Annotated in this window: 107 protein-coding genes and 1 tRNA gene (2 of these 108 cut by a window edge); 63 read left to right on the top strand and 45 right to left on the bottom strand. The window is 65.2% G+C overall.

What is annotated here, in order from left to right:
* The 12 genes from BSY18_RS14185 to BSY18_RS14130 all read left to right on the top strand — a co-directional run.
* A protein-coding gene (locus BSY18_RS14185) for a helicase-related protein (protein ID WP_069050947.1) crosses the window boundary here: on the top strand, positions 1-1468 show its 3' portion. It extends 1094 nt beyond the left edge of the window; only the last 1468 of its 2562 coding nucleotides appear in the window; its start codon lies off the left edge, out of view; its stop codon occupies positions 1466-1468.
* Positions 1461-1769 (top strand): RNA-binding S4 domain-containing protein, encoded by a 309-nt coding sequence (locus BSY18_RS14180; RefSeq protein ID WP_083231466.1) that lies wholly within the window; start codon positions 1461-1463, stop codon positions 1767-1769. The genes BSY18_RS14185 and BSY18_RS14180 overlap by 8 nt, the downstream gene beginning before the upstream one ends.
* A 133-nt stretch (positions 1770-1902) precedes the next feature.
* On the top strand, positions 1903-2241 hold the full coding sequence (gene fdxA / locus BSY18_RS14175) for a ferredoxin FdxA (protein ID WP_054135726.1): 339 nt from the start codon (positions 1903-1905) through the stop codon (positions 2239-2241).
* Between the two features lie 318 nt (positions 2242-2559).
* Positions 2560-3087, top strand: coding sequence for a CarD family transcriptional regulator (locus BSY18_RS14170; RefSeq protein WP_054135725.1), 528 nt, complete (start codon positions 2560-2562; stop codon positions 3085-3087).
* Between the two features lie 141 nt (positions 3088-3228).
* The gene (locus BSY18_RS14165; RefSeq protein ID WP_069050945.1) at positions 3229-4164 is read left to right on the top strand and encodes an ABC transporter ATP-binding protein; all 936 of its coding nucleotides are present in this window, start codon (positions 3229-3231) and stop codon (positions 4162-4164) included.
* Positions 4161-4718 carry a hypothetical protein gene (locus BSY18_RS14160; protein WP_150126294.1) on the top strand — a complete coding sequence of 186 codons (558 nt, stop codon included), beginning with the start codon at positions 4161-4163 and terminating at the stop codon, positions 4716-4718. Before BSY18_RS14165 ends, BSY18_RS14160 begins: the two co-directional genes overlap by 4 nt.
* On the top strand, positions 4718-6310 hold the full coding sequence (nadB, locus tag BSY18_RS14155; protein WP_069050943.1) for an L-aspartate oxidase: 1593 nt from the start codon (positions 4718-4720) through the stop codon (positions 6308-6310). The genes BSY18_RS14160 and nadB overlap by 1 nt, the downstream gene beginning before the upstream one ends.
* A gap of 177 nt (positions 6311-6487) precedes the next feature.
* A complete protein-coding gene (locus BSY18_RS14150) occupies positions 6488-7567 on the top strand; it encodes a serine hydrolase (RefSeq protein ID WP_069050942.1) in 1080 nt (359 codons plus the stop codon).
* A gap of 238 nt (positions 7568-7805) precedes the next feature.
* Complete coding sequence (locus BSY18_RS14145) at positions 7806-13262, top strand: AMP-binding protein (RefSeq protein WP_269466021.1); 5457 nt, start codon at positions 7806-7808, stop codon at positions 13260-13262.
* A 43-nt stretch (positions 13263-13305) separates the two neighbouring features.
* Positions 13306-16980, top strand: coding sequence for an SDR family oxidoreductase (locus BSY18_RS14140; RefSeq protein WP_069050940.1), 3675 nt, complete (start codon positions 13306-13308; stop codon positions 16978-16980).
* Positions 16981-17040: 60 nt separating this feature from the next.
* Positions 17041-17289 carry a type II toxin-antitoxin system ParD family antitoxin gene (locus tag BSY18_RS14135; protein ID WP_054135718.1) on the top strand — a complete coding sequence of 83 codons (249 nt, stop codon included), beginning with the start codon at positions 17041-17043 and terminating at the stop codon, positions 17287-17289.
* Entirely contained in the window at positions 17286-17573 is a 288-nt protein-coding gene (locus BSY18_RS14130; protein WP_054135717.1) for a type II toxin-antitoxin system RelE/ParE family toxin, read from the top strand. Before BSY18_RS14135 ends, BSY18_RS14130 begins: the two co-directional genes overlap by 4 nt.
* Before the next feature lie 33 nt (positions 17574-17606).
* On the opposite strand, the gene BSY18_RS14125 is transcribed toward BSY18_RS14130, so the two are convergent.
* The 3 genes from BSY18_RS14125 to BSY18_RS14115 are packed head-to-tail and all read right to left on the bottom strand — an operon-like array spanning position 17607 to position 19461.
* On the bottom strand, positions 17607-18383 hold the full coding sequence (locus BSY18_RS14125; RefSeq protein WP_236823372.1) for a M48 family metallopeptidase: 777 nt from the start codon (positions 18381-18383) through the stop codon (positions 17607-17609).
* Positions 18380-18850 carry a YcgN family cysteine cluster protein gene (locus BSY18_RS14120; RefSeq protein WP_236823371.1) on the bottom strand — a complete coding sequence of 157 codons (471 nt, stop codon included), beginning with the start codon at positions 18848-18850 and terminating at the stop codon, positions 18380-18382. Before BSY18_RS14120 ends, BSY18_RS14125 begins: the two co-directional genes overlap by 4 nt.
* On the bottom strand, positions 18838-19461 hold the full coding sequence (locus BSY18_RS14115; protein WP_069050939.1) for an SCO family protein: 624 nt from the start codon (positions 19459-19461) through the stop codon (positions 18838-18840). The genes BSY18_RS14120 and BSY18_RS14115 overlap by 13 nt, the downstream gene beginning before the upstream one ends.
* A gap of 98 nt (positions 19462-19559) precedes the next feature.
* Here BSY18_RS14115 and BSY18_RS14110 point away from each other — a divergent pair, with 98 nt between their 5' ends.
* On the top strand, positions 19560-20201 hold the full coding sequence (locus BSY18_RS14110) for an ankyrin repeat domain-containing protein (protein WP_054135715.1): 642 nt from the start codon (positions 19560-19562) through the stop codon (positions 20199-20201).
* 31 nt (positions 20202-20232) lie between these two features.
* Here BSY18_RS14110 and BSY18_RS14105 read toward each other — a convergent pair whose 3' ends face one another.
* The 6 genes from BSY18_RS14105 to BSY18_RS14080 all read right to left on the bottom strand — a co-directional run bounded on the left by BSY18_RS14105 (position 20233) and on the right by BSY18_RS14080 (position 27497).
* Entirely contained in the window at positions 20233-22266 is a 2034-nt protein-coding gene (locus tag BSY18_RS14105; RefSeq protein WP_236823370.1) for a DUF3857 domain-containing protein, read from the bottom strand.
* 196 nt (positions 22267-22462) lie between these two features.
* Positions 22463-22882 carry a GFA family protein gene (locus BSY18_RS14100; RefSeq protein ID WP_069050938.1) on the bottom strand — a complete coding sequence of 140 codons (420 nt, stop codon included), beginning with the start codon at positions 22880-22882 and terminating at the stop codon, positions 22463-22465.
* The gene (locus tag BSY18_RS14095) at positions 22879-23523 is read right to left on the bottom strand and encodes a glutathione S-transferase family protein (RefSeq protein ID WP_069050937.1); all 645 of its coding nucleotides are present in this window, start codon (positions 23521-23523) and stop codon (positions 22879-22881) included. Before BSY18_RS14095 ends, BSY18_RS14100 begins: the two co-directional genes overlap by 4 nt.
* 68 nt (positions 23524-23591) lie before the next feature.
* Positions 23592-24827, bottom strand: coding sequence for a hypothetical protein (locus BSY18_RS14090; protein WP_069050936.1), 1236 nt, complete (start codon positions 24825-24827; stop codon positions 23592-23594).
* A gap of 93 nt (positions 24828-24920) precedes the next feature.
* Positions 24921-26213: a hypothetical protein gene (locus tag BSY18_RS14085; RefSeq protein WP_069050935.1), complete on the bottom strand. Its 1293-nt coding sequence runs from the start codon at positions 26211-26213 to the stop codon at positions 24921-24923.
* Between the two features lie 111 nt (positions 26214-26324).
* The gene (locus BSY18_RS14080; RefSeq protein ID WP_069050934.1) at positions 26325-27497 is read right to left on the bottom strand and encodes an acyl-CoA dehydrogenase family protein; all 1173 of its coding nucleotides are present in this window, start codon (positions 27495-27497) and stop codon (positions 26325-26327) included.
* A gap of 110 nt (positions 27498-27607) precedes the next feature.
* Here BSY18_RS14080 and BSY18_RS14075 point away from each other — a divergent pair, with 110 nt between their 5' ends.
* A complete protein-coding gene (locus BSY18_RS14075) occupies positions 27608-28915 on the top strand; it encodes an adenylate/guanylate cyclase domain-containing protein (protein WP_069050933.1) in 1308 nt (435 codons plus the stop codon).
* 104 nt (positions 28916-29019) lie between these two features.
* The gene (locus tag BSY18_RS14070) at positions 29020-29289 is read left to right on the top strand and encodes a hypothetical protein (RefSeq protein ID WP_054135708.1); all 270 of its coding nucleotides are present in this window, start codon (positions 29020-29022) and stop codon (positions 29287-29289) included.
* A 10-nt stretch (positions 29290-29299) separates the two neighbouring features.
* On the opposite strand, the gene BSY18_RS14065 is transcribed toward BSY18_RS14070, so the two are convergent.
* Together BSY18_RS14065 and BSY18_RS14060 are read right to left on the bottom strand one after the other, a co-directional pair.
* Positions 29300-32047: a [protein-PII] uridylyltransferase gene (locus tag BSY18_RS14065; RefSeq protein WP_054135707.1), complete on the bottom strand. Its 2748-nt coding sequence runs from the start codon at positions 32045-32047 to the stop codon at positions 29300-29302.
* Positions 32048-32084: 37 nt separating this feature from the next.
* Positions 32085-33797 (bottom strand): class I adenylate-forming enzyme family protein, encoded by a 1713-nt coding sequence (locus BSY18_RS14060; protein ID WP_054135706.1) that lies wholly within the window; start codon positions 33795-33797, stop codon positions 32085-32087.
* Positions 33798-33890: 93 nt separating this feature from the next.
* Between BSY18_RS14060 and lgt the strand changes: the two genes are divergently transcribed.
* A complete protein-coding gene (lgt, locus tag BSY18_RS14055; RefSeq protein WP_083231464.1) occupies positions 33891-34769 on the top strand; it encodes a prolipoprotein diacylglyceryl transferase in 879 nt (292 codons plus the stop codon).
* A gap of 4 nt (positions 34770-34773) precedes the next feature.
* Complete coding sequence (locus BSY18_RS14050; protein WP_069050932.1) at positions 34774-35850, top strand: class I SAM-dependent methyltransferase; 1077 nt, start codon at positions 34774-34776, stop codon at positions 35848-35850.
* A gap of 15 nt (positions 35851-35865) precedes the next feature.
* Here BSY18_RS14050 and BSY18_RS14045 read toward each other — a convergent pair whose 3' ends face one another.
* The 4 genes from BSY18_RS14045 to BSY18_RS21280 form a co-directional block, all read right to left on the bottom strand.
* Positions 35866-36633, bottom strand: a complete 768-nt coding sequence (locus BSY18_RS14045) for an alpha/beta hydrolase (protein ID WP_069050931.1) — start codon at positions 36631-36633, stop codon at positions 35866-35868.
* A 129-nt stretch (positions 36634-36762) separates the two neighbouring features.
* Complete coding sequence (locus BSY18_RS14040; protein WP_054135703.1) at positions 36763-36954, bottom strand: helix-turn-helix transcriptional regulator; 192 nt, start codon at positions 36952-36954, stop codon at positions 36763-36765.
* Positions 36954-37373 (bottom strand): hypothetical protein, encoded by a 420-nt coding sequence (locus BSY18_RS14035; protein ID WP_054135702.1) that lies wholly within the window; start codon positions 37371-37373, stop codon positions 36954-36956. Before BSY18_RS14035 ends, BSY18_RS14040 begins: the two co-directional genes overlap by 1 nt.
* Positions 37374-37376: 3 nt before the next feature.
* Positions 37377-37553 (bottom strand): hypothetical protein, encoded by a 177-nt coding sequence (locus BSY18_RS21280; RefSeq protein WP_171900240.1) that lies wholly within the window; start codon positions 37551-37553, stop codon positions 37377-37379.
* A 507-nt stretch (positions 37554-38060) separates the two neighbouring features.
* Between BSY18_RS21280 and thrS the strand changes: the two genes are divergently transcribed.
* A complete protein-coding gene (gene thrS / locus BSY18_RS14030) occupies positions 38061-40058 on the top strand; it encodes a threonine--tRNA ligase (RefSeq protein WP_069051920.1) in 1998 nt (665 codons plus the stop codon).
* 154 nt (positions 40059-40212) lie between these two features.
* Here thrS and BSY18_RS14025 read toward each other — a convergent pair whose 3' ends face one another.
* From BSY18_RS14025 to BSY18_RS14005, 5 genes are all read right to left on the bottom strand, one after another.
* Positions 40213-43515: a TonB-dependent receptor gene (locus tag BSY18_RS14025; RefSeq protein ID WP_069050930.1), complete on the bottom strand. Its 3303-nt coding sequence runs from the start codon at positions 43513-43515 to the stop codon at positions 40213-40215.
* A gap of 460 nt (positions 43516-43975) precedes the next feature.
* Positions 43976-45250, bottom strand: coding sequence for an ATP-dependent Clp protease ATP-binding subunit ClpX (gene clpX, locus BSY18_RS14020; protein ID WP_017671687.1), 1275 nt, complete (start codon positions 45248-45250; stop codon positions 43976-43978).
* Between the two features lie 165 nt (positions 45251-45415).
* Positions 45416-46042, bottom strand: a complete 627-nt coding sequence (gene clpP, locus BSY18_RS14015) for an ATP-dependent Clp endopeptidase proteolytic subunit ClpP (protein ID WP_054135699.1) — start codon at positions 46040-46042, stop codon at positions 45416-45418.
* A gap of 292 nt (positions 46043-46334) precedes the next feature.
* Complete coding sequence (gene tig / locus BSY18_RS14010) at positions 46335-47945, bottom strand: trigger factor (protein ID WP_069050929.1); 1611 nt, start codon at positions 47943-47945, stop codon at positions 46335-46337.
* Positions 47946-48012: 67 nt separating this feature from the next.
* Positions 48013-48097: transfer RNA gene (locus tag BSY18_RS14005), tRNA-Leu, on the bottom strand.
* A gap of 146 nt (positions 48098-48243) precedes the next feature.
* On the opposite strand from BSY18_RS14005, the gene BSY18_RS14000 reads away from it, so the two are divergent.
* Positions 48244-48435, top strand: coding sequence for a hypothetical protein (locus BSY18_RS14000; protein ID WP_054135697.1), 192 nt, complete (start codon positions 48244-48246; stop codon positions 48433-48435).
* A gap of 101 nt (positions 48436-48536) precedes the next feature.
* Here the strand turns inward: BSY18_RS14000 and BSY18_RS13995 are convergent, their stop codons facing one another.
* Positions 48537-51467 carry a M16 family metallopeptidase gene (locus BSY18_RS13995; protein ID WP_054135696.1) on the bottom strand — a complete coding sequence of 977 codons (2931 nt, stop codon included), beginning with the start codon at positions 51465-51467 and terminating at the stop codon, positions 48537-48539.
* 149 nt (positions 51468-51616) lie between these two features.
* Here BSY18_RS13995 and BSY18_RS13990 point away from each other — a divergent pair, with 149 nt between their 5' ends.
* From BSY18_RS13990 to BSY18_RS13935, 12 genes are all read left to right on the top strand, one after another.
* Positions 51617-52192, top strand: a complete 576-nt coding sequence (locus tag BSY18_RS13990) for a NifU family protein (RefSeq protein ID WP_069050928.1) — start codon at positions 51617-51619, stop codon at positions 52190-52192.
* 54 nt (positions 52193-52246) lie between these two features.
* Entirely contained in the window at positions 52247-52846 is a 600-nt protein-coding gene (locus BSY18_RS13985; protein WP_069050927.1) for a malonic semialdehyde reductase, read from the top strand.
* Between the two features lie 12 nt (positions 52847-52858).
* On the top strand, positions 52859-53521 hold the full coding sequence (gene tsaB, locus BSY18_RS13980) for a tRNA (adenosine(37)-N6)-threonylcarbamoyltransferase complex dimerization subunit type 1 TsaB (protein WP_069050926.1): 663 nt from the start codon (positions 52859-52861) through the stop codon (positions 53519-53521).
* Positions 53522-53526: 5 nt separating this feature from the next.
* Positions 53527-54048 (top strand): GNAT family N-acetyltransferase, encoded by a 522-nt coding sequence (locus BSY18_RS13975; protein ID WP_236823519.1) that lies wholly within the window; start codon positions 53527-53529, stop codon positions 54046-54048.
* A 170-nt stretch (positions 54049-54218) separates the two neighbouring features.
* Positions 54219-54647: a MucR family transcriptional regulator gene (locus BSY18_RS13970; RefSeq protein ID WP_054135692.1), complete on the top strand. Its 429-nt coding sequence runs from the start codon at positions 54219-54221 to the stop codon at positions 54645-54647.
* A gap of 157 nt (positions 54648-54804) precedes the next feature.
* Entirely contained in the window at positions 54805-55227 is a 423-nt protein-coding gene (locus tag BSY18_RS13965) for a Fur family transcriptional regulator (protein WP_054135691.1), read from the top strand.
* Positions 55228-55233: 6 nt separating this feature from the next.
* Positions 55234-56073 carry a lysophospholipid acyltransferase family protein gene (locus BSY18_RS13960; protein ID WP_054135690.1) on the top strand — a complete coding sequence of 280 codons (840 nt, stop codon included), beginning with the start codon at positions 55234-55236 and terminating at the stop codon, positions 56071-56073.
* An 11-nt stretch (positions 56074-56084) separates the two neighbouring features.
* Entirely contained in the window at positions 56085-57470 is a 1386-nt protein-coding gene (gene miaB, locus BSY18_RS13955) for a tRNA (N6-isopentenyl adenosine(37)-C2)-methylthiotransferase MiaB (protein WP_069050925.1), read from the top strand.
* Positions 57470-58579 carry a PhoH family protein gene (locus BSY18_RS13950; RefSeq protein WP_231684023.1) on the top strand — a complete coding sequence of 370 codons (1110 nt, stop codon included), beginning with the start codon at positions 57470-57472 and terminating at the stop codon, positions 58577-58579. Before miaB ends, BSY18_RS13950 begins: the two co-directional genes overlap by 1 nt.
* 76 nt (positions 58580-58655) lie before the next feature.
* Entirely contained in the window at positions 58656-59150 is a 495-nt protein-coding gene (ybeY, locus tag BSY18_RS13945) for an rRNA maturation RNase YbeY (RefSeq protein ID WP_069050924.1), read from the top strand.
* A gap of 63 nt (positions 59151-59213) precedes the next feature.
* Entirely contained in the window at positions 59214-60143 is a 930-nt protein-coding gene (locus tag BSY18_RS13940; protein WP_069050923.1) for a hemolysin family protein, read from the top strand.
* Positions 60144-60199: 56 nt separating this feature from the next.
* Positions 60200-61381 carry a glycosyltransferase family 4 protein gene (locus BSY18_RS13935; protein ID WP_069050922.1) on the top strand — a complete coding sequence of 394 codons (1182 nt, stop codon included), beginning with the start codon at positions 60200-60202 and terminating at the stop codon, positions 61379-61381.
* A 56-nt stretch (positions 61382-61437) separates the two neighbouring features.
* Here the strand turns inward: BSY18_RS13935 and BSY18_RS13930 are convergent, their stop codons facing one another.
* The 5 genes from BSY18_RS13930 to BSY18_RS13910 form a co-directional block, all read right to left on the bottom strand.
* The gene (locus BSY18_RS13930) at positions 61438-62763 is read right to left on the bottom strand and encodes a cystathionine gamma-synthase family protein (RefSeq protein ID WP_054135685.1); all 1326 of its coding nucleotides are present in this window, start codon (positions 62761-62763) and stop codon (positions 61438-61440) included.
* 70 nt (positions 62764-62833) lie between these two features.
* Positions 62834-64237 carry an SLC13 family permease gene (locus BSY18_RS13925; protein ID WP_069050921.1) on the bottom strand — a complete coding sequence of 468 codons (1404 nt, stop codon included), beginning with the start codon at positions 64235-64237 and terminating at the stop codon, positions 62834-62836.
* A 151-nt stretch (positions 64238-64388) separates the two neighbouring features.
* Entirely contained in the window at positions 64389-65162 is a 774-nt protein-coding gene (gene pgeF, locus BSY18_RS13920) for a peptidoglycan editing factor PgeF (protein ID WP_069050920.1), read from the bottom strand.
* 200 nt (positions 65163-65362) lie between these two features.
* On the bottom strand, positions 65363-67996 hold the full coding sequence (gene pepN / locus BSY18_RS13915; RefSeq protein ID WP_069050919.1) for an aminopeptidase N: 2634 nt from the start codon (positions 67994-67996) through the stop codon (positions 65363-65365).
* Positions 67997-68076: 80 nt separating this feature from the next.
* Positions 68077-69042 carry an L-threonylcarbamoyladenylate synthase gene (locus tag BSY18_RS13910; protein ID WP_069050918.1) on the bottom strand — a complete coding sequence of 322 codons (966 nt, stop codon included), beginning with the start codon at positions 69040-69042 and terminating at the stop codon, positions 68077-68079.
* 48 nt (positions 69043-69090) lie between these two features.
* On the opposite strand from BSY18_RS13910, the gene BSY18_RS13905 reads away from it, so the two are divergent.
* From BSY18_RS13905 to BSY18_RS13890, 4 genes are all read left to right on the top strand, one after another.
* Complete coding sequence (locus tag BSY18_RS13905; RefSeq protein WP_069050917.1) at positions 69091-70827, top strand: acyl-CoA dehydrogenase; 1737 nt, start codon at positions 69091-69093, stop codon at positions 70825-70827.
* Positions 70828-70955: 128 nt separating this feature from the next.
* Entirely contained in the window at positions 70956-71789 is an 834-nt protein-coding gene (locus tag BSY18_RS13900) for a DUF815 domain-containing protein (RefSeq protein ID WP_069050916.1), read from the top strand.
* 55 nt (positions 71790-71844) lie between these two features.
* The gene (locus BSY18_RS13895; RefSeq protein ID WP_069050915.1) at positions 71845-72108 is read left to right on the top strand and encodes a BrnT family toxin; all 264 of its coding nucleotides are present in this window, start codon (positions 71845-71847) and stop codon (positions 72106-72108) included.
* A complete protein-coding gene (locus BSY18_RS13890) occupies positions 72095-72370 on the top strand; it encodes a BrnA antitoxin family protein (RefSeq protein ID WP_069050914.1) in 276 nt (91 codons plus the stop codon). The genes BSY18_RS13895 and BSY18_RS13890 overlap by 14 nt, the downstream gene beginning before the upstream one ends.
* A gap of 5 nt (positions 72371-72375) precedes the next feature.
* On the opposite strand, the gene BSY18_RS13885 is transcribed toward BSY18_RS13890, so the two are convergent.
* From BSY18_RS13885 to flgB, 13 genes are all read right to left on the bottom strand, one after another.
* Entirely contained in the window at positions 72376-73353 is a 978-nt protein-coding gene (locus BSY18_RS13885; RefSeq protein ID WP_069050913.1) for a flagellar motor protein MotB, read from the bottom strand.
* 3 nt (positions 73354-73356) lie between these two features.
* Positions 73357-74220 carry a flagellar motor stator protein MotA gene (gene motA / locus BSY18_RS13880; RefSeq protein WP_054135677.1) on the bottom strand — a complete coding sequence of 288 codons (864 nt, stop codon included), beginning with the start codon at positions 74218-74220 and terminating at the stop codon, positions 73357-73359.
* Positions 74221-74356: 136 nt separating this feature from the next.
* On the bottom strand, positions 74357-75208 hold the full coding sequence (locus tag BSY18_RS13875; protein ID WP_054135676.1) for a flagellin: 852 nt from the start codon (positions 75206-75208) through the stop codon (positions 74357-74359).
* A 17-nt stretch (positions 75209-75225) separates the two neighbouring features.
* Positions 75226-76557 carry a flagellar hook-associated protein FlgK gene (gene flgK / locus BSY18_RS13870; protein ID WP_069050912.1) on the bottom strand — a complete coding sequence of 444 codons (1332 nt, stop codon included), beginning with the start codon at positions 76555-76557 and terminating at the stop codon, positions 75226-75228.
* Positions 76554-76910: a rod-binding protein gene (locus BSY18_RS13865; RefSeq protein ID WP_150126391.1), complete on the bottom strand. Its 357-nt coding sequence runs from the start codon at positions 76908-76910 to the stop codon at positions 76554-76556. The genes flgK and BSY18_RS13865 overlap by 4 nt, the downstream gene beginning before the upstream one ends.
* 5 nt (positions 76911-76915) lie before the next feature.
* A complete protein-coding gene (locus tag BSY18_RS13860; protein ID WP_054135674.1) occupies positions 76916-78034 on the bottom strand; it encodes a flagellar basal body P-ring protein FlgI in 1119 nt (372 codons plus the stop codon).
* Between the two features lie 11 nt (positions 78035-78045).
* On the bottom strand, positions 78046-78738 hold the full coding sequence (locus BSY18_RS13855; protein WP_054135673.1) for a flagellar basal body L-ring protein FlgH: 693 nt from the start codon (positions 78736-78738) through the stop codon (positions 78046-78048).
* A gap of 153 nt (positions 78739-78891) precedes the next feature.
* The gene (gene flgG, locus BSY18_RS13850; RefSeq protein ID WP_054135672.1) at positions 78892-79683 is read right to left on the bottom strand and encodes a flagellar basal-body rod protein FlgG; all 792 of its coding nucleotides are present in this window, start codon (positions 79681-79683) and stop codon (positions 78892-78894) included.
* Positions 79684-79704: 21 nt separating this feature from the next.
* Positions 79705-80448 (bottom strand): flagellar basal body rod protein FlgF, encoded by a 744-nt coding sequence (locus tag BSY18_RS13845; protein WP_054135671.1) that lies wholly within the window; start codon positions 80446-80448, stop codon positions 79705-79707.
* A gap of 48 nt (positions 80449-80496) precedes the next feature.
* Complete coding sequence (locus tag BSY18_RS13840; RefSeq protein WP_069050911.1) at positions 80497-81327, bottom strand: flagellar hook-basal body complex protein; 831 nt, start codon at positions 81325-81327, stop codon at positions 80497-80499.
* 54 nt (positions 81328-81381) lie between these two features.
* Positions 81382-82035, bottom strand: coding sequence for a flagellar hook assembly protein FlgD (locus BSY18_RS13835; RefSeq protein ID WP_054135669.1), 654 nt, complete (start codon positions 82033-82035; stop codon positions 81382-81384).
* The gene (flgC, locus tag BSY18_RS13830; RefSeq protein ID WP_054135668.1) at positions 82032-82436 is read right to left on the bottom strand and encodes a flagellar basal body rod protein FlgC; all 405 of its coding nucleotides are present in this window, start codon (positions 82434-82436) and stop codon (positions 82032-82034) included. The genes BSY18_RS13835 and flgC overlap by 4 nt, the downstream gene beginning before the upstream one ends.
* Before the next feature lie 3 nt (positions 82437-82439).
* The gene (gene flgB, locus BSY18_RS13825) at positions 82440-82790 is read right to left on the bottom strand and encodes a flagellar basal body rod protein FlgB (protein ID WP_069050910.1); all 351 of its coding nucleotides are present in this window, start codon (positions 82788-82790) and stop codon (positions 82440-82442) included.
* 244 nt (positions 82791-83034) lie between these two features.
* Here flgB and BSY18_RS13820 point away from each other — a divergent pair, with 244 nt between their 5' ends.
* From BSY18_RS13820 to BSY18_RS13785, 8 genes are all read left to right on the top strand, one after another.
* On the top strand, positions 83035-83736 hold the full coding sequence (locus BSY18_RS13820) for a MotA/TolQ/ExbB proton channel family protein (RefSeq protein ID WP_069050909.1): 702 nt from the start codon (positions 83035-83037) through the stop codon (positions 83734-83736).
* Positions 83733-84230 carry a hypothetical protein gene (locus BSY18_RS13815; RefSeq protein ID WP_069050908.1) on the top strand — a complete coding sequence of 166 codons (498 nt, stop codon included), beginning with the start codon at positions 83733-83735 and terminating at the stop codon, positions 84228-84230. The genes BSY18_RS13820 and BSY18_RS13815 overlap by 4 nt, the downstream gene beginning before the upstream one ends.
* Positions 84231-84287: 57 nt before the next feature.
* Positions 84288-84845 (top strand): hypothetical protein, encoded by a 558-nt coding sequence (locus BSY18_RS13810; protein ID WP_069050907.1) that lies wholly within the window; start codon positions 84288-84290, stop codon positions 84843-84845.
* Positions 84846-84960: 115 nt separating this feature from the next.
* The gene (flgM, locus tag BSY18_RS13805) at positions 84961-85248 is read left to right on the top strand and encodes a flagellar biosynthesis anti-sigma factor FlgM (RefSeq protein WP_054135663.1); all 288 of its coding nucleotides are present in this window, start codon (positions 84961-84963) and stop codon (positions 85246-85248) included.
* Positions 85248-85556, top strand: coding sequence for a hypothetical protein (locus tag BSY18_RS13800; protein ID WP_054135662.1), 309 nt, complete (start codon positions 85248-85250; stop codon positions 85554-85556). The genes flgM and BSY18_RS13800 overlap by 1 nt, the downstream gene beginning before the upstream one ends.
* A gap of 308 nt (positions 85557-85864) precedes the next feature.
* Positions 85865-86662 carry a flagellar biosynthesis protein FlgJ gene (locus tag BSY18_RS13795; protein WP_069050906.1) on the top strand — a complete coding sequence of 266 codons (798 nt, stop codon included), beginning with the start codon at positions 85865-85867 and terminating at the stop codon, positions 86660-86662.
* Positions 86663-86667: 5 nt separating this feature from the next.
* A complete protein-coding gene (flhA, locus tag BSY18_RS13790) occupies positions 86668-88791 on the top strand; it encodes a flagellar biosynthesis protein FlhA (protein WP_069050905.1) in 2124 nt (707 codons plus the stop codon).
* Positions 88792-88837: 46 nt separating this feature from the next.
* Positions 88838-89563, top strand: a complete 726-nt coding sequence (locus BSY18_RS13785; RefSeq protein WP_054135659.1) for a sigma-70 family RNA polymerase sigma factor — start codon at positions 88838-88840, stop codon at positions 89561-89563.
* 301 nt (positions 89564-89864) lie between these two features.
* Here BSY18_RS13785 and BSY18_RS13780 read toward each other — a convergent pair whose 3' ends face one another.
* Positions 89865-90680, bottom strand: coding sequence for a flagellin N-terminal helical domain-containing protein (locus BSY18_RS13780; protein WP_054135658.1), 816 nt, complete (start codon positions 90678-90680; stop codon positions 89865-89867).
* A 370-nt stretch (positions 90681-91050) separates the two neighbouring features.
* Between BSY18_RS13780 and BSY18_RS13775 the strand changes: the two genes are divergently transcribed.
* The 18 genes from BSY18_RS13775 (at position 91051) to BSY18_RS13690 (ending at position 107166) form a co-directional block, all read left to right on the top strand.
* A complete protein-coding gene (locus BSY18_RS13775) occupies positions 91051-92349 on the top strand; it encodes a sigma-54 interaction domain-containing protein (RefSeq protein ID WP_069050904.1) in 1299 nt (432 codons plus the stop codon).
* A gap of 22 nt (positions 92350-92371) precedes the next feature.
* Positions 92372-92713, top strand: a complete 342-nt coding sequence (gene fliE / locus BSY18_RS13770; protein WP_054135656.1) for a flagellar hook-basal body complex protein FliE — start codon at positions 92372-92374, stop codon at positions 92711-92713.
* Positions 92714-92716: 3 nt separating this feature from the next.
* Positions 92717-94495: a flagellar basal-body MS-ring/collar protein FliF gene (gene fliF / locus BSY18_RS13765; RefSeq protein ID WP_069050903.1), complete on the top strand. Its 1779-nt coding sequence runs from the start codon at positions 92717-92719 to the stop codon at positions 94493-94495.
* Positions 94488-95534 (top strand): flagellar motor switch protein FliG, encoded by a 1047-nt coding sequence (gene fliG / locus BSY18_RS13760; RefSeq protein WP_083231461.1) that lies wholly within the window; start codon positions 94488-94490, stop codon positions 95532-95534. Before fliF ends, fliG begins: the two co-directional genes overlap by 8 nt.
* Complete coding sequence (locus BSY18_RS13755) at positions 95527-96207, top strand: hypothetical protein (protein WP_150126293.1); 681 nt, start codon at positions 95527-95529, stop codon at positions 96205-96207. The genes fliG and BSY18_RS13755 overlap by 8 nt, the downstream gene beginning before the upstream one ends.
* On the top strand, positions 96204-97535 hold the full coding sequence (locus BSY18_RS13750; RefSeq protein WP_054135653.1) for a FliI/YscN family ATPase: 1332 nt from the start codon (positions 96204-96206) through the stop codon (positions 97533-97535). Before BSY18_RS13755 ends, BSY18_RS13750 begins: the two co-directional genes overlap by 4 nt.
* Positions 97532-97957: a hypothetical protein gene (locus BSY18_RS13745; protein ID WP_054135652.1), complete on the top strand. Its 426-nt coding sequence runs from the start codon at positions 97532-97534 to the stop codon at positions 97955-97957. The genes BSY18_RS13750 and BSY18_RS13745 overlap by 4 nt, the downstream gene beginning before the upstream one ends.
* Positions 97954-99831, top strand: coding sequence for a flagellar hook-length control protein FliK (locus BSY18_RS13740; RefSeq protein WP_069050901.1), 1878 nt, complete (start codon positions 97954-97956; stop codon positions 99829-99831). Before BSY18_RS13745 ends, BSY18_RS13740 begins: the two co-directional genes overlap by 4 nt.
* 37 nt (positions 99832-99868) lie before the next feature.
* Positions 99869-100435: a flagellar basal body-associated FliL family protein gene (locus BSY18_RS13735; RefSeq protein ID WP_054135650.1), complete on the top strand. Its 567-nt coding sequence runs from the start codon at positions 99869-99871 to the stop codon at positions 100433-100435.
* Positions 100436-100469: 34 nt separating this feature from the next.
* Positions 100470-101414: a FliM/FliN family flagellar motor switch protein gene (locus BSY18_RS13730; RefSeq protein WP_054135649.1), complete on the top strand. Its 945-nt coding sequence runs from the start codon at positions 100470-100472 to the stop codon at positions 101412-101414.
* Positions 101415-101421: 7 nt separating this feature from the next.
* A complete protein-coding gene (gene fliN / locus BSY18_RS13725; protein ID WP_054135648.1) occupies positions 101422-101772 on the top strand; it encodes a flagellar motor switch protein FliN in 351 nt (116 codons plus the stop codon).
* A gap of 72 nt (positions 101773-101844) precedes the next feature.
* Positions 101845-102198 (top strand): FliO/MopB family protein, encoded by a 354-nt coding sequence (locus BSY18_RS13720; RefSeq protein ID WP_069050900.1) that lies wholly within the window; start codon positions 101845-101847, stop codon positions 102196-102198.
* The gene (gene fliP, locus BSY18_RS13715; protein WP_054135647.1) at positions 102195-103019 is read left to right on the top strand and encodes a flagellar type III secretion system pore protein FliP; all 825 of its coding nucleotides are present in this window, start codon (positions 102195-102197) and stop codon (positions 103017-103019) included. The genes BSY18_RS13720 and fliP overlap by 4 nt, the downstream gene beginning before the upstream one ends.
* A 66-nt stretch (positions 103020-103085) precedes the next feature.
* Entirely contained in the window at positions 103086-103358 is a 273-nt protein-coding gene (locus BSY18_RS13710) for a flagellar biosynthetic protein FliQ (RefSeq protein WP_054135646.1), read from the top strand.
* Positions 103355-104137, top strand: coding sequence for a flagellar biosynthetic protein FliR (gene fliR / locus BSY18_RS13705; protein WP_054135645.1), 783 nt, complete (start codon positions 103355-103357; stop codon positions 104135-104137). The genes BSY18_RS13710 and fliR overlap by 4 nt, the downstream gene beginning before the upstream one ends.
* 4 nt (positions 104138-104141) lie before the next feature.
* Positions 104142-105284: an EscU/YscU/HrcU family type III secretion system export apparatus switch protein gene (locus BSY18_RS13700; protein ID WP_054135644.1), complete on the top strand. Its 1143-nt coding sequence runs from the start codon at positions 104142-104144 to the stop codon at positions 105282-105284.
* A gap of 60 nt (positions 105285-105344) precedes the next feature.
* Positions 105345-106745, top strand: coding sequence for a flagellar filament capping protein FliD (gene fliD, locus BSY18_RS13695; RefSeq protein ID WP_069050899.1), 1401 nt, complete (start codon positions 105345-105347; stop codon positions 106743-106745).
* Positions 106746-106770: 25 nt separating this feature from the next.
* Complete coding sequence (locus BSY18_RS13690; RefSeq protein ID WP_054135642.1) at positions 106771-107166, top strand: flagellar export chaperone FliS; 396 nt, start codon at positions 106771-106773, stop codon at positions 107164-107166.
* A gap of 11 nt (positions 107167-107177) precedes the next feature.
* On the opposite strand, the gene BSY18_RS13685 is transcribed toward BSY18_RS13690, so the two are convergent.
* From BSY18_RS13685 to BSY18_RS13675, 3 genes are all read right to left on the bottom strand, one after another.
* Positions 107178-107645, bottom strand: coding sequence for a DUF2269 family protein (locus tag BSY18_RS13685; protein ID WP_054135641.1), 468 nt, complete (start codon positions 107643-107645; stop codon positions 107178-107180).
* A 93-nt stretch (positions 107646-107738) separates the two neighbouring features.
* Positions 107739-108416, bottom strand: coding sequence for a COQ9 family protein (locus BSY18_RS13680; RefSeq protein WP_069050898.1), 678 nt, complete (start codon positions 108414-108416; stop codon positions 107739-107741).
* A 33-nt stretch (positions 108417-108449) separates the two neighbouring features.
* The gene (locus BSY18_RS13675; RefSeq protein ID WP_054135639.1) at positions 108450-109358 is read right to left on the bottom strand and encodes a DMT family transporter; all 909 of its coding nucleotides are present in this window, start codon (positions 109356-109358) and stop codon (positions 108450-108452) included.
* A gap of 73 nt (positions 109359-109431) precedes the next feature.
* On the opposite strand from BSY18_RS13675, the gene BSY18_RS13670 reads away from it, so the two are divergent.
* Positions 109432-110544 carry an alkene reductase gene (locus BSY18_RS13670; protein WP_069050897.1) on the top strand — a complete coding sequence of 371 codons (1113 nt, stop codon included), beginning with the start codon at positions 109432-109434 and terminating at the stop codon, positions 110542-110544.
* Positions 110541-111341 carry a sterol desaturase family protein gene (locus BSY18_RS13665; protein WP_069050896.1) on the top strand — a complete coding sequence of 267 codons (801 nt, stop codon included), beginning with the start codon at positions 110541-110543 and terminating at the stop codon, positions 111339-111341. Before BSY18_RS13670 ends, BSY18_RS13665 begins: the two co-directional genes overlap by 4 nt.
* 25 nt (positions 111342-111366) lie before the next feature.
* Here BSY18_RS13665 and BSY18_RS13660 read toward each other — a convergent pair whose 3' ends face one another.
* Positions 111367-112707, bottom strand: a complete 1341-nt coding sequence (locus BSY18_RS13660; RefSeq protein WP_083231460.1) for an AmpG family muropeptide MFS transporter — start codon at positions 112705-112707, stop codon at positions 111367-111369.
* An 82-nt stretch (positions 112708-112789) separates the two neighbouring features.
* Positions 112790-112934, bottom strand: partial view of a DUF1223 domain-containing protein gene (locus tag BSY18_RS13655; protein ID WP_069050895.1) — the end only. Its footprint extends 632 nt past the window's final position; only the last 145 of its 777 coding nucleotides appear in the window; its start codon lies beyond the right edge, outside the window — the gene reads right to left on this strand; its stop codon occupies positions 112790-112792.

The following is a 112934-nucleotide window of genomic DNA, read 5'->3' as shown; positions in this document are numbered from 1 at the left end:
AGCCGCGGTGCGGCGCTTCTGGTCGGTGTGCAGCCTGCCCGATTTCCAGCATCGCGGGGCGGAGCATCACGCCAGTTTCGTCGCCCAGCTCTGGCAGCATCTGGGGCAGGGAAAAGGGCATATCCCGGCGGACTTCATCGCCCGGCGTATCGCCGATCTCGATCAGGTGCAGGGCGATGTCGAGAAATTGGGCGCGCGCATCGCGGCGATCCGCACCTGGGCCTATGTCGCGCAGCGCCGCGACTGGCTTGCCGATCCGGCGGAAATGGCAGGCCGCACCCGTGCGGTAGAGGAGCGCCTGTCCGATGCGCTGCACAAGGCGCTGGCGCAAAGGTTCGTCGACCGGCGCACCGCCGTGCTGCTGCGCGGCCTTGGCGGCGATGCCTCGCTGCTGCCGGTGACGCTGGAAGAGGGCGATGCGATCTGTGTCGATGGCGAGCCGATCGGCAAGTTGAACGGCTTTGCCTTTGTCGTCGACGCACAGGCGCGGCTGGCGGACCGCAAGCTGCTGCTCGCCGCGGCCGACCGGCATCTGCCCGGGCTGCTGGGCAGGCGCGCGCGCGAGTTGATCGGCGATGCGCCCGGCAGCCTGGTCATCGCAGCCGATGACAAGGCGCGCCCCGCATTGCTGTGGCGCGGGCAGCGGATCGGGCAGATCGTGCGCGGTGCCTCGCTCGCCCAGCCGAAGTTCCAGCCCGACCGTGCGCTCGAGGCGCTGCCGCGTGCCGATCACGAGGCGCTGCTGGCACACGTCGCGGCCTGGCTCGAGGCGCAACTGGGAACGCCGCTGGCGCCGGTGCGCGCGCTGGCCCGCGCAGCAGAGGACAAGCGCTGCTCCGGGCCGCTGCGCGCGCTGCTGGTGCAGCTGATCGATGCAGGCGGCGCGATGCCGCGAGTGCAGGCCGATGGGCTGATCAGCGCGCTGGATCCTGCCGCGCGGCAGGTGCTGCAGCGGCTGGGGGTGCGGCTGGGCAGCCTCGACGTGTTCTGCGCCGCGATGATCCGGCCCGATTGCCAGCGGCAGCTTGGCCTGGTGCGCGCGGTGCAGGCGGGCGACCCGCTGCCGCCGCCGGCAGACGCGCAGGTCGCCGCGCTGCGCACGGTGGTCCCGGCAGGCTCGCTGCCGGCAGGTGGTCACCCGGCCTATCGGCTGGTGGGCGATCAGGCGCTGCGCGTCGACATGGCCGAAAAGCTGATCCGCGCCGCGCACGACCGGCGCGGCCAGGCGGCGAGCTTTGTCATCGATCCTGCGCTGGCGATCTCGATGGGGCTGACCGCCGCCAACACCGAGCGGCTGATGCGCGCGGCAGGCTTTCGCCGCGATGGCGCGGCGGCGAACGGGGATGATGCTGCGGCGCTGTGGCGCTGGCGCGGGCTTGGGCGGAAAAAGGCGGTCCAGGCGGCGCCCCCGCCCAGGCCTGACGGACATTTTGCGGCACTGGCACAATGGAAGGTGGCGATTGGCTGAAACGGGTGGATCGGGCTCGGGTGCGGGCGGGCATATGCGGATGGATGTGCTGTTGTGGTATCTGCGGCTGGTGCGCAGCCGGTCCCAGGGCAAGTCGCTCGCCGAACAGGGCGTGATCCGGTCCAATGGCACCCGGGTGGTCAAGGCGCATCACGCGGTGCGCTGCGGCGACATCCTTACCGTCCCCCAGGGTTCGCGCGTGCTCGTGCTGCAGATCGACCATCTGCCCTGGCGTCGTGGCCCTGCCGAAGAGGCGATCGCCTGCTATCGCGAGCCCGAGGACCGGCGCGCCACGGGATAAAGCTAGGCTTTGTCCTCCCGAGGCAGCGCGATATTGACGCCACCTGCCTATCGCAATAGCAAGGCCAGCAGAATCACCATGCCAGACGGGCGAGAGATGCCCGGCAAGCCACTCAGGGGAGCGATCACAGCCGATGACCTATGTAGTCACCGACGCCTGCATCAAGTGCAAATACATGGACTGCGTGGAAGTATGCCCCGTGGACTGCTTCTATGAAGGCGAGAACATGCTGGTGATCAACCCCAGCGAGTGCATCGACTGCGGCGTGTGCGAACCCGAATGTCCGGCCGAAGCGATCCTTCCCGATACCGAGGACGGCCTGGAAAAGTGGCTCGAGCTCAACACCAAGTTCAGCGCCGAATGGCCCAACATCACCGTAAAGCGGGAATCGCCCGCTGACGCCGATGAGTACAAGGGCAAGGACGGCAAGTACGAGGCTTTCTTCTCGCCCGAACCCGGCGAGGGCGACTGAGCACGTAGACACTCGGTCGGCGGGGAGCCTTCGGGCGGCCTGATCGCCTGCAATCGTTCTCACATTCCGTAGCGTCGGGCGCGTCCTCGCGTCCAGCGCCGCTTGTTTTTGGGCCTGCGAGACCCCATTTGGGTCCGGAATGGCCATTACAGGGTGGCTATTTTGTGACGAATCTGTTAAGCAGCGCCCATCAGTGCTGCAGTGCGGCACTGTGTTGGTGTCCCGCTTTCGGCACATATTCGAGGAGATTCCGTTCGGACGGCAGGATCGCAGGTTCGAAAAGGCTCCCGCTTCCCCTGAATTGAGAAAGGTTTTTGAATGGCCGCCAAAGCGCTGTCTTTTGATGTAGGCGATTATGTGGTGTATCCCAAGCACGGTGTCGGCCGTGTTGTGGAGCTTCAGAAGGAAGAAATTGCCGGCATGCAGCTCGAGCTGTACGTGCTGCGCTTCGAAAAGGAACGCATGACCCTTCGCGTTCCGGTCAACAAGGTTGAAAGCATCGGCATGCGCAAGCTGTCGTCTGACAAGACGCTGCGCGAGGCGATGGAAACGCTGAAAAGCAAGCCCAAGGTCAAGCGCACCATGTGGTCGCGCCGTGCCCAGGAATATGAAGCGAAGATCAATTCGGGCGACCTCGTGTCGATTGCCGAAGTGACCCGCGACCTGTTCCGCCCGGACGACCAGCCCGAGCAGAGCTATTCCGAGCGCCAGATCTTCGAAGCGGCCTCCAGCCGCCTCGCACGCGAACTGGCCGCGATGGAAAAGACCGACGAGCCTGCCGCTCTGAAGAAGATCCTCGAGATCCTCAACGAGGCAGCGCCGCAATATTACGAAGTCGCCGAATAAGGCGGTTTCGCACCGGCTTGATCGGCTGGTGACCGGTTTTCGAAATATGCAGGCTGCGTGCGGCCTGCATATTTCGTTTCGGCTGCCGCGCTTCCACCTTTCCCTTTGCGCAACGTAACCCGAGCGGCTAATCCGCTTGCCGTGACCCAGGCTGCCATCTCGATCGACAATCTGCGCAAGGTGTACAAAGGCGCAGGCAAGGCCCCCGACAAGCTGGCGCTGGACGGTGTGAGCTTCGATGTCCCGCGCGGCCAGATCTTCGGCCTGCTGGGCCCCAACGGCGCGGGCAAGTCCACCCTTATCAACATCCTGTCGGGCATGGTCCGCAAGACCTCGGGCTCTGCCAGCATCTGGGGCTTCGACATCGACGCCAATCCGCGCAACGCCAAGGCGTCGATCGGCATTGTGCCGCAGGAAATCGTGTTCGATCCGTTTTTCACCCCTGCTGAAGCGCTCGAGCTTCAGGCCGGGCTGTTCGGCGTGCCCAAGGCGCACCGGCGTACGGCAGAGCTGCTGCGCGCGGTGCGGCTCGAGGACAAGGCCGATGCCTATGCGCGCACGCTCTCGGGCGGGATGAAGCGGCGGCTGCTGGTGGCCAAGGCGATGGTGCATTCGCCGCCGATCCTGGTGCTCGACGAGCCAACCGCAGGCGTCGACATCGATCTGCGCCAGCAACTGTGGGACTATGTGCGCGAATTGAACCGCGCAGGCGTCACCATCGTGCTCACCACGCATTACCTCGAAGAGGCCGAGGAGCTGTGCGACCGGATCGCGATCATCAACCACGGCAGGCTGATCGCCAACAAGCCCACCGCCGAAATGGTCGGCATGGCGCGCGACAAGCTCATCGTGCTGACGCTTGACCAGGATATCGCCGCGCTTCCCGCAGACCCGGCGTTCGACAAGGTCAGCAAGCTCACCGACCGGATGGTCGAGATCGGCTACAGCAAGGACAGGCTTAACGCGGGGCAGGTGATGAGCCGGGTGCGCGAGGCAGGCTATGGCATCGTCGACGTCTCGACCCGCGAGCCCGATCTCGAGGACGTGTTCCTCAACCTCACCAAGGCGGTGGCGTGAAACGGATTGCGGCGATCGCAATGGGTGCTGCGCTTCTCTCCGGCTGCGCCGAGCGACAGATGGCGGGTCCGGCGGTTCTGGATGGCCTACTTGCTTTTGAAGACCCTGCCATGTGCCGGCCCCGGCCGGAAACGGCGCGATTTCTTCAAGCCATGGTGGTGGTCGATCCTCAAGCCGTTATCGACCCCGACAAGCATTTGCGGCCGGGCCAAATAGATGCGCCATCCTCGCTGGCTGGTCATTTTGGACGGATCGAAATGACACGGCACGATGGCTGGACGGCGTTCAGCGTTCGCGTATCCGGCACGATGCTCGGGCTGCCGCTCCACGCCATTCATCAGACATTTCCAGAAGGCGGCGATCCGGGCGACCTCAGTTTCGAATTTGCCGTTCCGCCGCCCGCCGCATTGTCCGCGCTGCGAAGGGGCGGCTTCCCGGTCGAAATCAACCAGGATGTATCGCTTGGTCCTCCGGACGGGTATGAATTGTTCGTCAATCTGCAGGCCAGCCCTGACGCCCCGGATCGCTCCCTCCTCACATGTGGTTATCGCTGATGCAACATGACGTCCTGATCATCGGCTCGGGCGCGGCGGGACTGACCGCTGCCTTGAGCCTCGCGCGGCATTGCCGGGTGCTGGTGCTGGCCAAGGGCGACATTTCGGGTGGATCGACCGCCTGGGCGCAGGGCGGCATCGCCGCGGTGCTCGAAGAGGGCGATTCGTTCGACAACCATATCGACGACACGATGGTCGCAGGCGCAGGGCTCAACAGCCGCGAGACGGTCGAATTCGTGGTCGAGAATGCACCTGCCGCTATCCAGCACCTCGTCGACCTGGGCGTGCCGTTCAACCGCAACGGCGGCGGCGGCGACCATGCCGATGACCTGCATCTCACCCGCGAGGGCGGGCACAGCCACCGGCGGATCGTGCATGTCGATGACGCCACCGGCTGGGCGGTGCAGCAGGCGCTCGAACGCGCGGCGCTGGCCAACCCCAACATCACGCTGATGCCCGACATGGTCGCGATCGACCTGATCGCCGACCGGCACTGCGCCAGCCCTACCGGCGACAAGCGCATCTGGGGCTGTTATGCGCTCAACCGCGCGACCGGCCATGTCGAGGCGCTGACCGCGCGCGCCACCTTGCTGGCGAGCGGCGGGGCAGGGCGGACGTACCTGTTTTCGACCGCCCCCAGGGGCGCCACCGGCGATGGCATCGCCATGGCCTGGCGCGCAGGCGCGCGCGTCTCCAACATGGAATTCATGCAGTTCCACCCGACCTGCCTGTACAATCTCGAGGTCAAGAACTTCCTGATCACCGAGGCGGTGCGCGGAGAGGGTGGGCATCTGCTGATCCCAGAGACTGGCTATCGCTTCATGGGCGATTTCGACCCCAGGCTGGAGCTTGCCCCGCGCGATGTCGTCGCGCGCGCGATCGACCACGAGATCAAGCGGCTGGGGCTCGACTACGTCCATCTCGATATCAGCCACCAGCCTGCCGACTTCGTGAAGGGGCATTTCCCGACGATCTACGAAAAGCTGTTGGGGCTTGGTATCGACATCACCCGCGATCCGATCCCGGTGGTGCCCGCGCAGCATTACACCTGTGGCGGAGTGCTGATCGACCTTCAGGGCCGCACCGATCTGCCCGGGCTCTATGCGGCGGGCGAGGTCAGCCAGTCGGGGCTGCACGGCGCCAACCGGCTTGCATCCAACAGCCTGCTCGAATGCTTCGTCTTCGGTGATGCTGCCGCCACCGACATCATCGAGCACTGGGACGAGCTGGGCCCGCCGCCTGCGATCTTGCCCTGGGATGAAAGCCGGGTGACTGATTCGGACGAGGAGGTCGTCGTCCAGCACAACTGGCGCGAGATCCGCCGCTTCATGTGGGACTATGTCGGCATCGTGCGCACCACCAAAAGGCTGGAACGCGCGCGCCACCGCATCGAGCTGCTGCGCAGCGAGGTCGAGGAATATTACGGCAACTTCCGGGTCACCCCCGACCTGGTCGAGTTGCGCAACCTGATCGAGGTCGCCGACCTGATCGTCCGCTGCGCGCTCGAGCGCAAGGAGAGCCGGGGACTCCACTTCAACAGCGATTTTCCGGACACCCTGCCGGTGGCGGTCGACACCGTGCTGGTGCCCTGACACCCTCCCCTCCCACAAGCGGGAGGGGCGATAACCAGGCCATTCACCGCGCCCAGCGACTCATTCACCGCAAAACGTGCCTGTGCGCGGGAACCTGCGGCTAGATCGCTTCACGGGCGGTACATCGGGGGTGTGCAAGCCTGACGCCAACACGAATTCCGATCAGAAAGCCGCCGCATGTTTGCCCGCACGCTGTCCCTGTTCCTCGCTACAGTCGCGCTTGCTGCTTGCGTCTCCACGCCACGGCAGGTCGCGCAGCCGCGTCCGGCGCCTGCGCCCGCGCGCGTCCAGCCGGTGCCGCCGCCGCTCGCGCCGCGCGCCACCAACGTCGTGCCGCAGGGCTTGCGCGACGAGCTGGCGCAGTTGTGGCGCAGCTTCCCGGGCAAGACAGGGATTGCGGTGCGGCGGATCGATGGCGACTGGGTGGTCGGCCACCGCGGCGGCGAGCTGTTTCCGCAGCAGAGCGTCTCGAAGCTGTGGGTGACCATGGCGGTGCTCGAAAAGGTCGATCGCGGCGAGCTTTCGCTCGATACTGAGGTGACGATCACCCCGGAAGACCTCACCCTGTTCCACCAGCCGCTGGCAGCTCGCGTGGCGCGCGAAGGCACCGTGCGCGAGAGCGTGCGCACGCTGATCAACGAAGCGCTGACCGCAAGCGATAACAGCGCGAACGATGCGCTGCTGCGCACCGCGGGCGGGCCCGGCGTGGTCAACGATTTCCTGCGCCGCAAGGGCCTGTCGAGCATCCGCTTCGGCCCCGGCGAGCGACTGCTGCAGAGCGGGATCGCGGGCGTCGAATGGCGGCAGAGCCTTTCGGCCGGACGCGCCTTCCAGGCCGCGCGCGAACGCGTGCCGCTCAACCGGCGCCGCAACCTGTTGTCCGCCTATGTCGCCGATCCGATCGATGGCGCGAGCCCGGAAGGCATCGTCGATGCGCTGGCCCGGCTGGCGCGTGGCGAATTGCTCTCGCAGAACTCGACCCGTCTGATGCTCGACACGCTTGGCCGCACCCGCAGCGGGCCCAATCGGCTGAAAGCGGGCGTTCCTGCGGGCTGGCAGTTCCTGCACAAGACCGGGACGGGGCAGGATCTGCCGCCGGTTTCCACCGGATACAACGACGTCGGCATCATGACCGCGCCCGACGGAACCCGCTATGCCGTAGCGGTCATGCTGGGGGAAACCACTGCAGGCATCCCTGCGCGGATGCAGCTCATGCAGGCGGTGAGCCGCGCAGTGGGGCGCTGGCACCAACGCTGATCGTGATGGGGCAGACGGCCTCTACCGCTTCTTGAAACAATATGTTATCTGAACGGCGGGAGACATTTGTTTCGTTCGCCGAAGCCGACCTCATGCGATTTGGGAATCGCTAGGGACCGGACCGGCAGGAGAGCTGCGAACTCATGCCTTCTATTCCCGTTTTCCGCCTGTTCAGGCCCGTCCGCTGACGGCTCTGGTTCCCGTGGCCGCCCCCGCCATTCCTCCGCGCAGCAACCCGTTGACCGACTCGGCCAGCTGGAATGCCATGCGCAATGCCTGTGTCGCAGATCCGGGCGCCTTCCATGGCGATCAGGCGCGATCGGCGATCTGCTGGTACCTGCCCGAGCTTGGCGCCTGGGGGTATTTCGACCGCGAGGCCAACGCGTGGACAGGCTGGGATGCCGCGACCGGCGCGGCGCGCAGCCTCGACCTCGGCCAGGATTACATGCCCTGGGCGCGCGGCCTCAACGCCGATGATGCGCCCAACTGGCGCTGGTTCGAAGGCGCGTTCACCAACAGCGGGTTCAACGAGGTCGACCGGCATGTGCTCGCAGGCCATGGTGCCGAGACTGCCCTGATCTTCGAGGGCGATCGCTGGAACATGTCGAGCGACAACGGTCGCGGCGGCCCGGTCGATTGCTACCCGGTCAGCCGCAAGCTGCTGATGCTGGAAAGCGCCAAGTGTTCGCTGGCGCTGGCCGCGCTGGGCCTCAAGGCGGGTGACCGCATCGCGCTCAACATGCCGAGCATCCCCGCGCAGATCTACTGGACCGAGGGCGCCAAGCGCGCCGGGATCATCTACACGCCGGTGTTCGGCGGGTTCAGCGACAAGACATTGTCCGACCGCATCGCCGACGCCGGTGCCCGCATAGTGATCACCGCCGATGGCAGCTATCGCAACGCGCAGATGGTGCCGTTCAAGACGAGCTATACCGACCCGGCACTCGACAATTTCATCGGTGTCGGCACCGCGATGCAGCTGCTCGCAGCCGCGCTGGATGATCCCGCTTCAGGAGCCGATACGGCTGCGCGCGAGCGGATCACCGATGCGGTGACCGAGCTGCTCGATGGCGAGGTGACCGTCGAGCGTTCCGATGTCATGCGCGGCGTGGGCCGTGCGCTCGATGATCTGGCGCAGGGCTCGGGCATGTCGGCTGCGCAGGCCGCGAACCTGCGGATGGCGATTGCTTCGGCGCTGGTGGATTCGCCGCCGCGTGTCGATGCGGTGGTGGTGGTGCGCCACACTGCGCAGCCCGATCTGGTGTGGAACGCAGGCCGCGATCACTGGAGCCATGATCTCACCACCCAGGCGAGCGGGGAGATCCTCGATGCCGCGCGCGCGCTTGGGATCGAAGTTGCCGACGAGGCCGCGCTGCTGGCGCTGGATGACGCGGATTTCGTTCGCGCGATCTGGGCTGCATCGCGGCCTCTGCCGGTCGATTCGGAATACCCCAATTTCATCATTTATACCTCGGGATCGACCGGAAAGCCCAAGGGCGTGGTGCATGTGCACGGCGGCTATTGCGCGGGTGTTGCCGCGACGATGCCGGTGGCGTTCGATGCGTCGCCTGGCGATGTCATGTTCGTCGTGGCCGATCCGGGCTGGATCACCGGCCAAAGCTATCTCATCGCAGGATCGCTGCTGTGCCGCGTGACCACGATCATCACCGAAGGGTCGCCGGTGTTCCCGCATGCGGGGCGCTTCGCCTCGATCATCGAGCGGTACAAGGTGCAGATCTTCAAGGCCGGCGTCACCTTCCTCAAGAGCGTGATGCAGGATCCCGAAAACCTCAAGGACATCCAGAATTACGACATGTCCTCGCTCAAGGTCGCGACCTTCTGCGCGGAACCCACCTCGCCCTCGGTGCAGGCGTTCGCGATGGAGCATGTCACCCCATGGTACATCAACAGCTATTGGGCGACCGAGCATGGCGGCATCGCCTGGACGCATTTCTACGGCAACACTGACTTCCCGCTGCGCGCCGACGCGCACACCTATCCGCTGCCGTGGATCGTCGGCGATGTGTGGGTCGAGGACGCGGACGCGCCCGAGGCCGATTTCGGGCTGGTTCGCGAAGGCAGCGGCGGCGTGCCATGGCGTCGCGCCAAGAACGGCGAGAAGGGCGAGATCGTCATCGCGCTACCGTACCCGTATCTCACTCGCACCATCTGGGGCGATACCGACAGGTTCACGCTGGAATCGACGTCGGGCGGTGTCCGGGTCAATCCCGATTGGCGGGGTGATTCGGGTCGCTATTCGAGCACCTATTGGGAGCGCTGGCGCGGCACCTGGGCCTATACCCAGGGCGATTTTGCGATCCGCCACGAGGACGGATCGTTTTCGCTGCATGGCAGATCGGACGATGTCATCAACGTCTCGGGCCACCGCATCGGCACCGAGGAAATCGAAGGCGCGATCCTGCGCGACAAGACGCTCGATCCCAATTCGCCAGTGGGCAATGTGCTCGTCGTCGGCGCGCCGCACCGCGAGAAGGGCGCGACGCCGATCGCGTTCGTCACCGCTGTTGCGGGCCGCAGGCTGACCCAGGACGACCGCCGCCGCCTGACCGATCTGGTCCGCACCGAAAAGGGCGCGGTTGCGGTGCCGTCGGATTTCCTCGAGGTCTCGGAATTTCCCGAAACCCGCTCGGGCAAGTACATGCGCCGGATGGTGCGCGCGATCGTCGAGGGAGGCGAGATCGGCGACACCTCGACGCTGCGCAACCCGGATAGCATCGACGTGCTGCAAACCGCGGTCGCCACCTGGCGGCGTAAACAGCAATTGTCGGAGGAACAGGCGCTGTTCGAGCGCTACCGCTATTTCCTGATCCAGTACAACCAGCTGGGAGACGGCAAGCGGGTCGCGACGGTCACCGTCACCAATGCCCCGGTCAACGCGCTCAACGAACGCGCGATCGACGAACTGGTGATCGTGGTCGAGCATCTCGCGCGCAAGGATGATGTGATCGCGGTGGTGTTTACCGGCCAGGGCACCGCCTCGTTCGTCGCGGGCGCGGATATCCGCCAGATGCTCGAGGAGGTGAACACCGTCGAGGAAGCCGGCGTACTGCCCAATAATGCGCAGCTCGCGTTTTCCAGGATCGAGATGATGGGCAAGCCGTGCATCGCGGCGATCCAGGGCGTGGCTTTGGGCGGCGGGATGGAGTTCGCGCTCGCCTGTCATTACCGCATTGCCGAGCCCGTCGCGCGCTTCGGTCAGCCCGAGATCAACCTCAGGTTGCTCCCCGGCTATGGCGGCACGCAGCGTCTGCCGCGGCTGCTCGCCGAACGCCGCGCGGGCGAGGGCCTGCGCGATGCGCTCGATCTGATCCTCGGCGGGCGGGCGATCAGTGCCGAAGAGGCGCTCGAGATGGGCGCGATCGAACAGGTGGCGGATGCCTCGAACGATGTGTTGTCGCTCGCGCATGGCATGGTGCGCGAATTTGCGCGGCACGGGCCCGAAAGCCCGCTGGGCAAGGCGTTTGCCGACCGCAAGGCGATGACCAAGCGCTGGGCCAACCCCGCGCATATCGATCTCGATGCCGTGCTCGAGGACCCGTTCCTACAGCGCATCCTCAAGCAGCTCGAATGGGCCGGACGCGGCGAAGCGGGGCGCCGTGCGCTCGACGCGGTGCGTACCGGCTGGACGCAGGGCATGGCCGCAGGCCTCAAGCGCGAGGGCGAGCATTTCGCCGAGGCGATCATCGATCCCGATGGCGGCAAGACCGGCATCCGCCAGTTCATGGACAAGCAGAGCCCGCCTTTGCCCGTGCGCCGCAACGGGGTGTGGATCGACAGCGAGCATGAGGCGAACAAGGCCGAGATGATCGCATCGGGGCAATTGCTGCCCGTCGGTGCGCCGTTCTATCCGGGCGTTACCGCGATCCCGCACAAGCAGCTCGCCTTCGGCATCAGTCGCGACCCCGATACCGGGAGCCCACGCTTCGGGCCTCCGGCGTCCCATGAGCGCGAGCATATCGTGGCGGTCGTGGCGCCCGAGCCCAACGAGGCGCTGGTCTACATGCTGACCAGCGAGGTCAACTTCAACGACATCTGGGCGCTCACCGGTATCCCGGTCTCGCCCTTCGACAGTCATGACGAAGACGTCCAGATCACCGGATCGGGCGGGCTGGCGCTGGTCGCCGCATTGGGCAGCGAGGTCAAAAGCGAGGGCCGCTTGCGCGTCGGCGACATGGTCGTCGTCTATTCGGGCACCTCGGACCTCTTGTCACCGCAGGCGGGCGACGATCCGATGTTCGCAGGCTTCGCGATCCAGGGCTACGAGACCAAGACCGGCAGCCACGCGCAGTTCCTCAACGTCCAGGGGCCGCAGCTTCACCGCGTACCGCCCGATCTGACGCTGGAACAGGCGGGGTCCTATGTGCTCAACCTGGGCACGATCACCCGCTGCCTGTTCACCACACTACAGATCGTGCCCGGCAAGACGATCTTCGTCGAAGGGTCGGCCACCGGCACCGGGCTCGATGCGCTCAAGAGCAGCATCAAGTCGGGGCTCAAGGCAACCGGGCTTGTCTCGAGCGAGGACCGCGCGGACTTCGTCAAGGAACAGGGTGCGGTCGGCGCGCTCAACCGCAAGGACCCGCGTTTTGCCGCATTGTTCACCGCGGTCCCCGACGATCCCGATGCCGCGCGCGCATGGGAGGCGGACGGATCGGTGCTGCTCGACGAATACCGGGCTATCAACGATGGATCGCTCGCCGATTTCGTGGTCAGCCACGCAGGCGAGACCGCCTTCCCGCGCAGCTTCCAGCTGCTCGAGGAGAACGGCACATTGGCGTTCTACGGCGCATCGTCGGGCTATCACTTCGCCTTCATGGGCAAGACCGGCAGCGCCTCGCCCTCGGACATGCTGGCCCGTGCACAATTGCGCGGCGGCGAATCGGTGCTGCTGTATTACGGCCCCGGCAGCCGCGATCTGGCCGATCCCCTGGGGCTCGAGATGATCGAGGCGGCGCGATTGTACAAGGCGCGCACCGTGATCGTCACCACCACCGATGGCCAGCGGGAGTTCCTGCAGTCTTTGGGGCTCGAGGAATCGGTCGAGGGCATCATCAGCCTCGAAGGGCTGAAGCGCCGCGACAGCGAATTCCTCTGGCCCGACAGCCTGCCACGCCTGCCCGATGCCCGCACGGATATCGAACGGTTCAAGGAAGGTGTGCGCAGCTATCAGCAGCATACGATGAAGCCGTTCGGCACCGCGGTCGGGCGCATCCTGAGTTCGCCCGGGAACCCGCGCGGGGTGCCCGATCTGGTGATCGAGCGTGCCGGGCAGGATTCGTTGGGGGTCTCGACCTCGCTGGTCAAGCCGTTCGGCGGGCGCGTGGTCTATGCCGAGGAGATGGCGGGCCGCCGCTACACCTTCTACGCGCCGCAGGTGTGGACGCGGCAGCGCCGGATCATCATGCCCACCGCCAGCATCTTCGGCACCCATCTGTGCAACGCGCACGAGGTGACGATGATGAACAACATGATCGCAGGCGGGCTGCTCAGTGTCACCGAACCACAGGTGGTCGACTGGGACGGGCTGCCGGAGGCGCATCAGGCGATGTGGGACAACCGCCACACCGGCGCGACCTATGTGGTCAACCACGCGCTGCCCGCGATGGGCCTGCGCAGCCGCGATGAGCTGCTCGAATACTGGGCCGCGTCTCAGGACATTTTGGGCGACATCTGAAAGACATAAGCCGCCGGACACGGCGCGGCAGAGGAATACCGACATGACAAGCAGCAAGAGCAAAGCGACCAAAGCCGGCGCAACTGACGGCAGGCTGGCAGGCAAGGTGGCCCTGGTCACCGGGGCTGCGGGCAATCTTGGCGGCGCGATCATCCGCCGCTTCATCGGCGAGGGCGCGACCCTGGTGATGACCGGGCGCACGGCCGAACGGCTCGAGGCGGCCAAGGCGGCACTGCTCGCCGAGACCGGGGTCGACGAGGCGCGCGTGTTCACCGTCATCCTCGATGGCGGCGATCCCGATTCGGTCCGCGCGGCGATGGGCGAGGTCAAGGCGGCGCTGGGCCGGATCGACGTGCTGGTCAACAACGCGGGCTCTGCAGGGCCTCGCCAAACGCTCGAGAACGTGCCGCTGACCAAGGCCGAGATGGAGGCCAATGGCGACACCGAAACCGTCGCCGACGCGATGCGCAATCTGCTCGGCGTCAGCTGGAACCTGACCCGGGCCGCGGCGCCGATCATGCCGGCGGGCGGATCGGTGATCAACATTTCGACCATCTTCGCGCACACCCGCTATCATGGCCGCACGGCCTATGTGGTGCCCAAGGCGGCACTGAACGCGCTCAGCCAGGAGCTCGCCAAGGAGCTCGGAGCCGAGGGCATCCGCGTCAACACCGTGTTCCCCGGCCCGATCGAAAGCGAGCGCATCCGCACCGTCTTCGCCTCGATGGACAAATTGCAGGGCGAGGGCGATGGCGCCACCGCGGACTATTTTATGGGCCGCATGTCGCTGAAGCGCGCGATGGGCGGCGCCAAGCCCGCCAAGACGCTGCCGGTGCCCGGCGATATCGCCGATGCCTGCCTGTTCCTTGCCAGCGACGAATCCTCCGCGCTCAACGGCAACGAGATCGACGTCACCCATGGCATGGAAGTGCGCAAGGATTCGCGCTCGACATATATGACCCGCCCGTCGATGCGATCGCTCGACGGCACCGGGCTCAGCGTGCTGATCGCGGCGGGCGAACAATGGGAAGACGCGCTCGAGATCGCGCGGATTCAGCTGCTGCAGGGCGCGCGCGTGCTGCTGGGGCTGACGCGGCAGGTCGATGTCGCGCAGGCCGAGGCACGGGTGCGCGCGCAGAATCTGGGCGATGGCATCGACATCATGCGCTTCAACCGCGCCGAACCCGATGGGATGGAGGCGGTACTGCGCGCCTTTTCCGATGCGCACGGCCCGATCAACAGCGCGATCATCCTGCCGGTCAAGGCATCCAACCTGTTCTCCGCAACGCTGGCGGGCGCGACCGATGCCGATGTCGATCTGCTGCTCGATATCGAGCTGTCGGGCGCGATCGCGCTTGCCCGAACGCTGGCGCGCTACTGGAAGCAGCGCACCGATCTGCTGCAGGATCCGCGCTATGTGTTCATGTCGTCGCCCACCGATGGCAATGGCGACCGCTTCGGGCGGATCATGACCGCTGCGATCGCGCAGTTGATCACCATCTGGCGCGACGAATCACGGGTCGAGGCGCTGCACGGCCGCCAGCAACGCGCGGTCTGGGGCAACCAGATCATCCGCTATACCAACGCGGAGGAAGACAATATCCGCTTTGCTGCCGGGCACGCCACGCGGATCGTGTTCAAGGAACAGAAGATCACCGAAACCTCGCTGTACCTGCCCGCCAACATCGGTGAGGAAACCGGCGCGCGCAAGGCGATGCTGGGCTTTGCCGAGAACATCACCGGGCTGCATCTGGGCAAGGTCGCGCTTATCACCGGCGGGTCAGCCGGGATCGGCGGCCAGGTCGCGCGGCTGCTCGCGCTGGCTGGCGCCAAGGTGATGATGGTCGCCCGGCGCGAAAGTGAGCTCGAGGCCGCGCGCGAGCGTATCGTCGGCGAATTGCAGGATGTCGGTTTCTCGGGCGTCGAACGGCGGATCAAGTTCATCGCCAATGTCGATGTCAGCGATTTCGATTCGCTGCGCCGCGCCGCCGATGCCACGATGGAAGAGTTCGGCCGGATCGATTATCTGATCAACAACGCCGGTGTCGCGGGCGCCGAGGACATGGTCATCGACATGCCCCTCGACACCTGGCGCTGGACGCTCGATGCGAACCTCATCAGCAACTATCTGCTGATGCACTATGTCGTGCCGATCATGAAACGCCAGGGATCGGGTTATATCCTCAATGTCTCGAGCTATTTCGGCGGCGAAAAGTTCCTCGCGGTCGCCTATCCCAACCGCGCCGATTATGCGGTGTCCAAGGCGGGTCAGCGCGCGATGGTCGAGAGCTTCTCGCGCTTTCTCGGTCCCGAAATCCAGGTCAACGCGATCGCGCCCGGCCCGGTCGATGGCGACCGTCTCTCGGGCACCGGCGGCAAGCCAGGCCTCTTCCTGCGCCGCGCGCGCCTGATCCTCGAGAACAAGCGGCTGAACGCGATCTATGCCGCCGTCATCGAATCGATCCGCGAGGGCGCGGAGGTGACGCATGTGCTCGGGCGTCTGGCGCGCAACGATACCGGCTATCTCAGCCACGACCGTTCGACCCCCGACCCGCTGCGGCTGCTGTGTCTCGAACTCGCGCGCGAGGGCGACGGCATCTGCACCTGGGACCGCTATCTGCTCACCCCCGATATCGCGGGACGGCTGCTCGCGCGGCTGCGCTCGGCGGGATATCTGTTGCAGAATGCCGACTGGCAGGCGCGCAGCGGCACCGCCGATGGCCTCACCGGCTGGCTGATGGTCACGCCGCCCGATGACATGCCGTACCTTCCCCAGGATCGCATCGGCAAGGAAGCCGACAAGGTCGGGCGCGGCGTGCTCTCGCAGCTGCATCTGGGCGCGATGCCCAAGGAAAGCGAAGTGGCCCAGGCCACCGTGTTCTATCTCGCGGACCGCGCGGTCAGCGGCGAGACGTTCATGCCCTCGGGCGGGCTCAGCGTCGAACGCTCCTATACCGAGCGCGAGATGTTCGGCAGCCCCAAGCAGGAGCGGCTCGACCGGATGAAGGGCACCACGGTGTGGGTCATCGGCGAGCATCTGGCCGATTACATCGCCGAGACGGCCAACCATCTGATCGGCGGCCTGGGCGTGGCGCGGATGGTGCTGCTGACCCGGACCAAGGCAGGCGGCGCAGGCGTGCTTGCCATGCTGGACGCGGAGGTCGCCGACAAGGTGACGGTGCGCGTATGCGGCGCGGACATCGAAGGCGCGATGGATACGGCGCTGACCGATTTCGGGCGGCCCACCACGGTCGTCTCGACGCCGATGGCGGGCCTGCCCGACCGGTTGTTCGAAGATGGCGCGATGCTCGACCCTGCAGAATTCAGGGACCTGTGCGAGGAGAACCTGACCCACCATTTCCGCATCGCCCGCAAGGCCTCGCTCTATGATGGGTGCCAGCTGGTGCTGGTCTCGCCCGATGTGCCCTTCGGCCAGAGCGGGCCGGCATTCGCGCTCGCCAACTTCGTCAAGACGACGCTGCACGCGTTCACCGCAACGCTGGCGGTGGAAAACGAGCGGCTGGTGCACGATGTGCCCACCAACCAGATCAACCTCACCCGCCGCATCCGCTCCGAAGAACCGCGCAACGCGGTGGAGCATCAGGAAGAGCTCAAGCGCTTTGCCCGCGCCGTGCTGCTGGTCGGCGCCCCGCTGCCTGACGCGCAGGATTCACGGTATCGCGCGCGGATCTACCGGGGGACTTCGATGACGGTGTGATTGTGCTGTAATACTTTTTGGTATAACAAGGTATGAATCGAAACCTGACAGGCACAGGCCATGGCACGCAATACATCGGTTACAATCGGAGACCACTTCTCCGGATTCATCGCTGAACAGGTTCAAGCGGGGCGTTACGGTTCAGCCAGCGATGTCGTGCGTGCCGGCTTGCGGCTGCTTGAAGAGCACGAGGCGAAGGTCCGCGCATTGCAGGAAGCGTTGATCGCCGGGGAACAATCCGGCGAACCGCGTGCCATAGATTTTGAAGCATTGAAGGCGCGCAAGCGGGCTGAGCGGGCGGCCAGGTGAAAACGTTCGTCTTCCTGCCTGCCGCGGAAGCCGATATCGAAGCCATCTGGGACTACAGCGCCGACAAATGGGGTGAGAGCCAGGCAGACCTCTACACCGATGAAATCGTTCACGCTTGCGAGGCACTTGCCAGCGGCAGCAAGTCAAGCAGGCCAGTGGATGTGCGACCCGGTCTGTTCAAATGTCGAGTCTCCTCCCACGTCATCTATTTTCGCAATACCGCAGACAGAATCCTCGTCATCCGGGTGCTGCATGGCGCGCAGGACGTTGAACGAAACCTCTAATGCCACGCTGCGGCGCGTCCGCAGCCGTTCGCGCTACCCGCCCCCACCCACCAGATACAGCCCGCGCCCGTGCGCTTTCAGCCAGTGGTCGGCGCTCTTGCGGTCGCCTTCGAACAGCGCATCCAGCCAGGCGTAGAAATCCGCGCTGTGGTTCATGTGCCGCAAGTGCGCGACTTCGTGCGCGACGACCGAGCGGCGGACCTCGTCGGGCGCCATCACCAGCCGCCAGTTGATACGGATCGTGCCGTTAGCCGAGCAGCTGCCCCAGCGGCGCGCCGCGTTGCTGATCGCAAGCGACGGGGCAGGGACGCCCGCGCGGGCGCAGTAATCGGCGAGGTCCGCAGCGCACAGGCGCTTGGCCTCGGCCTTGAGCCAGCGGGTGAGGCGGGTGTCGATCAGGTCCGCTGCGCCGCCCAGACGGATCGTGCCATCGGCGATGCTTACCCTGCGGCCATGGCGTGCATCCAAGTCGATTCGGTGCTCTGTGCCGCGATAGGGGATCAGCGCGCCCGGTTCGATCGCGACATGCGCGCCGGCCTTGGCGAAGCTCGCCTCGATCCAGTCGGCCTGCGCGCGGGCAAAGGCGATCGCCTCGCCCAGCCTGGCATGGCCGGGCAGCGTGATCAGCAGCGCGCCCCTGGCAGGATCGGTGCGCAGCCGGATGTTGTGCGCACGCGCATGACGGCGGATGACCAGCGCATACTCGCGTTCGCCGATCGTCAGCCGCCCGGGCGCCTCGGGCGATGCGGGCGCAGGCTTGCGGGCAAACAACCGCGCGATCGGGGCCGCTATCCTGCGGGTCGCGCTCACAGCTCCGTCTCGATGATGTGGTTCTCGATCGGCCCGGCGTGCACTTCCGAGATGACCTTGCCGACCACCGAATGCCCGCCAGCATGCATTGCGGCCTGGCTGCCGGTCAGCAGATGGTGCCAGTCGGGCAGCGGCAGGCCCTGCGCGCGCAGATTGTAGGCGCAGGTCGAGGGCAGCCAGCTGATCGATCCGACATTGCCGCGCGTCAGCCTCAGGCAATCGGGCACCAGCGCGCGGCGGTGGCGGTAATCGGAGCAGCGCGCGGTGCGGGTGTCGAGCAGGCGACAGGCGACGTTAGTGGGGTGGATGCGGCCCGTGTCCTCATCCTCCACCTTGTGCAGGCAGCACTTGCCGCAGCCATCGCACAAGGCTTCCCATTGTGCGCGGTCGAGGCTCGCCAGCGGTTGTTCCCAAAAGGGCGCGTCGTTTTGGGAGGTCTGGCGGCCAGCCGCCATCAGGCCGTCCATTTGTCGATTTCGGCAGCGATCTGCTCGGGGCTGCCGTCATAGGGAAGCAGCGCGATCGGCTCGCCCTTGGGCCCCATCAGATACGCCTGGCGGCTGTGATCGACCAGATAGCCCTTGGCATCGGCACCGACTGGCTTTTGCGCCTTGTACATCACCAGATACGCATCGGCGACGCTCTTGATCTGCGCGGGCGTGCCCGTGAGCCCGATCAGCCGCGGATGGAACGCGCCGACATATTGCTTGAGCACCGCGGGCGTGTCGCGCTCGGGGTCGATGGTGATGAAGATCGGCTGGATCTTTGCCGCGCGCTCGGGCTGCTGCTTTTCGAACAGCGCAAAGCCCGCCGCGATCTTCTGCAGGTCGACCGGGCAGACATCGGGGCAATAGCTGTAGCCGAAATAGACGATGCGGTGCTGGCCGGCAAAATCGGTATCCTTGACCGTCTTGCCATCCTGGTTGGTCAGCGTGAAGGCGCCGCCGATGCGTGCGCCTTCCAGCGGCGCCTCGGGCTTGGGCGCTGCGCCCGAACAGCCGCCGAGCGCGGCGGACAGGGCAAGCGCGATGGCGATTGCGGGGATGAGGGCGGGAGCGAGGTTGGGGGTTTTGTTCATGACAGGTTTGTCTGTGCTCTGCTATGCAGCCGCTTTCAAGGGGGCTTGGCGGTCCGTGGGTCCATTGGCCGCATCCCCGGCGCAAGTTTTCAAGGACGATGCAACCTGTGACAGCCCGATTCAATAGCCTTTCCCGCCTGTGGATCGCCGCCCTCGCGGCGCTGGCCCTGCTGGTACCGGCCGCGGCCAGCGCCCAGTTTTCCGACAGCTACAATTTCCTCAAGGCAGTGCGCGACCGTGATGGCGACAAGGCCACCAAGGCGCTCAACGATCCGGGCAGCACCGTCGTCAACACCAAGGACCTGAGCACCGGCGAGACCGCGCTGCATATCGTCACCGCGCGGCGCGACCTCACCTGGATGGGCTTTCTACTGCAGCGCGGCGCCAACCCCAATGCGCGCGACAAGAACGGCGTGACCCCGCTGATGGTGGCGACCACGCTGCGCTTTGTCGACGGCGCCGAAACGCTGCTCAGCCGCAAGGCCAAGGTGGATGACCCCAACAATTCGGGCGAGACCGCGCTGATCCGCGCGGTGCAATTGCGCGATCTGGCGATGGTGCGGCTGCTGCTCAAGAACGGCGCCAACCCTGACAAGCAGGACACGATCGCAGGCCAATCGGCGCGCGATTATGCCAAGGGCGACTTCCGCAACCCGCAAATTCTGGAGGCGATCACCTCCAGCGACAAGGAGCGCAAGCAAGGCGCCGAAACCCCCAAGGTGTTCGGCCCGACGGGGTGATGCCGGGGTTGCATTGCCACTGCTTCGGCAGTCACGGCGCCGTGTCTGCAGGCAGGCAGGGAACATTGTCTGCCGTCCAGTCGATGTCGTAGGTCGCAGGCACCGGCTTTGCGCGCGACGGCGGCATGTCGACGCCCGCCGGATCGTAGAAGACATAGCCCATCGAGTTGTCGAACTTGGCGATGCGGTCATTGTCGGTGCGCGCCGTCTCGGCATCGATCTCGATCCGTTCGGTGCGTGAACTGCGGATCATCCGGATGGCGCCATCGCCGATACCGAACACGCGATAGTAGTTCCTGCCGAAGATCCGGGTGTCGAAGCCTGATTTGAACGACCAGTGCTTTTCCGATGCGGTTTTGGGCAAACGGACCGTCGTGACATGGCAGGTGTACCCCGGAGAATTGGCGTAGGGCAGGCTCTGGTCCTGTCCGGCGGGTCGGATGCGGCGATCGGGCGGGTTGAAACCGCCGCCGGGCAGGGGTGTCGAACGCGCCCCGTCACCGTCGTTTCTCCAGTCGACCATGCCCTTGCCGCTGATCGTCAGGATGCTGGCCTGCGCCTTGCGATCATAGCGCCACGCGACCTTGTCGATGGACTGCCACGTCTCTCCGACCAGCTGCTGGCTGAGCGCCGCCTGAAGCTGGGCCGGGGCAATCGCGGAATACTGGAAATGCTGCTTGAGGCCATCCAGCCCGCGGGTGATGATCGTGTTGTGTATCTGCGCGGGCGCATCAAACCCCTCGGTTGCGTCGATTTCGTACAGCGAGATTTCCTGCGGACGGTTTGCCGGTTTCCAAGCCAGCGGCTCGATCGAGGCGCCCGCAGTCGTCAGCGGCAGCACCCAGCGATAGGGCAGGAACGGCTGCGGGCCGGCAGCGATCACGTCGGGCAGGGTCCCATCGAGATAAAGCTGCTCGTCGCCGATCGTTGCGCGCACCAGCACATGGTCGAACAGGCCCGGGCTGGGCAGCCGCTGGTCGATGCCGTCATCCAGGCCCGTATTGTTGGCGAGAACCGGTTCGGCCTGAATGCCCAGCTCGTTCAGCAGCGCCAGCAGCAGCGCGGTCTTGCCCTTGCAATCGCCATAGCGGCGCTTCCAGGTATCCTCTGCGGTCGCCGGGGTCAGGTTGCCGCCGTCGAGCCCGACATAGATGTACCGCACGTCCTTCTGCACCAGCCGCAGCGCCGCCTGGGCCCTGTCGCCCGGGCTGGCATGAGCAGCGGCAATGCGCGCCGCCTCCTGGCGGATCGGTGAGTCCGCGGGCAGCTTGGCGGCGGCGGCGTATAGCGGCGCGAAATGTTGCGAGATGGCGTTCCAGTCGGGATAATCGCTGAATTCGAGCATCCGCTGCCACTGGTAGCGCCATGGCGCGTCCTTGATCTCGGTCATGACCGGCGGATCGTCGAAATCGAGTTTGACCCCGCTTTCGGAAATCCGCGCGACCGCCTTGAAGTCTTCGGTCATGCTGATCCGGGGCTCCTGCCCGTCGATCCAGCTCAGACCCATGCGATAGCGACCCGATGGCAGGCTGTGCGCCAGCGTCAACAGGCCTGAGGTCGCCGAACCCAGCGTGGGATCGGCGACCGGGATCGTCGTTGCGAACTCGAGCTCGTCGCCCACCCGCAAATCTGCAACCCGCAGGACCGCGGTCAGCACGCCATCGAGGCTGGCGGCTTCGAGCTGATCTTCGCGGCGCAGGATCTCGAAGGTTCCTGACTTCAGCGCGTCGATGACTTCGCCGTCGCGGTGCACCTTGATGGTGTGCACGACGGGCGCGCCGGCCTGCGGATTCCACGAGATGGCCAGATTGCCAAGCTGCAGCGCGTTGGAATGCAGCAGCCTGATCCGGTAGCCCAGATATTGCTGCTGCCCCTTGGTGTCGAGGTGCACCCACACATCCTGCCGGCGAACGAAAACGGCACCGGCAGCGTCTTCGGGAACCGCGGCGAGCTCGGACTGACGGACCCAGTCGGGTTCGGGACCACGCTTGACCTGATCCTTTTGCGCCAGCGCCGGTTGCGCCGTAGCCAGCAGAACACAACCGACAAAAACCGAAATACGCACAGCTGCTCCATCGTTGCTTGGCCGTATAAGAAGCCACAGTGCGATCGATTACAAGTCGATAGAGCGTTCTGTCAGACGGCGTCGCCCGAAGGCAACATCCGGTTGGCTCAGGCGTGCGCGGTTGCGCATGCCGATAGTGCACAGTCTGCGCGTTTTAGTTCGATCATTGCCCCGGATTGAAGGTAAATAGCCGTCGCTAAAATTCCGGGAACCGATCGAACTTCGGAAGGTCGTGCGCAGTCTTCATCCAGCCGATCGCGTCCGCCATCTGGATGTGCGCCATCGCCGGAAAAGCTTCCGGGTCATCGAATGTCGCGGTCTGGATGTCGACCAGCCCGGGCAGCACGGTTTCGTTGATATAGAACAGGCCGGTGCCGCACTGTGGGCAGAAGCTACGCTCGGCAAGCTCGGACGACCGGTAGGCCGCAGGCGTGCCCTGCAACACCGTAAAGGTCGAGCTGGCCACCGCAGTCCATCCGACCGCAGGCGCGCCCGCGCAGCGGCGGCAATCCGCGCAATGGCACAGGGCGGTGCGGGGCGATGGCTCGGTGTCGCCCGCGCTATCGACCGCAAAGCGCACAGCGCCGCAATGGCATCCGCCTTCCGCGCGGCTCATGCCGAAGCGCCTTCGCTCACGGCCGCCTTGGCCGCCTCGATCAGCGCATTGTCGACCGCCTTGGCGCGCTGATAGGCCGGGCGGGCCCGCAGCCGGTCGGCATAAGCGGCAAACGCAGGCAGAGCAGGCAGCGTGCCAAAGGCCTGGCCCCAGTCGACCTGCGCCCCGACATAGACATCCGCCGCGGTGAAGCGCTCGCCGCAGATGTAATCGCGGTCTTCCAGCCAGTCTGCCAGCGTGTCCGCCGCCAGCTGATAGGTGCCGTAACCCAGCATCGCCTGCTTGTCCTCGGGACTTTCCCAGCCCATCGAATGGTTGATGATCGCCTGTTCGAGCGGACCGGCGCCAAAGAACATCCAGCGATAATAATCGGCGCGTTCGTCCGGCAGCGGGGCGAGCCCTGCTTCGGAAAAGGCCTCTGCCAGATACGCACAGATCGCGGCACACTCGGTGACGACCTTGCCATTATGGACGATCGCGGGAACCTTGCCCATCGGGTTGATGGCGCGATACGCCGCACCCTTCATCTGAGGCCCGTATTCGACGATGTGCTGCTCGTACGCCGCCCCTGCTTCCTCAAGCATCCACCGCGCGATCTGTCCGCGCGACCATGGGTTGGTATAGAAAATCAGGCTGCTCATCGTTCATCCCCTTGTTCCGAATCGGCTGCAGGTGGAACATAGCACGAACAAAGAGCCGCGCCAATCGGTCAGCAGCCATCCCCGGTGACCGCGCCGAGCAGGCCGCCCAGCCCGCCCTTGCATTTCTTCTTCTTGCGCGGCTGCTCGGCTTCCTCGCCGCCGCGCATCATCGCATCCATGTCCGGGCCGTTGAGCAGCCAGGTCGAGTTGGAGCGATAGCGCACCCGCGCGGTCCATTCGGGCTTCCACGGCGTTTTGGCATTGGCTGGACGCGGCGGATAGGCAAAGTTCGCTTCCGGGCCATAGGCATAGAGATTGCCCAGCGCGAAATCTCCGCCTGCTGCGGTGACCTCGGCCGGTACGGTGCAATTGGTCTGCGATGGCGGCATCACCACCTGCTGCTGGATGAGCTTTGCCACCTGCGCCGGGGCGATCCAGTCCCACAAGGCCCCGCCGAACTGCCGCGAGGCCGAGGACGACCACCACACCATGTCCTGGAACTCGCCCTTGTTGTTGGCCTTGGCGCTCATCACCCAGGCGTAATAGCCGGTCGCGCTGGTGACCGAGTTCCAGCTGATCTGGGTCGCCCCGCCCGCGATCGGGCTGGCCTTGCCGGTGATCGCGGGCATGAAGTCCTGCGCCAGCGCGAACTTGATCTCGGGCGCATAATTGCCCGCGATGCGGTGTTCGCCCAGCAGCGAGCTGTCCGCGCTCACCAGCTTGCGCGTGTCGGCATTGGGCCATTCGCCAAAGGTCTTCGAATTGCCCGGGCTGACCGACCGATCAATCGGCATCGCGCCTGCGAACAGGTCGGGCGGCACCTGGCCTGCGGACAGCCTGGCGAAATCGATCACCACCGGCTGGCCCGGTCCTGCCTTAGCGCCGCAGCCCCAGTAGATCAGCAGCCGCCCCTTGGGACGCTGGAAATCCTTGGGGAGATCTTGCGGAACATCGTCGGTGCGGGTGCCGGGCTTGGGGCTGAGCAGCGGCACCGATGCGCCAAGCCTGGCGACGGGCGGCATGAAGTGATCCGCCTTGGGTGCGCCCGCAGCAGGGGCGCGGGAAGACCCGAGCCGCAGGATCAGCTCGTGCATCTGCTTGTTGCCGCCGCCGCCGAACATCATCGACAGGCCAGCCCCCATGCCGCTGCCCATCGCGGCGAGCCCGGTGACGGTGCCGACATCCATATCATAGCGGGCAATGGGACTGGCCGCCTGCTGGCTGCTGACCGGGCTCGCGACCAGCGCGGCGATGGTGGCTGCAGAAAGACACAGCGCGGCTTTGCGAAACGTGAAACTGGGCATGGACAGGCTCCCGAAACATGGAGGGACATGCAGGCGACTCGCCTGATAGCATTGTCCTGTAATTTCAGGGAGTCCTCCTTGCTGTGAGTCAGATCATCCTGTGGCGGCGGTGTTGTCGCTTTTTGCGTTTCCGGGAGATGCTGCGAGGCTCGCCGGGCCTGTCTCGGCGGCCGGGTTCTGCTTGGCTAGCTTGTTGATGATGTCAGGGACGAAACGCTCGGCAAATCCTGAAACAAAGGCAAGCGCCACCATCTTGTAGAACTGCGCCGTGTCGTGCATCCCGAGCGATCGGGTCACCCGCTCGACCCAGGTGCGACAGGCGTCCTTCGCATCCTTGCAAACGTCGGCTGCAGTCGGCGTGTTTCCTGCCTTCTCGATTTGCGGAGCGAGGCTGGCTTCGCCAGCGGGCGCAGGGTCTCCGGGCGCTGCGGGTTGGGAGTCGGGGGCACCCTCCGCCGACGAGGCATCGGAGCCGCTATCCACTACGCCATTGGCTGTCTGATCGCTCGCGCTGCCGATGGAGTCGCTTGCTGGATTTCTTTCCGCCGCCAACGCGTTGCCGCCACCGGGGCCGGTGGGCGTATCGGGCGCGCTGAAATCGGGCAAAAGCGCCTCCAGCAGATTGGCGGCGGCCAGGATATACAGGAACAGTGCGAACACTCCGCCGATGCCGATGGAGCTCAGCACGCTGACCCAACCGATCCTGAGACCGATAAGCTCGAAAATGCCATCCTCGACCATCGCATCGCGCGATGTCGCCTTTTGCAACCGCTGGAGAATAGAGATCATCGCGCCGAGCATGCCGGCCGCGATGATCGCAACCAGCCCGTGCTGCGCCATCTCGGCTTCCAACGAAATGAAAATGGTGCCCAGCAGCATGACCAGAACCGCCGATGCCCCCACAATGACCATCAAGCGGCGGATCGAGTTTTCGCGCGCCAAGTTGATCAGGTAATTGGCGTGGATCACATCGAGCAGATTGCGCGCGCGCTGGCGCAGCACTTCGTCCGGCAGCGCATCGATCCATCCGGGAGCAAAGCTTGCCTCGTAGGAGGCGATGACGCTGGTCGGCACGACCCGCCGGAACCGGTCTTCGATCGTCCAGAACCGCGCTTGCAGCGCGGTCTTGGGCACCAGCCAGACTAGCGCCAGCTCGATCTTGAACAGCTGCCCGAGCGTCGGGTTGTTCCCCTGCAGTGGATCGAGCGCGGCAAACTCGGTTTTCAGGTCCGCCAGCATCGCCCGTTTCATAGCGTTGCTTTCGCTCAAGTCTGCTCCGTCTGCAATTTCGGCGTCTTCTGCTTTCCAGGCATAGCCTTCGAAATTGTCGCGCATCGATTCATAATAGATGCGCGAGATATACTGTTCTTCTTGCAACAGACGCATGGCGGCTCTCCCCGGGTTTCAGGAAGTATTAGGCCTTGGTTCTCATGCCCTGCGCCAGTTCAAGCGGGACCAAATCGGAGCGACTGAAGGCGAAGCACCATCCATTCCGGATCATTTGCCGCCGAACAGCTGCCTTCCCGCCAGATCGAGCATGATCTCTTCCGATCCGCCGCCGATCGCGTTGACGCGGACCTCGCGGTAGATGCGCTCGACTTTCGATCCGGTGATGTAGCTCGCCCCGCCCAGCACCTGTGCCGCCTCGCGCGCGACGATCTCGAGCATCTGCGTCGCCTGCACTTTGAGCATCGCGAAATCCGCCGGTTGGTCGCGGCCATTTTCCACCGCCCACGCGCACTGATCGACCCACGCCTGGGTGGCGGCGATGCGGCGCGCCATGTCGGCAAGCTTGATGCGGATCGACTGGTGCTTGACCAGCGCCTTGCCGAAGGTTTCGCGGGTCTGCGCCCATTCCACCGCTTCCTTGAGGCACACCCGCGCATAGGCGCAGCAGCCCATCGCCATGCCCAGTCGCTCGCTGTTGAAATTGCGCATGATGCCGATGAAGCCGCCGTTCTCTGGGCCGATCAGGTTCTCGGCAGGCACGTGCACGTCCTGCAGATAGATCGCCGCAGTGTCCGAACAGCGCCAGCCCATCTTGTCGAGCCGGGTACGGGTGACGCCGGGCGCGGTCATGTCGATCAGCAGCAGCGATATGCCGCCCGCGCCCGCGGCCCCGGTGCGCACCGCGCAGGTCAGCCAGTCGGCGCGCATGCCGGAGGTGATGAACATCTTCGAGCCGTTGACGACGTAATGGTCGCCCACCCGTTCGGCGCGGGTCTTGAGGTTGGCGACGTCGGATCCTCCCGAAGGCTCGGTGATGCCGAGCGCAATGATCTTCTCGCCCGCCAGCACCGGCGGCGCGATCCGCTGCTTGAGCTCCTCGCTGCCCAGCGCCAGCACCGGGGGCAGGCCGATGCCATGGGTCATCAGAGATGCGGTCAATCCGCCCGCACCCACCGCGGCCAGCTCCTCGGTCTGGGTCATCGAGTGGAAGATGTCGAAGCCCTCGCTGTGGCCGCCATAGGCTTCCGGGTAGCGCAGACCCAGGATACCGGCTTCGGCGGCCTTGCGATGCAGGTCGCGCGGCAGCTCGCCGTCGGCCTCCCACTGGTCGATATGCGGCGCGATCTCGCGCTCGACAAAGCGGCGCACCGATTGCGCCAGCGCCTCGTGGCTTTCGTCGTAAAAGGGCGAGCGCGCGCGCCAGTCGTCGAAGTCGGTCATCGGGCATCCTCTTGTGGTCTTTGCCCCAAGGGCTGGGACGCCGTTACCGGTTTGTCAATTCTCCCGTGTTATTGCGCTATGCGGATGGCCGAACCGTCCTATGAGGGGGCATGATGCAGCAGGACCAGACCGCGCCCGATATGGCACACACGTTGAGCGGACGTTTCCTCGATGCGGCGCTCGAACATCGCTTCGTCACCGGCGAGCGTACTGCGCGCGTGGTGCACATGCGGCTGTTTGCGGGCTTTCTCGCTGCGATGCTGGTCGGCTATGCGCTGGTCAATCCGCTATATTTCAGCCGCCAGGACGAGCTGCGCTTCACATTGATGCTGGTGCCCGCGCTGGTGATCCTGGCAGGCTATGCCGCCGCGACCGCATGGCGCGGCTATGCCAGCCGCCCGATGATCGATTTTGCCAGCCTGCTTGGCGTTGCCTTCCTGATCATGGCGGAAAACGCGCTGCTGTTCGAGGAGATGCAGCGCGCGCAGGTGCAGTTGCACGCCTCGATCGCGATCAACGGGCTGATCGTGATGGCCTTTGCCGCCATTGCCTTTGCCGGGCAGGTGCGCTGGTTCGCCGCCTGGCTCGGCTGCCATGCCGTGGTCTATTTCGGCATCATGCTGGTGACCGAGGCAGACATGATCCCGTTCATCTATGCAACGCTCGCCTATGGCACCAGCGCGGCGGTGATGGTGCTGCTCAACTGGTCGGTGGGGCAGGCACACCGGCAGACCTTCCTGCTCTCCGACGCATTGGAGGCCGAGCGCGCCAAGACCGAGGAACTGCTGTTCAACGTGCTGCCGCCTGCGGTCGCGGCGCGGCTGAAGGCGGGGCAGGTGGTCGCCGACAGCTATCCCGATGTCTCGGTGGTGTTCATCGACATCTGCGGCTTTTCCGATCTGTCGCGGCGCATCTCGCCGGGGCATCTGGTCGATCTGCTCAACGGCTTCTTCCTGCTCGCGGACAAATGCGCCGCCGATACCGGGGTGGAGAAGGTCAAGACCATCGGCGATGCGTATCTCGCGATCAGCGGCGGCAACAACCCGTCGCACAACAGCGCCGATGCCGCGATCCGCTTCGGCGAGGCGGTGATCGCGGGGCTGCCAGAGTTGCGCGCGGCCACCGGTATCGATCTGCACATCCGGGTCGGCATCCACACAGGCCCCGTGGTCGGCGGGGTGATCGGCGAGACGCGCATGGCCTATGATTACTGGGGTGAGACGATGAACATCGCCAGCCGGATCGAAGGCGCCGCCAACCCGGACGGCATCGCGGTTTCCGAAACCACCTGGATGCGCGGCCGCGGCGACCGGCATTTCGAGCTGCCGCAGATGCTGACCCTCAAGGGCGTCGGCGAGATGCCGGTCTATCGGCTGGCGGAAAAGCCCAGCGCGGAGATCATCCGGCTGGTGGGATGATGTCCTCGCTGTGCGTGCTTACCGCAAAGACGGCAGCGGCGACAGGATGTGGCGCGGCCATTACGACAATTGGCAGCCTCCCAAAAGCTGGCTAACAAGGCGTTATGCCAACCTTCATCATCTTCCTGTGTGGCATCGCCAATTTCGCGCTGCACAAGGCGACGATGGAATCGGACCATCCGATGGCACTGCAGATGCGCGCGGCGTTCGGCCGGTTCATGGGCGGCTATGGCAGCTATCTGCTCGAATTCTTAATCCTGCTCTCGGCGCTGAGCTTTGCCGCGCTGGGCTACACGATCGCGCTGCCCTCGTATCTGGTCTATACCGGAATGAACGCGCTGGCCGGCTGGGCCATTCTCACCGGCAAGATCTAGGCCCGAAAAGTCATGCGGCGACCGCCTGTGGCACCTGTTCGGATGCCGCGGCCAGCAGCCGCTTTTCCAGCGTCTTCAGCCGTGACTTGCTGTCGATCTTGTCGCCCAGCAGATCGGTGACGTAGAAGGTATCGACCGCGCGCTCGCCATAGGTCGCGACATGCGCCGAGTGGACGATGCACTTGAGGTCGAACAGCGCGAACGCCAGCCGGTTGAGCAGAGCGGGCCGATCGAGCGCGTTGACCTCGATCACCGTGAACCGGTTGGAGGCCTTGTTGTCGACCAGCACCACGGGTGCGATATTGAACGCCTCGGTGCGCGGGCGCGCGGTGGGCCGGGCGATCAGCCGCGGCGTCAGCGCGACCCGGTTGGCCAGCGCATCGGCGATCGCGTTCTTGAGCCGGGTGATCTGGCTTTCTTCCATGAACGGCCGGCCCAGCGGGTCCTGCACCAGGAAATTGTCCAGCGCCATGCCGTCGCGCCGGGTGTGGATGCGCGCGTCGATGATGTTGCCGCCCGCCAGATGGATGCCGCCGGCGATGCGATAGAACAATCCGGGATGGTCGGCGGCGCTCACCGTCACCAAGGTTGCGCCACGCGCGGGGTAGAATTCGGCCGTGACCGTCAGCGGCTCGGTGTCGTGCTCGTCGATCAGCCGCATGTTCTGGACGATGATGTCCTCGGGCTCGGCGATCCAATAGGCGTCGTCCAGCTTGCGCGCGATCTGGGTGAATCGGCCCTCGTCGATCCCCGCCATGCTGCGCACCGCGTCCTGCTTGGCCAGCACCCGCTCGCGCCGCCCATGCTGCTTGTGGCCCAGCCGCAGCAGCTCTTCGGTCGATTCGAACAGATTGCCCAGCAGCTGGCGCTTCCAGCTGTTCCAGATGCCCGGGCCCACCGCGCGGATATCGACCACGGTCAGTACCAGCAGCAGCTTCAACCGTTCGGGGCTCTGCACCATCGCGGCGAAATCGGCGATGGTCTTGTAATCGGTGAGGTCGCGCTTGAAGGCGGTGGCCGACATCAAGAGGTGATAGCGCACCAGCCAGGCGACTTGCTCGGTCTCCGCCTCGGTAAGGCCAAGCCGCGGGCACAGCTTCATCGCCACGTCGGCACCCAGCACGCTGTGGTCGCCGCGGCGGCCCTTGGCGATATCGTGCAGCAGCGTGGCGACGAACAGCACCCGCCGACTGATCAGTTTCTGCATCACGTCATAGGCGAGCGGATGATCGTCCTTGAGCTCGCCCGATTCGATCCGCGCGAGCAGGCCGATCGCACGGATCGAATGCTCGTCCACCGTATAATGGTGGTACATGTCGAACTGCATCTGCGCGACGACGCGGCCGAAATCGGGAACGAAGCGGCCGAACACCATCGCCTCGTTCATCCAGCGCAGCACCAGTTCGGGATCGCGCGGGCTGCACAGCACATCCATGAACAGCGCATTGGCGCGCGGATCGGCACGCACGTGCTTGTCGATCAGGCCTGCGTCCATGCTCGCCTGGCGCATCGCGCTGGGGTGGATCTCGACCTTGTGCTTGTCGGCCAGCTGGAAGATCTCGATCAGCCGCACCGGGTCCTCGCGGTAGAAATCGGGGCGGGGCAGCGCCAGCCGCCCGCGATCGAGGATGAAGCCCGAAAGCTTGCGCGGTCGGCGGCGCAGGATCGCAGGAATGAAGCGCCGGTCACGCGCGGCGAACTGGTCGTCGAGCTGCGCAAGGAACACGCCGGTGAGGTCGCCGACGCGTTTGGCGTTGAGGAAGAAATACTGCATGAACCGCTCGACCGCCGACTTGCCCGGCCGGTCGGCAAAGCGCATGCGGGCAGCCACCTCGCGCTGCAGGTCGAAGGTCAGCCGGTCCTCGGCGCGCCCGGTGATGTCGTGCAGATGGCAGCGCACCGCCCACAGGAAGTTGGCCGAGCGGCGGAAGCCGCGGAACTCGGTCATGGTGAGCAACCCTGCATCGACCAGCTCGGCGGCAGAGCGCACCTGGTGGATGTACTTGCCGATCCAGTAGAGCGTGTGCAGATCGCGCAGGCCGCCCTTGCCGTCCTTGACATTGGGCTCGACGACATAGCGGCTGTCGCCCATCTTCTTGTGCCGGGCGTCGCGCTCTTCCAGCTTCTGCGAGACGAAATCGCGCGCGGTGCCGGTGACGACTTCCTTCCAGAAGCGCACCGATGCCTCGCGATAGATATCCTGGTCACCCCAGACATAGCGGCCTTCGAGCAAGGCGGTGCGGATGGTGAGGTCGCCCTTGGCCTGGCGGACCATCTCGTCGATCGAGCGGCTCGAATGGCCGACCTTGAGCCCCAGGTCCCAAAGGATGTAGAGCACCGCCTCGATCGCCTGCTCGGTCCAGCTGTTCTTCTTCATCGGGGTGAGGAAGGCGATGTCGACATCGCTGTGCGGCGCCATCTCGCCGCGACCATAGCCGCCCACCGCCGCGATGCAGAAATGCTCACCCATGCTCTGGTTGGCGACCGGATATTGATAGCGAACGACATAATCGTGGATCAGCCGGACGATCTGGTCGATCAGGAAGGACTGCGCCGCCGCGCATTCGTGCCCGCCTGCGGGGTTGGCCACCAGCCGGCTGGCGATCTCCGCCCGCCCGTCCGCCAGCGCATCGCGCAGCAGCCCCACCACATCCATCCGCGCCTTGTCGCCACGCTCTTCGGCAAGCGCGCAGATGCTTGCATCGAGCGCGCGTCGATCGATGATCGCGCGCTGGTTGGCGACGGTGGTCACAGGCATGGGCGTTGGCGTAAACGGGGGAAGGGCGGAAATAGGGTCAGCTGCTGGCTCCTGCCTTGGCCATGGCCTGGTACGTCTTGCGCAGGCCGACCTTGTCGATCTTCGCCGTTCCCAATCTGGGGAGTGCATCGGCGGTTTGCCAGAGCTTGGCGGGAACCTTGAACGCGGCCAGCTGGCTCGAGAGGAACTCGGTCAGCTGCGCATCGGTCAGGCTCGCTCCATCGCGCACGACATAGACCGCGCCGACGATCTCGCCGAACCGCTCGTCGGGGATGCCGAACACGCTCGCCTCGGCGATGTCGGGATGGGCATAGATTGCTGCCTCAACCTCGACACAGCTGATGTTCTCGCCGCCGCGGATGATGATGTCCTTCTTGCGGTCGACGATGAACAGATAGCCGTCGGCATCCAGATAGCCCAGGTCCCCGGTGCGGAAATAGCCGTCGGGCATGATCGCGGCATTGGTCGCGGCCTGGTTGTCCCAATAGCCCAGGAAATTGGCGATCGAGCGGATCGAGACCTCACCGACCTCACCCGTGGGCAGCGGATGGCCGGTGTCGTCGAGGATCGCAAGATCGACCAGCGGGCGCGAGGCCTGGCCGGTGCTGTCGGGCTTGGCCATGTAGTTCTCGTTGAAGTTGCCGCAGCCGATGCCGTTGGTTTCGGTCAGGCCATAGCCCAGGATCGGGAAGGCCCAGTCCATCGTCTCCTTGATCCGCTTGACGTGCTCGACCGGACGCGGCGCGCCGCCTGCGGCAAAGGTGACGCAGCTCTTGAGGTTGTATTTGTCGCGGTTGGGGTGCTGCGCGATCTCGTAGCTCATCAGCGGCACGCCGACGAAATAGCTGATCTTCTCGCGCTCGATCAGCCGCATCGCTTCTTCGGCATCCCATTTGGGCATCAGGACCAGTTTGCGCCCGATGACGAAGCTCTGCAGCAGCACCGGCACCTCGGCGGTGACGTGGAACAGCGGCACGTTGAGCAGCGTGGCGGGCTGGCCTTCGGGAGGCTTGCCCTGGCGGGTGACGATGTTGAGCGCCATCAGCGTCTGCGCGACATAGCTGAAGGTTCCCTGGACCACGCCGCGATGGTCGGAAAAGGCGCCCTTGGACTGGCCGGTCGAGCCCGAGGTGAACAGGATGGTGGCAAGGTCATCGCCGGTCAGTTCGGGCAGTTCGGTCGATGCATCCCCGCCGGCCGCCAGCACCGATGCAAGGCCGGCTTCGGGCGGGCCGTCATGGCCGAAGACGACGACGCGGGCATCGCCGATATTGCCGCATTCGGTGATCCGCTTGGCGCAGCGGTCATCGGCGAGCACGAGCTTGCAGCCGACATCGGTGATCCCGGCACACAGCTCGGGCCCCTGCCACCAGCCGTTGAGCAGCGTCGCGACGCCGCCGGCCATCAAGATGCCCATATAGGCGATGATCCAGTTGGCCGAATTGCGCGCGGCAATGCCGACGCGGTCGCCCTTGGCGATGCCATGGCCCGCGATCAGCGCGGCGGCGACATGGCGCGCGGCGGCATAGCTCTGGCCGAAGGTCAGGCGGGTGTCGCCGTCGACCAGAAATTCGGTGTCGGCATGCTGCATGCAGAAATAGGCGAAGAAATGCGACAGCGCGGGCGGGGCCGACGCGATCATGGGCAGCTGCTGGCCGTACTTCTCGAAATGCGTCAAAGGCAGCATGCCGCCTTCGCCGGTCAGCGCCTGGATCGCCTCGTCCATCATCTGGTCCAGCTCGGTTGCCATCAAAATCTCTCCTCTTTCGCTTCAGGCCCACAGCCCTTATGGCGTTTTCTAACCTACTGGCCTTATGGACAGTAAAACCCGTGGGGAAAAGCCTTGATCCTGCCAATTTCAGCGCTTGCCGCCAACATTGCCGCTGCCGTAACGTCCGCTCCGATCCGCTTTGAGGAGCTGGGTCTCTCGCCGGTCGCGCTGAGCATCGGATCGTTCCAGCTCAAATGGTACAGCCTTGCCTATCTGTTCGGCATCCTGCTGGGCTATTGGTACATGGGCCGCATGCTCCGGCAGCCCGGCGCGCCGATGGCGCAGCGTCATGCCGATGACCTGATGCTCTATTCGACGCTGGGTATCATCCTGGGCGGGCGCCTGGGCTATGTCCTGTTCTACCGGCCCGATCTGTTCGAAACCCCGCTTGCGGTGTTCAAGGTGTGGGAGGGCGGCATGTCGTTCCACGGCGGACTGATCGGGGTGCTGGTCGCGATCGGTTATCTCGTCTGGCGCAACGGCCTGAGCTATCTGCGCGTCGGCGATTATGTCGCTTGCGTGGTGCCGTTCGGGCTGCTGTTCGGCAGGCTCGCCAATTTCGTCAACGCAGAGCTCTGGGGCCGCCCTACCGATGTGCCCTGGGCGGTGATCTTCCCCACCGATCCGTCAGGCCTGCCGCGCCACCCCAGCCAGCTCTACGAGGCCGGGCTCGAAGGCGCGCTGCTGGCGATCATCCTGGCGGTGCTGTTCTGGAAGACCGATGTGCGCCATCGCCCCGGCTTCCTGGGCGGCGTGTTCCTGGCAGGCTATGGCGCCAGCCGCTTCATCGTCGAGTATTTCCGCAATCCCGATGCGCATCTGATCGAATTTGCCGAGCGCACGGGCATGAGCATGGGCCAGTGGCTCACCGTGCCGATGATCCTTATCGGCCTGTATCTGATGATCAGCTCGCGCAACCGCGTCGCCAAGCCGCTGCCCGTTACGGCGTGACGACGTGGACGCGCGAGAGGACATCGGCCCTGAAGACACCGGTCTTGAGGCGACCTTCCGGCGGCTGATCGGCGCGACCGGGCCGATCAGCGTCGCGCACTACATGGCCGAGGCCAACGCGCATTACTACAACCGCGCCGATCCGCTGGGCAGCGCGGGCGATTTCATCACCGCGCCCGAGATCAGCCAGATGTTCGGCGAGATGATCGGACTGTGGCTCGCCGACCAGTGGCAGCGCGCGGGCAAGCCTGCGCTGTGCCATTATGTCGAATTCGGCCCCGGTCGCGGCACGCTGGCAAGCGATGCGCTGCGCGTGGCCGAACGCTTCGGTTTCCGCCCGGCGGTGCATCTGATCGAGGGCAGCAGCCGGTTGCGCCAGGCGCAGCAGACTTTGATCCCGCAGGCGACCTGGCACGACGGGTTGGACAGCGTGCCGCGCGAAGGGCCGCTGCTGATCGTCGCCAACGAATTTCTCGATGCGCTTCCGGTCCGCCAGATCGTCCGCGCCGAGCAGGGCTGGCGCGAGCGTGTGGTGCTGCACAATGGCGAGCGGTTCCTGCCCGTGGCGGGTGCGCGGCCGATGGACACCGCGGTCCCTGCCGCGCTTGCCGACAGCCCGTTGGGGACGATCCTGGAAACTTGCCCGGCGGCCAGCGGCATGGCCTATGAGATCGCGGTGCGGCTGAAGGCGCAGAGCGGCACCGCGCTGTTCATCGATTACGGATACAGCACGCCGCAGACCGGCAGCACGCTGCAGGCGGTGCGCGCGCACCAGAAGGTCGATCCGTTTGCCGATCCGGGCCTCGCCGATCTCACCGCTCTGGTCGATTTCGCGCAACTTAAGCAGATCGCGCTGGCGGGCGATGTCGATTGCCTGGGGCCGGTTGGGCAGGGCGACTGGCTGATGGCGCTGGGCATCGGCGAGCGCGCAGCGACGCTGGCCCGCACCCAGCCATCGCAGGCGCAGGCTTTGATGGATGCGCTCGACCGGCTGGTCTCGCCCGACCAGATGGGCGCGCTGTTCAAGGTGCTGGCCTATCGCGGCCCCGGCTGGCCGCAGGGCGAAGGGTTTGCCGGATAAGGCCCTGCCAGTGGCTCAGCCCGCAAGGCTGCCCAGCAGATTGCCCACGGTCTGGATCAGCAGCGCAATGTCGCCATCGCGCGACAGCCGGTGGTCGCCGTCCTTGATCAGCAACAGCTGCACGTCCTGGCTGCGCAATTGCTTCTGCGTTTCCAGCGCATATTGCCACGGCACATCGGGGTCGTTCTGCCCCTGGATCAGCCGCACCGGGCAATCGATGGCGATTTCGCCGATCAGCACCCGGTTGCCTTCGCCCGACTGCCAGAAGGTGCGCGTGGTCAGCATCGGCTCGGGGCCATATTCGCTGGGTTTTTCAAGCCGTCCCTCGGTGAGGATGGTCATCTTGTCTTCCTGGCTGAACCCCCACATGGTGAAATCGGGCGCCGCAGCGATGCCGACGATCCCTGCCACCCGCGCCGGCCGTGCCAGCGCGACCAGCAGCGCCAGCCAGCCGCCCATCGAGGAGCCGATCAGCACCACCGGGCCGCTGACCACGGTGTCGATCAGCGCCAGCACATCATCGCGCCAGTCGGCCAGCGACTGGCTCTCGAAGTCCCCGCCGCTCGATCCGCATCCGGCATAATCGAAACGCAGCATCGCCAGCCCCTCGGCCTGCGCCCAGCCATCGAGCGCGAGCGCCTTGGTGCCGGTCATGTCGCTGGCATAGCCGGGCAGGAACACCAAAGTCGGCAGCGCGGCTTTGTCAGGCGCGGCGCGGCGGTGGTGATAAACGAGCCGCGGGCGTTCGCCGCGGTCGAGGAAGCTGGTGCTGGGATGGTTCATGCCGCCGCCTTAACCGACCCGACCGGGAGAGGCCAGAGGGGTGTCTGGCACCTGCCTCTCCCCTCCCGCAGGCAGGAGGGGAGAGGCGTGGGCCCACAGATCTCGCGCGAGGGCTATAACTGGCGCCCCTCAATCGCGCAGGAAGATCGCCTCGATCGGCAGCTCGAACAGGTCGGCGATGCGGAAGGCCAGCGGCAGCGAGGGGTCGTATTTGCCGGTCTCGATCGCGTTGATGCTCTGACGCGAGATCGCAAGTGCGTCGGCAAGGTCGCCCTGGGTCCAGTCACGCTCGGCGCGCAGCACTTTCAGCCGGTTCTTCATCAGCAGGGCCCCGGATCGCCAAAGCCGAAGCGATTGACCAGCTGGCCCAGTGCCAGCCCGATGCACCAGATCGGGAAGACGAAGAACACCCCCAGCTTGGGCACCTCGGGCGAATAGAGTTCGAGCACACCCCACACGCTGGTGATGGCGAGCGTGGCGCCGGTGGCGACGAGGAACTTGCGCACCTCGAGCATCCGCAGATATTCGTCGTCGAGCTCGATCAGCAGCCGCCCCATCGCCCACAGCCAGCCCAGCGCAGCCATCCCGGGAAGCAGCGCCAGCCCGATGGTCAGCGCGCTCGCCGGGGCGTTGTCGGGCACCAGCGCGGTGGCGAGCGCAATGGCGGCGATATAGGCAATCGTGATCGGGATGATGCGCTTCATGTAGCGGCGCATCGCCGGATGATCGTTGGCGCGCATCGGTCAGGCGGCCTTGCGCCGCACGCAGCGGCCCCTGGCGTTGATCGAGATCACCGCGAGGATCGGCAGCGTGGTGAACAGCGCCTGCGCCGTGCCGTCGGTGATCACGTCAAAGGTGTTCAGCACCGCCAGCCCCATCATGGCAAGCGCCCAGCACAGCGCATGGAAATAAGCATTCATGGTCAAGCTCCCTTGATTCGATGTAAAGGAGCATTGTCTTTTTACAGGGCGAATGTCAAGTATCCTTGATAAAAGGTTTGGGGAGCTTGTCGTGCAACTGCTCTCCCCTCCCGCTTGCGGGAGGGGCAGGCCCGGCTTTCCGGGCCGGGGTGGGCCTGGAATTCGCTGCGGGTCACGCCCACCCCGGCTTCGCCTGCGGCTCAGCCACCCCTCTCGCATGCGGGAGGGGAAAGGGATCGCACCCGCCCTAGTGACTCGCCTGCCAATCCCCGCTATACCCCGCCCATGGCGAGCATCCGCACAACCCTTGCGACTACCACCACTCCGGGCAACCGGGGGCGGTTCGTCGCGGGCTGATTGCTGCGACGTTCCAGCCGCCCGGTGCGGGTGGCTCTGGCGTCGGCTCCTCGCACTTCCTTTTCATCCCAGGCGCTGAAACTTGGCCCCTTTTGGGCTGCGCCGGATTGTGCCATGGCGCAGGAACAAGCGACAGGAAAGACACGCAATATGTCCGAGCTTCTGAAGATCAGCCTGCCCGATGGTTCGGTGCGCGAGATGCCGCAAGGGTCGACTCCGGCGGATGTCGCGGCCGCGATCGGCCCCGGCCTTGCCAAGGCGGCAATCGCCGCGCGGGTCGATGGCGAGCTGCGCGATATCATGCGGCCGTTCGAGGGCGATGCGCAGCTGGCGCTGGTTACCGCGCGCGACGAGGCCGATGCGCTGGAGCTGGCGCGGCACGATTTCGCGCATATCCTGGCCGAAGCGGTGCAGAGCCTGTTCCCGGGAACGCAGATCACCTTCGGCCCTTCGACCGACGATGGCTTCTATTACGACTTTGCGCCAAAGGAACGCCCGTTCACCGACGAGGACCTGCCGGTGATTGAAGCGGAGATGCGCCGCATCATCGCCGCCAACAAGCCGCTGCGCCGCGAAGTATGGGAGCGCGACGCGCTGATCGCGCGCTGGACCGAGCAGGGCGAGACCTTCAAGGCCGAATGGGCCGCCGAATTGCCGCAGGGCGACGAGATCACCGTCTACTGGTCGGGCGACGAGTGGATGGACATGTGTCGCGGGCCGCATCTCGCCTCGACCGGCAGGCTCGATCCGGCAGCGTTCAAGCTGACGCGCGTGTCGGGGGCTTACTGGCGCGGCGACCAGCGCAACCCGCAACTCTCGCGCATCTATGGCACCGGCTGGCTCAACAAGAAGCAGCTCGATGCGCATCTGGTCCGGCTGGAAGAGGCCGCCAAGCGCGACCACCGCAAGATCGGCGCGGAGATGGACCTGTTCCATCTGCAGGCCGAGGCGCACGGCAGCGTGTTCTGGCACCCGCGCGGCTTCGTGATCTACCGGGCGCTCGAAGCGTATATGCGCCGCCGTCTCGATGCCGCGGGCTATCTCGAGGTCAAGACACCGCAGGTGATGGATGCGCGCCAGTGGGAGCAGTCCGGGCACTGGGGCAAATATCGCGAGAACATGTTCGTCATCCCCGACGAGGTGCCCAACACCGAGGACGAAGGCCCGGTGGTGTCGAATGATGCTGCCTGGATGGCGCTGAAGCCGATGAACTGCCCCGCGCACGTGCTGATCTTCCGCCAGGGCATCAAGAGCTATCGCGACCTGCCGCTCAGGCTCGCCGAGATGGGCTGCTGCCACCGCAATGAGCCGCACGGCGCCCTGCACGGGCTGATGCGGGTGCGCCAGTTCACGCAGGACGACGCGCACATCTTCTGCCGTGAGGACCAGCTGGTCCAGGAGATCAGCCAGTTCTGCGACCTGCTCGATGTCGTCTACAAGGACCTGGGCTTTGGCGATTACGCCATCAAGCTCGCGCTGCGCCCCGAAAAGCGCTTCGGCACCGACGAAATGTGGGACTGGTCGGAGCAGTCGATGCGCGATGCGGTCGCCGCCACGGGCCGCAACACGGAAGATTGGGGCTGGGAAGAGCTTCCGGGCGAAGGCGCCTTCTACGCGCCCAAGCTGGAGTTTCATCTCACCGATGCGATCGGCCGTACCTGGCAGGTCGGCACGATCCAGACTGATACCGTGCTGCCCGAGCGGCTCGATGCCAGCTACATCGCCGAGGATGGCAACCGCCACCGCCCGATCATGCTGCACCGGGCGATCCTGGGCAGCTACGAGCGTTTCATCGGCATCCTGATCGAGCATTATGCGGGCAAGTTCCCGCTATGGCTCGCGCCGGTGCAGGCGGTGGTCGCGACGATCGTTTCGGACGCCGACGATTACGCGCGCGAGGTGGTCGCAGCGCTGCAGGCGGCGGGAATCCGCGTCGAGGAGGATCTGCGCAACGAGAAGATCAACTACAAGGTGCGCGAGCATTCGGTCGGACGCGTCCCCAACATCCTGGTGGTCGGCAAGCAGGAGGCCGAACAGCGCACCGTTGCATTGCGCCGCCTGGGGCAGCAGCAGCAGCAGTTCCTCAGCCTCGACGAGGTCGTCGCTATGCTCAAGGACGAAGCGCTTCCGCCCGATCTGAAGGGCTGAGCCCAACCGTTCGCCAATCAAAAAGCCCCCTGTTCCACAGACGGAACAGGGGGCTTTTTCGTGTCCGTAACGCTCGAGACATGGCCTAAGAAAAAGGGCGCGATGGTCGAAACCACCGCGCCCCGATCCTCTCCCATGAAGGGAATAGGCTAGATCAGAAGGTGATGCGTGCGCCGAAGCGAACCGACCACAGCGAACCGTTGAAGTTCACCGCTTCGGCCGGACGCTGGAACGTGGTGCCGGTGCGGTTGGCATACACATACTGAGTGCAGGCCGGGGTTGCGCAGGTCACGTTCACCAGCGTGCCGTAATAGGGGAAGCCAACCTGACGGATGGTGCCCCAATCGGAGTCGAGCAGGTTGAGGACGTTTTCGACGTCCGCCAGCAGCTCGAGCTTGGTACCCAGCACGAACGGAACTTCCTGACGCAGCGACAGGTCGAGCTTGTTGTAGCGGGGGCTCTTGCCGATGTTCTTCGGTGCGATGCGGCCCTGATACTTGTTCAGCTCGGAACCCTGGACGAAGCGCTGGAAGCCGGCAAAGTCGAAGCCAGCCGCATAGCTGACCAGCGGGTCGGCCGTCGCCGAGGCGACATTGGGCACATACATGGTGTAGCGGTTGTTGGTGCCGGTGGTACCGAAGACCGCCGAACGGTTGTTGCCCGATGCCTGGTCGGCAAAGGTGTAGCTGTAGCGCTGGCCCGAGAGCGAGTTGAAGAACAGCTCGAACCGGGTGGTGTTGTCGCCGAACAGCTTTGCGTCATATCCGGCCACCAGACGGAAGGCATCGTCACGCTGGTAGTTGGAGATGCCATAAGCCGAGAAGTTCGGATCTTCTGCCGCCGAGTTGGTGTAGTTCGAGAACGCCACCGACGAGGTGCCCGGGTTGAGATCCTTGGCACGCTGGTAGGTATAGGCACCGCCCAGACGCAGGCCGTTGTCCCAGCGCTTGTCGAACCGGGCCACGATGTTCCAGCTGTAACCCTGATCACGGTTGGTCATCAGGATGTCGGTGTTGGTGGTCGCGCCCTGGCCGGGCAGCACGCTGTAGCGCGGACGGCCGTCGGGCAGAACGCCGGTCGCGACCGAGCGCAGGTCGGTCCATTCCAGACCGTCCTTCACCTTCGAATAGACCACATCGACGCCGAAGTTCCAGTTGTCGCCCAGGAAGCCGAGATCGGCGTTATAGTCGATGGTTCCCGAAACGCGCCACTGCGAGGGCACCTTGAAGTTCGGGTCGAGCGCGTTGGTCGGTGCCTGTGCGGTGCCGGTGGTGCGGATCGCATCGATCAGTGCCTGCGGGATGCCGGTGCCGCCCGAGACGTTGTTCAGCGTGGCAGCGCCGATGGCCTGCACCTGCGCGGCGGTCAGGCCGGTGATGCCTGCGATCGCGAAGGTATCAGGTGCACCGTTGAGGCCCTGCACACGGCGAACCTGCGCGCGGCCCAGCGTCGGACCGGGGTTCGAATAGCTGTTCGAAATCCACACGTTGGGGTTGCCGCCACCGAACAGACCTGCCGAACCACGGATGGTCAGACGATCGGTCGGCTTCCAGTTCAGGCCGAAGCGCGGCTGGAACAGCTGGCGACCGTTGAGGGTCTGCGCGTTGGTGAAGCCGAAGCGGTTGAAGAAGTCGTTGTTGACGAAAGGGCGATCCGGCGTGTCGAACAGGTCCCAGCGGAAACCGGCGGTCACGACCAGAGTGTCGGTGACATCAACGGTGTCCTGCAGACCGAAGGTCCAGCTGTTGTTCTCGAACTCGGCGGTGACGGTGTCGATGCCGCCGCGCAGCGGAACGGCAAAGTCGAGCTCGCTGGCGCGACGGTTCTGAAGCCCTGCAATCGAGTCGAAGTAGAAGGCGCCCGAGACGCGCTGTGCAAACAGGTTGCGGATGTCCTGCGTGCGGCGCTCGGCGATCAGCTTCAGCGTGTGGTTGTTGAGCTGCAGCGTGGCCTGGAACTCGATGTTCAGCGACTGAGCATCCAGTTCGTTGGCCTGGCGGCTGACGTCCGGACCAAAGGTCAGCTGGCGCTGGCCTGCAGAACAGGCAAGGGCTGCCTGGGCAGCGGTCTGACCGGTGATCGGAGCAGGCGAGACCGGGTCAAGGCAGGTGCGGAACTCACCGAATGCATTGGCGCCGAAGGGCTGCTGCAGACGGACATAGTCGGCGTAGGACGCACGCAGCTGGGTCGAGAAGTTGTCGGTCCACTGGTCGTTGAACTGGACGATGCCGAAGTGGTTGGTGGCGCCCTGGTTGTAGTTGTTCGAGAGCAAGGCGAAATTCGGGTTGGTCGCCGCCAGTGCACCGATGCCGGTCTGGCCAGCGGTCACGTTGCCCTTGTTGTAGATGTAGGTGAAGGTCGCGCGGTGACCGTCGGCGATGTTCCAGTCCACCTTGGCGACGAACTTGTCGTCCTTTTCCGGAATGTTTCCGGCGACGCCCTGGGTGTCGAAATTGTAGACGCTCTGCGCGATCGACGAGATGTTGCTGATCTGCGCATCGGTAATGCCCAGAGCTGCCGGTTCGAGGGGTGCGGGCACCACGTCACGCAGCCGCTCATAGGTCAGCGAGAAGAACAGCTTGTCCTTGATGAGCGGGCCGGTGAGCTGCGCGGTGTAGATCTTCGATTCATAGGCACCAGCACGACGCAGGCCGCGGGCGGTGTCGCCACGCAGGCTGTCATCGGCATAATAGAAGCCGGCAAGGCCCGTGAAGCGGTTCGAACCCGACTTGAGCTGCGCGTTGATCGCGCCGCCCTGGAAGAAGCCCTGCTGGATGTCGACAGGCGCGACTTCGACCGAGAATTCGCCGATCGCATCGAGCGGAACCGGACCGCGGGTCGACACCAGGCCGCCGGCTTCCAGACCGAAAGGATCGCCGAACGCGACGCCGTCGACGGTGAAGCGGTTGAAGCGGTTGTTCTGTCCCGCGATCGAGATCGCGCCGCCGTTGGTGGGATCGAGGTTCACGCGCGGATCGCGTGCGGCCAGGTTGCGGATGTCGCGGTTGACGTTCGAAACGCCTGCGATGTCACGCGCGGTCAGCACGGTGCCTGCGCCCGATTCCAGCGAGGTGGATGCGGCGATCGACGATGCGGTCACGACGATGACGGCCTGCGACTGCAGTTCGATCGGCAGACGGAAGGGCTGGCCTGCCTGCAGGAAGATGTCGGTGACCGACGACTGTTCAAAGCCCGGCGCGTTCACTTCGATGGTGAAGGGACCGCCGAGACGCAGGCCGGATGCGCTGAACGTGCCCGACGAATCGGTGACGGTCGAAGCCACGGTGCCCGAAGGGGTGTGGATGACGCGGACTTCAGCGCCGACCAGCGGCTGGCCGTCGCCGGTGACGGAACCACGGATAGACGAAGTCGTTTCCTGAGCATGCGCAGGGGCCGCCATGACGGTGGCCAGCGAGAGCGCCGCAGCGCTCGCTGCGAGATAATAGCGAATTTGCATGTGTCTTTTCCCCGTTTCTTGCCGCCCGGTGGACACTGGCGGCTATGAAAGCGCTCTCACAATCAAGAGATGAGCGGCGCACTAGTCGGCGCTAAGGACATAAAAGCGAAAACAATGTGAAGGATATGTGACAGTTTTAAGTCACGATATGACAGTGGCTCGACGCCCGCTTTTCCCTGACAATATATCGTTATAAATCAGGACTTTGAATAATCATCAGGCACCCTGCAGGCCAATCGGGCTTGGGACCCTTGTTGACGCTTCAGGACGTTTTGTTCGCAACTGCGGCATAAATGACACGCCTCTGCGCGGCAAAATGGCGATGTTTGCGACATGGCCGCGCATGCTGCACTTGCGAACGCCTCGACTCGCGCCCGGCGATGCAAAAAGGGCGCGGAGGTCAGCCCCCGCGCCCTTTTCAATCAGTCCGGAATCGCCGCGGCAAGCAGCGATCGATCGATCAGGCGGCGTCGCCCGCCTCGATCTTGTCCTTGGCGGCAAACACCTGGATCGGGTCCTTGCGGCCCTCGACCACATCCTTGTCGACCACGATCTCGGCAACGCCCTTCATGCCGGGAAGCTCGAACATGGTATCGAGCAGCATCGCCTCGACGATCGAGCGCAGGCCGCGTGCGCCGGTCTTGCGTTCGATCGCCTTCTTGGCGATCGCCTCGAGCGCGTCCTCGGTGAAGCTCAGCTCCACGTCCTCGAGCTCGAACAGCTTCTGATACTGCTTGATCAGCGCGTTCTTGGGCTCCTTGAGGATCTGCACCAGCGCGGTGATATCCAGGTCTTCCAGGGTCGCGATGACCGGCAGGCGACCGACGAATTCGGGGATCAGGCCGAACTTGAGCAGATCCTCAGGCTCGGTCTTGGTGAGCATCTCTCCGGTCTTGCGTTCCTCGGGCGAGGCGACATGCGCGCCGAACCCGATCGACTTGCCCTGCAGACGATCACCGATGATCTTTTCCAGACCCGCAAACGCCCCGCCGCAGATGAACAGGATGTTGGTGGTGTCGACCTGCAGGAACTCCTGCTGCGGATGCTTGCGCCCGCCCTGCGGCGGAACGCTGGCGGTGGTGCCTTCCATCAGCTTGAGCAAAGCCTGCTGCACACCTTCGCCAGAGACATCGCGGGTGATCGAGGGGTTTTCGGCCTTGCGGCTGATCTTGTCGATCTCGTCGATATAGACGATCCCGCGCTGCGCCTTCTCGACGTTGTAGTCGGAGGCCTGGAGCAGCTTGAGGATGATGTTCTCGACATCCTCGCCGACATAACCCGCCTCGGTCAGCGTGGTAGCATCGGCCATGGTGAAGGGCACGTCGAAGGTCTTGGCCAGCGTCTGCGCGAGCAGCGTCTTGCCGCAGCCGGTGGGGCCGACGAGCAGGATGTTCGACTTGGCAAGTTCAACCTCGCCCGAGCCCTTGCCCGAGTGGTTGAGCCTTTTGTAGTGGTTGTGCACCGCGACCGACAGCACCCGCTTGGCGCGGTTCTGGCCGATGACGTAATCGTTCAGCACGTCGCAGATTTCCTGCGGGGTAGGTACGCCGCCATCCTTCTTGCCAGCCAGGCCAGCCTTGGATTCCTCGCGGATGATGTCGTTGCACAGCTCGACGCACTCATCGCAGATGAACACGGTGGGCCCGGCAATCAGCTTGCGCACTTCATGCTGCGATTTTCCGCAGAAAGAGCAGTACAGGGTGCTCTTCGAATCGGAACCGCTCAGCTTGGTCATAGCTCTTCCTTCTGTTCCGGCGCTTGGGTGCCCGGAACGTGACGTTTCAGCCTAATGCCAAAAACGCAGAATTCAACACGCAACACCGATCATGCCGATCGGTGTCGCGCCTGAACCTGCAGCAGCACAGGCAACGGGGCATCCTGATATAGGATGCAAAACCTGTTAATTCCCTGAATCTTCAGAGGGCGAAGGGCGCTTTTCCATCACATGATCGACCAGGCCGAATTCCTTGGCCTCGTGCGCTTCCAGGAAGGTGTCGCGATCCATCGCCTTTTCGATGGTCGCAAGGTCCTTGCCGGTGAACTGCACGTAAAGGTCGTTCATGCGCTTGCGAATGCGCAGGATCTCGCGCGCCTGGATCTCGATGTCCGATGCCATGCCGCGCGCGCCGCCCGAAGGCTGGTGCACCATGATCCGGGCGTTCGACAGCGCGGTGCGCATGCCGGGTTCGCCTGCAGCGAGCAGGAAGCTGCCCATCGATGCGGCCTGGCCGATGCACACGGTCGCCACGCGAGGGCGGATGTACTGCATGGTGTCATAGATCGCCATGCCGGCGGTGACCACGCCACCGGGCGAGTTGATGTACATCGAGATATCCTTCTTGGGATTCTCCGATTCGAGGAACAGCAGCTGCGCCACGATCAGCGAGGCCATGTTGTCCTCGACCTCGCCGGTGACGAACACGATACGCTCACGCAGCAGCCGCGAGAAAATGTCAAAGCTGCGCTCTCCGCGGTTCGACTGCTCGATGACAATCGGAACCAAAGCATCGCGGACGGTATCGTACATAAACGGGCCTTCTTTCTGCTCTTGTATATCAGCCGTCTAAATCGGCCTGTTTGCCCAAGAGTTCAAGCCCCGATGGCGGCGCCGCGCTGATTTGACAGCAGGCTTGCCTTCTCCCTTGATGGGAGAAGGATACGAAGCCTTGCCGAGCGAAGCGCGGCTAGGCGCAGTTGGATGAGGGTGATGGGAAGCGCCAGCGTCGCTGACACCCTCACCCAGCTTCGACTAGGCAGCGAGCTGCCAAGTCTGCGCAACCCTCTCCCATCAAGGGAGAGGGTCAGGCAATGCGTGATGGTCAGGCCTTTTTGGCGGCAGCCTTTTTCGGAGCGGCCTTCTTTGCAGCAGGCTTGGCGTCTGCAACTTCTGCGGCAGGCTCTTCAGCCTTTGCAGCAGCCTTTTTGGCAGGCGCCTTTTTCGCGGGCTTTTCAGCAGCTTCAGGAGCAGCTTCGGCTTCGGGCTGTGCAGCGGGTTCGGCGTCCTTCTTGGCCGCCTTCTTCGGAGCAGCCTTCTTGGCCTTGGGCTTTTCGTCATGGCCATGGTCGTGACCGCAATCGGGCCCATGGACGTGACCGCCGTCTTCCTCGGCTTCGATCGCGGCTTCCAGTTCCTCGCGAGTCACCTTGCGCTCGGTGATCGTCGCCTTGTCGAACAGGAAGTCGACGACCTTGTCCTCATACAGCGGGGCGCGCAGCTGGGCTGCGGCCATCGGCGTCTGCTGAATGTATTCGGCAAAGCGCTGGCGGTCTTCCTGGCGATACTGCTGCGCGGCCTGTGCTACCAGCATGCTCATTTCCTGCTGCGAGACTTCCACGCCATTGGCCTGGCCGATCTCGGAGAGCAGCAGGCCCAGACGCACGCGGCGCACCGCGATCGAGCGATACTCCTCGCGGTCCTTTTCCATCTCGGCGCGCGCGGCCTCGACGTCTTCTTCCTGCGATGCTTCCTGTTCCAGCTGCGCCCAGATCTGCTCGAACTCGGCTTCCACCATCGAGGGCGGGACTTCGAAATCATGGGTTTCGGCGAGCTGGTCGAGCAGGCGACGCTTCATGTGGGTGCGGGTCAGGCCGCCCAGTTCCTGCTCAAGCTGGCCCTTGATCAGGCCGGTGAGCTGCTCGAGGCTCTCGAGACCAAGCGACTTGGCGAAATCGTCGTCCAGCTTGGTGTCGCCAGGCTTCTTCACTTCGCCCACGACGATGTCGAAGGTCGCGGCCTTGCCGGCCAGATCCTTGGCGCCGTATTCGGCGGGGAAGGTCACGTTGATGACGGCTTCGTCATTGGCCTTGAGGCCGACGAGCTGGTCTTCGAAGCCGGGGATGAGCTGACCCGAACCGATGACGACGGCCATGCCTTCGCCTTTGCCGCCTTCGAACGGAACGCCATCGACCTTGCCTTCAAAGTCGATGATCACCTGGTCGCCGTCCTTGGCCTTGTAGCTCTTGGCGGCGGTCTCGTAGCTCTTCTGGCCATCGGCGATGCGCTGCAGCGCTTCGGTCACCGCGGCATCGCCGGGCTCGACGGTCAGCCGCTCCAGCGTGATCGAATCGATCGAGGGTGCAGGCACCTGCGGCAAGACTTCAAGCGACAGCTTGATTTCGGCGTCCTTGCCTGCGGCATAATCCTCGGCCAGATCGACCGAAGGCTGGATGGCGGGACGCAGGTTGTTCTCGCGAATCGCCTTGTCGACGCTTTCCTGGATGGTCGAGTTCAGCGCATCGGCATGAATCGACTCGCCATGCATCTTGCGAATCAGATTCGCAGGCACCTTGCCGGGGCGGAAGCCGGGCATCCGCACCTGCGGGGCAATCTTTTTCACTTCTGCATCCACCCGTGCTTCCAGATCCTTGGCAGCGATGGTGATGGTATAGGCCCGCTTGAGGCCTTCGTTCAGCGTCTCGACAATCTGCATCGGCTTAAACTCTTGTCTTTCCATGTTTTGAAAGGGTGATTGCTCCCTTTCCCGGCCATCAGGACGATGGTGCGGGCGAAGGGACTTGAACCCCCACATCTTTCGATACCAGAACCTAAATCTGGCGCGTCTACCAGTTTCGCCACGCCCGCGTCGCGGTAATCAAGCGCGTGCGTCTAAAGAAGGTTGCCACAAAGGGCAAGGGGGGCAAATCTGGGGTTTTCATGGCGACAGGTGCCACGATGGCGCAACCGGGTGACCGGGCAGGCGTAGATATGACACCGAAAGGAACCTCATCATGGCTACACGTCCCGAAGATCCTGCAATTCCCCCGCCTGACCGTATCGATCCGCAAACCCCCAGCGAGTTGCCCGTCAACGACCCGCCGATGGAAGATCCGGTTCGAGAGCCGCCCGAGATGGACCCCGTCCAGCCCGATGTGATCGAGCCGGGCCGCGGCCCCGACGAAATGCCCGGTCAGCTGTCCTGATCGACAATCCGCCCGCAACACGGGCCTGAACACCAAAACGCCCCGGCGGGATCATCCCGCCGGGGCGTTCTTGCGTCTGGACGTCTGGTTTCGGTCTGACCTCAGCGACCCGTGGGTGCGGGCGCCTCCTCGGGCAGGACCACGAACGACCATGCCTTGTCCTTGACCAGATATTTCGCGGCCAGCGCCTGCATCCTTTCGGGCGTGGTCACGGTGTAGTCCGGCAGGATCGTGCGCAGCGCAGAGATCCGGCGCGGATCGCGGGTCGCGCCTTGCAGCTGGTTGAGCCAGAAATTGTTGCCGGTGCTGGCCCGCGACACCAGCTGCCGCAGCGGTTCGGTCGCCCGGGACAGCTCGTCGGCGCTCACCGGCGTGGCGGCAAGGTCTGCTGCGATCGAGTTGGCGATGTCGAAGAACTTGCCGACATTTTCGGGCGCAAGCTGTCCGATCACGCCGACATAACCGCCCTTGTCGAATGCGATCGGCCAGTTGTTGAGCACCTGCGGAGCGTAGCTTGCCCCTGCCTGCGCGCGCAGCTGATCGAACAGGCGGCTGTTGAAGATCGCGGTCAGGATCTCGAGCTGGCGGCTTTCCTGGACATCGATGATGCCGCCGCCGGTCGGCCAGCCGAGGAACGCCGCCGCCTGATCGGGCGCACCTTCATGCCGCACCACGACGGGCTCTGCGGTGGGGGCGGGGAAGGTAAGCGAATCGGCACCGCTCACCACCGGAACCGCTGCGCGCGGGGGCAGAGCGCCAAAGGTCTTCTCGAGCGCGGCGAGTGCCTCGGCCTTTTCGAAATCGCCGAACAGCAGCACCTCGATCGGTCCCTGCGCGAGCAGGGGTTCCCAGGTGGCGCGGAACGCCTCGGGGGTCAGCGCGGCGGCATCCTGCGGGCTCGGCACCTTCCAGCGCGGATCGCGGTTGCGGGTGAGATAGCTCAGATCGCGCTCGAGCACCGTCTGCGGCGACATCGAGAAGCTGCGATAGGCCAGCTCGGTCCCCGCCTTGGCGCGGCGCACCGGGTTGGGGTCCCAGCGCGGCGCGGCAAGCTTGGCAGCGAGCAGCTTGAGCTGGTCGGCCAGATCACTCCGGCGGGTGTCGGCGGAGAAGGCGAACGCGTCGTTCTCGATCTCGAAGCCGAAGCCGATGCGGCGGCCGTTGGTCAGCCGGTCGAGCCCTTCCTGCCCGATCTCGCCGACGCCGCTGGCGACCAGCGCGGCCTGGCCCGCCCAGGCGAGCGAAGGCTTGTCGGCGGGGAAGGCCTGATAGCCGTTGCCGAAGCGGACCTTGACCATGATCTTGGAGACTTCGGCATCATTGGGATAGAGGATGGCCTTCACGCCGTTCGACAGCTCGACCATCTCGATGCCCAGCATCCTCAGATCGGTGACTTGGGTCACCTTCCCCGGCGCGCCGAGGTCGGGCAGATCATCGAAGGTCACCGCTGCGGCCGCCAGCCTGGCGCTGGCATCGGCGGTCACGTCGCGGGTGAGCGCGGTGTTGAGCAGCTTTTCGGCTTCGGGCACGGCCTGGGGCGAGATCAGGATCGCACGCGTGGTAACTCCGCTGAACAGCCGCTGGGTCGCCTCGAGCAGCCGCTCGGGGGTGTACATCGCGGTCATCCCGCGGAACACGTCGAGCGCGGTCTGCGGAGCGGCGATGGTTTCGCGGATATCGACTGCGCCGATGATGTCGTCGGCCTGCTTGGAACCGGCCTCGGTCTCGGCGCTTTCGACACGCACCGCGAGCGCGGCGTCGAACTCGGCCATTTCGCGGGCGATCTCTTCGGGCGTGGGCGCGGTGGTGGTGGCGTCGGCCAGCACGCCGCGCACATCGGCAAGCGCAGCCTGCCAGTCATCGCCGATCGGCACGATCGAGACGAACGTGCCGTCGACCGAGCGGCTGACGTCCTCGGCGTTCACCTGCGCTTGCAGGAAGCTGCCGCCGCCCCGCGCGCGGCCTTCCAGCCGCCGGTTGATCAACTGGGTCGCGACCAGGTCGATGAGCAGTTGCTGGTTATAGGCGATCGTGTCGTTGACCGGCTTCCACGGCCGCAGGATTCCCATGCTCACCAGATAGGGAAAGCCCGGCTCGACCATGGCGCGCGCCACGGGCTTTGCCGGGTCCGGCGCGCCGAAGCCGGGATAGGGGGCCTGCTTGCCCTTGACCTTCCAGTCACCGTAATGCGTCTTGATCAGCGCCTCGAGCGTTGCGGGCTCGACATCGCCTGCGATCACGATGACCGTGTTCTCGGGCCGGTACCAGCGTTCGTGGAAGGCGCGCACCGCTGGCGATGTCGCCGCGTTCAGCGTCTCGGGCTTGCCGATCGGCGAGCGTTCGGCAAGCTTCTGCCCGGCGAAGAACAATTGGCGCGTGGCATCGCCGACGCGCACCTGCGCGCCCGAACGCTCGCGCAGCTCGGCCATCACCACCGGCACCTCGGCGGTCACTGCCTCTGCGGTCAGCCCTGGCTCGCGGATCATGCCCGACAGGATCTTCATGCTCTCGTCCAGCCCGGCGGGCGTCGCGGCGGGCAGGTCGAGCTTGTAGACGGTGTGGGTGGGCGTGGTCTCGGCGTTGCTGTCGCTGCCGAAGCTTGCACCCAGCCGCTGCCAGATGCGAATTGCCTCGCCATCGGGGACATATTTGGACCCGCGGAAGGTCAGATGCTCGAGCAGATGGGCAAAGCCCTGCTCGGCATCGGTCTCCATCATCGATCCGGCATCGATCCGGACGCGGATGGAAACCTGGCCCGGCGGAACCCCGTTGCGGCGCACCGCATAGCGCACGCCGTTGCTCAGCTCGCCAAAGGTCCATTCCTTGTCGACCGGCACGTTGCTGCCACGGTAAAGCCAGGGCGTCTTTTCACCGGGTTCCAGATTTGGCGGCCGCAGCGGCTTGCCATTTTCGTCGGTGCCGCTGGCCACGGGCTCGCCCGGCAGCTGGGCCACTAAAGGCGCGGAAAGAACCAGGGAAAGCGCCGCCAGCGCAGCGGCCACGCGCGCAGGGCGCATCAGGGGAAAGGTCATGCGGCAATGTATAGGCAGCGCAATTCTGACTGGCCAGTGAATATGCGGCAGATGGTCTGCGCAATCCGGGCCGAATGCGGCGCCGGGGCTGGGCGGCTGAAAGAAAAACTGCCTTGCGAAGCGCGGGCCGCTGCCCCAGATACCGTGGCATGCTGATAGAAACCGAAACCACCCCGAACCCCGCCACGCTCAAGTTCCTTCCGGGCCGCAAGGTCATGGACATGGGAACCCGCGATTTCGCCTCGCCCGAAGAGGCCGTGGCCTCGCCATTGGCAGAGGCGCTGTTTGGCCTTGGCGATGTGACCGGCGTGTTCTTCGGCCACAACTTCATTTCGGTCACCGCAGGGCCGGGGACCGACTGGTCCAGCCTCAAGGGCGATGTGCTTTCGGTGCTGCTCGATCATTTCTCGGCGGACATGCCGCTGTTCCGCGCAGCAACCGCAGCCGGGATTGCGGTGCCGGCGGAAGATTCCGATTGGCCGAGCAATCCCGAGGACGAGGACATCGTCGCGCAGATCAAGGAACTGATCGAGACGCGCGTCCGCCCCGCGGTCGCCAATGATGGCGGCGACATCCTTTATCGCGGGTTCGACAAGGGCGTAGTCTATCTGCAGATGCAGGGCGCCTGTTCGGGCTGCCCGTCGTCCAGCGCGACGCTCAAGCACGGCATCGAATCGCTGCTCAAGCATTATGTGCCCGAGGTGATCGAGGTCCGCGCCGCCTGACGCGCGTCTGCCGATCATCCTCCCCTAACGCCTGCAACAAGGATTTCGGATTTCATGACTGCACCGCTCGACGACAGCGCGCTCGACCAGCTTTTCCGCACCGCGCGGACCTATAACGGCTATACCGACCAGAGCGTTTCGACCGAGCAGCTGCATGCCATCTGGGATCTGATGAAGATGGGGCCGACATCGGCCAACATGCTGCCCTCGCGGCTGGTGTGGTGCGTGTCGGACGAGGCCAAGCGCAAGCTCGCGGCGTGCTGCATGGAGGCGAACGCCACCAAGATCATGGCAGCGCCGGTCTCGGTGATCATCGGCATGGACCTCGAATTTTACGAACTGCTGCCCGAGCTTTTCCCGCACACCGATGCGCGCAGCTGGTTCATCGGCGAGGGCAAGGAGCAGTTCCGCCGCGACTCCGCGCTGCGCAACTCGTCGCTGCAGGGTGCCTATTTCATCATGGCGGCGCGCGCGCTGGGGCTCGACACCGGTCCGATGTCCGGTTTCGACAATGCCGCAGTCGATGCCGCGTTCTTTGCCGATCAGCCCAATGTGAAGTCGAACTTCATTTCGACGCTTGGCTACGGCGATCCGTCGACGATTTTCGGCCGCAGCCCGCGCCCCGGTTTTGACCGCTTCAACACAATCGGCTAGCGCGGATCGGGTATGGCACCCGAACCCGATACCCTTCTCGTCATCGACACCGCCACCGAGGCATGCTCGGTCGCGCTGTTCGACCGCGGGGCGCTGATCGCCTTCGACCATGCGGTGATGGGTCGCGGCCATGCCGAAAGGCTGGTGCCAATGATCGCGCGGCTGCCTGGCAAGGGCCGCGCCGCAGCGGTTCTGGTCAACTGCGGGCCGGGTAGCTTTACCGGTGTCAGAGTGGGGCTCGCCGCCGCGCGCGCGCTGGGCCTCGCGTGGAACGTGCCGGTCAGCGGCTATTCCACGCTGTCTCTGGTCGCCGCGATGGCGCTGGCAGAAGCCGCCGATGGCGCAGGGGTCGATGTGGCGATGACCGGCGGGCATGGGGAATATTTCGTCCAGGGCTTCGATGCCCGGGGTGTCGCGACCGGCGCGCTGGCCTCGCTGACGCCGGACGCTGCGGCGGCTGCCTGCACCCGCATGCATGTCGCAGGATCGATGGCGCAGGCGCTGGTCGCCGCGCGCGGTTTCGGCACGGCGCAGCCGCTGCTGCCCGATGCACGGTCCGCGCTGCTGCTCGCGCCCGACGCGCGCACGCTGGCGGCCGATCCGGTCTATGGACGCGGCGCGGATGCCAAGCCGATGGCGGTCCAGCCGCCTGCCCCCGCAGCCGCACCGGTTTGAGCGTGATGGCCGGGGCCCGCAGCCCAGATGCTGATCCGCCACCGTATCAGCTGATTTCCGGCCTCGCGGCCGACACCGCGGTCGGGCCGATCATGCAGGTCATGCAGGCGGCGTTCGATCCGGTCTATGGCGAGGCATGGAACCACAGCCAGACCCGCTCGATGCTGGCGATGCCGCTGACGCACACGATCGTCGCTGAAATTCTTCCGCGCCCGCCCGAAGCGCAGCCCGGTGAGCCGATCGGTTTTTCGATGTCGCGTCGCATCGGGGACGAGGAAGAACTTTTGCTGATTGCGGTTATACCAGAATGGCGTCAATTTGGGGCTGGTTCTTCGCTTCTCACCCAAGTGATTGAAAATGCGAAAGATGCAGGCGTTGGCCGGATTTTTCTCGAGATGCGAAGCAACAATCCTGCCAGTCATCTTTACCATAAATTTGGTTTCACTCAGGTCGGTCTGCGCAAGAATTACTATAAGGGCGCCGATTCTAAGCTTTATGATGCACTGACACTTGCCCTGACACTATAAGTAGTTGCGCAAATTATCGGTTCCTTATCATGTTACATTTGCCAATCGAGTGGCGCTGACTGGCAACAATGACATTGACGCCAGCAGTCTGTTCTTGCATACCGCGCCCGTCCGGACATAGTGTCGGATTAAGGGTCGTTAATCAAAATATAGAAACGGGATCATTCATTATGGCGGACACCGAATTTGAAATGCACGAAACGCTGATCACGCTTACAGCAGACATTGTGGCTGCACATGTCAGCAACAACAGCGTTGCCGTGTCAGACATTCCTACCCTTATCGAAAACGTCCACCGTGCGCTCAATGGCCTGTCGCCGTCTGAAGTGGTGGCCGAAGTCGAGCGTCCCGAACCTGCGGTATCGGTGCGCGCCTCGATCAAGCCCGACTATATCGTGTGCCTGGAAGACGGCAAAAAGCTCAAGATGCTCAAGCGCCATCTGATGACCCATTACAACATGACCCCGGACGAATATCGCGCGCGCTGGAACCTGCCCGCCGATTACCCGATGGTCGCACCGAATTACGCCGCCACCCGCCGCGAACTGGCCAAGAAGATTGGTCTGGGCCGCAAGCCGGGCAAGCGTCCGGTAAAATAACCGCTCGCGCCGCGCCGCCACCGCTGGCGGTTGCAATTGCTGCGATGCACGATAAATTGGCTGGCAGGCGCGGTATCGTCCGCGTCGGCCAGTCACGGTGCTGCCTTAGTGCGCAGCAGGTCTGGTTTGGACCATCAACGGCAGTCAAAGGGGCAGCATGCGCCAGAAAATCGACCTGGAGGCGCTGTGCGCCGATCGCGGCCTGCGGATCACGGATCAGCGGCGCGTGATCGCTCGCGTCCTGTCCGAAGCCGATGATCATCCCGATGTCGAGCGGTTGCACGAACGCGCCTCCGCCATCGACCCGCGCATCTCGATCGCCACCGTCTATCGCACGGTGCGGCTGTTCGAAGAGGCGGGCATCCTCGACCGCCACGATTTCGGCGACGGCCGTGCGCGTTACGAAGCTGCGCCCGAGGCGCATCACGACCATCTGATCGATGTCGAGACCGGCAAGGTGATCGAATTCGTCGATCCGGAGCTTGAAGCGCTGCAGAAACTGATCGCCGAAAAGCTGGGCTATCGGCTGGTCGATCACCGGATGGAACTGTACGGCGTCTCGATCGACCGCAAAGACTGACCGCGTATGAGCGAGGCTCTTGCGGCCCCCGCGCCTCCGCCGCCGCTGTATCCCGATACGCCCGACATGGCGCATCTGCACTGGCGTGATCCCGGGCCGATCGGCCGGGTGCGGCTGGCGCTGAGGGCAGGGCTGATCGTGGTGGCGCTGGTGGTGATGGTTCCGCTCTATTACATCTGGCGCACGCTGAGGCTCTCCAATCCCTGGCCCAAATTGTTCCTGCGCACCGTCGGCCGTGCCTGCGGCGCGCGGGTGAAGATCGTCGGGACACCGCTCAAGCGCGATGTGTTCTACATCGCCAACCATCTGAGCTGGCTCGACATCCCGGTCATCGCCGGACGCAACGGCAGCGCTTTCGTGGCGCAGGACGGCATCAAGAGCTGGCCGGTGGTCGGCTGGCTGTGCAAGCTCAACGACACCGTGTTCGTCTCGCGCAGCAACCGCATGGGGATTGCCGGGCAGATCAACGAACTGCGCGATGCGCTGAGCGAGACCTGGGCGATCACGATCTTCCCCGAAGGCACCACCACCGATGGCAGCAGCCTGCTGCCGTTCAAGTCGCCGCTGCTGCAGGTGCTCGATCCGCCGCCGCCGGGCGTGATGGTTCAGCCGATGTACCTCGATTACGGCGCGTCGGCGCATGACATCGCCTGGGTGGGGGAAGAGACCGCGCCCAACAACGCGCTGCGGCTGTTCACCCGCAAGGGCAGCTTCGAGGTCACGCTGCATTTCCTGGAGCCGTTCAGCCCCGCCGATTTCCCCGGGCGCAAGGCGATCGCAGCCGAGGCGCGGGTGCGCATCGAGTCGGCGCTTTCTGCTTCCTTGGGCCGCATTCCGGCTGTATAGCGGCTGTATCCATGAGCCAATCCACCGATACACTTGTGCCCCCGTCTTCCGTGCCTGATGCGGAAGGCGGACCCCGCCGCTATTTCGTCACCTCGTTCGGCTGCCAGATGAACGTCTATGACGGCGAGCGGATGGGCGAGATGCTAAGCGCGCAGGGAATGCAGGCCGCAGAGCAGCGCGAGGATGCCGATCTGGTGATCCTCAACACCTGCCACATCCGCGAGAAGGCAGTGGCGCGAGTCTATTCGGATATCGGTCGGTTGAAGCGCGAAGACGGTTCCAAGCCGATGATCGCGGTCGCAGGCTGTGTGGCGCAGGCCGAGGGCGAGGAAATCGCCCGGCGTGCACCGACCGTCGACATCGTCGTCGGGCCGCAGGCCTATCACCGCCTGCCGCAATTGATCGAGCAGGCGCGCAGCACCCGGAAAACGGCGGTCGACACCGACATGCCTGCGGTCACCAAATTCAGTGCGCTGCCCGGACGCGCCCGCCAGCCGCGCCCTTCCGCCTTCCTCACCGTGCAGGAAGGCTGCGACAAGTTTTGCACCTATTGCGTGGTGCCCTATACCCGCGGTGCCGAAATCAGCCGCCCGTTCGCTGATCTGGTCGACGAGGCCAAGGCGCTGGTCGATGGCGGGGTGAAGGAAATCACCCTGCTCGGCCAGAACGTCAACGCCTGGACGGGCGATGATGCCAGCGGCCGCAGCCAGGGGCTCGAAGGGCTGATCGAGGTGCTGGCCGCGATGCCCGGGCTGGAGCGGATCCGCTACACCACCAGCCATCCCAACGACATGACCGACGGCCTGATCGCCGCGCATCGCGATATCGACAAGCTGATGCCCTATCTGCATCTGCCGGTGCAGTCGGGCTCGGATCGCATCCTCAAGGCGATGAACCGCAGCCACAATGCGGCGAGCTATCTGGCGATCATCGACAAGGTGCGGGCCGCACGGCCCGATATCGCGCTTTCGGGTGACTTTATCGTCGGCTTCCCCGGCGAGACCGAGGCGGACTTCCAGGCGACGCTCGATATCGTGCGCGCCGCCAATTACGCGCAGGCCTACAGCTTCAAATATTCATCGCGCCCCGGCACGCCCGCTGCCGACATGGAGGATCAGATCAGCCCCGAGATCATGGACGAGCGGTTGCAGCGCCTGCAGTCATTGCTGGGCGAGCAGCAACAGGCCTTCAACCAGACCACCCTCGGCCAGCGCACGCGCGTGCTGCTCGAACGCGAGGGCCGCAAGCCGGGTCAGCTGGTCGGCAAGTCGCCCTGGCTGCAATCGGTGCATGTCGTGGCGCCCGGCGCCGGGATCGGCGATCTGATCGATGTCGAACTTGTCTCCGCCGGGCCCAACAGCCTCGAGGGCCAGGCCCTTGCGCTGGTGACCGCCTGATGGCGCGCAAGCAGGGCGGCAGCAGCGGCGGCGACCGGCGCGGCGGCGATGGCGGCAAGTTTCGCGGCAAGCCCGAACCGCAGAGCGCCAGGCTCTCCCCGGTCTATGGCACCGATTTCCCGTTCAACCGGCCCGAACCCGCCAACAAGGCGCGGATCGGGGTGGAATTCGATGAGCCGACATTGCTCGGCCCTCTGTTCGGCCAGTTCGACAAGAACCTCGTCGCGATCGAGAACAGGCTTGGCGTCTATATCGCTGCACGCGGCAACCGCATCCAGATCGAGGGCGAGGCCGAAAGCGCGGCGCGCGCGCGCGACGTGCTGGTAGGGCTGCACAAAAGGATCGAGCAAGGTTTGGATATCGATGAAGGCGCGGTCGAGGCGCTGATCAGCATGTCGGCTGAGCCGACGCTCGAAGGCATTGTGCGCTCCGAGGTGGCAGAACCGCCCGGCATCATGATCCGCACGCGCAAGAAGACCATCGTGCCGCGTTCGGCGACGCAGACCGAGTACATGAAATCCTTGGTACGCGACGACATCATCTTCGCACTGGGCCCGGCGGGCACCGGCAAGACCTATCTGGCGGTGGCGCAGGCGGTCAGCCAGCTGATCACCGGCAGCGTCAACCGGCTGATCCTGTCGCGCCCCGCGGTCGAGGCGGGCGAGCGGCTGGGCTTCCTGCCCGGCGACATGAAGGAGAAGGTCGATCCGTACCTTCGCCCGCTCTACGACGCGCTCTACGACACGCTGCCTGCCGAACAGGTCGAGCGGCGGATCGCCAGCGGCGAGATCGAGATCGCCCCGCTGGCGTTCATGCGCGGCCGGACGCTGGCTGACAGCTTCATCATCCTTGACGAGGCGCAGAACACCACCCCTGCGCAGATGAAGATGTTCCTGACCCGTTTCGGCATGAACAGCCGGATGGTGATCTGCGGCGACCCCAAGCAGGTCGATCTTCCCGGCGGCGTCGGCGCGTCTGGCCTTGCCGATGCGGTGAGCCGGCTCGAGGGCGTGCAGGGCATCGGCACGGTGCGCTTCACCGCCGCCGACGTGGTCCGCCACCCGATCGTCGGCCGAATCGTGGAGGCCTATGAGGGCAAGGATGCGTGAGGCTCGCATCACGCGGTCCCCATCATCTAGCCCGTCACCCCTGCGTTTGCCGGAATGACGGGACGGGCTTGATTCCATGATCGAAACCGAAACCTCCACCGATCCGCTGTGGCCGTCGGACACCGACTGGGAGGCGCTGGCCACCCGCGCCGTTGCCGCAGCCCTCGCGGTCAGCCCCTATGGCAGCCTCGCCGATGCGCGGTTCACCGTCTCGGTGAGCGTGCATTTCGGAACCGATGATGAGGTCCACGCGCTCAACCGCGACTATCGCGGCAAGGACAAGCCGACCAACGTGCTGTCCTTCCCGATGCTGGAACCAGATATGCTGGGGGCGCTGGCCAACACCGACGATGGCGAGGTCCTGCTCGGCGACATCATGCTCGCCTTCCAGACCTGCGCCAGCGAGGCTGCGGAGAAGGGCATCACGGTCGCGGCCCACGCCACCCATCTGATCGCGCATGGCGCGCTGCATCTGGTGGGCTATGACCATATCGAGGAAGCCGGTGCGGTGCATATGGAGGAGCTGGAAGTGAAAGCCCTTGCCAATCTGGGGTTGGACAATCCATATTGACGCAGCGTAATTGCGTGGCGCTTTCCCAAAACAACCAAGAGCGGGGTTAAGATACAGCCAGTCATGGCAGACGGAGACAGTAATGGCGGCGGTAAATCCGCTGCGAACGACGAGGGCACGGGGCGAATTTGGCGGGGTCTGAAGGCCCTGCTGTTCGGAGAAAGCCACGACCAGTCGTTGCGCGCCCAGCTCGAAGAGGCCATCGACGAGCATGAGGATGATGACGATGGCGACGGAGCTTCCGCCAAGGGAGACCTGTCCCGCGTCGAGCGCGAGATGCTGCGCAACCTGCTGCACTTCAGCGAGCACGACGTCGACGATGTCGCGGTGCCGCGCAGCGACATCATCGCCATCGACAAGCATGCCAGCTTCGATGCGCTGGTCCAGATATTTGCCGAACACGGCCACAGCCGTGTACCGGTGTACGAAGGTTCGCTCGATCACATCGTCGGCATGGTCCATATCAAGGACGTCTTCCCGATCATCGCCACCGATGGTCCGCGGCCCGACACCTGGGACAATCTGATCCGCCAGCCGCGCTTCGTTCCCGAAACCATGGGCGTGCTCGATCTGCTTGCCGAAATGCGCCAGACGCGCACGCACCTTGCCATTGTCATCGACGAATATTCGGGCACCGAGGGGCTCGTGACGATTGAGGATCTGGTCGAGGAAATCGTCGGCGACATCGAGGATGAGCACGACGACGAGCCCGAGACCCTGGTGACCCGCAGCGAGGACGGCAGCTGGGACGCGGATGCCCGCGCCGAGCTCGACGATGTCGCCAAGCTGATCGATTCCGCGCTGGGCGAGATCGACGAGGATGTCGACACGCTGGGCGGGCTGGCTTTCATCCTGGCGGGCGAGGTGCCCGCGCCCGGACGCATCCTAGACCATGAAAGCGGCTGGCGGCTGGAGATCGTCGATGGCGACGAACGCCGGGTCACGCGCATCCGCCTGCTGCCGCCGGTCGAACAGGCCGTGGCAGAGGCGTGAGCGGCGGCCCACGCGCTCTGGCTTTTCGGTCGGCGCGCGCCTAAGGCGGGGCGATCATGGATATTTCCGATCTTCGCATAGCGCTGTTCAGCGGCAACTACAATTACGTGCGCGATGGCGCCAACCAGGCGCTCAACCGGCTGGTGGGCTGGCTGCTCGACCATGGCGCGGCGGTGCGTGTCTATTCGCCCACCACCAAGACCCCGGCGTTCGAGCCTGCGGGCGATCTGGTGAGCCTGCCCTCGCTGCCGATCCCGGGGCGCAGCGAATATCGCGTCACCACGTTGCTGCCGCCGTCGATCAAGAAGGACCTCAACCGCTTCGCGCCCAACATCGTGCATGTCTCCAGCCCGGACAGCGCCGGGCACAGCGCGGTGCGCTGGGCGCAGAAGCACAACCTGCCGGTGCTGGGGTCGGTGCACACCCGGTTCGAGACCTATCCGCGCTATTACAACATGGCGTTTCTGGAGCCGGTGCTCGAGGCGATCCTGCGCCGCCTGTACCGCAAGTGCGACGCCATCGTCGCGCCGTCCGATTCGATGGCGCAGGTGCTGCGCGAACAGCGGATGAGCTATGATGTCGGCATCTGGTCGCGCGGCGTCGACAAGCACATCTTCAACCCGCAAGTGCGCGACATGGACTGGCGCCGCAGCCTGGGGTTGAAGGACGATGTCCCGGTGATCGGCTTTCTCGGACGGCTGGTGATGGAAAAGGGCCTCGATGTGTTCTCAGACACCATCGACCGGCTGATCCGCCGCAACGTGCCGCATCAGGTGCTGGTGGTGGGCGAGGGGCCAGCGCGCGGCTGGTTCGAATCGCGGCTTCCCGGCGCGGTGTTCGCAGGCTTTCAGGGCGGGGCGGATCTGGGCCGTGCGGTCGCCAGCATGGATCTGTTCTTCAACCCCTCGATCACCGAGACCTTCGGCAACGTGACGCTTGAGGCCATGGCGTGCGGATTGCCCGTGGTCGCCGCGCGCGCGACCGGCAGCGAAAGCCTGGTCGAGCATGGCGTGACCGGCCAGTTGGTGCGCCCAGGGGCCACGGTGGAATTCGCCGATGCGCTGCAGGCCTATTGCGGCAATCCCGAACTGCGCCACGCGCATGGCATGGCCGGTGTTCGGCGCAGCGAGAAATACAGCTGGGACCGGATCAACGGCGGACTGGCCGCGACCTATATCCGCCTGATCCGCCAACGCCAGGCGGGAAGCGGCGGCGTTCCCTACCGCGCCATCCGCTAGAAATTGGCCGCTGAAAGCTGTCCGGCCCCCGGACACGCCGAGGGCCGGACACACGATCACACCGCTTCGAGCGCCTGTTCGAAATCGGCGATCAGGTCGTCGGGGTCTTCCACGCCGATCGAGATGCGCACCAGATTGTCGGTGATCCCCAGCGCCGCCTTGCGCGCATCGGGCACCGAAAGGTGGGTCATCGCCGCAGGGTGGCTGGCGAGCGTCTCGGTGCCGCCCAGGCTGACGGCCAGCTTGGCGATCACCATCGAATCGAGGAAGCGGAAGCTCTCGGCCTCACCGCCCTTGATGAACAGCGAGAAGGTCGATCCCGCGCCCGAGCAATGCCGGTCGAAGATGTCCTGCTGGCGCGCATCGTGGATCATGCCCAGATAGCCGAGGCCATCGACCTTGGGGTGTTGCGCGAGGAATTCGCAGACCTTTGCCGCGTTCTCGCCTGCGCGGTTCATGCGCAGCTCGACCGTTTCGAGCGACCGCATCAGCATCCAGGCGGTGTTGGGATCGCAGATCGTGCCGATGGTGTTGCGCAGCGCGCGCACCGGATCCATCCACTTCTTGGGGCCCGAAAGGCCGCCTGCGACCAGATCGCTGTGCCCACCGACATATTTGGTGAGGCTGTAGACGACGATGTCCGCGCCATGGTGCAAAGGCTGCTGCCACAGCGGACCCAGGAAGGTGTTGTCGATCGCGATCGGGGTCGGGGTCTCGCCGCCCAGCACCGCGTCGCGCGAGGCTGCCACCGCCTCGATATCGACCAGCGCATTGGTCGGGTTGGCGGGGCTTTCCAGATAGATCATCGCGACGCGGCCGCCCTGCCTGGTCGCCATGTCCTTCGCCTGTTCCATCACCATGTCGATTTCCTCGCGGGTCGCGCCTGCGGGGAAGTCGAGATAGGTGATGCCGAAGCGCGACAGGATGCGCGCGATCATCGTCTCGGTCGCGGCATAGAGCGGGCCCGAGTGCACGATGACATCGTTGTTGCTGCAATAAGCGAGCAGCAGCGTCGCGATGGCCGACATGCCGCTGGAGAAGACCAGCGAATCTTCGGCATCGTCCCAGATGCTCAGCCGATCTTCGAGAATCTCCTGGTTGGGGCCGTTGAAGCGCGAATAGACGAGGCCCTCGGCGCCGCCGGGACGCTTGCCGGTCAGCCCCTCGAAATGGCGCTTGCCCGCCGCCGCATTTTCGAACGCGAAGGTCGAGGTGAGGAAGATAGGGGCTTTCAGCGATCCTTCGGAGAGCACCGGGTCGAAGCCATGGCCCATCATCAATGTAGCGGGCTTGAGTTTGCGACCACCCAGAGTGGCCACCTTGGGCTTGGGCTTGCGGCGCGGGGTGGGGGTGGTGATCGGCTTGATCGGAGTGTCGGTCATGATTGGGTTCCTGCGGTCTGGGCGGGGCTTTGGCCCGTCCCTTGTTCTGCCGCCATCTATGCCCGAGCGCTCAACTGATTACAAAGGAAACCACCCAGATCGTGCCGACCATGAGGGGAACGCCTGCGATATCGAGCATCAGTCCGGCCTTCAGCTGGCGCGGCAGCGAGATATTGCCGCTGGCCCAGGCGATGGCGTTGGGACCTGTGCCCGAGGGCAGCATGAAGCCCCAGCTCGCCGCCATCGCCACCGGCATCGCCAGCAGCACCGGATCGACCCCCAGGGTCACGATCAGCGCCGCGACCACCGGCATCACCCCGCTCGCTGTGGCGACATTGCTGGCAAACTCGGTGACCAGCACGACCAAAGCGGTCAGCGCGAGTGCAATGACGATCAGCGGCACGCCCGCCAGCGGCTCGAGCGCGGTGCCGATCCAGCTGTCCAGCCCCGACGCGCCGATCCCCGCCGCGAGCGCCAGCCCGCCGCCGAACATCATGATCACGTCCCACGGCGCGCGATTGGCCTCCTTCCACACCAGCATCGGGCGACCGGTGCCATCGGGCAGGATGAACAAAGCAATCCCTGCAATCACCGCGATCGTTCCGTCGGTGAGCGCGCCTGCAGGCAGCATGTCGCTGAACCAGGGCTGCAGGATCCACGCGACCACCACCAAGACGATCACCGGCACCAGCCGCCGCTCGGAAACGCTCCACTGGTCCTGCCGGGCGATCGCGCTGCGCGCGGCATCGACATCGAAGGGGTGGCGGCTGAGCTTCTGCACACGGGCAAGGATATAGGCTGCGATCGGCACCGAAAGGATCACGATCGGCATGCCGTACGCCGCCCATTCGGCAAAGCCGATCTGCAGGCCGGTGGTCTTCTCGAGCAGACCTGCGGCAATCGCATTGGTCGGCGATCCGACCAAGGTGCCAAGGCCACCGATCGACGCGGCAAAGGCGATGCCCATCATCAGCGCGCCGGGAAGCCCCTCGGTCTCGCCCTCAGGCACATTGCCCGCGAGCAGCACCGCGCTGGCGATCGGCACCATGATCAGGGTGGTCGAGGTGTTCGAGATCAGCAGCGAAAGCGTCGCGGTCGCGATCATGAACGCGAACAGCAGTTGCGCCGAGGTGTGCCCCGATCGGTTGACGATCGCGAGTGCGAGCCTCTTGTGTAGCCCCACCCGCTCGATCGCCAGCGCCAGAAACGCGCCGCCCAGGATCAGGAACAGGATCGGCGAGTAATATTCCGCCGCGATGTCGTTGGCGCTCATCACCCCGGTCAGCGGCAGCACCACGAACGGCAGCAGTGCGGTGACGGTCAGGGGCGCGACCTGCGTCATCCACCATGCCGCCATCCACCACACCAGCCCCGCGGTGCTCCACGCCTGCGGTTCCATCCCGCCCGGCGCCGGCGTGACAAGGGTCAGCGCGAAACCCGCGATGCCGATGATGAGGCCCCAGATGTTGGTCAATGCGAACGTGTTCCCTCTTGTCTTCCCTCCCGCTTGCGGGAGGGGCAGGTTCAGCTTGCAGAACCGGGGTGGGCCTGAAAAGGCAAGACTGCAGCCCCACCCCGGCTTCGCCTTCGGCTCTGCCACCCCTCCCGCGAGCGGGAGGGGAGAGTCAGGATCGCAACCCGATCGCCCCCATCTGCCGGCCATAGTCCGGCTCGCCACGATGTGTCGCGCGGCGGAAGCTGTAATAGCTGTCCGCGTCCGAATAGGTGTCCACCCCGCTCACATGCACCGTGCCGATGCCGCACCCGGCGAGCCTTGCAGCGATAAAGCCCTCGAGATCGAACTGGTAGTGATCGGGCCTGCCTTCGCGGAAGAAGCGCTCGTTCTCGGGATCGGCCTCGCAGAAACGGACATAGAAGCCGCTATCGACCTCATAGCTTTTCTGCTGGATGCATGGGCCGATCGCCGCGACGATGCGCGTCCGGTCCGCGCCGAGCTTTTCCATCGCGGCGACCGTCGCCTCGCCGACCCCGGCGAATGCCCCCTTCCAGCCCGAATGCGCCGCGCCGATGATCTGCGCCGGCTCGTCCGCGAACAGGATCGGCGGGCAATCCGCACCCAGCACGCCCAGCAGCAATCCGGGCCGGTCGGTGACCATCGCGTCGGCTTTGGGGCGGTCATCGATGGGGATCGCTGCGTTGACGCGGATGACATCGGCGCTGTGCACCTGATGCAGCGTCACCAAAGCCGCACCGGGCAAGATCGCCTCTGTCGCCAGCCTGCGGTTTTGCGCCACCGCTGCCGGATCATCGTCCGACCCCAGGCCGACGTTCAGCCCCGCGACCAGCCCGGTCGAAACGCCGCCGCGCCGCCCGGTGAAGCCGTGCGCTATTGCACCGAGGGCAGGCGAGGTGAGGAGGGGGAGGTCAGTATTGGTCAAGATGCGTTTCCCGTTACCCCTCTCCCGTGGAGGGAGAGGGCTGCGCAGACTTATGAGCGCAGCGAATTAGTCGAAGCTGGGTGAGGGCAGGGCGGCTATAGAGCAACCGCCCGTCACCCTCATCCAACTGCGCCTAGCATCTCCTTCGACAAGCTCAGGATCTGCAAGGCTTCGTATCCTTCTCCCACCGGGAGAAGGACCTATTCAAGGCTCTTCACCACCTGTTCCGTCGTGTCCTTCGAAAGCCCTGGCTGCGCGAGGATTCGCTCGAGGCACCCGCGCATCTTTGCCGCCCGATCCTCGTCGAACCGCCGCCAGCGACCCAAAGGTGCGATGAAGCGCGCGGTGGTCTGCGGGTTGATCGGGTCCAGCCGCAGGATGAGGTCCGTCAGCAGCTCATAGCCGCGTCCGCTGGCATGATGGAACGCCGCCTGGTTTGAGACGAACGGCCAGTAGAGCGCGCGCACCCGGTTGGGGTTGGTCAGCGTGAAATCCTTGTGCCGGATAAGCTCGAGCGTCTGCTCGTACACCTTGGCGTGCGACGAGCCGGTCTGCAGCGAGAACCATTTGTCGATGACCAGCGCATTGCCCTGATAGCGGTTATAGAAGCTGTCGAGCGCGGTCTCGCGTTCGTCGCAGGCCATGCTCGCCAGCACCATCGTCGCGCCCTGCCGGTCGGTCATGTTATCGGCCTGCGCGAACTGGCCAAAGGCGATGGTCGCGGCATCGGCGGCTTCGGCCGAGGCGATATAGCCCAAGGCCAGCGACTTGATCTTGCGCGCGCCGCGCGCCTCGCGGCTAAGCGAATAGGGCACAGCCGAGGCGCGTTCGTGCACGATCCGCCATTGGTCGATCAGCCGCGTCCCGATCGCCTTGCGCAGGGCGCGGCGCGCATCATGGATCGCCTCGGGGCGCACGATCAGCATCTGCTCGCCCAGGAACGCCTCGGTGGGCAGGCTCAGGATCTCGGTGCGCATCGAATCGTCGAGCCTTTGGTCGCTGACCAGATCGCCGAACACCGACAATATGTCCTCAAGCGCCGCGGCGCGCTCGGCTGCGGCGCCCTCTTCGCCGATATCCGCGATCAGACGGTCGATCACCAATTGCTGCAGCGCTTCATAGCGGGCGAACGGATCGTCATCGTGGCGCACCAGAAACAACAGGTCGCCGCTGCGCCGCGCGACATCCATCGTCACCGGCGCGGAAAAGCCGCGGTTGATCGAGAGCACCGGCGGGCGGGCAAAGCCGGTAAAGGTCACGCTCTGCTCGCTCTGGGTAAGCATCACCAGCTGCTCGCCGCGATGCGCCTTCATGTCGCGATCGATCAGCGCGGTGCGCAGCGGGATCGGCATCAGCGGCTTGTCCTGCTGGCCTGGGGTGGGCGAGAATTGCTGGCGCAGATGCAGCGTTGCGGTGGCGCTGTCGGCATCATGTTCGAGCCGCGCCTGCACCTGCGGGGTGCCCGCCTGTTCGTACCAGCGGCGGAACTGGCCAAGGTCGAGCCCCGCACCATCTTCCATCGCCCGGACGAACTGTTCGCAGGTCGCAGCTTCCCCATCGTGCCGCGCGAAATACAGGTCGCAGCCCGCACGGAAGCGCTCTGCCCCCGCCATCGTGGCCATCATGCGGATGACTTCGGCGCCCTTGTTGTAGATCGTCGAGGTATAGAAGTTGCTGATCTCCATATAGCTGTCGGGTCGGATCGGGTGCGCGAGCGGCCCTGCATCTTCGGGAAACTGCGTCGCGCGCAGCATCCTTACGTCCTCGATCCGCTTGACCGCTTCCGATCCCATATCGGCGGAGAAGCACTGATCGCGATAGACGGTAAAGCCCTCTTTCAGGCTCAGCTGGAACCAGTCGCGGCAGGTGACTCGGTTGCCCGACCAATTGTGGAAATACTCGTGCGCCACCACGCCCTCGATGGCGTCGTAATCATAATCGGTCGCGGTATCGGGATCGGCCAGGATGTAGCGCGAGTTGAAGATGTTGAGGCCCTTGTTCTCCATCGCCCCCATATTGAAATCGCTGACCGCAACGATGTTGAACACCGGCAGGTCGTATTCCAGGCCATAGACGCGCTCGTCCCATTCCATCGAGGCCTTGAGCGCCTGCATCGCATGCGCGGTGCGGCCCTCGTCGCCCTCGCGGACATAGATCGCAAGGTCGACCGGCGCACCGCTCCTGGTGGTGAAATGGTCGCGTGTTGCCACCAGATCGCCCGCGACCAATGCGAACAGATAGCTCGGCTTGGGGTGCGGATCGTGCCAGCGGGCGTAGTGGCGCCCGTCTTCGAGATCGCCGGCATCGACCAGCGCCCCGTTGGCGAGCAGCACCGGGAAGCGGGCCTTGTCGGCGCGCAGCAGCACCTCGTACACCGCCATGTTGTCGGGCCGGTCGACGAACGGGATGATCCGGCGGAAGCCCTCGGCCTCGCACTGGGTGCACAGCATGCCGTTCGAGGCGAACAGACCCATCAGCTGGGTATTGGTATCAGGCGCGATCTGCGTGGTGAGGTGCACGGTGGCGCGGGGGGCGGAGACATCGACCGCGATCCCGTCGCCCTCGTGCCGCCAGTTGGCTGCCACCCCATCCACGCTGATCGAGCCGGGCAGCGCGCCGTCGCAGTCCAGCCGCAGCGGCCGCTCGTGATCGCCATTGCGCTCGATCTGCAGCGTTGCGGACACCTGGGTGGCGGACAGATCGAGGTCGAATTCGAGCGCGACCGTCTTCACCCACCAGTCGGGCGGCTGGTAATCGGCGCGGCGGATGACCGCGGGTTCGGCCGGGGCCTGAAGCGATGCCGGAGTGGCGGTTGCGGGTTGGATGTCTGCCATGGCCGCAACCCTAATGCCCGGCGCAGGCCGCGTCACGCCGTTTTCGGGGCGCGCGGTGTTTGCCCCGGCAGGCGCAGGACCTAGGCGGCCGCGCGGCGCAACCGGTCGTTGATCGCAGCGCCCATGCCGTCGCCCGGCACCGGCGCCACCGCGATGCGCAGCCGGGGTGAGGCATCGGCGCGATGCAGTGCGGCATAGAGGTTCGCCGCCGCCTCGGCGAGATCGCCGGCTGCAGACAGCGTGTCGTCGCCCTGAACCTCGCCAAAGCCGATCAGCCATTCGTCCGGCCCGGCCTGCGCCGCGCCCAATCGCACGGGCTTGCTCGGCGCATAATGGCTGGCGAGCTGTCCGGGCGCCTCGATCGCGTGATCGGTCAGCGGCAGCGGGGCCTCGCCCAGCAGCGCAGCGATTTCAGCGGGGTCGATCGGGCCCGGGCGCAGCAGCTGCCAGCCTGCCGCGGCGCCCCCAAGGTTGCGCAGCGCAACTATCGTCGATTCCAGCCCTGCGGTGCACGGTCCGCCATCCAGGATCAGAGGAACGGCATCGCCCAGGCTTGCTGCGACATGCGCCGCGGTGGTCGGGCTTATCCCCCCGCTTCGGTTGGCCGAGGGCGCGGCGAGCAACATGCCGCCAGCGGTCAGCACGCCGCGCATCACCGGGTGCGCCGGGCAGCGCAGCGCGATGGTCGGCAGGCCGGCGGTCACCGCAGGCGCAATCGGTGCGTCGTCCGCCAGCGGCAGGACCAATGTCAGCGGACCCGGCCAGAAGGCTTGGCCAAGTTTTTCTGCACGCTCGTCGAAAAAGGCGAGGCGCCGCGCGGCGTCCATATCCGGCACGTGCACGATCAGCGGGTTGAAATCGGGCCTGCCCTTGGTGCGATAGATCGCCGCTACGGCATCGGCGCGCGCGGCATCCGCGGCGAGGCCATAGACCGTTTCGGTGGGCAGCGCGACCGGACGGCCTTCGCGCAGGATCGCCACCGCTCGGCCGATCGCGGCGTCGTCGGCGGGCATGATCTGCGTGTCTGAAGGCTTGGAAGCGGGCATGTTGGTGCCTATACAGCGCGAGGACGCAAGGCACAGCAGGGAAAAGACATGACATTCAGCGCACCGACCACCGAACAGCTGTTCGTGCTCAAGACCATCACCGGCATCGAGGAGCTGGCGTCGTTCGAACGCTTTGCCGAGGCGACCCCCGATCTGGTCGAGGCGATCGTCGAGGGCGTGGGCGAGTTTGCGGCGGGCGAGTTCGCGCCGCTGTACCGCATCGGCGACACCGTGGGCGCAAGGCTGATCGATGGCGCGGTGAAGATGCCCGAAGGCTTTCGCGACGCGTATCAGCATTATGTCGAGGCCGGATGGAGCGCGCTGAGCGCTCCTGCCGATCATGGCGGCCAAGGCCTGCCGTTTTCGCTCGCCACCGTCGCGCTGGATTCGCTGGGCGCGGCCAACATGGCGTTCGCGCTCTGCCCGATCCTCACCGTCGGCGCGATCGAGGCCCTGCACCATCATGGCAGCGCCGAGCAGCAGGCGCTGTATCTCCCCAGGCTCGCGACCGGCGAGTGGACCGGCACGATGAACCTCACCGAACCGCAGGCGGGCAGCGATGTGGGGGCCTTGCGCGCCACCGCCACCCCGCGCGGCGACGGCACCTATGCGATCAAGGGGCAGAAGATCTACATCTCGTTCGGCGACCATGACATGGCCGACAACATCATCCATCTGGTGCTGGCGCGCACCCCCGATGCGCCTGCGGGCACCAAGGGCATCTCGCTGTTCCTCGTCCCCAAGTACCGGCTCGATGCAGACGGCAATCCCGGCGAGGCGAACGGCGTCAAGACCGTGTCGATCGAGCACAAGATGGGGATCAACGCCTCGCCCACCTGTGTGCTGCAGTTCGGCGAGGAAGGGGAAAGCATCGGCGAACTGATCGGCCCCGAATTCGGCGGAATGCGCGCGATGTTCACGATGATGAACAACGCGCGGCTGAACGTTGGCCTGCAGGGCGTGCAGATCGCCGAGGGCGCGACGCAGAAGGCGATGTGGTTCGCGCGCGAGCGCGTGCAGTCGGCGCGCGCCGGTGGCGGCCGCGATCCCGTCGCGATCATCGAGCATCCCGATGTGCGGCGCATGCTTCTGCGGATGAAGGCGGGCACCGAGGCGATCCGGGCGCTGCTCTATTTCGCATCGGGCTATGTCGACCGCGCGAACCTGGGCGTCGACGGCGCGCGCGACATGGTCGATCTGCTGACCCCGCTCGCCAAGACCTATGGCACCGACATGGGCAGTGAGATCGCCTCATTGGGCGTGCAGGTGCATGGCGGCATGGGCTATGTCGAGGAGACCGGCGCGGCGCAATATTACCGCGATATCCGGATCGCGCAGATTTACGAGGGCACCAACGGCATCCAGGCGGCGGACCTTGTCGGGCGCAAGCTGGGCATGGGCGGCGGCGATGTCGTGCGCTCGCTGATCGCCAATGTGCAGGCCGATTGCGGCAACCATCCTGCGCTCTCGGCGCTGGCGGGCGATTGCGCCGAGGTCACCGAATACATGGTGGGCGCGAGCGTCGATGACCGGCTCGCGGGAAGCTATCCCTATTGCACGATGATGGCGGTGATGACGAGCGGCTGGCTGATGCTCAAGCAGCAACGCGCCGCCGAGGCGATGCTGGACGCAGGCGAGGGCAATGCCGACTTCCTCAGCGCCAAGCTGGTCACGACGCGTTTTTATCTGGATCGCATGGTGCCCGAGGCAAGCGGGCTGAAGGCCGCGGCGATGGCTGGCGCGGAGCTGCTTTACGCGCTCGATGCCGAAGCCCTGGCGGGGTGAGGGGTTTCTGTCTCCGAACGCCTTTTCCCGTCATTCCCGCGAACGCGGGAATCCCGCTTCTGCGCTTTGTGCCGAGAAGGCAGCGGGACCCCCGCCTCCGCGGCGGTGACGAAAATGGGGACTAGGACATGACTGACCCCACCGACCCACTCGCCCGCATCGCCGCTGCGCTCGAGCGCATGGCGCCGCCGCCGCTGCCGCCGACAGACTGGAACGCCGCGCCTGCCTATGTCTGGAGCGGGGCCACCGTGCTTGCGGTGCGCGACCTGCGGGCCGTCTCCCTCGACCGGCTGGTCGGCATCGATGCGCAGAAGGCGAGCCTTGCCGAAAACATCCGGCGTCATGCCGCCGGGCTCCCTGCGCACGACGCGCTGCTCTGGGGCGCGCGCGGCATGGGAAAGTCGGCCTTGGTCAAGGCGGCGGTCGCCGCGCTGCAGGCGAAAGACGCACCCATCGCGCTGGTGCAGGCAGGCGGCGGACCCGACGCGCTCGCCACGCTCCCCGCCTTGTTCGACCAGCTCGGCATCATCGAGCGTCGCTTTGTCGTGTTCATCGACGATATCGGCTTCGACGGGCCCGAGGCGAGCAGCGCGGCGCGGTCGCTTCGCTCGCTGCTGGAGGGCGGCGCAATGGCACGCCCCGGCAACGTCCGTCTTGCCGTCACCTCCAATCGCCGCGCGATCGTCGAGCGGCATATGAGCGAACAGGACGATCCGCTCAACCCGCGCGATGCGGTCGACGACCGGATGGCGCTCGCCGACCGGTTCGGGCTGAGCCTCGGCTTCCATGCCTGCGATCAGGACACATACCTCGCGATGATCGCTGGCTATGCGCAGGCGTATGGTCTGCATTTCGACACCGAAGACGCACTGCGCTGGTCAAAACAGCGCGGTGCCCGCTCGGGCCGCATCGCCTGGCACTATGTCGTCGAACTGGCCGGGCGCGCGGGGCGGGTGGTGTGATCGACGGCGATGGACGCGTCTTGCGCGTGGCTTAAATTGCATCTACATTAAATAGGTGGAAATCACCTGGGACCCCGCAAAAGACCGGCTGAACGTGGCCCAGCATGGGCTGTCGTTTGAAGATTTTGCAGGTTTCGATACCGACCCCGAAATCCGTGTGGATGACCGGTTCGACTATGGCGAGATCCGATACCGTGCCTTTGGTCGGATCGATGGCCAGGGCCACTGCATTGTCTTCACGCAAACCGATGGTGGATTTCGCCTGATCAGTTTTCGCCGGGCCCATGAAAAGGAAATGCGCCGATATGAGCAAGCCTAAACCTCCCCACGATTTCGATGAAAATCCGGAATGGACCGAGGAAGATTTCCGACTTGCCCGGCCAGCCGATGAATTGTTCGACGCTGAACGGATCGCGCTTCTCGTGCGCCAGCCGGGCAGGCCGAAAGGCTCTACCAAGGCTGATTCCAAGCAGCAGGTGGCCTTGCGCCTCGATCGTGACGTGATCGAGAAGTTCAAGGCGGCCGGACCGGGCTGGCAGACCCGGATGAACGATGCCCTGCGCCGCGCAGCCGGGCTTTAGTCTTCCTATTTCTTCGGCACCGGTGCCGGTACCGGCCTTGAGGGCAGGGCAGGCGCGGTCGATCCGCCCGAGCTTCCGGGCAGAGGTGCTCCCGATGCACCAGCCGCGCCGGCTGCGCTGCCCGTAAAGGCGAGTGTGATCGACATGCGGCGGTTGGCAGGATCGTTGCGGTCCTGCGGGTTGAACGGCTCCTTGTCGGCCACACCCTCGATCCGCGCGACCTGGCCGGGGTTGATCCCGCCCACCACCAGCGCCTTGCGGGTCGCCTCGGCGCGCGCGGTCGAGAGCATCCAGTTGTTCATTGTCTTGCCCGAGGCATAAGGCAGCGCATCGGTGTGCCCGCGGATGATCACCGGATTGGGCATGCCGTTGATGACCTGCGCCACCTCGCGCAGCAGTTCGGCGGCCTTGGGCACCAGTGCGTCGGTGGACAATGCGAACATGCTGAAGTCCGCCTCGTCGACCAGATCGATGCGCAGGCCCTCGCGCGTGTCGGTGAAGCGGACGTTCTTCATCAGCTTCTGCAGGTCCTTGCGGGCCTCAAGGCGCTGTTCGATCTCTTTCTTCAGCTGCTCGAACTGCGCCTGCTGCGCGCTGCGTGCCGCCTTGCCCTTGTCGTCATTGGTGCCGGTTGCATCCTGCGGAATGGTGATCGCTCGGGTGCCGGTCTGTGACGCGCGCTTGGCATAGCTGTCGCGGTCGACGATCGATTCGCCGCCGAACAGGCCGTTGGTGCCCGCGCTACCGTTCTTCAGCTGCACCATCGTGGGCGCGAAATAGTCCGCAATCGCCTTGCGGTCCTTTTCCTCGGTGGCGCCAAGCAGCCACATCAGCAGGAAGAACGCCATCATTGCGGTCACGAAGTCGGCATAGGCCACCTTCCATGCACCGCCGTGATGGCCGCCATGGCCTTCCTCGATGATCTTCTTGACGATGATCGGGCGAACATTCTCGACCGGATCGGGCTTGCGCTTGGCGGCCATGGCTTAACGACCCCGCATGCCGTCGAACACGTCGGCGAACGTTGGCTGGTTGGCATGGCCCAGGCTCGAGCGCGCGGCCTCGATAACCAGCGGCTGCGGGTGGCCGTGCAAGGATGCGATGATGATCTGCTTGGCGACGTGGTACATCGCGCCATCGGCCTCGATCACCTGGCGGCAGCGGTTGGCAAGCGGACCGACCAGGCCATAGGCCAGGAAAATCCCCAGGAACGTTCCCACCAGTGCCGAACCGATCATCTCGCCCAGAATGGCGGGCGGCTTGTCGATCGAGCCCATCGTCTTGACGATGCCGAGAACCGCCGCGACGATGCCCAGAGCGGGCAGCGCATCGGCGAGGTTCTGCAGGCCGTCGGCGGGTGCGATGGCTTCATGATGGTGGGTCTTGATCGCCTGATCGACGACGTCCTCCACCGCGTGCGGATCGAGCTGGCCCGACGAGACGACGACCAGACGCAGCGAATCGCAGATCAGGTGGACCAGCGTCGAATCCTTGAGCAGCGTGGGATATTCGGAAAACACCGGCGAGCTGGCCGGATCCTCGATATGCGGTTCCAGTGCCACCGGGCCTTCCGTGCGCAGCATCTTCATCAGCTTGGACACCAGGAAGATGCAGTCGAGAAAATCCTGCTTCTTGTATTTGGAGCCCTTGAACGCCGTCATGACGCCGCCGCCGATGGCCTTGAGGTGCGATCCGGAGTTGCCGATCAGCATGGAGCCCGCAGCTGCGCCGCCGATGATCATCATTTCCAGCGGCAAGGCGTGCAGGATGACGCCCATGCTGCCCCCGGCGATGATGAAACCGCCGAACACCATGACAATCAGGACGACAAAGCCAATAGCAGCGAACATGGCGGTTCCCTCGATCCGATAAATCGCACCACGAAGGTGGCGCAATTGGGCCGCAAATCGGCCCGTTCAGATCGTAGAACGGCTTTCGCCAGTCGTGGTTAAGGGCAAAACAGGGTTAATAAATAACGATTTTTCGTTAACGGAGATAATCGAACAGGTTCTGTTGCGATATCTGGCCGTAAACCGCCTGGGTTGCCTGCAGATTGGTCATCAGCGACTGCAGCCGGGTCAAAGCCTCGGTGACATTGGCATCCGAAAGCTCCGATCGGCGCCCGGCAAGCGACAATTTGCTCTGTTCGAGCTGGTCGCGGGTCGATTCCAGCGTGGTGCGGACCACGCCCTGCTGGGTGAGCAGCTGGGTCATCCGGTTGAGCGCGCCATCGAGCGCGTTGAGCTGCGCGGCGCGATCCGCGCCATCGCCATTGCGGATCGAGTCTGCGGTCGCGGCCATGATCTCGTCGAGCGAGGCTGTCGCCCCGCCGCCCACGGGAATTCCCTCGCGCACCGTATCCAGATTGGGGGACGCCACCGTGGTGCGCCCGTCGCTGATCGGCACACGGATCGGCGGACCGCTGCCGAACAGCTGGCCGCCATAATTGTCGCGCTGGTTGAGCGCATCACCGAAGTCCGAGGCAAGCCCGTCCACTTCCAGCGCCAGCGATTCCGGATCGGTGGGAGAGATCGTGCCCGAATTGGCCTGGAGCAGCAGCTCGCGCGTGCGGATCAGGCCGCTGACGATGGTGTTGAGACTGGCCTCGGCCTGGCTCGCGCGGGTTTCGGCGCGGCCCAGGTTGTTGGTCCACGCCGCTTCGTTGGTCTGGAACTGCGAGATGTTGGCGACTTCCAGCCATGCCTTGGGATCGTCGGACGGCCGGGCGACCCGGCTTTCGCCGCCCACCAGCGCCTGTTGCTTGGCGATCAGCTGGCTCAACTGGATCTGCTGGGCGACAGCCTCGGGAGCACGGTAGCGGTTCACTGACTGGACCATGTTATCTTATCCCGGCCTCAAAAAATCGACAGAATGGACTGGAGCGTTTCACGCGCGATCTGGATCACGCGGGCCGACGCTTCATAGGCCTGTTGCAGCCGGATCAGGTCGGCGGCTTCGCGGTCGAGCTCGACCCGCGACACGCTGTCGCGCTGCCTGCGCGCGCTGCTGTCGAGCGCGGTGGCGGCGGCGGCCTCGCTGCGGATCGAGGCGAGCGCGGTGGCGTGGCCTGCCATGAAATTGTTCCAGCGCGTCTCTACGCCGTCTGCGGTGCGCAGTGCCGGCATGTTCAGCAGATTGCCGTTGGGCGCGCCATCGGCGCTGGCCAGCGCCAGATCGGCGATCGCGGTGGTGGTGACTGCCAGCGTCGAAACGCCACCGGTCATCGCGAGCAGCGGACCGCCTGCGGTGCCTGCATCGGTGCGGCCATTGGCCTGCCAGGCGTTGACGTCGTCGACATACTGGCGGGCAAGCGCCTCCAGTTCGGTCAGCCGGGTCTGCGCGGTCGCGCCCGCGCGGCTGAGCCCTGCGAGCGATCCGTTGCTGGGCGAGCGCGCTGCGTTGCCGTCGATCAGGATGCCCAGGCTGCCATCGGCATTGGTGGCGACCGTGACGGTAGAGGCGATGTTGACCCCGGCCAGCGTCTGGCCGTCATAGGTCACGGTGGCGGTGCCGTTGCCCGAAAGCGCGACGGTGGCGTCCAGCTTCTCGCTGATCACCGCGAGCATCGAATCGCGCGCGTCGAGCAGTCCGGCATGCGCATCGGTGCCCACCGGGGTGCGGGTGATGTTGAGGTTGATCTCGTTGAGGTTCTCGAGCGCCGAATTGAGCGTCAGCGCTTCGAGATCCGCGGTCTGGCTCACCTGGTCGCGGGTCAGCTCGAGGCTCCGCGATGTGCGGCGGAACGAATCGACCACCGACTCCATCTCGCTCAGGAAGGTCAGCCTCAGCGCGCTGTCGAACGGGGCTGCGGCCAGTTCCTCGCCGCGACCGAAAAAGCTGTTGAGCCGGGTACCGACATTGGACCCGGCATTGTCGAGATTGGTCTCGATCCGCTCCATCCAGCTGGCCTGGGTCTCGGTGCGGATGCGCGAGGCGCCCGACTGGCGGACCTGCGCCTCGAGAAACTCGTCCGACGAGCGTGAGACGCTGTCGATCCGTACGCCGTTGAGCCCGGTCTGCGCGCTGTAAAGCGGGTTGAGCTTGCCCGACACGGTTGCGTCGGCAAGCAGCGTGGTGCGGCGGACATAATCGGGGTTCTCCGCGTTCGCGATGTTGTGCGACACGGTTTCCATCGAGCGCGCATAGGCTCGCAGGCCCGAACGGCCGATGCCCAGCAAGTCGCTCATTTGTCATCCACCCCGAACTGCTTGAGCACCATCTCGGCAATACCGAAGCTCTGCTTGCCGGCCATGTCGTCGGCAAGCCGCGAATCCATGAGGTCGCGGAACTGGTTGCCGGCGTCGGACCCCAGCAGCGTGTCGCCCTTGGTGGCGCTGCGCATCGCGCCGATCATCTGGCGCAGGAACACCGCCTCGAACGATTCGGCAGCCTTGCGCAGTTCCTGCGTCCTGGCATCGCCGGTCGCACCGGCTGCAGCAGACGCGGTCGTGGATGCGGCACCGGCAGCGGACGCGGCGGGCTTGCCGAGCGGCAGCGCAGCGCTGGTGCGGGCCAGCGGGAACGCGGCAGAGGCGGGCATCACGGTCACAGTATCACCAGCTCCGCCTTCAGAGCGCCGGCCTGCTTCAATGCTTCCAGGATCGCGGCCAGATCACTGGGCGATGCACCGATGGCATTGATGGTCTCGACAATCTCCGACAAGTTTGCACCTTTTGTGATCTCGAACGCCGGGTTGGTCTGTTCTTCGATTTCGATCTGGCTGCGCTGTTCCACGGCGGTCTGGCCATCGCTGAAGGGCGCGGGCTGAACGACAGTCGGGGCTTCCTGCACTTTCACGGTCAGCTTGCCATGGCTGACTGCGGCAGGGCTGATCCGCACTGCGCCATTGATAACGACCGTGCCGGTGCGGGCATTAACAATTACTTTCGCTGCGGCCTCTGCCGGGGTGACCGCGATATTCTCGATCCGGGACATCATCAGCACGCGCTCCTGCGCGGTGACGGGCGCTGCGATGCGCACCGAGACCGCGTCATTTGCGACCGCGAGCGCATAGCCGAACTGGCTGTTGATCGCATCGGCGACGCGCATCGCGGTGGTGAGGTCTGCATCGGTCAGGTTGAACAGCAGATAGGGAGTCTGCTCGAAGCCGGTCTCGACCACGCGTTCGACCGTGGCGCCCGCAGCGATGCGGCCCACCGAGGGAATGTTGACGACGGTGTTGGAGCCGTCCGCGCCGGTCACGCCCAGCCCGCCCACGGCGAGGTTGCCCTGCGCCATGGCATAGATCTGGCCGTCGGCACCGAGCAGCGGCATCATGATCAGCGTGCCGCCGCGCAGCGACTTGGCCTGGCCGATCGCGGACACGGTGACATCCAGGCGCTGGCCGGGCTTGGCCATCGGTGGCAGCTCTGCCGTCACCATCACGGCAGCGGCGTTGCGGGTGGCCGGGTTGAGCCCCGGCGGCAGCGACAGGCCGAAGCGGTTGGTCACGCCGCGCATCGCCAGCGTCGCATATTGCAGATTGTCGTCGCCGGTGCCCGGAAGCCCCACGACGATGCCATAGCCGGTGAGCTGGTTGGCACGAAGGCCCTGGAATCCGCCCAGATCCTTGATCCGCTCGGCATGAGCAGGCTGCACGGCCGCCAGCAGTGCCAGCGCCAGCGCGGTCAGCGCGCGAACCATTTGGGGGAAGGAAAGGGTCATGTCAGTGGCCTTCAAAACGGACTGATGATTTCGAAGAAGCGCTGCAGCCAGCCCTTCTGGCTGGCGCGGGCGATTTCGCCGCTGCCGCCATAGATGATCTGGGCATTGGCGACGCGCGAGGACGGGATGATGTTTTCCGGACCGATATCGACCGCGCGGACGATGCCGCTGAAACGGATATGCTCCGAACCCCTATTGAGGCTGATCAGCTTCTCACCGCGCACCAGCATGGTGCCGTTGGGATAGACCTCGGCGATGGTGACGGTGACCTGGCCCTGCAGCGAATTCGACTGTTGCGCGGTGCCGGCGCCCTGGAAGGTGGTGTTGCCGCCCATGCCGATATCGCTGGGGTTGAAGAAGCTCAGCGGGCCGGTGGCAGGCGGGGTGATGCCGATGCTGCCGTTGCGATCGGTGTTGGCGCCGTTCGACTTGGCCGCCTGGGTGCGCTCGACCAGAGCGATGGTCAGCACATCGCCCACCATCCCGGCGCGCGCGCCGTTGGTCAGCGCCGAATAACCGTTGCTCGCCTGGAAGATCGCGCCATTGGGCACAGCCGGCGCCGGACGCGGCATCGACAGGGTCGGTGCGTACTCCGGATCGGGCTGGATCGGCTGCTTCTTCTTCTTGGCGTAGGCGGGGGAGGCGGACATGACGAGCGAAAGCGCGATGGCTGCGACCATACCGGCGCGAGCTGGCGAACGCATTTTCTCCACTCCCGCTTGCGGGAGGGGCAGGGCTGGCGCAGCAAAAGCGCGGGCGTCCCCCTGCGACGCGCCCTGCGAGCACCCCTCCCGCAAGCGGGAGGAGAGAGGGGGCACGATGCCGTGGTTATTGTTGCTGCGCGTCATTTAATATCCTCAACCCATCTGCTGGTTGGCGAACTGGAGCATTTCGTCCGTCGCCTGGATCATCTTGGAGTTGACCTCATAGGCGCGCTGGGTCTCGATCATGTCGACCAGCTCCTCGACGATGTTGACGTTCGATCCCTCGAGCGCGCCCTGGCGCACCTTGCCGCGGCCCTCCAGCCCGGCAGCGCCGGTGACGGCGGGGCCGCTGGCTGCGGTCTGCGCGAGCAGGTTGTCGCCCAGCGACTGCAGGCCCGCCGGATTGACGAAGCTGGCGATCTCGATCTGGCCGAGCTCGCTGGGTTCGGCCTGTCCGGCCAGCGTGGCCGAGACCATGCCGTCGGCACCGATGGTGATTCCGGTGACGCCGGGCGGGATTTGGATGTTGGGGACGACCGGCAGGCCTTCGGGCGTGACCAGCAGACCTTCGGCGGTCTGGTTGAAATTGCCCGCGCGGGTGAAGGCGAAGCTGCCATCGGGAAGCTGGACCTGGAAATAGCCATTGCCCTCGATCATCAGATCGAGCGCGTTGTTGGTGATCTGCGCCGAGCCCTGGGTGTCGATGCGGCTGGTGCCGGCGACCTTCACACCGGTGCCGACCGAAAGCCCGGTGGCATAGCGGTTCTGCGCATCGGCGCGCGCACCCGGCGCGATCTGCTGCTGATAGGCCAAAGTCTCGAAATTGGCGCGGTCGCGCTTGAAACCGGTGGTGTTCACGTTGGCCAGGTTGTTGGCGATGACGCGCATCTTGGTGTTCTGCGCGTCCAGCCCGGTGCGGGCGACCTGAAGGGCTCCGTTGCTCATCTCAATTCACTCCGTTGGGGGTCAAGCGGGCATCTGCATGATGCGCGCGCCGCTATCGTCCATTTCCTGCGCGGTGGTCAGCATCTTGACCTGGGTCTCCCAGGCGCGGCTGGCCTCGATCATGTCGACCAGCGACTGGGTCATGTTGACGTTCGATCCTTCCAGCGCGCCGGTGGTGACGCTGGCATCGGGGTCATCGGGCAGCACGCCATCGCCGGGCACGCGAAACAGGTTGTCGCGGCCCTTCTTGATCTCGCTGCCCTGCGGGCTGACCAGCTTCAGTCGGCCCGCCTCGATCGGCTGGGCCGGATCGCCGCCGACCGGAACGATCGAGATCGCCCCGTTCGAGGCGATGGTGATCCTGTCGGCAGAGGGCAGGGTGATCGGACCGTTCTGGCCGAGCACCGGGTGGCCGTCGCCGGTGGTGAGCAATCCGGTCTCGTTGACCACCAGATCGCCGCGCCTTGTATAGGCTTCGGCGCCGTCGGCGGCCTGGACCCCCAGCAGCGCATCGCCGTTGAGCGCGATGTCCAGCACCCCGCCGGTGTTCTCGATCGTGCCACCGTTCATGTCCGCGCCGATCACCGCCTCGCTGGTGGAGACGCGGCTGTCGAGCCCTTCGCCCTGGATATACAGCGCGCGGGCGTTGACGATCTCGGCACGAAAACCGGTGGTATCGGCATTCGCCATGTTGTTGGCGATGGCCGTCTGCCGGTTCATGATGCCCTGCATGGCCTTCAGGTTGGTGTGGATCATCTTGTCCATGTCAGGGCACCGTGTCTTGAGGTGGAAAGGTCAGTCACTCAGCCGTCATCAGACCTGGAGGTTGACGATCGTCTGGGTCATGTTGTTGGCGGTTTCGATCGCCTGGGCGTTCGCCTGGAAGTTGCGCTGCGCCGCGATCAGCGCGACGAGCTCTTCGGTCAGGTCGATGTTCGCCGCTTCCAGCGTGCCCGAACGGACGGTGCCCAGCGGGCCGTTGCCGGCCTGGTTGAGCAGCGCGACGCCCGAATCTCCGGTTGCCTGCCAGTGCGAATCGCCGATCGGGCGAAGGCCCTCGACCGCGGCGAAGCTTGCCATCGCAACCGCGCCCAGACGGGTCTGGCTGCCGTTGGAGAAGGTCGCGGTGACCGCGCCGTCATCGGCGACAGTTATGTTGGAGAGCACGGCGGACGGATCGTTGGGATCGGTCTGGGGCAGCACGAAATCGAACATGTCGGCATTGGCGGTCGAGGTGACCTGGCCTGCGGCGTTGACCGGCAGCAGCTGCACCTTGTTGCCGGTGTTGTCGACGACTTCGCGGTCGACATTGACCGAGAACGAGCCGTTGCGGGTATAGCTCTGTGCCTCGCGCGGGGGCTGGCCCTTGACGACGAAGAATCCGTCGCCGGCGACCGCCAGATCGAGCGTGCGATCAGTCGAGTTGAGCGAGCCCTGCGTGAACTGCTGGACGATGCCGTTGAGGCGCACGCCCTGGCCGGCGACCGACTTGGTGCTCTGCGTGGGCGCGGATGCGAAAAGATCGCCAAAGGCGGCACGGCTCTTCTTGAAGCCGATCGAGTTGCCGTTGGCGATGTTGTTGGAAACGACCGAAAGATCGGTCTGGGCCGCTTTCAGGCCGCTCAGCGAGGTGACGAAGGACATTTGGGCTTACTCCTCAGTGAAATCTGGATCGTGGATAAGGGGAAGGAAATCTTGTCAGCCGATGCGTCTGGCGCTGGCGGCGGAGATGTTGCCTGCCGGGGTCACCAGCATGGCTTCTGCACCGTTGCTGCTGGATTCGACCGCCGTCACAGGCAGCCAGACCGACATCGTGGCGGGCGCTGCGCCGGTGACGCGGACCTTGAGCGCGCCGACATCGACCGGGTTTCCGGCGTCGTCCTGGCTGATCAGCTCGAACGGCACCTTGCCCGCATTGACGTTGCCCAGCTGCTGGGTGTGGACCACTTCGCCTGCGGCATTCAGCCATTCGACTGCGACATTCTGTGCAGGCGCATTGACGGTGAATTCGCCGCGATAGCGGCCCTCGGCATCGGCATGCGCGGTGTCGCCATCCTGCAGCACCGACCGGCCGATGAAGCTTGCGGCCTCCGACAGCCGCGAGGTGCCGAAGCCGCCCGCGATGGCCTTGAGCGAGGCGTTCATTTCGGAAATGCCGGCAACCTGGCTGAACTGCGCCATCTGGCCCACCATCGCCTGGTTGTCGACCGGATCGAACGGATCCTGGAACTTGAGCTGCGCGGTCATCAGCTTCAGGAACGCGGCCTGGCCGAGCGATTCCTGGCTGTTCTTGGCGGCAACCGTCTGCGTCTTGGTCTGGGTGGTGGCAAAATCGCCTGCAATCGTCGTCATTTGCCCATCCTTACGGTATCGAGGATCAGCGACTTGGCGGTCTGCATCACCTGCACGTTGTTCTGGTACTGCCGGGCGGTCTCGAGCATATCGATCAGCTCGGCGGTCTCGTCGACACCGGCATCCCAGACATAGCCTTCCTCGTCCGCCAGCGGGTTGGTCGGGTCGTGCCGCTTGACCGGCTTGATGTCCGACTGGATCACCTTGTCGACCTGCACGGTGGCGACGCCGGGGCTTTCCTCGATGGTCTTGAACACCGGCTTGATCGCGCGATAGGCCTCGGCCTCGCTCGAATAGGTGGTGCGCGCATTGGCGAGGTTAGACGCGGTGGTGTTGAGCCGCGACAGCTGCGCCGACATCGCCCGTCCGGAAATGTCGAAGATGTTCATGGGGCCTGGCATGGCTTATTCTCCCTTGATCGCGCGGGTCAGCGTCGCGACGCGGCCCTCAAGGAACGACAGGGTGGTCGAATAGCCGATGGCGTTTTCGGCAAACAAAGTCTGCTCGGTGGAAAGCTCCACCGTGTTGCCGTCCATCGAAGGCTGCAGCGGAACGCGATAGCCCGCATTGTCGCCCAGCGCCGCGTCCAGGCTGTCGCCACCCTGCACACGCTGCATCGCCTTGTCGAAGTCCAGGTCGCGCGCCTTGTATCCGGGCGTCGCGGCATTGGCGATGTTCGATGCCAGCATCGACAGCCGCTGCGATCGCAGCTGCAGCGCCGTGCCGTGCATTCCAAAAAGCCTGTCTGCCCCCATGGGACCAATCCTCTTAACCAATGGCTGCATCTGCCGTCATAAGCGATGGACAGAATGCGTCGCCCAATGGGTAAGCAATGGCCGTGCCATTTTGCGGAAAGCTTGGTTTTCCGTGGATTTCATGGGGTGCGCAGCCGGGCCAGCCGGGCGCGCCCAGGGCCATGCGGCAGGTTTTTGCCGGTCGGGCGGCAGGTTTTTGCCGCTCTGGCCGGGTTGCGCAATCGGGGGTTGAACAGGACAGATCATGACGATTGCCGCCTTTCTCGATCCGATGGCGCTGGGCTGCGTCGCAGGCGGCAGCTTTGCCGTCGCCTGGGTGCAGAACGGCACGGCGGCGGCGCTCAGCGGCTTTTCGGCGCTGCGCCGCGAATTGTGGATCAAGGTGCAGGACCAGGCCGATGCAGGGCACCGCGCGGTGCTGCGCATCGAGCACACGGTCGAAAGCCGCGGCATCAGCTGCGCAGACCGAGTCAAGGCAGGCGGCGCGTTCGTCTCCGCCGCCGCCGATGCCATGGCCAACAACCGCTCGCTCGACGGCTTTCAGGCAGCCATGCTGCGGCTGGGCGCGCATCGCCGCGCGCGGCTGACCGCGATGGTCCGCTTCTGGGAAAATGTCGCCGATTGCGCGCCGGCCATGGGGATGCTGGGCACCGTCGTCGGGCTGATCCTGCTGTTCGGCAATGTCTCGGACGCCGCCTCGATCGGCCGCGCGATGGCGGTGGCGCTGCTTACCACTTTATATGGGCTGGTGCTCTCCAACCTGATCGCAGGGCCGATCGCGCAGCGGCTGGCGCGGATCGCCAGCGAGCAGATCGGCTGGGAAGAGGACGCCGCGCGCCGGCTGATCGAGATCGGCCGTCGCGAATATCCCGACATCACCGCCAGCGGGCTGTGCGTCGCGACCGAAGAGCCGCGCACGGTGCGGACGCCTGCCGTGCCGTCATGACCCCCGCGCAGCGCACCACCGTCTCGTTTCTCGACCTCGCCCTGATCATGACCGGGGTGATGGCGATGATCGCCAGCGTGGGCGATCGGCACCCGGCGGTGGCAGAAGCGCTGGCCGACAGCTTCGGCAGCAGCGCACCGGCATCGGCCGAGCGCGTCACGCTCAAGCTCGCCAGGCTGTTCGAGCCGCAGGAGGCACGGCTGACCGATCAGGGCGTGGCGGATATCACTGCCTTGGGGGTCAGGGCTCGCCCTGCCGAAAGCAAAACTGTCGAAATCGGCATCATGGTGCCGGTGGTGGCCGAAAAGGGCGCCTCGCGGCTCGACAGGTGGGAGCTCGCCGCTGCGCGCACTGCGGCGATCATGCGCGTGCTCGCGGACCAGGGCGTCGCCGACAGCGCGATGGTCCCCGATCTGGCCCGCCCCGGCACCGGCTCTGCCGGCAGCGAGCGCGATGTCACGCTCACGCTGCGCGCAACTGCGCCCCGGCAATAGCGGAATTCTGGCACGGACCTTGCTGTGATTGTTCCGACAGTCATCAAAGGACCGCTTATGTTCGCTCCCAAATCCGCACTGGCCGCGCTGGCCCTGATCCCGGCCCTCGCCATATCCGCGTCGGCCACGGCGCAGCCCCAGACACCGGGGATGCAGAATCTGGGCGAGATCGACGTTCTCGTCGCCGCCACCATGGGCGCAGAGGTCGGACAGCCGGGCGGCGCACGCGCGCTGGTCGACCGCCGCCTCAAGCTCAAGGCCTGCCCGGTGGCGCTGGAGATCACCGGCCCCGACATGGGCGCTGCCGCGGTGCGCTGCCCGACGCTGGGCTGGCGCATCCGCGTTCCGCTCGATCTTGCCGCCGAACCTGCTCAGGCGAGCGCCTCGCGCGCGCCGCTGCAGCGTGGGGCCGCAGGACTGGGCCAGGAAGGCATCAAGCGCGGCGAGCCGATCCTGCTCACCGTCGAGCGCCCCAGCTTCTCGCTGTCGCGGGTGATGATCGCCGACAAGGACGGCCGCGTGGGGGAGGTTATTCCGGTGCGCGACGAACCCAGGGGCAAGCCGATCTTCGTGCGGATCATCGAACCGGGCCGCGCCACCATTCTTGGTAACTAAACCGTTCACCAATGCGGGCCAGACCGCGTTAACCTTTTGTCAAAAATTCGCCTTAAGCAATTCAGGCCAAGGCCGTTAAAGGACGTAAGTCATGCTAGAACGAGGTCTTTATTCCATGTCCCGCATTACAGCCTATGGCAGTCCGGCGCTCGGCGCGACCCGCAAGAGCGGTGCGACCGAGAAGTCCGTAGAGGCCGCAGCCGTCGCTGCGCCCACGGACAACACCGTGCGCAACGCGCCCACCACCACCAGCTTCGCGCAGGTCGCGGCATCGTCCGCGCCGATCGATGAGGGCCGCGTCGCCGCGATCCGCGATGCGCTCGCCAATGGCAGCTATGTCATCGATGCCGAAAAGCTTGCGGCCAAGATGATCGAACTCGACCTCGGCGTAGTCGCGAACTGATGCAGGGCGATCTGCTTGAGCGCTTCGCCGACACGCAAAGCGCGCTGATCGCAGCCCTGGATGCAGGCGATACCGCCGCGATGATCGCGCACACCCGCGATCTGGGCGGCATCACCGACGCGCTGCGCAATCAGGGGGTGCTGCGCGCGGACACCAGCACCCGCAGCCAGCTCGACAGCCTGCTGAAGTTCAACACCGCCGCCGCCCAGCGGCTGCGCTTCCTGCGCGACCATGTCGAACGCCGCGTCGCGGAGATCCAGGGCGAGGAAGCCTACAGCACCTACAGCGCGCCGGTTCGCCGAGCGTAACTTTCTGATATAACGCTGCTTTTGGCCCTTCATCCGGTACCGGATGGAGGGCTTTTTCGTGTTGTTTCCCTCTCCCCTACCGCTTGCGGGAGGGGTGGCCGCAGGCCGGGGTGGGGCTGAGAATATGTGAATCCTTCTGAGGGCCGTGCTCCCAGCCCACCCCGGTCCGGCAATCCGGACCTGCCCCTCCCGCAAGCGGTAGGGGAGACAGTTGCTCTGCGATCTCCCCCCTGGCCCGACTGCCCCTCACACCCCACAAATTGGCACAGGTCTTGCTGATACATCTCCAGAACCTCTGGAGACTCGTTTTGTCCTCGTATCTTGGCAGTGTCGGCAGCAATGGAGATCGCGTTACCCGCGCGATCGCCACGTCTGCGCGCCGCACCGGCGTGGATTTCACCTATCTGATGGGCCAGGCGCGCATCGAAAGCGGCATGAATCCGGACGCCAAGGCCTCGACCTCGTCCGCCACCGGCCTGTATCAGTTCATCGACCAGAGCTGGCTTGGCGTCGTCGACAAACACGGATCCAAGCACGGGCTGGACTGGGCGGCAAACGCCATCCAGCGCGACGGCAAGGGCCGTTACCGCGTGGCCGATCCCGAAACCCGCCAGGCGATCCTTGCCCTGCGCAAGAATCCCGAGGTTGCCGCGCTGATGGCGGGGGAATTTGCCTCCGACAACCGCCAGTATCTAGAAGGCAGCCTGGGCCGTCAGGCCGCGCCAGTAGATCTGTATCTCGCGCATTTCCTGGGCCCCGAAGGCGCCCGCCAGTTCCTCGCCGCGCATGATGCCAACCCCGATGCAGCAGCCGCGCCCCAGTTCGGCCGCGCAGCCCAGGCCAACCGCACCATCTTCTACGACCGCTCGGGCAACCCGCGCAGCTTTGCCGAGATCCGCGGCCGCTTTGCCGACAAATTGGGCGGAGCGGCAAATGGCGGCGGCAGCCGCTTGCCGCGCGAAGGCAATGACCTGCCGCAGGTGCAACCTGCAGATTACGTCCGGCTCGCCAATGCGCGCGCTGCCCGACCCGAAATGACCGCCAGCCTTGGCGGCAATGACAATGCGCGGCTGGCTTACATGCTGCTCGCCGCGATGGGAGCCTGAATTTCATGACACCTGCGCCCAACACTTCCGTCAGCAAACTCGGTGGCATCCTTGCCATGTCGCGCGGCGCGATCCTGCCGCTCACGACCCTGCTGCTGGTGGTGTTCCTGATTTTGCCGGTGCCTGCCCTGGTGCTCGACATCGGGTTCATCTTCAACATCATGATCAGCCTTGCGGTGCTGATGGTGGCGCTGAACGTCACCAAGCCGCTCGACTTTTCCAGCTTCCCCACGGTGCTGCTGTTCGCGACCTTGCTGCGCCTCGGCCTCAACGTCGCCTCGACCCGCGTCGTGCTGGTCAACGGGCATGAAGGCGGCGCGGCGGCGGGCCATGTCATCGAGGCGTTCGGCAGCCTGCTGATCGGTGGCGACTATATCGTCGGCATCTTCGTGTTCGCGATCCTGATGATCATCAACCTCGTCGTGATCACCAAGGGCGCAGGCCGCGTGTCCGAAGTCTCGGCGCGTTTCACCCTGGATGCGATGCCCGGCAAGCAGATGGCGATCGACGCCGATCTCAACGCCGGACTGATGACGCCCGAGGAAGCTAAGGCCCGCCGGGTCGAGGTCGCCACCGAAGCCGATTTCTACGGTTCGATGGATGGTGCGTCCAAGTTCGTGAAGGGCGATGCGGTTGCAGGCGTGCTGATCCTGGTGGTCAATATCGTCGGCGGCATCATCCTGGGTATGGTCAGCCATGGCCTGTCGATCAGCGAGGCCGCATCCAACTACACCATGCTCGCCATCGGCGATGCGCTGGTGGCGCAGGTGCCTGCGCTGCTGCTGTCGATCGCCGCCGCTTCGATCGTCACCCGCGTCAATTCGCCGTTCGATCTTCCCGGCCAGATCTCGGGCCAGTTCGGCATCGCCAAGGCCTGGGTGCCGGTGGCCGCGATCCTCGGCATCATGGGCCTGCTGCCCGGGATGCCGCATCTGATCATCCTGCCCGCCGCTGCGGTTGCCGGGTTCATCGCGTGGAAGCTGTCGCGGCCCAAGCCGGTGGTGATCGAGGACGCTGCCCCCGCTGCGCCCGAAAATCCCAATGCCATCGACTGGCAGGACGTCTCGGATGGCGCGATGCTGGGGATCGATGTCGGCTATGGCCTGGTGCCCTTGGTCGACGAACGCCGCGATGCGCCGCTGATGCGCCGCGTCACCGGCATCCGCAAGCAGATCTCCAAGGAACTCGGCTTCGTCATCCCGCTGGTGCGGATCAAGGACGACATGAGCCTGCCCGCCAACCATTATCGCATCACCATCGGCGGCACCATCGTTGCCGAGGACGAGATCTGGCCCGACGATCTGCTCGCGCTCGACAGCGGCGATATCGATACCCCGATCGAAGGCCGTCCGTGCAAGGACCCCACCTTCGGCATGGATGCGGTGTGGATTTCTTCCGACATGCGCGCCGAGGCGATCGTCGCCGGCTATACCGTGGTCGATGCCGCCACCGTGATGGCGACGCATCTCAACCAGATGGTCCGCCTCAACGCCGCGCAATTGTTCGGCATGGACGAGACCAAGAAGCTGCTCGAGACGCTCAAGGAAAGCTCGCCCGAGCTGGTCGACGGCCTTACTCCGCAGCCGCTCTCGCTGTTCACTATCTCCGCCGTGTGCCGCGAGCTGCTGCGCGAGGGCGTGCCGCTGCGCGACTTCCGCCGGATCTGTTCGGCAATGGTCGAGGCGGCGGGCGAAGGCACCACCGTTCCCCAGATCGTCGAGGGCGTCCGCCAGCGGATCGGCTCGATCATCATCCAGTCGCTGGTGCCTGTGAACCTGCCTTTGCCCGTGGTGACGCTGGATGCCGAGCTCGAAACGCTGCTCGCCCAGTCGCTTCGCGTCGCTGGCGATGCTGCCTTCCCGATCGAGCCCGGACTTGCCCAGCGCATCCTGGGAGCGATCGAGCAGGCTGCACGACCGCTGATGCTGGAGCAGCGCAACTACGCGCTGGTCACCTCGCCGCTGGCGCGCAAGCCGCTCGCCGATCTGCTGCGCCCGCGCTTCCCCGATACGCCGGTGCTCTCGTTCCGCGAGCTGCCCGACGACAAGCCGGTCGAGGTGGTCGCAACGGTTGGCGGGCAGACGCAATACCGCGCGCCCCAGGCCGAACATTCCTTCTCGCGCGGCTGATAGCCAGAGCCGCAGCCCGACATTCTCATGAAGCTGGACACATAATATGCAGCACATACCCATCGAGACGATCACTTATGGCCGCAAACCCGCCGCGATTGCGCCGGGCAAGCTGATCGAGGCGCATCTGCCCCTGGTCCGCAAGCTGGCCTGGCACGTCCGCGGCATGGCGCCGGGCGTGATCGAGATCGAGGACCTGATCCAGATCGGCATGGTCGCTCTGGTCGAGGCGGCGAACCATTACGAGGATCGCGGCCACGGCTTTGCGACCTATGCCAGCATGCGCATTCGCGGCGCACTGATCGATCATCTGCGCTCGTCGAGCAACATGTGCCGATCGGCGATGGATTTCCGCAAGAAATTGCGCCGGGCGCAGGAGCAATTGGTCCGCCAGCTGGGCCGCAACCCGACCGAGGCGGAAGTGGCCGCAGCGCTGGGCATGGATGCGGCGGAATACCGCATGCGCTCCGATGCCGCGCAGGACGTGCGCTTCGAATCGATGGACGAGGTCTATTCCGAACATTCGATGTGGTTTGCCGATCACGAGGATTCGGCCGAAACCCGGATGGAGGCGGACAACCTCAAGCAATTGCTCAATGCCAGCATCGAAACGCTCAAGGATCGCGAGAAGCTGATCCTGCAGCTGCACTATATCGAGGAAATGAACCTCGACGAGATCGGCCTGATCCTCGGCATCACCGCCGCGCGCGTCTGCCAGATCAAGAAGGCCGCGCTGGAAAAGCTGCGCAAGCGGCTGGCAAGCACGCGGTAATGATATAGCTCTCTCCCGTTGAGCTTCGCTCGCCTGCGGCCCGGGGGAGAGAAGCGAGACTTGGCAGCTTGCTGCGTAGTCGCAGCTGAGAGGGGCTGAACGTCCAGCGCATTCCCCTCTCCCAACCCTCTCCCCTCAAGGGGAGAGGGTCTAAAGCCCCAACCCCCAACAACGAAAAACCCCCTTCCCGTTGGACGGGGAAGGGGGTTGATCGGAATTCGAAAGGCTCAGGCCAGTGAGTTGTCGTAAAATGGCCGTTGCGGAGCCTATACGGTTGAAGTCGTCTGTTGTTCCCGACCGATTAACGGATCAGGCTCAGAACGCCCTGCTGGCTCTGGTTCGCCTGGGCGAGCATCGCGGTCGATGCCTGGCTCAGGATCTGCGCCTTGGCGAGCTGGGTCGATTCTTCCGAGAAGTTGGCGTCCTGGATGCGCGAACGCGATTCCGAGAGGTTGGTGACGCGGTTGACCAGGCTGGAGACGGTTGCCTGCAGACGGTTCTGCGCGGCACCCAGAGTTGCCTGAGCGGTCGTGATCGTGTCGAGCGCGGTGTCGAGCACGGTCAGGGCGCCGTCACCACCGGCAGCGGTGCCGATGTCGATCGCGTCGACGGCCAGGGTAGCGGCAGTGACGTCGGTCAGCGTGATGGCGACGGTTTCACCCGAGGACGATCCGGTCTGGACGTCGACGGTTGCGTTGGTGCCGTCGAGCAGGGCAACGCCGTTGAAGTCGGTGCGCGATGCGACGTCGTCGATCTGGAGGATCAGTTCGGCAACTTCAGCCTGCAGGTTGACACGGTCGGTGTCCTGCAGCGTGCCCGAAGCCGACTGAACCGACAGTTCACGCATACGCTGCAGCATGTTGACGATTTCGTTCATGCCGCCTTCTGCGGTCTGCGCCAGCGAGATGCCGTCGTTCGCATTGCGGACAGCCTGGTTGAGGCCGCGGATCTGCGAGGTCATGCGGGTGGCGATGGCGTTGCCGGCGGCGTCGTCGGCTGCCGAGTTGATGCGCTTGCCGGTCGACAGGCGGTCGATTGCCTTGGACAGGCTGTTCTGTGCAGTGGTCGAGGCATAGGATGCACGCATTGCCGCGACGTTGGTTCCGATAACAGTCATCTGTTGTTCCTTTCAGTTCTTGAACGGGGCGGCTCGGTCCCACCAAAGCGGCCTCGAAAGCGTTAACGGTGCAGGGCAGGGGGCATTAAGAAAAAAAATCGACACGTCCGTTCGGGCCGGTGCGAAAGGGAAGGCAAGGGGCGTCAATCCGCCGACACTTTCCCCATGCAGGTGTCAAAAATCCGTCACCGGTTCCTTGACTGCTCGCGTCAATAAAATGACGCGGGCGGGTGATGCCTTATATACAGGTGCCCCAGAGCCACGCTTTCCGGCCATTCCCCGCAATTGGCACAGGCCTTGCTAGAATAGTCTCTGCGGGGCCTCTCTTTAACGGCAGTCTCCGCGATCCATTAAGTCGGGGGACTGAAATATGATCGAATGCACACTGAGCGAGGCCGTTCGTACGAACCTGCCCATGCTCGAAAGCTGGCTCAAATCAGCCTGGATCAACCCGGTTGCGGTCGCCACGACCGCCGGTGCGGTCAAGGTTCTGATGGCGCAGGAAATCGCCTCGGCCAGCCATCGTGACATTCTTGTCGATCTCACGGATGGCGCACCGCAGCTGGTGCGCGCCGCCAACGGTCTTCCCGCCCGCATCGCCTTCGGCTTTGACGACATGCCGCTCGGCCTCGCGCTGATCGCCGAACTTCTGCGCGCCGGACGCGGTCCCGCCGTGGGCGAGCCTGCAATGGCCAAGCTGATGGGCTATGCCGCGCGCATCGCCCGCAGCGAGGCTGCGGTGCTGATCCAGGGCGAAACCGGCACCGGCAAGGAAGGCATGGCCCGTCTCGTGCATGACCAGAGCCCCCGCGCCAAGGGCCCGTTCATCGCGGTCAACTGCGCCGCGCTGCCCGAAACCATGGTGGAAGCCATCCTGTTCGGCCACAAGAAGGGTGCTTTCACCGGCGCATCGGCCGATGGCGAGGGCCTTTTCCGCGCTGCCGATGGCGGCACCTTGTTCCTCGACGAGATCACCGAGCTCCCGCTGGCGCTGCAGGCCAAGCTGCTGCGCGCGCTGCAGGAAGGTGAAGTCCTGCCCGTCGGCGAGACCCGTTCGGTCAAGGTCGATGTCCGCATCGTCACCGCCGCCAACCGCGATGCCGCCGATCTGGTGGCCGCGGGCGAATTCCGCGAAGACCTTTACTGGCGCCTCAACGTGATGCCGATCGCACTCCCCCGCCTTGCCGATCGCCGTCAGGATGTCCGCGCCATTGCCGCCGCCATGCTCATCCGCATGCAGAACGATGCCAGCGACTTTGCCTGGCTGAGCGCCGAAGCGCTGGAAACGCTGCAGGCGCACAGCTGGCCGGGCAACGCCCGCGAGCTGGGCAATGTGCTGCAGCGCGCTCTGGTGCTGCGCGATGGCGATGCCATCGAAGCCGAGGATCTGGGGCTTGCCCCGGTACGCCTGTTCACCGCGCCTGCCGCTGCACCTGCGCCCGCCGCATTCGGCCCGCGCGCCGATCCGGTGCCCGCCGCAGGCACGGTCAAGCTGATGCGCGCCGGCGATCTGCACAGCCTGTCGCGCGCTGTCGAACATGATGCGATCCAGCAGGCTCTGGACGAAAACGGCGGCAACCGCCGCGAAACCGCCCGCATGCTGGGCATCTCCGAACGCACCCTGCGCTACCGTCTCGCCAATATGCGCGAGCTGGCAGCTGCCGCGTGACCGGGGCGAGAGGAGCTAGGCCATGAGCAACATCAGCAGCACCATTATGGCGGCGCGCAATGCGATCCTCCAGCAGAACAGCGCGCTGCAGCAGCTGTCCAAGAAATCCCCGATGCTGGGCACCGAGGCGACCGAGACCAAGCCGGACGGCTTTGCCGGAACGCTCAAGACCGCGCTCGATCAGGTCAACCAGGTGCAGCACGCGTCATCGAACGCGGCGACATCGTACGAAATGGGCCAGACCACCGACATTGCCGCGGTGATGATGGCCAAGCAGAAGGCGTCGATCGGTTTCGAAGCGACCCTTCAGGTCCGTAACAAATTGCTGTCCGCGTATCAGGACATCATGAACATGCCGGTATAATCCATGTCAGAGATTACCATCAGCCCCAATCCATCCGACGGTGGCGCGTACAACCCCACGCCTGCGCTGGTCGCCGGTACCGGAGGTTCGGGCGCGTCCGGGCGCATTCTGGGTGGCACTGCCATCCCGGCGCAGGTCCGCAACTTCGTGAGCCAGCCGGCAGTCGCCAAGGCGATGCCGCTGATCGGCTTTCTGGGCATCGTCATGCTGGCGATCCTGGCCTGGGCGGCGCTTCGCGAGCCGCCGCAGCGCGATCTGTTCCGCGGCCTGCCCGACAGCGACAAGGCTGCGGTCATCTCCGCGCTCGACAGCTCGACCATTCCCTACAGCTTCGAGGAAAGCTCGGGCACGATCATGGTGTCCGAAGATGATTATCATAAGGCGAAGATTGCGCTCGCAGCGCAGGGCCTGCCCAAAAGCTCGCCCAGCGGCGACGATCTTATCTCGTCCATGCCGATGGGTGCCAGCCGCGCGGTGGAGAACGAGAAGCTCCGCGCCGCGCGCGAACTCGATCTTGCCCGCAGCATCGAAGCGATGGACTCGGTCGTATCGGCGCGGGTCCATCTCGCCGTCGAGCCGCCGAGCATCTTCATCCGTGATCGCAACGAGCCCGCCGCATCGGTGGTGCTCCAGCTGGCCGATGCCGGCCGCCTGCCCGAATCGCAGGTCCAGGCGATCATCCATCTGGTGGCAAGCTCGGTCCCCGGGCTGTCGGCAGAGAACATCTCGCTGGTCGACCAGAACGGTCGCCTGCTTTCGAGCAACTCCAAGAGCAGCTCGATGGACGAGGCCGAACGCCAGATCGAGGTCAAGGAAACCATCGAGGAACGCTATCGCCGTCAGCTGACCGCGCTGCTGACCCCGATGCTGGGTGCAGGCAACTTCGTTGCCGAAGTCTCGACCGAGGTGAACTTTGCCGAGCGTCAGGCGACGACCGAAACCTTCCCCGCCGATGAAGCACGGGTGCGCAGCGAACAGACGGTCACGTCGACCGAAGCCCAGCCTGCCCCCGCAGGCGGTGTGCCCGGTGCGCTGGCCAACCAGCCGCCCGCCGATCCGACTGTCGCCACCGAACCGGGTGCGGAGCTGGCAGGCGCCGAGGGTGCAGCCCCCGGCCAGACCACGACCCGCAACGAACAGGTCAACCGCAACTTCGAACTCGGCCGTCAGGTCGCCGTGACCCGCGAGCCTTCGGGCAAGGTCACGCGCATCTCGGTCGCCGTCGCGGTCAAGAACCTGGCCGGTGGCAAGGAGCGCAGCGCCGCCGAAATCGCCGCGATCGAGGCACTGGTCAAGGGTGCGATCGGCTTTGACGTCGCGCGCGGTGACCAGGTCGCCATCTCGTCGCGCAACTTCGAGCCGGTAACCGCGGTGGAAGAGCCGTTCTACGAAACCAGCTGGTTCAACATGCTGGTGCGCAACGTCTCGGCGCTGCTGGTCGCGCTCGCGCTGATCTTCGGCATCGGTCGCCCGCTGCTCAAGCGCTACACCAAGCAGAAGGCAGACGACAAGGAAGCCGCCGCTGCCGCCGCAGGGGAGGGCCCCAGCGGGCTGCTCGCCCAGGCGCTGGCCCGTGACGGAACCGATCCGCGCGCCGCAGGACGCACCGTCAACGACAACGAGCCGGTGACGCTGGACATGATCAACGCCGCGTCGAGCTATCAGGAGCGTGCGCTGCTGATCCAGAATTTCGTGAGGCAGAACCCCGATCACGCCACCCTGGTGGTCCGTGATCTGCTGAAGGGCAATGCCGATGCCGCCAAGGAGCCGGTCGATGCCTGATGCCCTGGATGCCGTGGTCGAAGATGGCGTCGCGCCCGCAGGCCGTCGCCCGATCCCCTCGGATCATGCCGCCGCGATCCTGATGCTGCTGTTCGCCGAAGAGCAGGCAGCCGAGATCCTGACCCGGCTGGAGCCCGACGAGGTGCGCCAGCTCAGCGAGATCATGTATTCGGTCGCCGATGTCGGTGCCGAGGAGATCAACGAGGTGCTCGACCTGTTCATCGACAAGGCGCGCAACCGCACGACTTTGGGCTACAAGGCCGACGAGCAGATCGAGGGCATGCTCAAGCGCGCCCTAGGCGATCGCCGCGCCGAAACCATGATCACCCGCGTCGCGCCCAAGAAGTCGGGCAACGGCCTCGAGGCGCTCAAATGGATGGACGCGGTCGAGATCGCGCTGCTGGTCGAGCATGAGCACCCGCAGATCGCCGCCGTCGTGCTGTCGTATCTCAAGCCAGAGGTTGCCGCCAATGTGCTGCAGCTGCTGCCCACCGACGTGCAGGAAGACGTGGTCTTCCGTCTGGCGACGCTGGGTCCGGTCAGCGCCGAGGCGCTCGAGACCATCGATGCGCTGCTCGCCAGCCAGGGTGCCGGCCAGCGCAGCGGCGGATCGAGCTCGTCGGGCGGAACGTCGGACGCAGCAGCGATCATGAACATCATCAACAAGCGCGAAAGCGCGCGGATCATCCGTGCGGTCACCAAGCGCGACAAGGAGATCGCGCGCAAGATCGAGGACGAGATGTTCGTCTTTGCCGATCTCATCCGGCTCGATCCCAAGGATCTGGGAGCGCTGGTGCGGTCTATCGACGCCGAAATCCTGGTTCCCGCACTCAAGGGCGCCGAAGACAAACTGCGCGACAAGATGTTCGGCTGCATGTCCAGCCGTGCCGCGCAGTCGATCGCCGACGATATCGCCGATCGTGGCCCGATGCCGCTGTCCGAAGTGGTCGAGGCGCAGAAGGCGATCGTCCAGGCCGCCAAGCGCATGGCCGATGCGGGCGAAATCGTGATCGGCGGAGGCGGCGACGAATATGTCTGATCGTCCGATGACCATCGGTCCCGATGGCAGCGCGGAGTTTCTGCCGGTGTGGGACATGCAGGCGCCGCCTGCGGTGTTCCGGCCCTCGGCGATCTTTGCCGCGATGGCGGGCTTTGCCAGCGCTGATGCGGAGCCGCCGGTGATCGATTTCGACGAGGAAGACGACCTCGCCGACGAACCCGAGATCGACCAGGGGCCTTCGCCCGAGGAGCTGCTGGTGCAGGCCTATGACCAGGGGGTTGCCGATGGCATCGCCCAGGCGATAGCCGAACAGCAGGCGAGCGATGCGGCCACCCAGGCGCTGTCCGCCGCGATCACCGCGCTGCGTCCCCAGCTCTCGCAGGGGCTGTGCGCGATGCTGCTGCACGCGATGAAGCAGATGCTTGAACGTTCGAGCGGTTTTGCCGAGCCTGATGCAGCGGTGCTGGAAAAGCACTGCCAGTCGCTCGCCACTTTGGTTACCCGCGACATGCGCGGCAGCGCGCTCCACCTGCACCCCGAGGACATGAAACTGCTGGGCGATGCCGAATGCGGCCTGGTGCTGACACCCGATCCGACGATCCGGCGCGGGACGGTTTCGCTTAACCATGCTGATGGATGGATTGAGCAAGGAACCCAGCCGATGCTCGACGCTCTGCAGGGGCTGATCGACGATCTGGAGGGGGACCAATGATCGCTGCACAGGAAGAGGCGGTTCGCCAGTTCACCGACAAGGTCGCCGCGCTTGGCGCGGGCCCGCGCCGCGTCGGCCGGCTGGTCGCGCATGAAGGCGGGATGCTGGAAGTCACCGGCTTCGATTACCCGATCGGCTATGGCGGATCGGTCCGCGCCGCCGATGGCCGCCGCATCCGCGCCGAGATTGCAGGATTTCGCGGGTCGCGCGCAATGATGGTGCCGCTCGAGAGCGATGCCGCGCTGCGCAGCGGCGCGCGCGTCGAACCCGACGCGCAGGCCAACATGGCCGTGGTCGGCGAGGCTCTGCTCGGTCGCGTCATCGGCCCGATGGGCGAGCCTTTGGACGGCCTTGGCCCGGTAATCGCGCACGATCGCTGGCCGCTTGCGGGCAAGCGCGAGAACGTGCTCAACCGTGGCCGGGTCACCAAGACCATTGACCTCGGCGTCCGCGCGATCAACGCATTGCTCACCGCAGGCCATGGCCAGCGCATTGCCGTGGCGGCAGGATCGGGCGTCGGTAAATCGGTGCTGATCGGCCAGATCATCGGCTTTGCCGAGGCGGACGTGATTGTCGTCGGGCTGATCGGCGAGCGCGGCCGCGAGGTCAGCGATTTTGTCGAGACCAAGATGGCCGGCCCGATGAAGTCGCGCACCGTCACCGTCGCGGTACCCGCCGATCACTCTCCGATCCTGCGGCTGCGCGCGGCCTATCGCGCGACCGCGATCGCCGAATATTTCCGCAAGCAGGGCAAGAAGGTGCTGCTGATCATCGACAGCCTGACCCGCATCGCGCACGCACAGCGCGAAATCGGGCTGGCGCTGGGCGAACCGCCGACGATGAAGGGCTATCCCCCTTCCGCGCTCGCCTTGATCCCCAAATTGGTCGAACGCGCGGGCAACGACCGCGAAAGCGGCGGATCGATCACTGCGCTTTATACCGTGCTCGCCGATGGCGACGATCTCGACGACCCGATCGTCGATGGCGCGCGCGCGATCGTCGACGGGCACATCATATTGTCGCGCTCGATGGCCGAACAGGGCATCTTTCCCGCGATCGACATCGGCAAGTCGCTGAGCCGCGTCGCCACCGACATCATCTCGGACGAACACCGCCGCGCGATGGCGAACTTCCGCCGGATCTGGTCGGCCTACGAGGAAAACCGCGATCTGCTGCTGATGGGCGCGTATCGCGAAGGCACCGATGCCAATATCGACGAAGCGGTCGCGCGCAGGCCCGATCTGCTCGATTTCATCCGCCAGGCGCCGCATGACCGGGTCGATCTCGACGCCAGCGTTGCCGATCTGATGCAGGGCTTTGGCGCATGAGCCTGAAGCCCAAATCCTGGCGGCGGGTCCACGCGGTGCGCGATGCGCAGGTGAAGCTCGCGATCGGCGTTGCCGCCAATGCGATGCGCAACGAGGCGACGCTGATGAACAATGCCGAGCGGCTGAAGAAGCTGCGTGACGGCGCGTTCGAGGCGGCGCACTGCCAGAACGGCGCCGCGCTGCACGCGCAGCTCGAGCTCGCGCAGCGGCTGATCCGCGCCGATGGCGAGATCAACGCCGCGCTGGTGCGCGCGCGGCAGCATCTTGCCCAGGTCGAGCGGCAACGCACTGCCGCCTATATCGACCGCGAAACCACATCCAGACTGCTTGACCGGGCGATCGCCCATGCCGACGACACCGCCGACCGCAAGGCCGCGCGGCTGCCGATCCGCCGCAGAAACCGCAAAGGAACCGAAGAATGAGCCAGGACATGATGCAGGCGCTGTCGGGATCTTCGCTGATGTCGCTTTCAGTTGGCACGCTTCCTGCTGTGAAGTCGGGCATGATGCTTGACGCCAACCCCTTTGCCAGCCAGCTGGCGCAGATGACCGGACTCGATGCCGCCATGGGCGACACCGGGGCTGCGGGCGCTGCCGTGGCTGGGGCAGGCGACTCAGGCTTTGCCCTGGCGCTGGCGCTGTTGCCCGCACCTGTTGCGGTCGCGCAAGCCGTGCCGCTGGCCGAGGCTCCCGAAATCCCCGCGCTGCCCGAAGATGCCAGCCCGACCGCGATCATCGAGGCGGTGCTGGGCGGCGTGATGAAGCCTGCTGCTGCACCCGTTGCGGCATCGGCTCCGATCGCTGCGGAAGCTCCCGTCACACAGGCCGCCGCTGCTGTTCTCGCGCCGCAAACCCCCGCGCTGCGTCAGATCACTCCGCAGGCACTGCCAGAAGCGGTCGCAGCCGAAGACATCGCCGCAGATCCTCACACCGCGCGCCCGCGCCGCACCGCCAGGCTGGATGAGCCGGTTGCCGGCGCAGCCGATGCGGTGCCGCTTGCTGCTCCTGCCATCGAGGCTGTTGTTCCCGCGCCTGTGCGGCCGGAAGCCTCTGCTCCCGACACCGGCAGCGTGCCGTTCGCGATCAGCGCCCGGCCTGCGCCGGTGACCGGGTCCGTGCCCTCTGCGAAAGCCGCAGACACCGTGACTGACGCGGCCCCCCAGGGTGTCGCTCCGCGCGCACCGCTGATGGCGGGTGACGACATCGTTCAGACTCAGGCCCAGCCCGTGACCCAGCCTCAGGCGCTGGCCCAGACTCAGGCCGTTCAGCTGCCAGCCGAAGCGCCTCAGACCGTCGCGGCGTCGTCGTTGCAGAGCGATGCTGTGCAGAGCGGAGCGGTCGGCAGCAATGCCGAAACCACCGCGCCCGCCCCGACCGCACAGGCCCAGCCTGGCCGCGGCGTGACCGCAGAGCGCGCATCGGCGCCCGTCGCCATCCCGGCATCGCCGGCAAAGACCGAGGCTCCGAAGGTCGCACCCGAACAGGCGCTGGTGACCGATGCAGCGGCCACCGCTGAGATCGTTCTGCCCGGTCAGATCCCGCTGCAGCCACAGCGCAGCACTGCAACGCCCTCTTCGCGTACCGCCGTGTCCGCCGCGGGCCAGCGCGCCATCCAGGCCGCAGCGCAGGCCGCGCGGCCTGCCCAGGCCTTGAGCGCGCTGTTCGATCTGGCTGATCCTTCGGCGCAACCGGTATCGGCCGCCAGCATGCTGGATGCCGTCGGTGCTAAGACGGCAGAGGCCGTGCCGCCCTCCTGGGCTGCGGCGCTCAACGCGGTCGTAGCTCCGGCCATCGCCAACACCGTTCAGGGGTTGACCGCTCCTGTCGCAACCGGCGCCGCGCAGGCCGCGCCGCTGGAAACGCTCGCCTTTGATGCCGGGTTCGTCGGCAACGTCGAAACCCAGATCGCCCGCGTGGTGGGTGGCGGCCAGATGGTGCGGATGCAGATCAGCCCCGAACATCTCGGCCGGATCGACATCGAGATGCTGGCCGGACCCGAGCGCGACCATGTCCGCATCACGACCGAGCATGACGCCGTGCGCGATACCCTGGTCCAGTCGCAGGTGCGGCTCGAGCAGGATCTGCGCGCCAACAACCAGCGCAGCGCCGATGTCACCGTCGAACTGCGCCAGCAGTCACCGGGCGCGCAAGGCGGATCTGCGCAGCAGCAGCGCGGCCAGTCCGGACAGGAAGCCGGCAGCGCCCGCGAGGCGCTTGCCCGCCAGACGACCGCTGACCCGCAAGCAGAGACTTCTCCCGCCCAGCGCCGCGCCCGCGGCAATGTGCGTTACGCTTAACCTTTTGAACACATGACATTCTCTTAAGGATCGACAGATGGCTGAAACCGAAAAGGAACCGAAGAAGAAGGGCGGCATGGTCAAAAAGCTGCTGATTCCACTCGTCGCCGTTCTGGTGCTTGGCGGCGGCGGCGCGGCTGCGGGCTTCTTTGCGGCCGGCATGATCGGCGGCGGGGAGCATGAAGACCCCAATGCCCCCAAAGTGGTGCTGAAGGACGGCACGACCGTGTCTGCCAAGGCGGCGGGCCTCAAGAACCCGGGATCGGCGACCCAGCTCGATGCCAAGTTCAAGGTCACCTATTTCCCGATCGAGGAACCCTTCACCGCCAATCTGCGCGGCGACACCGGCTTTGCCCAGATGTCGCTCGCGGTCTCGACCTATTTCGACGAGAAGATCACCGCCGCGCTGACCGAGCACAACATCGCCGTGCGTTCTGCCGTGCTGATGACGATCAGCGAGTTCGACGCGATGCAGCTCGAATCGATGGAGGGCAAGAACCAGCTCAAGGGCCAGATCAAGAAGGTCATCAACGATACGCTGACCGAGAAGACCGGCTTTGGCGGGGTCGAGGACGTCTATTTCACCAGCATCGTGGTTCAGTGAAGCCGAATTCAGCGAGACGGGACGACAGCATTTCATGAGCAAGGCCAAAACCACCGCATCCCCGGCTGAAGCAGCGCCGCAAGAGGCTGCCGCGCCGGTGACCGAGCGTCGCCCGGCAGAGCACAGCTTTGCCCGCGCCGATGCCGACCAGAAGACGGTCGTGCCGGTGCTGCGCCGGGTCGCGCGCTCGCTGTGCGTCGGCCTGCGCAATGCGCTCGAGCCGATTGCCGGGGTCAAGCTGCGCGTCGACACGCCCGATCCCGAATTTACCCAGTTCGATGCCTGGTGCGACCGCCAGCCCGAACTGGTCAGCATCAGCCAGTTCCAGCTCAGCCCGATGAAGGGCCGCGTGCTGCTGCGGATGGAACCTGCGATGGTGTCGGCAATGCTCGATGCGTTCTTCGGCGGTGCGCCGCGCGATAGCGCTGTCGCCAAGAAGGAATTCACCCAGACCGACATCCGCCTGATCGGCCGCATGGCCAAGGCGATCGGCGAACGTCTGGGCGCGGCCTGGAACGAGGTCGGCAGCTTTGCCTGCCACGCCGCGGGCCATTCGAGCAGCGTCGACGGCGCGCGGATCGCGGCGCCGGCGGCACGCATGGTGATCCAGCGTTTTCGCCTGACCCTGCCCGGCAACAGCCGCTACGAGATCGAGATCGTCTACCCGCTCGACGGGCTGCAGGGCGCCGACCAGTGCCTGACGCCTGCAGGCTTTGCCGAGGAGCGCGGGCCGGATCCGGCGTGGCGCGACCAGATGGCCGTGGTGCTCGCCGATGTCAGCCTGCCCGCGCGCTCGGTGCTCGCCCGTCCGGTGCTCACTTTGCCGCAGCTCGCCGACCTCAAGCCCGGCGACATCATTCCCATTCCACCGGCGCGCAACCTGCCGCTGATCATCGGTGACCGCGTGTTCGCGCGCGGCAGCCTGGGTGAACAGAACGGCCTTGCCGCGTTCCGCATCGAAACCATTGAAAAAGGATAACGGATCCATGAGCGACATGAGCGAAGCCCCGATGCTGGGCGCCCCTGCAGAGGCTGTGGACCTGAGCGGCAACGGATTGCATGAGGCGGCAAATCATTACCGCTTTCTTGCCGACATCCCCGTGCGGCTGTCGGTCGAGGTCGGCAGCGCATCGCTGCGCCTCGCCGAAATCATGGAGCTTGCCGAAGGTTCGGTGGTCGAACTCGACCGCCAGGCCAATGAGCTGCTCGACATCAACGTAAATGGCACGCTGGTTGCAAGAGGGGAAGTTGTCACTGTCGACGGCCGGTTCGGAATCCGGGTCGCCGAGGTGGTGACGAAGAACGTCGGCCAGGCACGGGTCGAACGGCGAGTCTGACGGGACCCTTTTTGTCCCCGCCAGCCCCCGCCGGAAACCCGGCGGCGCGGCGGAGGACAAGAAGCGGAACCGATGACTTACTACATCATCAAACTCGTCATCATGCTGCCGATCATGGCCGGCATGATCTATGGCAGCCTGTGGCTGTACAAGAAGTACCAGCCCGGCATGATGGCCCGGCTCGATATGGCAGGCCCGCAGCGCGACCTCAGGGTCGTTGAAACGGTCAGCATGGGTGTGTCGGGCAAGCTCGCTGTGGTCGAGTTTGCAGGGCAGAGAATTCTGGTTTCGGTGACGCGCGCGCGGATCGACACGATCGCCCGCGCCGATGCCGGAAACGGTCCGGCCAGCGTATCACCTCCCCCGGCGACGCTGGCCGGATCAGAGCGCGACCTGCTCGCAGCGTTCAAGGCGCGCGGAGCATGAGCGGAGCAACACCACGGCGCCGCCGCGCAGGCAAGGGCCTGCTGGGCTGGTGGATCGCCGCGATCCTGCTCGCGGCTCTCGCCATCCTCCTTGCCACCCCCGCATTCGCGCAGGCAACCGGCCCGGTCGCAGCGCCGGGCGCCTCCGAGGCGCTGGGCCGCGCGCTCGACGATGTCGCAGGCGACGGCAAGCCGCTGACGCTCTCCCTGCAGATCCTCGTCCTGATGGGTCTGCTCACCATTCTGCCCTCGATGCTGCTGATGATGACCAGCTTCACGCGGATCATCATCGTGCTCTCGATCCTGCGTCAGGCTTTGGGGCTGCAGCAGACCCCGCCCAACCAGGTGCTGATCGGCCTGTCGCTGTTCCTCTCGATGTTCGTGATGGCGCCGACCTTTACCGAGATCAATTCGCGCGCCGTCGCGCCTTATGCCGCCGACACAATCGAGCTGGAAACCGCGATCGAGATTTCCGGCAAGGAATTCCACAAGTTCATGATCAAGCAGACGCGTCAGACCGACCTCAAGCTGTTCATGGATCTCGCCAAGGAAAAGTCGTTCGCACGGCCGCAGGACATCCCGTTCTCGATCCTGCTGCCCGCGTTCGTGACCAGCGAACTCAAGACCGCGTTCCAGATCGGCTTCATGATCTTCCTGCCCTTCCTCGTCATCGACCTTGTCGTCGCCTCCACGCTGATGGCTTTGGGCATGATGATGCTGTCGCCGACGATCATCTCGATGCCGTTCAAGCTGCTATTGTTCGTGCTGGTCGATGGCTGGGCGCTGACCATGGGGTCGCTTGCCGGGTCGTTCGTGACGTGACCGCGATGCCCGCCTGCCTGCCCGCCATCGTGCACATCCCCGATTTTCCCTGGACCGGATCCTGACATGGAACAGACCGACTATTTCATCGGCCTCGCGCAGCAGACCTTGTGGATAACCGCGCTGGCCTCGGCCCCGCTGCTGATCCCCGCTTTGCTGGTCGGGGTGTTGCTCGGCATGGTGCAGGCGGCGACCTCGATCAACGAGGCGACCTTGAGCTTCGTGCCCAAGCTGGTCGTGCTCGCGATCATCCTGGCGCTGTTCGGCGGATCGATCCTCTATCTGATCGCCGACTTCACCGTCGAAATCTTCAGCCGTATTCCGGACCTGCTGCTGTGATCGCACCGGGGTTCGCCACTGTCGAAGCGCAACTGTGGATCTGGATCATGGCGATGATCCGGCCCGGTGCCGCGCTGATGGTGGCGCCCGTGTTCGGCGCGACCGCGGTGCCGCTGCAGGTGCGCATCATTCTATCGGCGATGATCGGCATTGCCGCGGCCAATTCGGTCACGATCAACCTGCCCGACAGCACCCTGGTCAGCTATTCGGGCTTTGTCTTCATCCTGGGCGAGGTGATCTGCGGCGCGGCGATCGGCTTTGCGCTCCAGGTCGGCTATTCCGCAGCATTCGTCGCGGGCGAAGTGATCAGCAACACCATGGGCCTGGGCTTTGCCTCGATGAGCGATCCGCAAAGCGGCGCATCGAGCCCGGTCATCGGCAGCTTCCTGTCGATCGTCGCGGTGCTGCTGCTGCTCGCCATGGACGGGCATCTGATGCTGATCGCGATCATCGTGCAGAGCTACGAGGCGCTGCCCCCGGGCAATGCGTTTCTGTCGCCGCGCGTCATCTTCGATCTGGTGGAATTCGGCGGCACGCTGTTTTCCATGGGGCTGGTGATCGCGTTACCGGTCGGCGCGGCGCTGATCATCGTGCAGGTCACCATGGCGATGCTCGCGCGCTCGGCGCCGCAGCTCAATCTGTTTTCTGTCGGCATCCCGGTCGCGGTGCTGGCGGGCATCGTGCTGCTCGCGATGGCAGCGCCCGTGCTCGCCGATGGCATGATGCGAGCGATCGAACTGGGCCTCGAGCAATCCGAAGTGATGGCAGGGGAGGGCTGACGCGATGGCAGAACAGCCCCCCGGCGGCGGTGAAAAAACCGAAGCACCAACCGAAAAGCGGCTGCGCGATTCGGCGGAAAAGGGCGACGTGCTCCAGTCCAAGGAACTGGGCACCGCGATGATCATGATCGGCGGCACCTTCGCCTTCGTGCTGTTCGGCGATGTCATGGTCTCGGCGATCGCATCGATGCTGCGCACCGGGCTGGTGTTCGATCTGCACGATGCAACCGATTTCAACGTCGGCCAGCGCACCTTCACGCTGCTGGCGCCGCTGGCGCTGCCCTTTGGCGGGCTGTTCGTGTTCCTGATGCTGGCGGCGGTGGCGACACCGGCGTCGCTCGGCTCGCTGGGCTTCCGCTGGAGCGCGGTGGCGCCAAAGGCCAGCAAGCTCAACCCGATGGCGGGCTTCAAGCGGATGTTCGGGCTGCACGGGCTTATCGAGCTGGGCAAGTCCATGGCCAAGGTTGCGCTGATGGGCACCGTGGGCGTGGTGATGATCATGTCGATGCTGCCGCAGATGGCCGAGCTCGGCCATGGCGATGTCCGCGCCGGGATCGGGGCGTTCGGCGACCTGTTCGCGCTGACGATGATGGCGATGGCGGGCTGTCTGGGGTTGATCGCGATGATCGATGTCCCCGCGCAATGGTTCCAGCGCAACCAGAAGCTCAAGATGACCAAGCAGGAAATCAAGGACGAGCACAAGGAAACCGAAGGTTCGCCCGAGCTCAAACAGGCGGTGCGGCGGCGGCAGTACGAGATGCTCAACGGATCGACCCGCAAGGCGGTCGAGGAAGCGACCGTGATCCTGGTCAACCCGACCCATTTCGCCATCGCGCTGCGCTATGACCGGCTGCGCGATGCGGCGCCCGTGGTGCTGGCGCGTGGCCGTGGGGCGATTGCCCAGGCGATGCGCGAGATTGCGATGGAAAAGGGCGTCACGATCCTGCGCTATCCCGAACTCACCCGTGCGATCTACTTCACCTCCAAGCCGGGCGCGATCATCGACGAGCGGCTGTACATGGCGGTCGCGACGCTGCTCGCCTTCGTCTTCCGCATCAACGAAAAGATGGATGTCGGCTTTGGCCAACCCGACCTCGCGGTGCCCGCCGACATGCTTTTTGATATGGACGGAAAGCCGCAGAAATGACGGAAAATTCGCTTAAACCCGGCTCGCCTGCGCCGTTAACAGTTTCAAGAGGACACGGCCATGGTCACCAATAGCGGAATTTCGAATCTCATCACTGGCTTTACCGGCGTGAACAGCGCATCGCTGGTCAACGATCTGGTGGCAGCATCGCTGCAGCCCAAACAGGATGCGGTGCGCGAGCGGCAGAACCTGAACCAGGCGCGGATTTCCGCGCTCGCCTCCGCCTCCTCGGCGCTCGACACCTTCTCCACCGCGCTCACCGAAATCCTCAACGGCCGCAAATTCTCCGGCTCGCTGGTCTCGACCCGCGGCGACCTCGTTGCCGCCAGCTTCATTCCGGGCCAGAAGCCCGAGGGACTGCCTGCCACGGTGCAGGTGAGTCAGCTCGCCTCGGCGCAGAGCGTGGTGTCCGCATCGTCCTATGCCGCCAATGCGCAGGTGGGTGAGGGGACGCTGACCTTCACCACCGCGACCGGAAGCTTCGACGTCACGAGCGATTCCACCAACAACAGCCTGGGCGGCCTTCGCGACGCGATCAACGCTGCCGATGGCGGCGTCACCGCCAGCATCGTCACCGACAATTCGGGATCGCGGCTGGTGCTGCGCGGGCGCGAAGGATCGGCCAACAGTTTTACCGTCACCGGATCGGGCGGCGGCGCGGCGCTCGATGCGTTCGCCTATCCGCCGGCGGGCGGCGCGGGCATGAATTCGGTCACCACCGCCGCCGACAGCCTGGTCAACGTCAACGGCATCCAGGTGGTCAACAGCTCCAACCAGATCGACACCGCCGTCCCCGGCGTGCGGATCAACCTGCTCGCGGCGGCTCCCGGCACCAATGTGGTGATCAGCGGCGATCAGCCGACCTCGTCGATCAAGGACGTGCTGACCGAGTTCGTGAAGGCCTATAACAACCTGCGCGGCGCGCTCAACGAGGCGACCGCGCCCGGGCTGGATGGTGCGAGCGGCGGGCCGCTGGCCGGCGAGCGCGCGGCGCGCGACATGATGCGCGCGATGGCATCGCTCACGACCAAGCCGCTGACCGACACCGGCGCGTACACGTCGCTGGCCGATATCGGCGTCAGCACCAACCGTGACGGAACGCTTACCCTGAACAGCGTCCGCTTCGATCGCGCGCTCGCCGCCGATCCCGAAGGCGTCGCCAGGATGCTGGAGCCTGCGACCCCCACTGCGGCCAATCCCGGTCTCGCCAAGGCGTTCGAGGATGTGAAGACCAGCCTCAAGGCGCCCAGCAGCTCGCTCACCGGCGCGCAGGAGCGGCTCAAGAAGCTTGCTGCCAATCTGACCGAGCAGCTGGAAAAGGTTCAGGAAGACAGCGATCGCTATCGCGAGCAGCTGGAAAAGACCTTCGGCGACATGGACCGCCAGCTCACCATCCTGCGCTCAACGCAGAGCTATATCGAGCAGCAGGTTTCGGTCTGGTCGAACAGCAACAACAACTAAGAACAAGAAACGATAAGGGACAATCATGAGCTTCATTTCCCCCCGCCGCAACATGGGCAGCTACAAGGCCGTCGATACCGCCAGCCGGGTGGAGGGCGCCAGCCCGCATGATCTGGTCGTCATTCTGTTCGACGAACTGCTGCTGCGGCTCGATGCTGCGGTGCGCCATGCCCAGCGCGGCGAAAGCGTTCCGATGATCCAGGCGCGCGCGCGTGCCTCGGCGATCGTCATCGCGCTGGAAGAAAGCCTCGATTTCGAAAAGGGCGGCGAACTGGCGCTGGCGCTGGCGCGAATCTATCGCGAAGCCAGCCGCCGGATCAATGCCGCGATCAGCATCGACAAGGTCGACATGCTGATTTCCGCCCGCCAGATGCTCGCCGAAATCGCGGAAGCCTGGCGGACCATCGCGCCGCGCGGCTAAGGCTCGGCAGGCTAGGGCTTGGCGATCATGAAATAGAGCGCCGCGACCAGCGGAACCGTCGCGACCAGCCCCCAGAACAGCCAGCGGCGCGCCAGCGCGCGATACTCCTCGCTGATCGTGTCCGCGCCTGCGAAGCCTCGCGCGAGCCTGGCCTGCCTGATCTGGATCGGCACCAGAATGCCCAGCCACAGCACGCCCGCGGCGACGAAGCACAGCTGGCTCCAGAGCAGCCAGTCGGGGCCGGGAAAGCCGTAGCGCGCCTCGAACATCGCGCCATAGCCTCCGACGATGGTGAGGATGATCCCCGGAATGGTCACGCCGAAATCGGTCCCGGTGACCAGTCGCTGGCCGAAGGCGACGATGTTGCCGTCGCGTGTCCGGTCGGCAAACACCTTCCAGATGGCGGTGACGGTGATGTTGCCGAGCAGCAGGATGATGCCAAGAATGTGCAGAAACTTGTACAGATTGAAGGCTGTCATCACCGATCCCGCGTGCTCTCACCAGCCTGGTTCATGCACCGTTTTCGGTTCCGCCGCAAACCTGCAAATGGATATGGCAGCGTAGCGGCGCGGTCAGCGCGCCGGGTAGCGCAGACGGCCCAGAAAGCGGGTCAGGCTCAGGCTCTCGCCGCCCTTGGTCCACTTGGCCTTGGCCTTTTCGAACTGCATGACGTTGTCGATGCGGCGGCCCAGAAAGGCGTGGGTGTCGGCGAAGTCGGCGCTTTCGTCATCGAGAAACGCCATCAGCGTCGATCCATAGACGCCCGAGAGGATCATGCGCTTGGAATAGTGATTGTAGTCGGTGGCGGTATCGCCGGCGAGCCGCCACATCAGGTCTGCGGTGCGCCACGAAAGTTTCGCCGCGCGGCCCAGATTGGAAGGCAGCGCCAGGATCGCGGTCGCGCGGCGCAGCGCCTCGCGCTGGTGCGCCACCGCCTCGAACCGGAACGCGACGAGCGCTGTGATTCGCTCGCGGATCTTCATCGCAGCAATCCGCTCGGGCGGAAACGCCTCGATCATCTGTGCGTCGATGTGGCTGATCCACGCCTCGATCATGTCCATCGCGCCCTGGTCGAAGGCCAGCTGGGCAAGCCCCGGTTCGACGCCTTGGGCGCTTGCGGCGGCATCGCGTGCAGCCGGCGTCCAGCCATCGAATACGGCTTCATCGGCGATGAACGGCGGCAGGAACAGCCGCACCTCGTCGAGCGTGGCATCGGCGGGCAGGGTATCGAGCTTTGTCGGGCGGTACATCGGCTTGCAGTGCCTCCTAGGGTCCACTTCCAATTAGGAAGCCGGAGCCGAACCTGCAAGTCGCGCGGCGCGGCGTGCCTCGGGAAGGCGCACCAGCACCAGCGCGATGCCGATCGCGATCATGCCGATCCAGTCCGCCAGCGACAAGATCTCGTCGAACACCACCCAGCCGATGATGCACGCGATCACCGGCTGGCCGAGCAAGGCTATGCCCAGCACCACCGGCGAGAAATGGTTGACCGCATAGACCATCAGCCCCTGGCCGAAGAGCTGGCAGACGACCGCGAGCAGCAGCACCGGGGTCCAGTCGGTCGGCCAGACCGGCTCGCCCAGCAGCAGCGCGATCCCCAGCAACGGGCCGATGCCGAAGACGGTCGACCAGACCAGCACCGACCAGCTGCCCAGATCGTTGCGGACATGACGGATGCTCAGCAGATAGACGACATACAGCACGCCCGCTGCCAGGCAGAACAGATCGCCGACGAGATTGCGGACATCGAGCTCGTAGGAGCTTCCCATCAGCAGCGATGCGCCGATGATCGCCAGCAGCACCGCTCCTGCCTCCGCCTTGTGCGGCCAGGCACGGCTGATGACGAAGCCGTAGAGCACGAGCAGAATGCTGCCCATGTTGCCGAACAGGGTCGCATTGGCGAGCTTGGTGCGTTCGATCCCGAAGTTCCAGCTGGCAAGGTCGAGCGCAAAGGCAAAGCCGCCCAGCGCCAGCATCCACCAGATGCCCGGGCGAAAGCCCGACAGCGGCTCGCGCCGTTGCATCGCGATCAGCACCAGCACCGGCAGCGCCAGGCTGAGCCGCCAGAATCCGGCGGACACAGGCCCGGTATCGGCCATCCGCACGAACAGCGGGCCGAAGGCGAGCGCCACATTGGACAGAATCAGCGCCAGCAGGGCAAGGCCGCCACCGCGCTCGGTTGCTTTTGTCATCGCGGGGCCTTAGCCAATCCCTCAAATCCTGTCTCGGCAAAATCGGGACGAAAAAGACGGAGACACGATCCCGATGCCAAATCTGTTCGATCCCATCCAGCTGGGCGCGATTGCCTGCCCCAACCGTATCCTGATGGCGCCGCTCACCCGCTGCCGCTCGACCAGGGCGCATGTTCCGGTGGCGCTGATGGGGGACTATTACGCGCAGCGCGCCAGCGCCGGGCTGATCATCTCGGAAGCCACCGGCATCAGCCCCGAAGGACTGGGCACGCCTTATGCGCCCGGCATCTGGAACGATGAGCAGGTCGAAGCCTGGAAGCCGATCACCGATCAGGTGCACAAGGCGGGCGGACGCATCATCTGCCAGCTGTGGCATATGGGCCGGCTGGTGCATTCGGACTTCATCGGCGGAAAGCCGCCGATCTCGGCGTCGGCGACGCGCTTCGATTATCACGCGCATACCTATGAGGGCACCAAGCCCTATGACACCGCGCGCGCGCTGCCGGTGGACGAAATCCCCCGCGTGATCGCGGACTATGCCCGCGCGACCGAGAACGCGCGCCGCGCCGGGTTCGACGGGGTGCAGATCCACGCCGCCAACGGCTATCTGATCGACCAGTTCATCCGCTCCTCGTCCAACCTGCGCGAGGACGCATATGGCGGCGCAATCGAAAACCGAATCCGGCTGCTGGGCGAGATCACGCAGGCGCTGGTCGGTGTCTGGAGCCACGAGCATGTCTCGGTGCGGCTGTCGCCCAACGGCGAAACCCAGGGCGTCAACGATGCGACCCCCGAGGCGACCTTCACCGCCGCCGCAGCCCTGCTAGACAGCATCGGCATCGCGTTTCTGGAACTGCGCGAGCCGCCTGCCACCGGCACCTTCGGCGCCAGCGACGTTCCGCCGGTCAGCCCGCAGATCCGCAAGGTGTTCAAGGGGCCCTTGGTGCTCAACAGCGACTATATGCTGGAGAACGCCTCTGCCGCGATGGCCGAGGGCCGCGCCGACGCGATCAGCTTTGGCCGCACCTTCCTCGCCAACCCCGATCTGCCCGCCCGGCTGGCCGTCGATGCGCCGCTCACCCCGGACAATCCCAAGCGCTGGTACGGTCAGGGGGCAGAAGGCTATACCGACTATCCGACCATGGCCGAACAGGGGCTGGTCGCGGAAACCGCCACAGCCTCATGATCGCCAGCGGCCAGCCCTGGCTGATCAGCGGGGTGCTGATCGGCACCGCGCTCGCGCTGCTGCTGGCAGAGGCGGTCTGGCCGCGCCGCCGCCACCGGATGCCGCTCTTGCAGCGCTGGCGCACGCATCTGGGCTTTGTGCTGGTCAACATGCCGATCGAGCGGGGTGTCCAGGCCTTGGTGTTCATCGGCGTGTTCGGCGCGGTCACCGGCTATGCGCTCCATCCTGATTTCGGGCTGTTGCCGCAGACCGGGCTGCCCTTCTGGGCGCAGGGGCTCATCGCAATCCTGCTGCTCGATCTTGCTGTCTGGGCGCAGCACTGGGCGACGCACCGGCTGCCTTTGCTGTGGCGGCTGCACCGCGTGCACCATGCCGACCGCGATCTCGACATGTCGACGGCGCTGCGCTTCCATCCGCTGGAGATCGGCCTGTCGATGCTGTTCAAGCTGGGCGTGGCGCTGGCGCTGGGCGCGCCGCTCTGGGCGCTGATCGTGTTCGAGCTGCTGCTTGCGGTGCTGCCGATGTTCAACCACGCCAATCTGGCGCTGCCCTTGTGGCTGGATAGCATGCTGCGGCTGGTGATCGTCACGCCGGACATGCACCGAGTGCACCACAGCACCCGGCGGGTCGAGCATGACAGCAATTACGGCTTCTGCCTGTCGATCTGGGACCGGCTCTTTCGCACCTATCGCGCCCGGCCCAGCGGCGGGCACGAGGCGATGACGATCGGCCTTGCCGATTATCCGGGGCGCGAATCGATGCGGTTCGGCTGGTCGATGGGGCTGCCGTTCCGCTGATCCGATCGCGGCGTGGGTTGCGGGGCTATTCCCCGCTCTCCTCGGTGCCCGCGGTGCCCAGCGAGCGATCGACCAGCCCGCTCGCCATCATCCACCAGAACAGGAGCACGCCCGGAAGCGCCGCCAGCGTGGTAACGAGGTAGAAATTGGCAAAGCCCAGTTGCTCGATCATTCCGCCTGCCAGCGTTCCGGTCAGGAACCGCCCGGTGATGCTCGCCGCGGCGGACAGCAAGGCGAACTGTGTCGCGGTGAACTCGAGGTTGCACAGCGCCGAGAGATACGCGACCACGCACACCCCGCCGATGCCGCTGGCAAAGTTCTCGAAGCCGACCGCGCCCGCCATCGCCCAGTTGTTGTGGCCTGCGCTGGCGAGCCCGGCAAAAGCGAGGTTGGAAACGGCCATCAGGATCAGGCTGATCAGCACCGAGCGCTTCATCCCCAGCTTGGCATACAGGAACCCGCCGACGAAGATCCCCGCGAGCAGCGCCCAGAAGCCCAGGCCGACATCATAGATCGCGACCTCGTCATTGGTGTAGCCCAGGTCTTCGAACAACAGCCGCAGCGTCAGGGTGGCCAGCGTGTCGCCGATCTTGTGGACCAGCACGAACAGCAGCACGATCAGCGCGCCCGATCGCTTGAAGAACTCGGCAAGCGGGCTGACATAGGCGATGGCGGCGGCGACCGGGCCCTTCAAGGCCTTGGGTTCATGCCGGCGTGCGGGTTCGCCCATCACCAGCCCGGTGATCACCGCGAACAGCCCGAAGAACGACACCGCGATATACGCCGTGGTCCAGTCGGCGCGCGCTGCGATCACCAGCGCCAAGGATCCGGCAAGGGCCGCCCCGATGCGCCAGCCATATTGGCTCATTCCCGATCCGACGCCCAATTGGTGCGGCTCGAGCAGTTCGATGCGATAGGCGTCGATGACGATGTCGAAGGTCGCGCCGGCGACGCCGACGAGGATCGCAGCGACCGCAACCTTGCCGATATCGGCCTCGGGATCAAGAATGCCCAGATAGATGATGCTGACCATCACCAGCACCGCGCACAGGATCAGCCACGACACGCGCTGGCCGATCCGGCCGAGCAGCGGCAGCTTTACCACATCGATGATCGGCGCCCACAGCCATTTGAAGTTATAGGCGAGGAAGGTCAGCGCAAAGGCGGTGACGGTGGACTTTTCGATCCCCGACTGCGCCAGCCGGGTGGACAGCGTCGCGGCAATCATCGCGAACGGAAAGCCCGAGGACATGCCCAGGAACAGCGCCGCGAGCGGAGCCGCCTCGGTATAGGGCCGCAAGCCCACCGGCAGCGATGCACGCCATCCCGTAACCTCGGGCGCGACCCCTGCAGCGTGTTCGGTCATCAATGTGTATCCCTTCCGTGTCCCGGACAGGGAAACTAGCGGCATCGCCGATTTACGCCAGAGGGTTATTGCCGGCCCGTGCTCAGATCAGCGCCGAGCCGATGATCGCGCCGCCCGCGCCGCGCCGGATGACCAGCGCATGGCGGTCGGCGCCGCGCGTATCGAGCTGATCGGGGCGTAGCACGATCGCGCGGCCGCCGTCGCTCCAGCTGCCCAGCGAGATCTCG

The sequence above is a fragment of the Blastomonas sp. RAC04 genome (genome assembly GCF_001713435.1).
GTDB classification, from domain to species: domain Bacteria; phylum Pseudomonadota; class Alphaproteobacteria; order Sphingomonadales; family Sphingomonadaceae; genus Blastomonas; species Blastomonas fulva.
Note: the sequence above shows the minus strand (reverse complement) of the source record. Positions and strands in the feature narration are given on the sequence as shown.

Bases quoted from the DNA above. Each gene is read 5' to 3' on its own strand.
- fdxA (WP_054135726.1), top strand. From the start codon at position 1,903: ATGACCTATGTAGTCACCGACGCCTGCATCAAGTGCAAATACATGGAC.
- BSY18_RS14170 (WP_054135725.1), top strand. From the start codon at position 2,560: ATGGCCGCCAAAGCGCTGTCTTTTGATGTAGGCGATTATGTGGTGTAT.
- nadB (WP_069050943.1), top strand. From the start codon at position 4,718: ATGCAACATGACGTCCTGATCATCGGCTCGGGCGCGGCGGGACTGACC.
- BSY18_RS14150 (WP_069050942.1), top strand. From the start codon at position 6,488: ATGTTTGCCCGCACGCTGTCCCTGTTCCTCGCTACAGTCGCGCTTGCT.
- BSY18_RS14140 (WP_069050940.1), top strand. From the start codon at position 13,306: ATGACAAGCAGCAAGAGCAAAGCGACCAAAGCCGGCGCAACTGACGGC.
- BSY18_RS14135 (WP_054135718.1), top strand. From the start codon at position 17,041: ATGGCACGCAATACATCGGTTACAATCGGAGACCACTTCTCCGGATTC.
- BSY18_RS14120 (WP_236823371.1), bottom strand. From the start codon at position 18,850: ATGGACGGCCTGATGGCGGCTGGCCGCCAGACCTCCCAAAACGACGCG.
- BSY18_RS14115 (WP_069050939.1), bottom strand. From the start codon at position 19,461: ATGAACAAAACCCCCAACCTCGCTCCCGCCCTCATCCCCGCAATCGCC.
- BSY18_RS14110 (WP_054135715.1), top strand. From the start codon at position 19,560: ATGCAACCTGTGACAGCCCGATTCAATAGCCTTTCCCGCCTGTGGATC.
- BSY18_RS14100 (WP_069050938.1), bottom strand. From the start codon at position 22,882: ATGAGCCGCGCGGAAGGCGGATGCCATTGCGGCGCTGTGCGCTTTGCG.
- BSY18_RS14095 (WP_069050937.1), bottom strand. From the start codon at position 23,523: ATGAGCAGCCTGATTTTCTATACCAACCCATGGTCGCGCGGACAGATC.
- BSY18_RS14090 (WP_069050936.1), bottom strand. From the start codon at position 24,827: ATGCCCAGTTTCACGTTTCGCAAAGCCGCGCTGTGTCTTTCTGCAGCC.
- BSY18_RS14085 (WP_069050935.1), bottom strand. From the start codon at position 26,213: ATGCGTCTGTTGCAAGAAGAACAGTATATCTCGCGCATCTATTATGAA.
- BSY18_RS14080 (WP_069050934.1), bottom strand. From the start codon at position 27,497: ATGACCGACTTCGACGACTGGCGCGCGCGCTCGCCCTTTTACGACGAA.
- BSY18_RS14075 (WP_069050933.1), top strand. From the start codon at position 27,608: ATGATGCAGCAGGACCAGACCGCGCCCGATATGGCACACACGTTGAGC.
- BSY18_RS14070 (WP_054135708.1), top strand. From the start codon at position 29,020: ATGCCAACCTTCATCATCTTCCTGTGTGGCATCGCCAATTTCGCGCTG.
- BSY18_RS14065 (WP_054135707.1), bottom strand. From the start codon at position 32,047: ATGCCTGTGACCACCGTCGCCAACCAGCGCGCGATCATCGATCGACGC.
- BSY18_RS14060 (WP_054135706.1), bottom strand. From the start codon at position 33,797: ATGGCAACCGAGCTGGACCAGATGATGGACGAGGCGATCCAGGCGCTG.
- BSY18_RS14045 (WP_069050931.1), bottom strand. From the start codon at position 36,633: ATGAACCATCCCAGCACCAGCTTCCTCGACCGCGGCGAACGCCCGCGG.
- BSY18_RS14040 (WP_054135703.1), bottom strand. From the start codon at position 36,954: ATGAAGAACCGGCTGAAAGTGCTGCGCGCCGAGCGTGACTGGACCCAG.
- BSY18_RS14035 (WP_054135702.1), bottom strand. From the start codon at position 37,373: ATGCGCGCCAACGATCATCCGGCGATGCGCCGCTACATGAAGCGCATC.
- BSY18_RS21280 (WP_171900240.1), bottom strand. From the start codon at position 37,553: ATGAATGCTTATTTCCATGCGCTGTGCTGGGCGCTTGCCATGATGGGG.
- thrS (WP_069051920.1), top strand. From the start codon at position 38,061: ATGTCCGAGCTTCTGAAGATCAGCCTGCCCGATGGTTCGGTGCGCGAG.
- BSY18_RS14025 (WP_069050930.1), bottom strand. From the start codon at position 43,515: ATGCAAATTCGCTATTATCTCGCAGCGAGCGCTGCGGCGCTCTCGCTG.
- clpX (WP_017671687.1), bottom strand. From the start codon at position 45,250: ATGACCAAGCTGAGCGGTTCCGATTCGAAGAGCACCCTGTACTGCTCT.
- clpP (WP_054135699.1), bottom strand. From the start codon at position 46,042: ATGTACGATACCGTCCGCGATGCTTTGGTTCCGATTGTCATCGAGCAG.
- tig (WP_069050929.1), bottom strand. From the start codon at position 47,945: ATGCAGATTGTCGAGACGCTGAACGAAGGCCTCAAGCGGGCCTATACC.
- BSY18_RS14000 (WP_054135697.1), top strand. From the start codon at position 48,244: ATGGCTACACGTCCCGAAGATCCTGCAATTCCCCCGCCTGACCGTATC.
- BSY18_RS13995 (WP_054135696.1), bottom strand. From the start codon at position 51,467: ATGACCTTTCCCCTGATGCGCCCTGCGCGCGTGGCCGCTGCGCTGGCG.
- BSY18_RS13990 (WP_069050928.1), top strand. From the start codon at position 51,617: ATGCTGATAGAAACCGAAACCACCCCGAACCCCGCCACGCTCAAGTTC.
- BSY18_RS13985 (WP_069050927.1), top strand. From the start codon at position 52,247: ATGACTGCACCGCTCGACGACAGCGCGCTCGACCAGCTTTTCCGCACC.
- tsaB (WP_069050926.1), top strand. From the start codon at position 52,859: ATGGCACCCGAACCCGATACCCTTCTCGTCATCGACACCGCCACCGAG.
- BSY18_RS13975 (WP_236823519.1), top strand. From the start codon at position 53,527: ATGGCCGGGGCCCGCAGCCCAGATGCTGATCCGCCACCGTATCAGCTG.
- BSY18_RS13970 (WP_054135692.1), top strand. From the start codon at position 54,219: ATGGCGGACACCGAATTTGAAATGCACGAAACGCTGATCACGCTTACA.
- BSY18_RS13965 (WP_054135691.1), top strand. From the start codon at position 54,805: ATGCGCCAGAAAATCGACCTGGAGGCGCTGTGCGCCGATCGCGGCCTG.
- BSY18_RS13960 (WP_054135690.1), top strand. From the start codon at position 55,234: ATGAGCGAGGCTCTTGCGGCCCCCGCGCCTCCGCCGCCGCTGTATCCC.
- miaB (WP_069050925.1), top strand. From the start codon at position 56,085: ATGAGCCAATCCACCGATACACTTGTGCCCCCGTCTTCCGTGCCTGAT.
- BSY18_RS13950 (WP_231684023.1), top strand. From the start codon at position 57,470: ATGGCGCGCAAGCAGGGCGGCAGCAGCGGCGGCGACCGGCGCGGCGGC.
- ybeY (WP_069050924.1), top strand. From the start codon at position 58,656: ATGATCGAAACCGAAACCTCCACCGATCCGCTGTGGCCGTCGGACACC.
- BSY18_RS13940 (WP_069050923.1), top strand. From the start codon at position 59,214: ATGGCAGACGGAGACAGTAATGGCGGCGGTAAATCCGCTGCGAACGAC.
- BSY18_RS13935 (WP_069050922.1), top strand. From the start codon at position 60,200: ATGGATATTTCCGATCTTCGCATAGCGCTGTTCAGCGGCAACTACAAT.
- BSY18_RS13930 (WP_054135685.1), bottom strand. From the start codon at position 62,763: ATGACCGACACTCCGATCAAGCCGATCACCACCCCCACCCCGCGCCGC.
- pepN (WP_069050919.1), bottom strand. From the start codon at position 67,996: ATGGCAGACATCCAACCCGCAACCGCCACTCCGGCATCGCTTCAGGCC.
- BSY18_RS13910 (WP_069050918.1), bottom strand. From the start codon at position 69,042: ATGCCCGCTTCCAAGCCTTCAGACACGCAGATCATGCCCGCCGACGAC.
- BSY18_RS13905 (WP_069050917.1), top strand. From the start codon at position 69,091: ATGACATTCAGCGCACCGACCACCGAACAGCTGTTCGTGCTCAAGACC.
- BSY18_RS13900 (WP_069050916.1), top strand. From the start codon at position 70,956: ATGACTGACCCCACCGACCCACTCGCCCGCATCGCCGCTGCGCTCGAG.
- BSY18_RS13890 (WP_069050914.1), top strand. From the start codon at position 72,095: ATGAGCAAGCCTAAACCTCCCCACGATTTCGATGAAAATCCGGAATGG.
- BSY18_RS13885 (WP_069050913.1), bottom strand. From the start codon at position 73,353: ATGGCCGCCAAGCGCAAGCCCGATCCGGTCGAGAATGTTCGCCCGATC.
- motA (WP_054135677.1), bottom strand. From the start codon at position 74,220: ATGTTCGCTGCTATTGGCTTTGTCGTCCTGATTGTCATGGTGTTCGGC.
- BSY18_RS13875 (WP_054135676.1), bottom strand. From the start codon at position 75,208: ATGGTCCAGTCAGTGAACCGCTACCGTGCTCCCGAGGCTGTCGCCCAG.
- flgK (WP_069050912.1), bottom strand. From the start codon at position 76,557: ATGAGCGACTTGCTGGGCATCGGCCGTTCGGGCCTGCGAGCCTATGCG.
- BSY18_RS13865 (WP_150126391.1), bottom strand. From the start codon at position 76,910: ATGCCCGCCTCTGCCGCGTTCCCGCTGGCCCGCACCAGCGCTGCGCTG.
- BSY18_RS13860 (WP_054135674.1), bottom strand. From the start codon at position 78,034: ATGACCCTTTCCTTCCCCCAAATGGTTCGCGCGCTGACCGCGCTGGCG.
- BSY18_RS13855 (WP_054135673.1), bottom strand. From the start codon at position 78,738: ATGCGTTCGCCAGCTCGCGCCGGTATGGTCGCAGCCATCGCGCTTTCG.
- flgG (WP_054135672.1), bottom strand. From the start codon at position 79,683: ATGAGCAACGGAGCCCTTCAGGTCGCCCGCACCGGGCTGGACGCGCAG.
- BSY18_RS13845 (WP_054135671.1), bottom strand. From the start codon at position 80,448: ATGGACAAGATGATCCACACCAACCTGAAGGCCATGCAGGGCATCATG.
- BSY18_RS13840 (WP_069050911.1), bottom strand. From the start codon at position 81,327: ATGTCCTTCGTCACCTCGCTGAGCGGCCTGAAAGCGGCCCAGACCGAT.
- BSY18_RS13835 (WP_054135669.1), bottom strand. From the start codon at position 82,035: ATGACGACGATTGCAGGCGATTTTGCCACCACCCAGACCAAGACGCAG.
- flgC (WP_054135668.1), bottom strand. From the start codon at position 82,436: ATGCCAGGCCCCATGAACATCTTCGACATTTCCGGACGGGCGATGTCG.
- flgB (WP_069050910.1), bottom strand. From the start codon at position 82,790: ATGGGGGCAGACAGGCTTTTTGGAATGCACGGCACGGCGCTGCAGCTG.
- BSY18_RS13820 (WP_069050909.1), top strand. From the start codon at position 83,035: ATGACGATTGCCGCCTTTCTCGATCCGATGGCGCTGGGCTGCGTCGCA.
- BSY18_RS13815 (WP_069050908.1), top strand. From the start codon at position 83,733: ATGACCCCCGCGCAGCGCACCACCGTCTCGTTTCTCGACCTCGCCCTG.
- BSY18_RS13810 (WP_069050907.1), top strand. From the start codon at position 84,288: ATGTTCGCTCCCAAATCCGCACTGGCCGCGCTGGCCCTGATCCCGGCC.
- flgM (WP_054135663.1), top strand. From the start codon at position 84,961: ATGTCCCGCATTACAGCCTATGGCAGTCCGGCGCTCGGCGCGACCCGC.
- BSY18_RS13800 (WP_054135662.1), top strand. From the start codon at position 85,248: ATGCAGGGCGATCTGCTTGAGCGCTTCGCCGACACGCAAAGCGCGCTG.
- flhA (WP_069050905.1), top strand. From the start codon at position 86,668: ATGACACCTGCGCCCAACACTTCCGTCAGCAAACTCGGTGGCATCCTT.
- BSY18_RS13785 (WP_054135659.1), top strand. From the start codon at position 88,838: ATGCAGCACATACCCATCGAGACGATCACTTATGGCCGCAAACCCGCC.
- BSY18_RS13780 (WP_054135658.1), bottom strand. From the start codon at position 90,680: ATGACTGTTATCGGAACCAACGTCGCGGCAATGCGTGCATCCTATGCC.
- BSY18_RS13775 (WP_069050904.1), top strand. From the start codon at position 91,051: ATGATCGAATGCACACTGAGCGAGGCCGTTCGTACGAACCTGCCCATG.
- fliE (WP_054135656.1), top strand. From the start codon at position 92,372: ATGAGCAACATCAGCAGCACCATTATGGCGGCGCGCAATGCGATCCTC.
- fliF (WP_069050903.1), top strand. From the start codon at position 92,717: ATGTCAGAGATTACCATCAGCCCCAATCCATCCGACGGTGGCGCGTAC.
- fliG (WP_083231461.1), top strand. From the start codon at position 94,488: ATGCCTGATGCCCTGGATGCCGTGGTCGAAGATGGCGTCGCGCCCGCA.
- BSY18_RS13755 (WP_150126293.1), top strand. From the start codon at position 95,527: ATGTCTGATCGTCCGATGACCATCGGTCCCGATGGCAGCGCGGAGTTT.
- BSY18_RS13750 (WP_054135653.1), top strand. From the start codon at position 96,204: ATGATCGCTGCACAGGAAGAGGCGGTTCGCCAGTTCACCGACAAGGTC.
- BSY18_RS13745 (WP_054135652.1), top strand. From the start codon at position 97,532: ATGAGCCTGAAGCCCAAATCCTGGCGGCGGGTCCACGCGGTGCGCGAT.
- BSY18_RS13740 (WP_069050901.1), top strand. From the start codon at position 97,954: ATGAGCCAGGACATGATGCAGGCGCTGTCGGGATCTTCGCTGATGTCG.
- BSY18_RS13735 (WP_054135650.1), top strand. From the start codon at position 99,869: ATGGCTGAAACCGAAAAGGAACCGAAGAAGAAGGGCGGCATGGTCAAA.
- BSY18_RS13730 (WP_054135649.1), top strand. From the start codon at position 100,470: ATGAGCAAGGCCAAAACCACCGCATCCCCGGCTGAAGCAGCGCCGCAA.
- fliN (WP_054135648.1), top strand. From the start codon at position 101,422: ATGAGCGACATGAGCGAAGCCCCGATGCTGGGCGCCCCTGCAGAGGCT.
- BSY18_RS13720 (WP_069050900.1), top strand. From the start codon at position 101,845: ATGACTTACTACATCATCAAACTCGTCATCATGCTGCCGATCATGGCC.
- fliP (WP_054135647.1), top strand. From the start codon at position 102,195: ATGAGCGGAGCAACACCACGGCGCCGCCGCGCAGGCAAGGGCCTGCTG.
- BSY18_RS13710 (WP_054135646.1), top strand. From the start codon at position 103,086: ATGGAACAGACCGACTATTTCATCGGCCTCGCGCAGCAGACCTTGTGG.
- BSY18_RS13700 (WP_054135644.1), top strand. From the start codon at position 104,142: ATGGCAGAACAGCCCCCCGGCGGCGGTGAAAAAACCGAAGCACCAACC.
- fliD (WP_069050899.1), top strand. From the start codon at position 105,345: ATGGTCACCAATAGCGGAATTTCGAATCTCATCACTGGCTTTACCGGC.
- BSY18_RS13690 (WP_054135642.1), top strand. From the start codon at position 106,771: ATGAGCTTCATTTCCCCCCGCCGCAACATGGGCAGCTACAAGGCCGTC.
- BSY18_RS13685 (WP_054135641.1), bottom strand. From the start codon at position 107,645: ATGACAGCCTTCAATCTGTACAAGTTTCTGCACATTCTTGGCATCATC.
- BSY18_RS13680 (WP_069050898.1), bottom strand. From the start codon at position 108,416: ATGTACCGCCCGACAAAGCTCGATACCCTGCCCGCCGATGCCACGCTC.
- BSY18_RS13675 (WP_054135639.1), bottom strand. From the start codon at position 109,358: ATGACAAAAGCAACCGAGCGCGGTGGCGGCCTTGCCCTGCTGGCGCTG.
- BSY18_RS13670 (WP_069050897.1), top strand. From the start codon at position 109,432: ATGCCAAATCTGTTCGATCCCATCCAGCTGGGCGCGATTGCCTGCCCC.
- BSY18_RS13665 (WP_069050896.1), top strand. From the start codon at position 110,541: ATGATCGCCAGCGGCCAGCCCTGGCTGATCAGCGGGGTGCTGATCGGC.
- BSY18_RS13660 (WP_083231460.1), bottom strand. From the start codon at position 112,707: ATGACCGAACACGCTGCAGGGGTCGCGCCCGAGGTTACGGGATGGCGT.